Genomic DNA, 115,343 nt, shown 5'->3' with positions numbered 1-115,343 from the left:
ATCGACCTGACCTCGTAGTGTCACACTGCGGTCTGCGTTGACTTCGAACTGCACGCCCCGTAATTTTTCGTTACGTTCTTTGATGCGGTCAAATGAATGGCCCATCGAGGTTTGCACATTGCTGAGTGGAAGCGGTGGTGCTGTAAACGCAACACGCATTTGGGGACGGAAGGCGGGAACTTTGGGGCCCGTTTGCCCGGCATTGAACTGGTTCTGGGTAGATCCTCCAGTGTTGGCACGATTAAAATTGCGCCCCTGACCAGCATTATTAGCCGCGTTCTGTGCGTTACTCCGTCCAATGAATGAATTCTGGGCGGCGTCGGAACGGCCAATGAAGCCATTCTGAGGTGTCAGATTTTGCACCGTTCCCATGGTTGTCAGACCGAACTGCGAATTTCCTGTTCCGCGATTGCCGGAGTTGGCATTTCCAATTGTGGTTCCCGTATTTCCCGAAGTCTGTGATGAACTGCTGCTGGACAGAGTTTGTACTTGCGCTTCTGTTTGTTTGGTGATCCCAAGAGTGAAACACGCGCAAACTGTTACGCAAAAAACGGTTGTAAAAAGAGAGCGTGCCATGATTTTCCCCGAAACAGAAGCCAGAACGGAACGAACCCGTATCATTCCTAATTATAACATCGACATTTAAACGTGGAAGTAAATAATCTGTTTTCAAGTGGGGAATCACTTACTCACTGGGTGAATTTAAGCGAAACTGCCGGTACCTCGCGGATTGCTCAGGCGTATCGTTTTCCTGAAGCAGGCTGTTCATTCTCTCTACTGGTGCCTGAATTTGATCATTCAGGAGGCTGCTTAGCTGTTGTTCCAGTCGACGGATGCGTTCGTCCCGTTCATCCGATGAAGGCACGCTGACTTCCGCACTGACTTGCTGAATTTCGTTTCGCTGTTCCGCAGCTTGATTTGCCCGTGATTCCAGAAGTTCCGATGAGAGTTCCAGACGTTTTCCCTGTGCCCGCCGCGCCAACGTTTCTACGAGTACATTTTGTTTCGGGGCAGGTTTCTCTTGAGCCAGAGGCTGTTCTGCCGCTTCGGGAGTTTTGCCTTCCAGTTTGACGGAGATCATTCGCGAATAAATCTCAGGCGAATTCTTCTGAGTTAATTGCACACGCAAAGCACATTCTGCCTGATCTCTTCCTTTTCGCACGTAGGGGATAAACACCTGGTAAGCGGGGCCCAGCGTTGATTCCACTGCATGAACCTGCCAGGCACCTGCATCAAATTTGTATTGATGGATTGGTTTATTCTGTTCGTTCGCAGATCCCTGGTCATCGTAGAGATGAATCATGACCTCACCTTTTACATAAACGGGTGAGGAGTTGTTGTGTTGAAAAAACAAGAGCTGTCCTGCAAATCCGCGCGTCGGCATTCCGTCTACGCCTTTTCCGTCAGCAGCCTCCCAGAGCGCGACAATTTCCACAGCCGGTTTTTTGGGTGTAGCAAAATTTTTGGCGCCCTTCCAATCCCAGGTAGACAACGCCAGGCTCGTACATCCGGAACTAGAAGTCGAAAGTAATAAGAGCAATGCTAATAGTCGAACAGGCACGATCAGATGTTTCATTGTTTAATCTCGTCCCCAATAAGGAAATTTCGCTTGAAATCGCTTTTGTTTAACCGGTTTTTTCGGAGAACGAATGGATTGTTGTTTCTCGTAATTGATTTGCTGAATTACTCCTTCCGAATTCGGATTGGACATCACATCCGGATTCAGATTGGTTTGTGGCATCACGGTGGTCGGAATTGCTTCCAGCATACCATCGCCCTCAGGCACAAACTCTGGTTCTCCCGGAGGGACCGCAAAAATAGGTCCCTGCATCTCTTCTGCTTTCTCAACCGGCAGGTGAATGCGTTCTGCTTCGACCTGCTTAATGAATTCAGAATCAGCGTCGTTTCGAATGATGCGTGGTGTCAGGAAGACCAGCAATTCTTTCCGACGCGTGGAAGTGTAGTCATAGCGGAAAGGAATTCCCACGAGCGGAATGTCACCCAGCCAGGGGACTTTGCGTTCAATGGTCGTATCAGATTCGGTAATCATTCCCCCCAGGACAACGGTTTGCCCGTTGGGAACACTGACTGTCGTTTGAACCTGTGTAATATTCTTGATCGGAGATTCCACGACGTTCCCTGTGGTGGCATCAGTGAAGATGGGAACGCTTTGACCATTGAAATCACTTTTCTCAGCCTGCGTTTCCATCACGATATTGCCATCAGGACTGATGCGGGGGGTGACCGTCAGAATAATCCCGGCTTCCGACTGTTCGATCACAGGATTAGCAGAGCCGACAGCAGTCACAGACACACCATTGACAACGGGAACAATCTGACCAACCTGGATCTGAGCTGTCACATTATCCACGGTTCGAATCTGCGGACGACTCAAAATCTGCACGTTCCGTTTGGCTGCCAGAGCGCGAATTAGAATACTGACCGATTCGGAACTGGCAGAAAGTACCAGCCCCCCGAATCCAAGATCACTGTTCCCACGTTGAAGCGAGAAATTGCTCAACGCCTGACCTGCGGTATCGCCAACGTTATTTGTGTTGTTCGTTCCCAGCGGGTTGACACTGTTAAACAGGAATCCGGGAGTTGCTTCCTGAGACACAATCGTTTGATTGGTTTGCGTGACGTTGTTCTGTCCGGTGACAGTCTGTTGAACGGTTAATACGTTATCAATAATACTACGGTTAAAGAGCAGGGAATCCTGAATCCCCAGTTCGACTCCAAATTCATCATCATTATCCAATTCCACCTCGACGATCAGAGCCTGAATGATAACCTGAGGTGCTTCTTTGTCTAAATTTTTGACCAGATTGGAAATCTCTTCAAAAAATCGTGGGGTGGCACTGATGATGAGATTGTTATTGATTGGTTCAGGAACCACAATCACTTCCCGCTCGAGTAATTCGAAGCTACTGATCAGGTCCGGATCCTGAGCAATCAGCGCACGTTGTGTATCCAGGAACTCATTGATGGCTTCAGAGACATCTGCGACGGGTGTGTTTTTCAGTTGAATCACAGTCGTTTCCCGTTTGCGGCTGTCGGCACCATCCAGTTTGAGCAGAATGGCTTCGACGATCTGGAGCGCATCCGCGCCCCCTTGAGCGACAACGGAGTTCGTTCGACGATCGACGGTAAAACTTAATGGGATCAGATTACTGTTTGCATCATTCACGCCGGCAATTTGAATTCCCAAATCGGTCTCTTGATTCTCAGGTGCGAAAGTGGCTTGCAGCAGTGTGACCATGGATTGTGCATCAGCATTTTTCAAGGTAAAGACTTTAAGTTCTGCGACCGTTGAGACACGTTGATCAAATTGTTTGATTAATGCGCCGATGAGTTCCAGGCTGTCTTTAGGGGCAGTCACAACCAGAGTATTCGCACGAGGGTCAGCGATGACACGAATGTCAGCTAATAAACCTGATCTGAGTACACGGCTTTGACTTCCTTGCTGTGAAAGAAATTCCAGCACCACAGATCGTGCTTCCTGTAACTGCTGCGCTGCTTCTCCGCCGGCACCACCAATATTGGTTCCTAAACCCGATGTCTGTGCCGCTGCCGGATTTAATACACTTTGCAAAGTCGAATTCAATGTCTCTGCGAGTTCGGCGGCGATGGCGTTTGTCAATGGAAATATTTTGACGCGACTGACTGCTTTAGACTGGTCCTGATCAATTTTTTGGATCAGGGCTGCTACTTCCTGCATGTCACGCGGTTGTGCCTGGACGATGATTGAGTTTGTCCGAATGTTGGCAGAAACAATCACCCGTGTTCCCAGTCCGCCCCGTTCGTCATAAAATTCTGTCAATGTGGTTGCGACCTGACTGGCACTGGCACTTTTCAATTCAAATACGCCAAACTCGGTCTGCGGATTGACTGGTTGATCCAGTTCTTCCGCTAATTTGAGAATCGAAGGCATATCGGTATCAGGGGCCAGAATCAGCAAGGCATTCGGCTTGACCAGAGGAATAATTTTGATTTTCTGAATTTGTCCCTGAATGGCTCGTAGTTTGACAAGGTCTTCGTAAACTCCATTCAGTAAATCTGCGAGTGCCGTCGAGTTGACATGACGCAAATTCAATAAATGAATATCAGGACGGGTTCCTTCGCTCAGTTTTTCCAGCTCTTTGATGATTTTCATCAAAGCATTCACATCTTCGTCTTTTCCACGCAGGATCAGCACACCCAGGTCGGGCACACTTTCAATATTTACGTTGCCACTCAAGTCTTGTAATAACTCCGGCAGAGAGGGTTGCTTGACACCCTCAGCCGGTTTTTCTGCAGGTTGAGGTTGTTGTGTGTTTTGCACTGCATTTCCGGTCTGTGCATCATCGAAGGCGACTTGATCGACACGCTGTCTGAGGCGGTCAATCTGCTGATGACGCGAAGGCAGACGACGGTTGGAATAAGTATTGACTGACAAACCCTGTTGAGGGCTGCGGCGAGTGCTTTGTGCATTGGTCTGTTTGTGTAGCGTCTGTGCGACCTGACCAATCTGAGTAGAGCCTGTTACCAGTTGAATTGATTCTACTTTTCCACTGGCAGCCTGATCTAACTTCATCACGGTTGTTTTTAAAGCACGTGCTTTGGGAGCTGCCGCTTCGAAGATCAATTCATTATTTTGTTTGTCGAGTCCGACACGAAATTCAACTTGTGCCTGTACGATATTGAGTGATTCTTTTGTCTGATCATCAGTTAGACTGTTTTGATTTTGAGAATAGACAACGACTCCGGGTAAACCATTCGGGCCTTCTCCCTGCAATTCTGCACGCGATTCAAACGCATGATAAAACAGCCGCAGGATTTCGGTACTGTTTAAGGTTCGTGGTCGAACTGCAAACAGAGTCTGTTGTGGTTTTGAGGGTTGTTGCGGAAGTCGACGTGCACTTTTTTCAAAGGTTGCAGGAACGTCGACCGGATGTGCGGGAGCTTCAGAATGTTCTGCCTGTTCCACGTATTCGACTTGCCTGACTGTCTGTTTTTTCTTTTCTACTTCTTCGCGATGCTGTTTCCCGCTGGTCTGAACGGTGGCCCGTACATATCTCGGTTTGGCCTGTCGAAGATCGAGAACAATTAAGAACTGATCTTTTTGAAGTAATCGAAACCCCTTTGGTTCCAAGTCACGATTTAAAATCTGAAATGTTTCTTTTAAGGAGTGTGGTCTCTTATCAATGCGAGAATAAAAGCCTTTGGGAACCACATCCATGACCAGCGTTAACTGACTCTGCTCTGCTACCTGAGTCAGGACCTTTTCCCAGGTTGCCTGAACGTGATTTAATGAAATATCAGCGACTTCATTTGCTTGCTTCCGATTGCGTTTGATCTGCGCAGTAGGCTGGCTTTGATTCCCCGAGGTTGAACTGCTCTGATTCGATTGTGTATCGGATGACTTACGCAGACGGCTCCAAAAGCCGGGTTTGCTATCGGCGTAAGCAGAAATTGAAGGTCCGCACAACATGAGTGCTGCCAGCAGACACCGCAATTGCCTGGAAACAGTTCTGGTTAATCGTTTAAAAGACAGCAACGTTTCACCCCATAGATATCAGGAGTTAAATTCAGGAATTGAAGCCAAGGAGTGTGGACGTATCTCAAGCGAGATCATCTCCGACAGAATCCCTACAATCGTTAATATCGGCAAAGTTTGACATTTTTATTGAACAAAGGTTTTAGATTTATAAAGAAAAATCGAGTTTTTATGACAGGGTGGTGTGTTTCTAACCTCATGATAACAAAGGGGATGCGCATAATGGTTCTCGGCCGAGCACTTCAATGAAGGCGGTTACCGTAGTGGATTAGTTGGTAAAATGAGACAGACGGGGTGTCTAAGTGAAATGGGGTGGGTGTCGTTTTTGAATTGTGAGAAGAGAGACGCTAATTCAACACAGGAACTCCCGTCAGGTTTCGCAAAGATCTGAAGTTTTCCCCCAGCGAGAGCATCCACTGTTTACCGTCGATTTCCAGTATGACGTGATTTTCTGTAATTGATTTCACGACAGCACTGATTTCAGCCACGTTGATTTTATCGCCGGTATGCACTTCCTGTTTCTGGTTGGTGGCTCGGTTGCGAATCCAGGCGACTTTTTTGCCATCGAGATCGATGCTGCCTGTCAGGAAAGTGAAGAATGCATCATCCAATGCAACTTTGATATTGATCTGTTTTGATGAGGAAACCGGGGGGATACCTGAATCGGAAACCGTTACGGTAATCGGATACTCTTTTAACTCCATTGTTGCAGGCGGAGTCCATTTGAGTTCACCTGTTTCAGGATTGATGCTGACACCGACTGGAGCGCCAGGCCCTAATGTAAAATTGAGTTTTTGTGGTGGGAGATCGACGTCTGTCGCTTTTACAGTCAAAGACATTGGTTGTGTCTGATACGCGGTCGTCGAACTGACGACTTCAATTTGAGGAGGCGTGTTCTTTTCCAGAAACTCGATCTGAAATAAAGTTTCAACGCTCTGTTCTCCCTGCTTAGCATTCACGATAACCGGATATACCCCCGGCTTCTGCTCTTTATCCGGGGACCACTTTAACTTACCCGATTCAACAACCAGACTTGGCAATTCTGTGATGACAGACAAAATAGGGGCCTTGAGACCAGGGTTCACACCCTGCAGAGGTAGATTTAGATCCAGAGTATTTCCTCGAACGATAGTCTGATTGGAAATATCCTTCAGTTCCAAATTGTAGATTTTGTCAGGAATTGGTTTGGCAAACGGACTGGATGCGGCGATCAAACCATAATCGAAAACGGCCTGCAGATATTGAGGGGCCTGGGTAACCGTAGCACCTTTCTTATGAGTAGCCTGTTTGGTGTTGAGCACGCCGCGTTGAACCGTCCAGTCTCCAGCAGCATGACTGGTGACGTTGAGAAGCTCCTGATCAATTTTTACAAGGAAGCTCTGTCCGAGTGGAAAATATTTGGCACTGAGTACTTTGATCACCTGTGCGTCTTCCGTAATTGGTTGTTCTAGCTTTGTACTGCCTTCTAAATACTGGTTCAAAGGTGCCAGTTCGACAGGAGTCCCTGTTTCATATCGGGCAGGAACGGTTAGATCGGCGCCCCGAACGATGGTCCAGGTATTTCCAGAGACCTCACTGACAGTCAGAAATTCCTGACCAATGCGAATGCGAAACGGCGTCTCTTTGGGAAAATCGATCGTGTCCTGGACTTTCATTTTGGTTTCATCAAAATTCAGGTTGGAGGATAGTTTTGCACGTGGGAACAACTGCTCGCGCGGCTTCGCTTTGGTTAACGCCAACCCTTCAGCGGTCAGTTTGATTTCGAGTTGATCCGATTTACCAGTGCCCATGCTGTCTAACTCCAGCCCGATAATGTTCTGCTGCAAATCTGCTTGGTAGAAGTGTAATAGAAATCGACACAGTTGCTCGTAGGTTGCAGACCCTTCGAGAGAGACCTGGATTGCGATGTACGTTTTGCCTTCTCGAATACGTCGGCCTGGCGAAAGTTTCAGATTGGAAATTCCCGAAAGTTCTGCGAGATCATTCAACCATTCCAGGTACAGCCGCTGTGCATCGTGTTCATCGGGCGGCAAGCTATGCGCAACCCAGTTTCCCAATTGTTTGGCCGACCGGAGAAGCTCCAGCTCTTTTTGCTCTTTCTGGTCAATCTGTTGATTCAATGCTTTCAGCTGATTTTTGCGTGTTTCTACCGGTTCAATAAAGGTGCTGTCGATGACAGGCATCCCCAACCAGATCACAATCACGGCTCCAAAAAACGCTGCCAGTATTTTTTCTCGTTTTTGCATCGTTCAAACATTCAGCTCAATAAAATTAATTACGACTTAAACAGATTCATTTTCTAAGAGATCACCATTAATTGTTTTTTTCAGTAGCAGGTTTCTGAGGGGGTTCCGCTTTCGCGGGTAATCGTTCTGCATCGATCTCAAAGGGGACCGGATAGGCTGGGTCTGTGGTTGTATTATTACTTCGTTTGGGGTGAACCCGATAATTATTATTCGATAACTGTTGGTTGAGGTCTCTGACATCGAGATCATCTTTGGCATGCCCGGTTGCTCTGAGTCGGCTGATGGATTGACCGGCCGAACGCGTGACATCCAGTTCGCTCAAGTAGACCCGATCGGTCCCCGGGAGTACGGTATCTAACTCCTGCATGATTTTTAATGCTTTGGAATTTGAGTTTTCCCATTCATCGATCAACGCCACCGATTCCAGTGTCGGTTGGCCTCGTTTGAGAAATTCATCCAGGTCTTTCTGCACTTTCTTTCGTTCGGCGATTTGGTCATCCAGATCGGCGACACTGCTCTGAGTCAGATACATCGCTGTGAGTAGAATCAAAACGACGCCGGCCACTCCCAGCCCAATTTGAAGCTTACGTCGATCCGGTTTTTCTTCCGCTTTATGCGGGTGCAGAAAGTCGACGCCATCCAGTTTCTTCTGGCTTTGAGCGTACAGCATTCCCAGTGGTCCGGCTAAAACACCAGGAGATTCCAAAACAGGAACCTCATCGGAGCCAGTCTTAATCTGTAACAGCGGGTCAAGCACTTCCACACGACAGTGTAGACGCTCACCCAAAGATGCCGTAAAGTCCTGAAGAGATAAGGGGTCTCCGATCAGAAACACGAGTTCGATATTCTGACCACCAAGCTGAGCACTGCGAGATAATAGAAATCGATTGATTTCTGTTTGCATTGCCGACTGGATGGCTGCCTGATCTCCCGAACTGATTGATGTCGAATGCGAAAAGAGTAACTCGTATTTGCTGATTAAAGAGAGTTCCAGATGATGATCGATTTGGTTGACAATCAATGTGGGAACATCCAGATTCGCATTGTCAACGTCGATATGGGAAACCCATTCTGCAGCCGCCAGTGAACTGATTCCCGTGGAGACAATTTCCAGTCCCATCGACTGAAATGTTTTCACAGACTGTTGATGCAGGTCTTTGGAGATGCTGGCTACAAGTACGTCCCGCGTTGCTTTTCCTTCCTGTGCTGGCAATAACAGATAGTCGAGCATCAACTGTCCGAGAGGTACCGAAGACTTCGTCGCGGTTTGAAATCGAACGATCTCAGGAACTTCTTCCAGCGGAACATCCGGGATTTCGATCAAACGAATTGTAGCATCGTGGCGTGGAAATGAGATCAGGATTTGCTTGCTGGCGATTTTTAATCGGGAAAATTCATTTTTCAACCAGCTGCCTGCAGAAATCGGATCTCGAGCCGGATGTAACTCGTCTGGCCAGGCGATGTGAAACGCACGTTTAACGGAGACAGCAGAGCCACTCGTGTGGGCTTCGACGCCAGAGAGTCCTGTTTTTTCCCAGTTGATTGCCAGATAGTCAGCCATAAAACGAGTCTCAAAATATCAGTTTCAAATTAGTTTAAAATCAGAGAGTTTTATTCCTCTGCCGCCCCCTGCAATGTCGACACCGGATACCCGGAGCCCAGATTACTTAAATCGCGGATATAAGTAATTCGTGGAGGAATAAATGTGCCATCGATAATTGCTTCGACCCGGGTGATCGGGCCTCTCTGACCAAAATAGCCGAGGGACTGCGCGCGAAATACATCACCCCTACTGCAAATATGCGGGGCCAGTTTCCGTATTTGTTCTATTGTCGTAAGGCCTTCTATGACAAGCCATCCCGTTGTTTGCCGTGCCTGGCTGATTTGCGTAGAAGGGGCTCCGTTTGTACCAGTCATTTGGGAATTCACGATCGCATTGGCTAAATCGTCGTCCATTTCCGGGATACCTTGCAGTGTTTCCAACCGCGCCTCATCAATCTGGATCCGTCCTTCAATATACTGGTTTTTGCTTGTTGTCAGAAGATCGTGCAGTATCGGTAATTCTACAGTCATTGTTGCGGGGTCGGCCGACCAGGGGCTGATGAGTGTTGTTTTTTGTCCGTCGACTTCGACTTCGACTTCTGATCCAATCAAGTCAAAGATCGAATTGATCGAGTAGACGCCGCCTCCCGACAGATCAATTCCGGCCCGGGTGACTGTGACACCTTCTTCTGAAAACATCGCTTTCGCCAGACCATTTGCCAGTTCATTTAAAGCCTGCTCGTCAGACATACCTCCACCGACGATGGTTCCACTTCCCCCCGATGCCAGATCTTCGGCAGTAAGAATTGGGCCACTGACACGATATGCTACAATAAAGCGTGCTTCATCCGGTCCCAACTCTGCTTCCAGTTCATCATACAGTTCCGTGAGCATGGTGCCGTTGAGATTGATTTTCTCGGAGCCGTCCGGGCGGATATTGATCTCCCGACTATGCACAGTGAAGTAAGCGAACCAACCTGAGTCCAATACTCCATCCGCATTGTCTATCGGCAGAGTGGCGTCTCCGTCATTTTCGTTCGGGTCGAGAATTCCGTTTCGATTGGTATCTTCGCCGTATAACAATTCAGGAGTCACATCTCGGACCAGCAACAGCTCATCCAGCGATTCCAGTGGGCCGTTTTTGGCAAAGTATGGTGATTCGAGTGTTTCGTAATAGTCGCTCTCAGCGCCGAATGAGCGTGTTTCATCATCTTCATCGATCCAGTCGAGGATTGCAGCGGCGATGTCTTCGGTCATATTGGGAATATACATTAAGCGATCTATGGCGCTGTCGAATTCGATATCTTCTTCGAGATCTAATGAAACTTCGACTTCTTCGTTTGCCAGGATGTTCAAATTCAGTTTGCCCGATTCATTCATCAATCCGAAGCGGATTGTTTTTGACTGAGAGTCAGAAGCGACGGGCGCAACTATACTGAGAAAACCGCTAGTACGTGGGATCTCTCCCTGTACCATATTGATGTTCTGAAACTGATCAGGATTGTGATACGAATTCCAGCCATCGACCTCTGTTCGATCCCCCACATAAGCGGCTGCCAGTTCGATTCCCGATAACGCCAATTCGCGCGATTGGATCGATCGGCCATAAATATTGGTAGCTTCCATCTCAACGATCATCAGTTCCGAAAACGTATAGGCGCCCAGGCTGAGCATGACTACAACCACCAGCACCACCAACAACGTGCTGCCTGCGCGGACGTGCGACGCTGTTTCCTGATCAGGAAAAGGTCGTCTGCGTTCATGCTGTGGAGTGTGTTGTTTCATGATTCTCAAAAAATATCTTTACGGATTTAAAAATCGCTGCTTTCCTGCTCTGTCGTTTGCAAGATTGCGGGTAACGCTAATGGAAGCGCAATGACCATACTGAAGGTGTTTTCAAAACCATTGATTTTTTCGTTTACGGCATTTAACACGCCCTGCTCTTCCTCGTTGTTTCGAAAGCCGATGGTGACTTTCACCGCCTGCGGCACGGTGCCATATTCAATACTATCCCAGACTTCCAACCAGTCAGTCCCATCAAAGTATTGAAATTGCAGGCTGCCGATTTCCGGTGCCAGCAACTGTGACTGTTGCGCCAGCTGTTCATAATCGGCTGATTCATCGGCTTTACTCATTGCCAGCCGATCTCCTTCGAGACGGGCGAGACCCTGTGTTCCATTCCCGGTGCCTGAAGTCTCACGGAAACGATCCCCGACCGCACCCTGTAGTCCTTCTGAACCAGCGACGGCCAGAAAATAGGAGACGGATAACAGGTCACTCTGTGAACTTGTAGAACTGGAATTTTGCGAGATAAGCATTGGCTGTCGTGCGGGACGGCTGGTATGCAGCACTAATGATTGTGAGTCACCATACACGCCAATATTTCCGGAAGTATACGCGTCATCCGGATTGGTGACCTGGATTTCAACGGCTTCTTCTTCCTCTGCTGAGGAGCTGGAAGACTCTTCCTCTTCGGTGATTTGCTGTTGATAGGTCACACTGTGTAAATCATGCGTGATTTTCTGAAACACTGCCCGGGCAATTTGAGCGCGTTCGACCTGCTGATGACCAATGGTTGTGTATTTCCAGTAGAGATCCAGTGCAGAGTAAATGGCGGCCAGTAGCAGACTGGTCAGTCCGATTGCCAGAATGACTTCCAACATCGTGAATCCGGCGGGTTTCTGTGGGCTTGTTCGATCACTCATCATCAGCTGCTTCATAACGATTCCTCCAGTACAGAAGTATCGTCGCTGCTTTCCACCGTATTCGCAGCATCGAGCAGCATCGCCGGGTCCCGTACCTGACGCGTTAACTGATAGCTGGTAGTCACTGATTCTGACTCACCTGCATATTGGACGAGAACGGTCAGTTTCAAGAGATTGGCATAATCTCCCGGTTCGACATTCAGGCTCCATTTCCAGTTTTCGTCACTTTCTTCAAAACCGGCCTGGCTAACCGGTTCCATTGGTTGCACGCCAGCCAATACCTCAGCCAGTTTGGATTGGCATTTGATGATTGCCTGCGTGCGCAGCTGTGACTGCACAGCGGCCCGCGAACCAATGCCGATTAATTGACTGAGGGCCGTCAATGCGCCCAGAAAGATGGAGAGTGAGATCAGGACTTCGAGTAATGTCAGACCAGAACGGCTTCGTTGTGTTTGGGGAATAGAAGTTTGAATGACGGTCATTTCGATTTCTCCTGATCGTAAGAAATCGTTGTGTTGCCTGTCAGCCCTCGCAGTTGGATGCGAGCCACCTGCTGATCTATTTTCAGAACTTCATGCTGCAAATCGATTGCGGCTGATCCGTCTGGATAGAAGGTGATTGGGAACGAGGCTTCCATCCACTTCCAGTCTTTGGCATTGGGAAGCTTGGCCAGCCACTCAAATGGAATCGCGGGCTGGCTGACTGTTGTGGAAACGGTTTTACTGAATTCGAATTCGTCTGGCAGTTTTCCGTCAATCACGGCTTGTCCGTTGGAGGCTTGTGAGGATCCACTCGCTTCGGTGCCTAGCCCTAACAGACTTTGGTCAACGGGGACGACCAGATAATGCTGGCCTCCCAGTTCGAGATAGACCTGATAGTTCACGCCATGTTCAATCGCGCGAATCCGGGCAGCAGAGAACGCCGAATGCAGGTCCTGCATACTCTGTCTTAACCGGTTACTGGAACTGATTCGCAGTACAGCCGGCCAGACAACGGAAACGAGCACCAGCAGCAGAGATAGAACGAGCAACATCTCGAGCAGCGTAAATGCTGCCCGATGTTGTTGCGAGTTCGAATTCTTGTTCTGCCTGTCTGTCACGTGCGACGTCCCCTGAATTCATCTGTTGCAGTCCTTTTGCAATCTCAGATTATTCTGTTTGATCCCAGTTATTTACATCATCGCCCGAGCCATTTTCATCCTGTTGATTGGGTCCTGAAGACCAGATTGCCGGCTTGGTTGATTTCGATTTGTTGTTCGGATACTCGTATTGGAAGACCTGCCCCCATGCATCCAGTGGCATTGATTCAATAAAAGGCTCTGTGGCTTGATCGCCTGAACTTGTTGGAGGCTCCAGTAAAAGCTGAATTTGTTCCTGGCCACCCTGTGGATATTCTCCATTATTTTCAGCGGCATAAAGCTTGAATGCCTGCTCCAGATTATGAATGCTGGCGCGGGTGGCTTTGATGTTGGCTTTTTTCTGACTGCCTAACAGGTTGGGAACTACCATGGCTGCAATGACGAGGATAATTCCCAGTACGATCAACATTTCCAACAGGGTAAAACCGTGCCGTTTGTGTCGTGCTTGCTGTTTTTGTTTAACTCGATACATGTCTCCATCCTTTTCACTTTATACATTTTCCAGAAGGGAACGTTCTGGGTTCTACCTGCCTGAGATAAAACCAGTAACTCTATTCTTATTATAGTAAACCTGAGCTTTGAAAAACCGGTAATAATAAAGCCAGCATGACAAAAACCACAACTGCTGCCATGATCAACAGCATCAACGGTTCCAGCATACGCACAAACATATCCAGCTTACGGTTTGTCTGGCGTTCCATATTATCTGCAATATCAATTAACACTTGTTCGAGGTTATTGGCTTCTTCACCGACGGCGATCATTTCCACCACTTCTTCCGGAAACTGTCCGCAGCTTGAAAATGGTTGTGCGATCGATTTTCCCGACGAAATACTTTCAGCTGCCTCGCCGATTGCTTCACTCATCACTTTATTTCCGGAAGCATCTTTCGCAATCCTCAGTGACTGTAAAATCGGAACACCATTTGCCAGGAGTGTACCCAGAATACGACAGAACCGGGCTATTGCCAGGCTACGTACGATCGGCCCGAGGCCGTAGGCACGTAAGCGAAACTGGTCGAATTTCATTCGACCTTCGGTTGTTTCAACATATTTATAAACAGTGACGACAGCGATTCCGATCGCAAAAAAAATGATGAACCAGTAGGATTGCATAAAGGCACTAAAACCCAGCAGAGTCGTAGTGGCCCAGGGGAGTTCTCCCCGTTCGGACATTCTGGCAAAAATGGGCTCGAATTTGGGTACGAAATAAACCAGCAGGAAGCTGACAATGACGGTACCAAAGGTTGTCAGAAACGCGGGATAAATCATCGCGCCCACAACACGATTTTTAAGTTCTTCCTGATGGTCGGTAAAGTTGGCAATCCGCTTCAAGACGTCTTCCAGAAAGCTGCCTTCTTCTCCTGCGCGGACCATACTGACGGCAAGCTCGGAAAAGACTTTGGGGTGCTGTCCCATGGCGACGGCTAAGCGGGTTCCGTCGGCGACTTCGCCCCGCACTTCTTCCAGCACCAGTTTTAACGCGGGGTTCGTGGACTGCTTATGTAATAATTCCAGTGATCGCAACAGGGGCACACCCGACTTCAGCAGGTCTGCCAACTGAGTATAAAAGACAGACAAATAGCGGGCGCGGACACGACGGCCGGAATATTTTAATTGTGCTTTGGCCTGATCTGCCAGATCGACTTTTACCGGAAACAGGCTCCGCGCAGCCAGCGAATTCAGGGCATCCTGCTGATTCGGTGCAGACAAAATCCCCGTGACCTGGCGGCCTGTGGCTTCTCGTGCGATGTATTGAAAGTCCGGCATGTGATTAACTCTAAACTGCTCTCATTATTATTCTCATTCGTCTCACGTAGAAATATCTTTAGATATCTCCCTTCGTTACACGCAAAATTTCATCAATGGAAGTTTGTCCGGCGATGACTTTTTGCCAGCCGGCATCGCGCAATGTCTGCCACCCGTTTTTGCGGGCGTAATCGCGAATTTGGCCGGAGCTGGCATGTTCAGTACACAATTTTCGAATGACGGGATCATTCACGAGTAATTCCAGAATTCCGATTCGCCCGGAATATCCTGATTCGCGACAATGACGACACCCAAAGGGCTCCCATAATTCTTTGATATTCAAGTCTGGGAAATCAGGTGGTAATTTATCTGACTGCGGCTGGTAAGGTTGTTTACAGTGCTTGCAGAGAACGCGCACCAGTCTTTGGGCCAGAACTGCTTCGACGGTACTGGCGACGAGATATGGCTCTACTCCCATATCGACCAGGCGGGTAAAGGCACCGGGTGAATCATTGGTGTGTAATGTGCTGAAGACCAGGTGCCCTGTGAGAGCAGCCTGAATCGCGCTATTGGCGGTTTCGCCATCACGAATTTCCCCAATCAGAACGATGTCGGGGTCGTGACGTAAAATACTGCGCAGGCCGGCAGCGAATGTGAGGCCAATGCGGGAGTTCACCTGAATCTGGCTGATGCCCTCACTATGATATTCGACCGGGTCTTCGACTGTGATGATTTTTGTTTCGGGGTTTTTAATTTCGTTCAATGCACTATACAGAGTCGATGTTTTTCCGCTACCCGTTGGTCCGGTGACCAGCACGATGCCGTGCGGCAGTTCGATCATTTCACGAAATGTGGACAACATATCGGGATTTAAGCCCACATTATCCAGCCGAAATACCATGCGTTCCTTATCCAGCAGACGCATGACGATTCCTTCGCCATAAATCATGGGGATAATCGAGACACGCACATCGATTTCGCGGCCGGTAATTCGGAGCTTGATTCGACCGTCCTGAGGCAATCGCTTTTCCGCGATATTTAAATGCGCCATGATTTTCAGACGGGTAATAATAGCCGAATAGAAATGATTGATTTCCGGAGGAACGGACTGCACACGCAGTAGACCGTCGACACGGTATCGTACGACCAGACCCGTTTCGTGAGGTTCAATGTGCACGTCACTGGCCTGCTGCTGCAGGGCTTCGATCAACACTTCATTGACAAGCCGAATGACTGACGCCGCCTGCGCCATGTCTGCCAGTTCGCCATGCTCTTCAGAAAGCTCTTCGAGTAGTTCGACGCCGTCTTCTTCTGCTTTTTGTGCAACCAGTTCGTTGATAGTGTCACCACCGACGCCCAGATTATCCTTGATGAGTTCGACCACATCATCGTGCAGAGCCAGCACGGGTTCCAGAGTCTGCCCACTGAGCGAGCTCAACTCGTCCATGGCTTCAAAATCAAATGGATCGCCTGATGCCACCAGTACGCGTCCGTTATTCCGTTGCAGAGGAAGTAGCGAGTGCCGGAAGATCGGTGTGGCCGGAAACTGAGAAAGTAGTTCCGTATCAACCTGAAAGTCTTTCAGTTCAAAATACTTCATGCCCAGTTCATCGGCAAATGCCTTGAGCAGGTCTTCCTCTGTTGCCAGTCCCATGTCCAACACAACACGATCCAGACGATGACCGTTCGCCGACTGCTGCGCTAATTGCAGCTGGCGCTCGTCAAGGATACCGCGTCGCTGGAGAATTTCACTAATTTCCATGGGACTTACACTAGAGCAAAATGAGGAATGACAGAAAAAATTAACTTAGCGACCACGGCCGGAGCGTCTGCCTCCACGAGAGCCGCCACTGCTGCCTGGAAATTGAAAGCCGCGGGGGGAACGGCCGCCAAAGGGAGAACCACTGTCACGATTCGAATTACCGTTGGAAGAGGGGGCTCCCATGCGTTCGCGCATCCGCTGTTCAAAAAAGCGGCGAATTTCTTCACCGCGATCATTGGAATTCGAAGGAGACGTTGACTGAGTGGGAGAACCAGGGGTTTGATCGGTCGTCTTTTTCTGAGCAGTACTGCCTGTTGTGCTGACTGTAACATTGGGTAACAGCGAGGTCAGGGCATTTTGAATTAAAGCGGAATTGGCTTCGTTTAATGTCACAACACGGACAGACTTGCGCGACATTTGTGCGGAATAATCCAATTCGCTCACCAGTGATTGGATTTCCTGGAACAGGGAGTCATTGGCAGAGACCAGCAGCTGATTCGCGTTGGCATCCACACTGACAGCCAGTTTTGCTTCCGGCGGTTTGGCATTTGAGGAATTCTGTGAACCTCGCCCCCCCATCATCGCAGCAAAGGGATTGCCTCTTTGTGAATTTTGCTGCTGTTGAGGGGCTTGCATATAGTCTTTGTAAAGTTCTTTGATAATGTTCGCGACTTCATTGGCGGAAGCGTATTTGACCGGAATGATTCCTGGTGACCGATCCCGCAACGAGTCTGGCAGCTCAGAAGCATCAAGTACCTTTAACATCTGCTCTACAGAACGAACTTTATCAGGGGGGCCAGTGACATACAGGGCGTTTGAACGGGCCTCCGGAATGATACGTAATGTTTGTGGCCCCATGCCTAAAGTGGTTAAACCGGTAGCATCCATTAAGCTGCCACCAATCGAAGACAGGCCTCCTAACATTCCGGAATCAGAAGCCATGTCCGAAACCGAACTGCTGGGAAACAGACTTTCCAGCATTTTAGCGGTCGAAGTCGCGTCGGCAGAACGGAGATAAAACACGGTCCATTGGCTTTTCGGCGGAATGGCTTGAGTCAGCGCTTCGATCATCTGTTCCAATCGGTTTAATGCTTCCAGATCGGTTGAGGAAATAATCAGGTTGTCACCGTTCGTCGAAATGGCAACCGGATTCTTTTTCACTGCGGGTGGAGCAGGCTTCGTAGGCTTTTGCTGTGCTGGTGGTTGTTGTTTTTCGGTTTCACTCGAAGGTGTCTGGGGAGTCTCTTGGGGTTGATTTTGTGGTGCTTCTTCTTTTTGCTCGCTGGCGGTGAAGAAATAACGCTGGTTGTTTGAGTCAACCGGACGGCGGTTTTGTTGAATAGATCGATTTAGCCGGGTACTGGTACTTTGCGATGGGTTACGAAAGCCACGTTTTTGTGCGGGTGCTTCTTCTTCTCCTAGAACCCGTTCACGAATCAATGACTCGTCCGACGGTACTACGATTCGAATCGGGTTTTCATCTCCCGAAGAGGCAGACCAGAGCTTATCGATTAATTGCAGAATTTCTTTGGAGTCACGTCCGCCAAGAGGAATCGTACGAACGGGACCACGGTCACGTGTATCATTGGCTCTGCCCGAACCATCTTCTCCCAGCTGTGCCAGCAGGGCTTTGACTTGAATTACCTGATCCGGAGTGCCTCGAATCAGCAGACGGCGGCCAAGAAGATCAGCTTCAATTGTGGGGGCATCATTGCCGTCACGCAGGAAAAGAGAACGAAGCGTTGTGGTTGCAGAAATGGGATCGAGGGAACTGAGGTTGATTACCGAAACAGATTGGCTCCCCCCTTCTCCATCGAGTTGGCGGATCATCTCTGCGATCTTTTCGTGTTCTTTCGGGGTGGCCACAATATGGATTTTATGATTGCGGGCATCTTCATTTACGACGACACCAGGAATCATGGCATCCAGAGTTTTCGTGACTTCACGTGAGTCTGAAGAGTTGACGGTATAGACATGCAGGTAGGGTTTATTTCCTCCAGGAGACAAGAGGTCTCCGTCATTAACATCGATTGATTTGATAATTTCTTCTGCCAGTTTGATCTGAGCCGGTGTCGCGGTGACCAGTAGACGGTTTGTGCGAGGATCAGCTGTGACTTGAGTGGATGTTTCTTTGGTGGCCTGAGGCGGCGGTGAACTGTCTCGACTGCTGCGTCGAGATCGAGATTCGTAATACCGCGCCATGGTCGCGCTGGAACTGACATTTTGAGTTGCCGCGGGCAAGCCGAACTGACTTCGGACAATTTTTTCTGCTTCAGCAGAATCAATATACTTCAGATCAAACGAGCGAAAAATCAGGTCGGTTGGTCCAGCATTCGCGATGGCTCCTTCGAGCAGCTTCTGAACACGCGAGAGATTACTGCCGATATCAGTGACGATAATTGAGTTGGCCGTTCTCAACGCAACGGATTTTCCTTGTGGTCCCAGAATTGCCTGGACTTCTTTGGCTACCTGATCGATGTCGACCCCTTCCAGCTGGAAAGTAACGCTCATTAACTCATTTTTTCCCCGTTCAGCAATTTGATTCGGTTCGACTATGGGGACCAGATTGGGGGGGATGCCATTATCGATATTCAAGACCACCAGAAACTGGTTGCGACGGACGATGATATAGCCTTTTTGAATTAGGTAGCCATTGATAATGTCCAGCGCTTCGGTGGGAGTGTAAGAGCCTTTGTCGAAATAGTTGAATGTACCCGGTGGAACATCGTTCAAATCGAGTGTGTAACCAGCAGATTCGGCAAATAATTTCAGAACATCTCCCCAAGGGGCAAACCGGAAGTTGAACGACATTTTTTTGACCGCGTCTGTCTGTTTTCCGTCTTGAGGCTGGGCGGTGGCACTTTTCAGCGCAATCGCATTGTCACTGCCAAATGAGATACGTCGGTCTTCGGGTTTCAGTCCCTCCGGTTCCATGGGAATTTGAGGGCGTGGTCGTGGAGAAGGAGCCGCATTACTGCTCACAGCTGGCGGCCCGCCAGTTTGACTTTGGTTTCGCTCAGAGACGAATGCGGGGCCCAGCATCTGTTTCCATTGGCCCTGTTGTTCTTTGGTTAAAACGGCTTCAATTTTCTGATCAAATTCTTGCTGTACTTTGTCTCGTTCTTCCGAAGAAGCACGCCTTCCCAAATCACGTCGCGCTTCGGATCGTTGCTCTTCGAGTTCTTTGATCTTCGTCAACTGATCTTCGGTCAGCTTGAGTTGTTTGGCCGTTTCGTCATCAGACAGTTGTCGAAAGCCGGTTTCCTGTAACTGGATCTGTTTGATTCGGGCTGCCTGCTTTTCATTGAGCAGACCCATGAGCTTTGCTTCGCCTTCAGTTCTCTGTTTCTGAAATGTGGCTGTCATTTCTTCCCGGACTTTTGTGCGTTCTTCGTCTGTCTGGGCTTCACGCATCCGTGTCATAAACGGTTCCATCGTTTCCCGGCTGGGGCGCAGTCCCTGTGCGGCTTCCTGCAACTGTTTGATTTGGTCTTCTGTCAGCTGGAGTTCTTTCTGGACATCTTCGCGAATCACCATGAATCCAATGCCGCCGCCACCACGAGAACCACCGCCGAAGCTGGGGCGTCCGCCACCAAAACCACCGCCACCAAATCCGCCGCGGGGGCCTCCGAAGCCGCCTCTGCCACCAAAGCCACCCCGGTCTCTTCGCCCGCCTCTGTCACCTCGATCTGGCTGGTCGCTCGGTTCCTGCGCCAGCAAGGAATAGTGAACAGAATCTGTACAGGTGAAAGCTCCCGACAGAATGACGACAAAACAGGCGATGAATTTTGTGTTCCAGGTCATTGTAAACCACTATTCTGAGTAAGATAAAACAGGCAACCAGAGAGATATTCTTATGACCATTATGCTATGAATGGCAAAAATCAAAAACAAGTACAAAATGAGTAAACGCGTACTATCATCTGATACTTCAACAGCTTACGGTTCGTTTCAAAGATCGGTGGAAACTTGCAGAATTCAACGACCTTTTCCCGGGGGACTGGTGTTTTAATGTTAGTACTGGGGAAATCGTCTTGCATCTTAGTACTCCAGATGCGCAAAATCCCTGTATCTGTTTATTAAACACGGTAATTGCTGTGAAAGACCGCTCAAAATGACACGGAGTCAGAAAATGTTCCGTTTTATCTCTCTTCTGAGTCTATCTGTAGTGCTGGTAGGGTTCAGTGCTGATCTGGCATATGCGCAACCCGGTGGCGAAAGCCGCACACGTGGCTTCTTTTCGTTCATCGATAAAAACAAAAATGGTGTGATCGAATCTTCGGAATTTGACCAGATGCCCGGACGTTTCAAGGAATCATTAGAGGGCGTAGGTGTTGATACTTCCCGGAGTATGACACAACAAGACTTTGAGCGGGTTATGCCCAAGCTAATGGAACGGATGCGCAGTCAACGAAGTTCCTCGGGCGGCGATGATCGGCGGCGATCCAGTTTTTCCCGTGGCCCCAGTAGTTTTGGTGGCTCTCCCCCTGCTTCATTTTCCCGACCGGGTGGTGGACCAGGGCCAAGTGGTGGGGGATTTGATCCGGGTTCAATGCGAGGTCGTTATGGATCGTTCCAGCCCGATCGTGGCGGCCCTCCCGGTTCGTCGTCGAGCAGTAGTCGCAGTAAGTCCGGCAGTTCATCTAAAACCGAACCGACTAAGCCAGTTCGCGCCACGGTCGACTTGAATAAGGACTTTGTTCCCCAAGATTCCGATCAGGATGGGCAGATTGGTTTATATGAATGGCGAAAAAACAATCCGACGAAGCTGGGCGAATTCTTTACCATGGACTTGAATGGAGACGGTTTTTTAACCCCGCGTGAAATTGCACTTTCCAAAGCAGGCAAAACACAGCGGAGCGCTGCCTCATTCATGTTTGCTCTGAATACCGGCCAACAAAGTCCCTCTCCTGCTACTTCCGCTGGTGCGCAACCGGTCGCGAAACAGGATGCATCAAAATCCGCCCCAAGTCAAAAAGAGGCTGTACCCGCAGCATCAAAAAAAGAATCGATTCCGAGCACTGATCCGGTAGTGAATCAAGCCAATTACTTTTTCAAACTGCTTGACCGAAATAAAGACAGCTCCGTTTCTCCCGAAGAATGGAAAAAGAGCCGATCGATGCGTCGCATGTTTGAAAAGGAGAACATCGATCTCAGCGTATCGATGTCACAGGAACAATTTGTCGGTCACTACGTGGCGATTAAGAAGAACTGATTCCGACTTTGTTTTCCCAACGAGAACAAGTCGCAGTTCTGGCCTTAGTTTACCGGCATAGGGAGGCCCTTCTTTTTGGCACGGTCCCGTTCTCGCTTTGCCCGCCGTTCCTGGATGCTGTCAAATTGCTTCGAAATCGAGATTCCCAGCAGTTTGAGATAGCCTTCATCGACTTGAATCCGTGTTCGAATTCCTGTTTCCAAAGGCTGCGTGGTAATCAAAATGAGGTCATTCTCTTTTTGAAAGGCACCGTCGAAAATTTTCATAATTCCGCTTTGGTCAATTTCGGCTTCAGAGAACAGGCTGAGCCAGGGACGCATATGGAACTCTGCCTGAAATGGTGCCGTGCGCTGTTCTTTCCTCGCTTCAGGTGAGGCATTGTTAATTTGTTCGATTGCTTCATTCAAGGCACCCACTGCGATCTCGGTTCCCATGGCGAACCAGATGACCTGTGAATCGGCGCCCACATACAGTGAAGGGACGCCTCCCAGAAACCGGTTTTGTTTATCGTCGGCTGTTTTCATGTTGGGCTGTAACTGATGCAAGGCGATTCCCTGCACGGTTTCTGCATTGGTAAAAATCCGGACATCTTTGCCAGCACGTTGTTCCACGCGATTGACCAGGTCCAGTAACGCTGCCGGCAGATTCGCAGAAGGAGAGACTTTCATGCCGCCAATTAGCGCAAATTTCTTCGAGGGCGTTGCCACCAGTTGCGCGAATAGATCCAGGTGTCCTTTATCAACGACCGATTTGATCGGCGCAAAAAACTGCTGGACAGAATGGTTTTTCTGCAGGCGCTCATCTTCGGTTAATAACTTTTCAGTCAACTGTTTCTCAGCGTAGGTCAAATAATTGAGATAGGTTTTTCGATCGCGTCGGGCGACGTTCATTGACATCGAAACCGCTGCAGGCAAGTTTGCGCGAGACGTGATTACACTGAAATAGCTGGCTTTACCGGGAACATTTTTGATGTCACGGGCCAGATCACTATTCGGCCGGGCTTTGATCAAGATATCGATGTTCCCCTGCTTTTGTTCCTGGTCAACCCGGGCTCCGAGCACCAGTTCCTGGGCTTCGTTCAGCATGTATTCGATGCCTTCCAGATTCTGCTTACCCGACATGCGGCGCAGTTCATAGGCGGCATCTGTTTCGTTGTCTCGCTGTTGGAGCTGTGTTTCAATGGCGGTGCGGAAAAAACCGAGGAATGTGGTTCGCATCAGTTCGGGAATTGCACTGAAATCCAGTTTGACAGACAAGTCATAATCGTTTGTCAAAGTTTGAAAGGACTGTGCCGGATCACCGAAATCGCGGGAAATAATCAGATCCAGGGTTTCATCGGTTTCTCCACCGCGGAACAGCATATGCGCATAAGAATCCTGAAGTCGGATGATCGACTCTCCCCGTCTGCCTTCGATAGTATAAATATCGTCACGTTTCGTATCTTTTTTAATCTTTTCCTCATCGCCGGGAATCAAGGCTTCCAGTGTCTCGATGAATGAGCGGATTTTTGACACAGGCAGATAGGAAACGAATACAGGTTGAGGCAGCAGACCTGTTTTCAAAAAGACTTCTACCCCCAGGTTTTTGTTATGGTCAAGCCCTTCCAGATCATTCACATTGGCCAGAGAAGCGGAAGCGATTTCGGCAATTTCAGGACGCTCTGCCAATTCAAATACCAGGTCGATGTCTTGTAAGATGCGTTCGATGCTGGCGAAATTGATGATCACAATCGGCTTGGGAAGCAGAGATTCTACTGCTTGTTTGGGCTTGTCTTTTTGGGGGGCTTCTTCTTTATCTGCTTCCTGGGCAAAGAGAGAATTGCTGAACAGCAGACAGGCGACGACGAACAGGCTCAGAATACGCTGAGATCGTGATGTCTGTTTTAAGAAACGTCTGTTTGAACAGGAAGTGAGGGAAACTGCCATGACATACCTTTTGCGCAGATTGAAAATGATCTTGAAAGCACCTGTTATGTCTGATTCGACAGACAGAGTCAAATATTAAAAATCGTCTACTTTTTTTTCAAACAGTCGGCAGGCAAAATCCATTTCCGGAAACTGGATCCGACCTGTTCAGTATACTCATTCAGATCAGAAAAAGATTCAGGGAATTCGAAATTTTGCGGCGAGTCAGAAAATAGCCGTATCTCAGACCCTTACAAGGCTGAAGCATCAGGCAGGTTGAGCTGATCCAAAAGCTTCTTCGCTTCCTTGCCTTTTTTCTTGTAGTGATGCGGTAGAACGCGATCGTGATAGGTTTCTAACGGTCGAACCAGGGTTCGATCCAGAACCAGTTTTCGCAGACGCCAGTCTTCCTGTGAAATTCCCACTTCAGCGTGGATGTCTGCCATCGTGTCAAATGCCATTTCAATCGCAGAGATACTCAATTCAATATCATGCAGTGCCTGTTTCGATGTGACAGGGCGCGCTTGTGATCGGTTATCCCAGCGTGCTTTCAAAGCCTGCAGTAACCCGTTCAGATGATCCCACTGCTGGTCTTTGGATAAAAACAATTCTGGAGTGGTCGCCGCCAGTTCGATGGCGCGCACTACAGAATTGATGGCCCGGTCAGAACCGGAACCATAATTGACTGCATGCAGGCGATGTGCAAATTCCAGCTTCGGTGGTGCGCTTTTTGACTTCCTATAAAGTTCGGCAACTTCATCGTGCATAAAGTAGCTGATCATGGGGTCGTACGTGGATGTAAATCTGACGACGCGGTTGATCAATTCCACCGATGGATCTGCTGTTTCCATGGCATCCGACAATGCTTTGAAATACAGCATGCGGCGTTTGTCTTCGTCGTGGATATAATTGTCTTTGGCCAGTCCTTCAGCGGCGACCTGTTTGATCAGAGAACGAGGGTTTTCGGTGATCTGCTCCTTGGCTGGTTTACGGTACTTCCAATATTGATCAGGATATTGTGCCATCAGTTTGTTTTGTGCGGTGACTTCAGACAGTCTTCGAAGCACGATGGGGTCGTCTTTTTCATTGTGCATCCAGTTGATCAGTCGGCCGGTGCGATCTTTTTGGGAAATCATCTGTTGCACTTCCCGGCGTTTCGGTCCCCAACGCATCATTTCATAAGGCAGTGTAAAGGCAAACGTCCCTGTGGAAGTATTATTGACGCTGGTATTTACGTCTAACGTCATTTGATATAAAGCGTCGGCTGAGTAGGCGGCCAGATTCAACAGTACCGACCAGTCCCAGCCTACCTGTGCCAGAGTGCGTCGTACCTGTGGCGCCTGGATGCGATCGATCAGATTCTCGCGGATGAATCCCTGGTCTGAATTGGTTCCCAGGAATAAGGTCTCGCCATTTGCAATTTCAAGGGCCATCACCAGTTTGAATTCGGACAAAAATGTTTGTGCCACCACGCGTAAAGGCTGGGCACCAAAATCAATGTGCTGAAATCGTTGACAGAAAATGCCATCCTCATTCAGATGGCGGGAGACGTTGTGATAAAATTCAGCCGTGTATTCCGCCTGAGACTGTGTGACCACGGACTGAATGGGGTTGCTGATGATTAAGTCATATCGTTTTTCGGTTTCAGACCGGGCAGCCATCGCCAATGCGACGGGCAGTTGATTCAGTTGGACCCGCTCTGATTGAAAAGCGGAAATCGAATTGCGAGGAGCAATTTCTTCCTGATACAATTTCACCAGCCCACTATCAGGCTCCAGGCAGGTGACGTGTTGTACTGGAAAATCCAAGCTGGCATTGAGACCAACGCCGGATCCCAAACCAAGAAACAGGACATCTGCTGGTCGCTCATGCAGAATGACAGGGATCAGAAATGGCATCAGTTCGCCTGTTGTGTGAGGACACAGTCCCGGGTCCACGCTGGTTACTCCGAATGGCAATCCGCTTCGCCGGATCTGAATCTGGTTTTCGCGATACGACCAGAGTGTGAATGTTCCATATTCCCCATCGATTTCGGAAAGGCACCGCCCTTCATCCAGGTGAGGTAACATTTCCGGTTTCAATCCGTAGCGAAGTCCTGTGAATGTATTTGTGGAAAACAGCATTTTGGCAGAATGGCGGGCATCATAGTTGTGGTGAAAAAACAGTCCGAGTGTAAGAGCCAATAAGCCGCAGATACTGGCGAGACGTTGAAGTCGCGTGCGTGGAATCCCTTGTTGGGAAAACCAGACGACAGCTGCCAGACAGAGCAGTGACAAAGAGGTTAGTACCGTGATTGATTTGATGTCGGCGAGTGAAGATGCAATCAGCCAGAAGCTGAACAGCATGCCAGCCAGAAAACAGAATGGTTGCCAGACCGGCAGTACAACCGTTGGAGTTTCGTCAGAATTTGTATAACGATTTGCCAGTGATAGGTTAAGCCAGCCACCCCAACAGGCCCCCAAAAGGGAAAAGATGATTGCCGTAAAGCTGCCTCGTACCAGAGCCAGAATCAAGGCATATTCAATGTAGGCGTTTGCGTGCAGCGTCCAGGAAACGAATACCGGAAAGAGAGCCAGACAGCTCACGCCGACGAGGCCCGTTCCCAGTGTGAATCCAGCAGCCACTCGTGACTGTTGCGCTGCGTCCTGTTTTCGAAAGAAGGCAAATGCAATGGCAATTCCCGTGAAGAAGGCCGCCCAGATCGTCACTTTCAGATAGAGCGAATCGGGATATAACTGAAATAGAACTCGAGTCAAAGTGAAAAACAGGATCCCGATTGCCAGGCTCATTGGATAGCTTGAGGCCCGGAGCAGGAACGGTGTAACGGTTGATTGTTCCCATTGATCTGATGCATTCGATGCTGAAGTCGCTAAGTCTGTTTTGTCTGACTTAATTTTGAGCCAGCCAGGAAACGTTGGCAGATACGCATTCAAGTAATTCATCAACCAGGGTCCAAAGCTGACGATCAGGGCCAGGCTGACAGGTAAGGCCAGAGCCAGATTCCACCCGAACTGGGGAACGAGCCAGCAGGCGGCCGAGATCAGTGCGAAACCCACACCTGCCAGGTAACGGGCGATGTGTTGATTCAGCAGAGATTTTACAGGATTAAACTGAATGTTGGATTGTCTGGTAGTGAACCAGAACAGCCTGGTCGACCAGAAGACTGCGGGCATAATCAGCGCCATCGCAGACAGAATCATGAGGCCGGTTAAAAAGACAAAGTTCGACATCTGCTGCACGGAAATCAGATGCAGAATCGAATTGAGTTGCTTCAAGAGCAGAGGAAAACAAACCGACCAGAGTGATAACAACATAAAAGAGATTCGAATTCTGGTTCGATCAGTTTTTGACTCGGCTGTCGGTTTGGAAAGTGGAGCCGATGCAGGTAGGCCCAGCCAGATTCCGACAACAATTGCCAGACCAATTCCGGTCATCACTTCAGGGCTGTCACTCACAAATGCCTGATATCGCTGCACGCAGGAAAAGACAAACAGACCGCAGATCCAACCGGTCAAAAAAAGAATACCCAAATGCTGTTGCAGAATCTGGATCATAAATTGGATTAGCTTATGAGCGATTGAACGTAACATGGCTTCCTTGCCTGTTGATATTTATCAAACAGATTTGCATCTGAACTTAAAGTAGCTTACTCTAAGTCATTTCCTAAGAGTCTTTTAACAGCAATATTTGCCGATCGGTGTATGTGGTATGCAGAGCGTGTTTTATCGAATTTTCGTAAATATATGCAATACCAGTCGTTGTAACTCGGTCGAGATCAGCTTGTGAAAGAGACTTATGTATACGCCTCTAGTCAAAACTGAGGCGAAGAGTAAGAATAGGTAGTCTTAGAAGCTCTCTTTCTCCAACCCAAATAGAAGTCTTTCAGCGTGAACGATCTATTGAAGCAGCTGCAATCTCAGGCATTACATTGTCGGCAGGAATTTAACGACCGACAGAAATGGTCTCCATTATGTACTAAGCGATTCTGCTTTACGTTGCTGGCAGGGATCGCTTATTTCCTCTGTGGCAATCAGTTACTGCAGGCAGAGTCGAGTTACCCTGCGGAGTACAAGGCGGCTGCAAATTCGATCAAGGTCGATGAGCTCAAGAAGCATATCGAATTTCTGGCCAGTGATTCGCTTGAGGGACGCGAAGCGGGTTCCCAGGGGGGACAAGCTGCGGGGACTTATATTCGCGGCGTGCTTCAGAAGAATAGTATTCAGCCGGGGCTGGTTGATGAAGGGTATTTCCAGGAATTTGACGGCGGCTTCCGTAACATTATTGGAATCATTCCTGGCAACGATCCGGAATTGAAAAAAGAATTCGTCGTGATTGGAGCACACTACGACCATGTGGGGTATGGCAAACCATCGAACAGTCGTGGGGGGATCGGACAGATTCATAATGGAGCCGATGATAATGCGAGCGGAACCGCGGCACTTCTGGAAGCCATTGAGGCGCTCGCTCAACACAAAACGCTTCCCCGACGTTCATTGATGTTTGTGTTCTGGGATGCTGAGGAAATGGGACTGCTGGGTTCGAAATACTGGGTCAATCATCCAACCGTGCCCCTTGATCAGATTGCCATCTACCTCAATTTAGATATGGTGGGGCGTTTGAAAGAAAAACCACTGAGTCTATTTGGTTCACGTTCTTCATATGGTTTACGCTCTTGTGCCGTAAAATGTAATCACCGTGAGGCTGGGGTAAAGATTAAGTTTGACAGCGCAATCCGTCCAGATAGCGATCATTGGCCCTTATATCAGAAAGGGGTCCCGTTTCTGATGCTGCATACGGGCAAGCATGAAGAATATCACCGACCCGAAGACGATGCACATAAAATTGACTACGAGGGGACTCGCAAGTGCGCGCAACTTCTGACTCAGCTTGCTCTCGATTTTGCATTACAGGATGAAAAGCCAGAATATCGGAATGCCAACCGCGATGTTCTGGCAGGCATTGATCAGCAGGCACGCGCCGCTTCGCCTGAGCCTCCGCGGCTGGGAGTCGCATGGAATGCAGAAAAGTACAAACAGGGAAATTTACTGATCACCCAGGTCCTTGCTAATACGGCTGCCGATAAGGCGGGCCTGAAAGTCGGTGATGAAATTATCAAAGTGGATGGCAAATCGCCTGTAACATCCCCCGGATTTGCTGCATTGATTCGTAGCGCTCCAGTTAAAATTATTATGCAAATTAAAAGGATGATGGAGGAGAAACTACTGGAAATACCGGTCGAACTGGCGGGACAACCGGTGAAGCTGGGGATTGAATGGAAGACTGATAAAACAGAACCCACTGTTGTCGTGATTTCTGATATTGTGGGATCATCTCCCGCGGATCTGTCTGAACTCAAAATCAATGATCGGATTTATGAAATCGCCGACAAACCTTTCGCGAACAGCGATGAATTCCGCAAGCTGGCAACAACCTTACCGCTACCCTTCACTGTTCTGGTGGAACGTGAGGGGCTGTTGAAAAAAATCACAATTCAATCAACCAGGTGAATTTTCCAGTCAATCGTTTGTTGAGAGAGTCCTGCTTTTTTCAAGGCATCCTTCAGTTGTGATTCTGGAATTACACGGGCAGACCCTTTGCGGTAAACGCGGATACGAATTCCATCTTCGTCTCCTGACGTCTGTTTTGCGAACTGAATAATCTTGTCAATCTCTGCAGGTTGGTAGCTGTCTTCTGGCTGTGTCGCTGACTTGATCAGGTAGCTGCGATCCTCAATCAGGATGTCGAGCACCCGTAAGGGAACTTCCAGCTGTGATTTGTTTTTTTGGGGTTCCGGCTCAATCAGAACTGGTACGATATCGGATTCACTGGATGCCATAATCGACTGGCTCTCATCGGCTGATTCTGTGGTCTGCTCACTTTCTCCCGGACCGGAATCGGTGTTGATGCCGGGGGTCAGGCCAAAAAACTGGCCAAGAATGATCCCCAGAATTAAAACTCCGCCTCCAGCATACATCATTCGTTTGGGACGCTTGGTCATAATCGATTCCCGTAAGATGGTTGAGCCTGACTGTCCACATTGTAATCGATGGGCTCTTTTTTGAAACCGCACTTTTTCTGTCGAGAGGCGCAGTGACCCCAGCAGGCATAAAACGATGACCAATGCAGAGCCTGACTTGCCTGGTTTATTGGCCGGAGTGTAATTTGCCCATCAAATCCAGAATGATCGCGGTGATTTTATCGGAAGCATCGATCTGAACGCGATTGGTACCCATCCAGGTTTCGTAACCACCCAGCTTGTGCTGCGCAGGTGTCGGCAGATAACCATTATAGCCGTTAGCAATCTCAATGGTGAATGCATCTTCAAAGGGGGTTTTATCCTTTAGTTCGAGACCGATTTCACAGAAGGTTTCAAAAGGGATGGCAGCAATACTTAAATCGCCGATGCGTAATACCTGCAGCATCACAGTCATTTCATCTGGACCTTCGAGTAACCTTTGAACGCGGCCTGCATAATTGCGCTCGTAGCGATGGTGCTTGGGGGCATCTTCCGGTTGCGTCATGACTTTCTTAAAGTAAGCCTGCATGGTTGCATCCGGTTTGCGGATTTTTAAAGTCAATTTACTACTCGCAGCACCGAGGGGAACCCAGGTATGGTATTTGACATTTTTGTATGCTTCTGCCACTCGTTGTGCGACGAGGTTGGCGACCTGAGTCATTTTCTCATAAGGTTTCTTACGTTTGCCTGGGTTAGAGAAATTAATGTTGTTGATATCACCACTGGTGCCGTTAGAAAGCATGCCCACAAAGGGAGGATGATCTGACTCGGCACCGATCAGTGAGCCGATCTTTTCGGAAAAAATACCGAAGTAATCGGCAGAAATTTCCCCTTTCTTAACACCTCCCACATAGTGCAGTGAATAATTTGCCAGCAAGGCCAATGGGTGACCCTCCAGTGATTGCACACTGATGAAAGAGATTTCAGGGTCAATCGGACCGGCTGGCTTAACCAGTGTCTTATTCCCGCGGGGAGGATTCATCCGCACGGTATCAACGCCACCGAAGGGATTCTTGCAGAATTCCGGGTTTGTTGTGAACCAGCGACGATTGAATACTTCCGAAGGTTCATCAATACCTCCCCAACCGATCTTCGCAGGTACTCTGTTTTCCAGTGCACGGCGGACACAGTCTGCGATACGACGCGAGAGGAATTCATGATATGTGGGACTGCTGGCACGTGTGGCGGAATGGGTGTGTGTTGCCGCCATCAGGATATTTTCCGGAGGCAGGTCCGTTTCTTCCTTAATCAATTTTCGGGCGTCCTGATAAACGTCTTCGGTAATGCCCAGGCTGTCACAGATGACGAACGCGATTTTGGTTTCGCCGTTGTCAAGCACCAGACAGCGGGCATGCAATTCGTCATGTACGTTTTCAGAAGGAAACGGTTTGAAGCCTCCTACAATCGCTTCACCCAGTGGAGGTGTGATATTGCTGGTGGCCGCTCCCGCTTTGAAGACCTTATTACCTGGAGTATCTGCTGCTTCTGAAACAGAAGAAATGATCAGAGAGAAACAAATTGCACAAATCCATATCAAAGCCAGTTGCCGATTTCCTGTTGCCTGCATCTACTTTGCTCCCGACTGAAGTCACTGAAAAAGTCCACACGAATCAAGCAGCAATTATAAAAACGTGGTTCCGGGAACGCAACAATGCTCATTGATGAGTATGCTCATAAGAAGTTCGTAACCCTTTTCATTACAGATGATTGCAGAAAGTGAAAGAAGAGGGATACAGCCATCAGATGACCGAGTGAAGCATGGTCTAAGCCAAAAACTCTAGAATATTTTGGTGTCAAAGTAAATTATTGTTGCCAGTGACGACAAAATAATATACTTTGGTGCCAAAATAAACAGTGGGTGCAAGTATTCAACCAGTTGCGTCAGTTCTGGAATCAATGAAGTCGCTTCTCGTTCAAAATAATAAAGAGGAAACACCATGTACTCAAAGAATGCATCACGTCGCGCGTTCACTCTAATCGAGTTACTTGTTGTGATCGCCATTATCGCGATTCTCATCGCTTTGCTTTTGCCTGCAGTTCAACAGGCACGTGAAGCCGCGCGACGGTCGTCTTGTCGAAATAATTTGAAGCAAATCGGCTTGGCACTTCATAACTATCACGATGCACATCGGACTTTCCCAGCAGGTGGCTTTGGTGTTTTTTCCTATTCGTGGTGGGTGGCAATTTTACCACAAATGGAGCAGAGTACCGTTACAAACCGTATGGTTACCGCCGATTATTCTGGGTACTCTGGTGGACCTAACAAGACGGTTTTAGAAAACTGGGCACCGAGCATCCTTTGGTGTCCATCAAGCACACTTCCTCAATTTTGCATACGAGATGGTGTGTACGCTACCAGTTGTTATGTTGGAATCGCTGGCGCGAGTGCCTCCGCAACATCAGCAAATGATCCGACTGGGCGAAATCGATGTGTGAGTAATAGTGTCGGTTATGCGTGTGAAAACGGTGTCTTAATTGCCAACGCGTCGGTAAAGTTGAGAGATATCACTGATGGAACGTCAAACACAATTGTTGTGGGTGAACAGTCCAATTGGGGTATAAACTCAAGTGGTCAGAATGTAGACATTCGGGGAAGTGGCGAATGGGGTACCTGGATCGGCCCTGGCGCACAAGGGCGTCCCAATAAACCTGTTTCAGGCGAAACTTATCCTTTTAGTGCTAATCCTTGGGCTCGTAATATGACAACGATTCGTTACAAAATCGATTATATTACCGAATTACCAGGAAGTGGAGGAAATAGTCGCGATGGTGGAAACAACTCCATTCAGGCAATCCATTCCGGAGGAGCTTTTGTGCTTCGCGCAGATGGAGGAGTTCGTTTCCTGTCTTCCTCACTCGATCAGTCTACTTTAATTAATCTCGCTATTCGCGATGATGGAAACATTCTAGGCGATTTCTAATCGCAGATGGATTTAACTTCCTGTTTGTCTGACTTCGTCTGAAAACATTGAGACGCCTTATCGAATTATGGTTTGAACATTTAACTACGCATGCTCAAGTTGAGTACTTTGCGGATATTCAAAATAGAGATAGAAGCCATGCGTCAATTTAGAAATAGAGATTTCAGGTCAAAGTTTTGTGTATTCGTCATTCTGACAGGATTGAGTTTACAGTCTGGGTGCTCGAGTTCAAATGAGTTGCTAGGTACTGTCTCCGGCACAGTCACACTCGATTCAGTTCCAATATCCGAAGGGATGCTTAGTTTTATCTCTAATACTGGGTTTGCTGCGATTGCAGAGATTAAAGATGGTGCTTACTCAATTACAAGCAGCCAATACGGAGATGGGATTCCCGCAGGTGAATATCAAATATCTGTATTCTCCAATACAGCGAAGTCTGATCCCCTGGCAGATTCACAGGAAAAGACAGCTGGTATACTTAAGATCCCATTAAAGTATGTCGATCCAGCAACCAGCGAATTATCTGCGAAGGTGAATCAGGGCACTAACCAGTTTAATTTTGAACTGAGTTCTCCTTGATTCGATCTGAACCAGGACTTTCTAAAACAAGATTATTCATCAGCCAGGATCTGTTCATCGCGCTCAAGTACGTCTTCAAAAGGATGCCCATTCTGCCAACCGCTTTTCCCTGATTCACGAAGATATTCAAGGCGGCGGATGGAAATCTCACAGTAAATCGGATCGAGATCTGTAGTGAGACAGCGTCGCCCGAGTTGTTCGCAGGCGATCAGGGTCGAGCCGGAGTGTGAAAAGAAATCAAGCACAAAATCATCAGGTTGTGAACTTGCCTGGATAATGCGTTCGGTTGATTTAAGAGGTTTTTGCGCATAGCAGCCTGATACGTTTTCTTCCATACGATAAAAGACTTGTTGTATATCAACCCAGACATTTCCAGGACGGATGTTTTCAGAACGGCCTCGTTCCAGATTTTCCGTTTTTCGTCCATTAATCTTTTTGTAATAACCGCGCAAAATTTTCGGGATGTCTGTGTATTGAACTTCAAAGAACGGAGTCCCTTTGGTGTAGTACAAAAGTTCTTGCCTGACCGCCATCCAGTTCTTCTGTGTGCCATAACCGCGCTGATTTCTCATGGTGATAAAGGAACGCGATTCAAACAGTCCCAGTTGTTGCATGAGAATCATGAATTGTGGCAATGGCTGGAAATGCTGGTTTTGGTCTGCACCTAGCCAGACATAAAATGACGCACTCTCGCTCATACATTGTTCTGAGAGCTGAACCCATTTTGCACACCAGTCAATAAACGCATCCACATTTCGCAGATCAAAGGCAACCAGATTATAAGGTGGATCGTGAATTGCCAGTGCGGCCCGATCATCGCGAACCAGGTTCTGGATTTGACGGGGATCCGTGGCATCGGCGCAAGCCACACGATGACGCCCTTCGGGATCTTCCCAAACCTCTCCTGATGTAAGCCGACAATGCGGTAGTAAACGCTCTCGCAGTTGTGGGTCTTCATCAAGACGCGGCAAAGGATTATTTTTCATATGCTTGTCTTCCTTAACAGCCATTCCTCTACAGTAATCATTTCTTGAGGATGCTCGTAGCAGTATAAATAAATTGAGAATGATTGAAATCTCAGCTTTATCGAATCGTTTGCAGATAGTTGCAGGTAGGCAGAAAGTTGGATGGGTGATTGTTTGAAAACAGAGTCGATTCGTTTGTATGCTTCCGATACGTGCGAACATTAACTGGCAATTTGTTTTTAAATGAAGGAGACCGAAAAGGTGATCTATGCTTCGAGAAGAAGCTGGTCTCTTTCAATGTTAACCCCTCAGATAGTTTTGAGGTTCGTTATTAGTTTCATTCAGAATGAAAAAAGGAAATCAGAGAAGAAATGGTGGAGTTCTCCAGGTAAGTTTAGCAGCTGTAAACGCGTTTGATTGCAGTTTGTAAACGTGTTCTAATAAGGGAAACGGGGTATAAACCATTGCATCAAATTGATGAGAATCAAGATTGAATGAGATGGCCAGATCTGAGATTCAGTTCGATGAGTTTGACTATTTATTAGGAGTAGCGCTAGCAACCCGTTTGTTTCAATTAATTTAAAATATTACAGACCTAATTTAAAAGAGTCATTTAGAATTTACATCCATACAAAAACAGCTGGCTCATTTGTATACATTCAAAAGGTCTGATCTGCAACCTGTGTTTCTACTGGAGGAGACCTTTTCTTGTGTTTGTGAGTTCCCGCATCAACAAGAACGACTCCGGTTTTCTCGAACAGAACGCTAAGGGAAATGAATCACAATCTGATTCGGAGAACAAGCCTTGCGAGGGATTCGGATTCCCCACATACTGAGAGGCAGAAGTTTCTCCACACAATTCGAAAAGAGCGATGTGAACGATGCAGTTGGAACTATCTGAGAAAATAAAGATGGATGCTTCTCCCGAGGTCATTCATGACTGGCTCAGTAATCTGGAAAACTGGCCTAAAATCAATGACAAGATCAGGTCCATTGCCGTCGAGGGAGATAAATGTATCGGCCGGCTTGAGTTTAAGGGGAGAACAGTCGATTTTGCTGGGATGGTTCCTGAAGATAACGATCCGTCAAATGTGATCTGTAATATTGTTGTGGAAGCGGATGAGAAACTGAAGGAGCCGGAACATTTCTCGGTCATCTATGAAATCATTCCCAAGGGGAGACGTACGCAGGTCATTGAGCGAATCATTTTTGAAAAAGAAATCCCTTTCTGGGGATGGCTCTTGATCAAGCTCATTATGAAACTGGGGAAACCAACGGGGTTGACCAATCTGCAGCAGATTAAAGAACATCTTAATGCCGCGGGCGGATCAGATTGATTTATCGAGTAACGATTTGACCAGACGGCTACTTTTTCTGTTTCAGCACGAACTCGCCATAGTAGCCGATATTCGAACGGTATTTGCCGCTGAGTGTGGCACCCTTCATGAAGCCCGTCCATTGATATTTGTGGCCACGAATAGTGGCATCTCCGGCCAGGTTCAACTGCTGGCCTTTTGCCTGGGATCGGAAAGTTGCTTCATATTTGAACGGGTCCCCTTTGAACAAGCCTGTGAAGGTCGCCTTCCAGACTCCTTTGTCATTGGACGTCGCAACACACTTGAGAGGGCCCGTTGTGTTGTACTTGCGATTGTTCCACTTCCCTTCCCAGGTTCGTGTTTCTCCTGCTTCCAGGAAAGAGAGTGAATTCAGTACGATGAATGCGAACAGAATGATGCGTGCCATAGCGGTTTCCCCCTTTTGATCAACTGATTCAGCCTGAGCATGGACCAGATTTCCAGCCCGTTCTTCAAGTAATTCGTCAGAACCAAGGGGAATGCGACAAATTGAGGACCGTGTGAGGAACAACAGATTTTTCTGATGCCATTAGCCAGCATAAACTCTTGACCCATAGTTAGTTACGTAAAGTAGAATGTGTCTGAATTTTCTCAGGCACTTCGTTTGAATTTACGATTTATTTCACCAGACTGTTCACACTTCAGTACGGGGCCGCTTTTTTTACCTTGGGTCAGATTCTTTCGTAAAGTCCGTTTGCGGAGTTGATCATAGAGATTACGTGCGAATCTTCCATAGTGCAGATCCAGTACGCCCGTTGTACTGGCAAACGCCAGCAGAGAACCGATGGTGACTTTGGGATAAACACAGGCAAAGCGTTTTTCATACTGTGGTCGAAATCGGCTTTTGAAGTGACGCAGTCCGGTAAAATCAAAAATGCTGGTCAGGTGCTTTTCTGCAAATACCAGCCCCTGTCGAACCAGAAAACTGTCTCCTGGCAGTGGATGGCAGTCCCGTCCCAGATCCAGGCAAAGTCCGGCTTTTTGAACTCCTTCCTGTTTCAGCTGTTGCAGAACATGATGAATCAGGAATGCCATGGTTCCCTTTACAGAATCGAGCCGATGCCGATAAAGCTCGGTTGCCCAGCCGGTCCCATTCAGAATGGGATTACAGATGACGAAGCCCTCAATTCGGCCTTGGCGACGGGCTATGAACAGCCTGCGAAGACCCAGGTCGTGGTTATCAATCCGCCCTTCAAAAAACTGCATCGTTTTTTTTTGCGGCTTGCGAGTCAGTGATTCATTGGCAACTTGAATGACTTCCGAAATCGTTTCAAGCCACTGCACCGGGTGAAGCTGATCGGGGCGTACTTCACAAGCAGTAACTCCCTGTCGCAAACAGTAATTCGTCTGTCTACGAACCCACTCGAATTCTTTTCCTTGCCAGGTGCAGGATTCCAGATCAATCATCGGGTCTTCGCCCCATTTAGTGATCTGAAACTGAAAGTCTTGAAAAAACGAAAGATCTTCTTCGCCGATATTATGAAACGCGACTGAGAGCCGATTCTGTCTGGCGTACTCCAGAAATTCTGTGACTAATTGTGGCTTGTGGTGTTCGGGAGCGATCAACCCACCACCAATGATGACATGCTTTCTCCAGCGTTTATAAGAAATCAATCCGCGCCGCCCGCGCGACCAGAAACTCAGGCGACCTGGTTCCGTTGCCAGGTAGGAGTCAAAATATCTTCCATGTTGAAAAATAAATTCCCGCAGTTCTGATTCTGAGATGTCTCCGGTCGAATCAGGGCTGCATGGCAAAATCTGATTGCAGTCTTCAGTGGGAGCCTGATGATGTGAGGAGTCAACTCTCAGAGACGCATCTTGAAACGGAAATTCATACAACGTTTCGTCTTCTGAATGCTGTATCAGCTTGTGTTGGTTTTGCTGATTCTGGCCGAACAGGTGGCTGGGATCAGATGTAGACATGAATAGAATTCCGTTTCTCGTTGTGGATCAAAACAGCGTGTTTTCTGGAATGGTTTTGCTTTCAAGCTGCCCGTTTCTGCTCGCGATATCCATTTTCTTGAACCAATGTCTGGGGCGCGGCCAGATAGGAGCGTAGCGTATTGATAAATGCTGCAGACTGATTTCCATTCACCATGCGGTGATCGAGCCGAACAAACAGGGAAGCCTGTTTTCGAACCTGAACCTGATCATTAAGGACTACAGGACGCGGTTCAGTCGGTCCCATCGTGACGGCAATGTTGTAGGAGTTCATTGGCAGAGAGGCGGGTTTATGCGCAATCAAGGGAGGTGCTCCAGGGAACCCCAGGTAATTGACAAATGCCCCGGCATGGTTCAGTCCCTGTTGCCAGGGCCAGATGGTGGGGGCACGCAGCCAGTTTCCGGCGGTAAATCCCAGACTGCAGGTATGTAACATCCAGGAAAGTCGCAAGCGTTTTCCCAGATTGATGATGCGGTTCTTGAATGTGTTACCCGCTTTCATTCGCTTGCGCTCGTCTGCCGTTTTTAATGCTTTTTCACGGGCTGCCTCCCAGAAATATCTGGCAACGCCATCTAAAGAGAAATTTTCTGCATTTCGCATGAAAACACAGTCCACTTCACCAGTACTTGTTTGCAGCATCGGCATCACAATGTTGACACCTTCATACTGAAAGACTTTACGCCCGACAACACGCCGATTGACTTCAGGATGTTGTTTCAGGCTTTCTGTCACAGCACGTATTAACACGTGCGCAGTTGTGACCAGCGTGCTTCCCTGCTGGTTTCTCTGTTCTTCCAGAAAAGGAGCCATCTCTTCCATGTCGACAGTGGTTCCCCAGACCAGCATGGGATCGCAGCGCAGAGAGGCGCTTCCCAGATAAGTGGTGTTGATCCAACCAATTTCAGAAAGTGGCACAGGTTTATGGTGAGTTGACCAGTACATGGAATTGTTGCCTGAATGAGAGTCGAAAGTGAAATAGCGTATTTACGAGGACTGTCTGTGCAGTTAAGCAGCCTCCGATTGACCTTGGTCAGATAATCGGCTGGCAATCAAACGGGCAATGGTTTCCGGGCTTTTGAACAACTCAGGTTTGATGTCCTGGAAATCAAGACGCAGCTCAAATTCGGATTCCACAAAAACCAGCAGGTCCATCATGGTCAACGAATCGAGTAAACCGGAATCCAGCAAGTCTGTGCTTGCTGTGATATCTTGCTGGCCGGTGACGGAGCGTAGAAAATCAATCAATCGAATTTGAATTGATGAGTCCATTTATCATTCCTTTTATCTGGTCGCGTTATTGTTTCAACAGTTGCTGCTTTAACTCGACATCTTTCATGAGTTGAGTTAATCTCTGTCGATCCACTTTCATGGCGTGGTTCAATGGAAAATCAGTAATGACGTGAATATGGTCCGGTACCATCTGTCGCGGCAGTTTTTTTCTGCAGATCTTTGTCATTTCAGAAACGGATAATTCTGGTTTCTCGGCAGCCGGCTTGATATACAGGGCTAATCGGGTTCCTGTATTTTTCGATTCAAAAGGGACAGCGACAGCCTGGGCGATCGGAAAAGATCTTATCGCAAACTCTTCCAGATCAGCGGGGTGGACTCGATAGCCGGAAATTTTGACGAGCGCGTTACGACGGCCTTTGAGAAAAATCCACCCGGATTCATCCGTGGTTGCCAGGTCACCCGTGTAGAGCCAGCCATCTTGAATTCGCTCATGTGTTCCAGCCGGGTCTCCCCAGTAACCCAACATGATATTGGGACCCCGGGCACGTAGTTCACCGACCACTGTGGACGCTACAGGCTGTCCGCTTTCATCGACCACTTCCAGAGTCACTTCAGGAATGGCCTGTCCGATACAGCTAGCGGAAACATTCGCCAGTTGTTCGGGAGGGACATACGCTAAACGGGCAGTGGCTTCCGTTTGTCCATACATCACAAAGAAGCGCGCCGGGGATATCGACTGGCTGATTTCAACCGAACGTGAATGTTCCAGAGCGCCCCCGGCGACCGTCATATATTTTACAGACGGGGTTTCTGTCTGACCGAACGAGGTTCGTTCCAGCAGAATCCGGTATAGGTCGGGAACAGCCGACAGGCTCGTGCATTGATGTTGATTCAATGCGTCGATCATGCTTTCTGGGAAAGTTGGATTGCCGTCAAGGATCAGGTGCGCTCCCACCAGCAGATGGGACTGTAAGACGGAGTTCCCGTATGCATGATGAAAGGGAAGGATACATAACGGACGCTCTGATGTATCCAGCTCTAGATATTTCTGGATTGACTGTGCATTCGAAATCAGATTCGTATGACTCAGCATGACTCCTTTGGGAGTCCCACTGGAACCTGCCGTAAAAAAGATCGCCGCCAGATCTGCCGGAGCATCGTTCGAATGAATGGTGGCCGTTCGATGGATTTCCTGACGCTGATTCTTTTGTGTATTTTTTGCCTGCAATTCTTGCAGATCCGGACGTCGATTGAGGACTTGAGGAGTTGTGATGACCTGTGTCGCAGAAGTGGATCTGAGAATCTTCTCAAAAGTGCCACTCTCCAGGTTGGTCGCCAATGGGACTACGACGCCTTGTGCCATCAGGATTCCGTAAAAGGCGGCGATATATTCGACCGAGTTTGGTACCAGAAGCAAGACTCGATTGCCAGGTTGAAACTCAGGGCTATTTCGCAGTTGCCGAGCCATCTTCTGTACCGCAGAAATCAGACTGCTGTAATTCCAGGTTTCGTTTGCAGAAGAGACGGCTGGGTAAATAGCCCGTTTCTCTGCGATTTCAGAAATCAGGTCAACAAGACTGGCAGAGGAAGGTTCCTGACAGCGTGATGTCGTGTCTGAGTCAGGCAATCGGGCTGATTGCTGGCTTACATTGATGAAGATCAATTCTGAGATCATGTCAGTCGAACAGCACATAGTAAACAACCTGTTTCAGGGAACGCGGACGCAATTCGTTCCTGAGCTGGAGTCGTTCCGATCTTTCTTTAACTGGACCAATAAACAGACTGAGGGGAATACCCTCATTACTATCGGAAGTTCTGTCACATTGAGATTCATTAAACTGATCGGCTTATCAGTTTTTTACCTTGTTTTTCTGCTACATTTCCCACTTTGTCTATTTTGTTGTAATTGGAGAGAAGAGGATGGCATGAGAGAGGTTGGGGTAAAGGGATTTACTTTAAACCGGGAGCGAACTATTATCGCCGCCAAATGAAAATAGAGCTGGGAGAGCCCCGTTGTCTTTGAAGATATTCTTTGGGCAAAAATCGCTTTCAGTACTTAAGGATAGCTAGGGATTGGGGTTAAAGCAGATGGAACTCAAGACATCTTATTTAGAGAAGGTAGGTGAGCTCCCTTGCATCGTGGAACCCATGTGTTCAGGTAATGCAACGCTCGAACAGTTATTGGATCAAATTGCTGTAGAGCAGAACTGGGTGAATCAAACCCTTTTGGAAAAGGGAGGTGTCCTGTTCCGCGGTTTTCGAATTCAGGAAACCGAGGAATTCCAACGCGTTGCCCAGGCCCTGATTCCCGAGCTGAAACCGTATGTGGAAGGGCAATCTCCCCGTACGAAAGTGACGGGAAACGTGTATACTTCGACTGAATTCCCAGCACAATTTCGTATTACCCTGCACAACGAGTTGTCTTATACGAAAGCACCGCCTCCACGAATTGTCTTTCACTGTCATATTGCTCCCGAGACTGGCGGAGAAACACCCATCGTCGATTGTCGCAAGCTCTATCAGTCCATGCCGCCCGCAACACTTGCCCGGTTCGAAGAGCGGGGAGTTCGCTATGTAAAAAACATGCATGGACAGGAACGGGGGATCGGCAAATCCTGGATGGATTACTTCGAGACCAGTGACCAAGATCAGGTGGAATCCTATCTCAAGGAAAATGACATTGAGTTTGAATGGACAGACGATGGAAACTTGAGGACCTGGTCGATTCGCCCCGCCACGATTCCTCATCCTGTCACGGGGGAAATGCTCTGGTTTAACCAGGCAGACCTGTGGCACATTACCAACGTCAACGAACGCAATCGCGCGCAAATGCTGCAACGTTTCGGCGAAGAGAATTTGCCGACGCATGCGTACTTCGGGGATGGTTCACCGATCACCGATGAAGACTTGGAAGCAGTCCGAAATACACTGTGGGAAAACGCGGTGATTTTTCCCTGGCAGCAGGGAGATGTTCTGGCACTGGATAATTTCAGTGTGGCCCATGGGCGCATGCCTTACGAGGGGCCCCGTAAAATCCTGGTTGCGATGGGATGACTTTTTTCTCATGCGAGAAAATCGGCTGAAATCGATGACCAATAGGAACAGGGAACAACGGGAATGTCTGTAATCAATTCTGGTAGTGATACACGAGAAACACTGAAACAGCCGGAGATTTGGGTTCCCGCTGATTTGAATCAACCGCTGGAAGCGATGCCGTTGTCACTGCGGATTGGTGGTTGGGTAGCGAATCCCTACAAAAATTATTTGCTTCCAGTTACATGGCTTCAGCGCCTGCTCAAGTCCAGTCAAAGTGAATTACTTGCGGAGACCTTCCGTCGTCCGGGGGGCTGGCGCACGATGGAGATGATGTATCGTAACCGGGAACCGGTTGACTCATTAGACCGACAGGCATTACAAGACAATCCCATTGCCCGTGCCTCACGGAATCGGTTGCAGCTTGTCACGCAAAAACTCATGGAGTTAATGAGACAATATGCGGAAACAGAAAAAGTCACCGTGGTTGGCGTAGGAGCAGGTCCCGGCCGGCATGTGCAGACCGCGATTTCTCGACTGAATTTCAATGCCGATCAGATTGCTGCCTACCTGATTGATCTTGATGACGACGCATTCGAGTATGGGCATCACTTTTCACAACAACTGGGAATTGCCGATGGCATCCATTTCTTACAGGGAGACGCGCGGCAGATTCACAAAGTCTTACCCGAAGTGAAACCGCACATCGTTAAACTAATCGGACTGGTGGAATATCTCGACGATGCTCAGTTTTCAGAGTTGTTGGGAGCGTTGCATAAAGTCATGCTGCCTGGCGGAACTCTGATCACGCATGGCTTAGTCGATCCTTATAACGGCAGCCCGTTTCTCAAGCGAGTCTTTGGCTTGCAGCATGTGAAACGGAGCGCGAACGATATAAAGCGCCTATTGGAATCGGCAGGTTTTCGTACGCTCGATCAGATAACCGAGCCAATGCAGATTTATCCTGTGATTACCGTTGTAAAGGATGCGTAGCGATCACGGTTTGTTAGCCGCAGACCATCGGCGATCACTGTTAAATGTAGTATTCGATTACGTGTTCTTCTTCAACCGAGATCCGATAATCATGACCCGGAGTGACGATCGCAACATCGTCCAGCAATAGTTGGGCCACGCGCATCGCCTGTCCCCGCAATTCCGGAACTGCCGTTGTTTCCCAGAGTGTTCCTTTCATCAGGGGGCCAATGGCAAACAGGAACTCGGAGTGATTTCCTTCCCCATCAATGACGGCGAAGTCGGCACCGACATCAATTCCCATGTCCAGTTCATCCGGGCGAATCAGCCCGCGCTTCAGCAGGTTTTGGAATAAAGGCACACTGGTATCGGAAAATCCGCAATTCGGCCCGGTGCAATTGATAACCAGCCCACCTTGCAAGATTTGTTCGCCGCCAGTTTTGTTCTGCACACTTACACAGACTTTGTCATCTTGCGTACTGAGGCCGGTAATTCTTCCTCGCACAACCCTTAATCGGCCTTCCGTGATCGCTTCGGTAATTCGCTGGTGGATCGGTTGGGCAATCCGGTGTCGGATGACATTCCAGCGTGCTGCATAGCGTTTGAGAAATTCCTGTTTTTCTTCAAGCTGAAGTTTTTGCCAGATCCGTTGCGTATGTGGTCTCAGTCGGTCAACAACGATGCCGGGGTTCTCACCAATTCGTTGCAGTTGACGACAATGTTTTTCCAGCAACTGCACCAGATTTTCCAGCCCCAGATTTTCCGGTTCGTCTGGCAGAAAATCGGGATATTCAATCCCGCGAAAGTGAGCCTGTGGAATCATGCCGTTATGCGAAATTGCAATCATATTGCCTTCCCACTCCAGTTCACTGAGCGTCAGAAAGACATCGATCATCGAAAGGCCGGTTCCCAGAACAATCAGATCTTCCTGCGCATCCGGGATTTTTTCCAGCCAGTTTCCCCACGGATCGGGGGAATAAGCTTCGTGTGAGAATGCTTCATCGTCTAAAGAGGAGGGAGGCTGATTCCCCGTCGCCAGTAACACGCGGTCTGCTTCGAAGGTAGTTCCATCTTTGAGAGTTATTACTGCGCAGCCATCAAAGTTGAATTCAATGTCGACCGCTTCATTCTCGATGACCTGAATTTCCGCCGGGTGATGGCTGTCGATCGGCTGCATATAGGTGGAAAGAATACTGCGCAGATAGTCGCCGTAGATGCGACGCGGCACATACGTTTCACGCAGCTGAGGATCTGGCAGATCACTGTAGTCAACCCGGGTACGGAGCCAGTCCAGGAAATGATTGGCATGATCGGGGACGGCGGACATATTGCGCGCCGCGACGTTCAGCAGGTGCTCTTCGCGTTTCGTGCCATAGGCGACGCCGCGGCCCAGTGGGTATTTATCATTGATCAGTTGAATGCACAGCGGGCTGTCGCTTAATCGTGCCAGATTCACAGCAGCCATCGTTCCGCTGAAACCACCTCCAATAATCGCCACTTTTTTCATCAGTACCGGTCCTTTCACACTCAACTCAGGCAACCGGGAACAGCCGACAGCCACGGAGTGTATCACGCTGATTTACTGCTGATGTATTGACATCGATCAGGACTCAAAGAGTCCCTTCAATTGTACACGGAACCACTTACCGGTAACAGGCAGACAGCGATTTCAGGCGCCGGTCAGCAGCCATGTTTGACAATCGGCGTTTTTTTCCCGGTTTTATCGATGGCGACATAAGTGAAATCCGCCTCGGTCACTTTGAAGTACGGACAGTTTGAATCTTCGTGCCTCAGCACCGGTTCGACCCAGACTTCGAGTTGCAACCTCATCGACGTGGTTCCAATTTTTTCCACCGTTCCATAACAACTGACTACATCACCCACTTTGACCGGACGGATGAACTTCATCGTCTCGACGGCGATCGTAACCGTGCGAGTTCCCGAAATCTCTTTCGATAAAATACCGCCGGCGATGTCCATTTGCGACATGATCCAGCCGCCAAAAATATCGCCGTTGGCATTCGTGTCAGCAGGCATCGCCAGTGTGCGCAGAATCAGTTTGCCTTCCGGCAGATCACAGGCTTCTTCCATGGTGATTCAATCCTCTTTTTGGTCAGACGAAATAACACAGTTCGAGGCGACACTGTTCTGTTAGATTAAGCAAAGCGTGGCGGACGACCATTATTTTTCGCCACATGACCTCCCCAGACGAGCAGATTTTTACTGCAATCATCACGGTCAATAGCGACTTCAATCAACGCCGGACCATTTTGCGAAACTGCGTTTTTGATCGCCTCATCCAGTTCACCTTCAGTGCTCACCTGACAGCTCCAGCCGTTTCCGTCTTCCGCATTGAAAACTTTGACCAGATCGGCGTAGTTCCAGTTTTTGATTGTGTTGTACGGGCCATCATGAATTTCCACTTCAATCGTATAACCGCGATTGTTCATCAGGAAAATGATTGGTTTGAGGTCGTAACGAATGATCGTTGAAACTTCCTGCGCCGTCAGTTGGAACGAGCCATCCCCGATCAGCGCAATCGGGCGTCGATTGGGGGCGCCGACGCTGTAGCCGAGTGTCGCACCCACAGACCAGCCGATCGACCCGTATTGCATTTGTACTTCGAATCGGGAGCCGGTGGGCAAATTCAGCTGCATACCGTTGAACCAGGAATCTCCGGTTTCGGCAATCACGGTTGAGTCGGAGCCTAACATGTTTTGAATGCGCGAAAACAGTTGTCGCGTGGAAAGCGGCGTCTCGGGATCGCCGGGAGAGAGTGGAGTGACCTCTTCCTGAATGCGTTTAAACGCGATCATGGAACCGTCGTTTGATTTAATTTTTGTAGACAGTTCCTCCAGGAATTCAGCCAGTTTGACATTACTGAATGTCTGATTGGGAAAGATCACACTGTTGGGACGGGCTTGAATCACTTTGGTCGGGTCGATCAAAGCCGCATGACCGGTCGTTGTGTAATCGGTAAATGTCCCGCCGGCAAACAGGCAGAGGTCGGAGGAATCGACGATCTCGCCGCATCCGGGCGAACCCACGGGGCCCCAATACGTTCCCATGTAATGCGGATGCTGCTCGTCAAACATGCCTTTGGCGTTCGGCATGCTGGCGATCGCATAGCCGGATGCGTCAGCCAGTTTGTGAAAGCTGGTTTCTGCACCGAACGAACGCAATTTGACGCCGGAGACCAGCACCGGTTTGGTCGCAGCATTCAGCATCTCTGTTGCACGCTCAACGGCAGCTTTCAATGAAACCGGATCACTGGCGGTCGGCCCGCCGAAGGAACGTACATTCGGCGCGGAAGTAACCGCTGACGCGATATTGCAGGCAATTTCAATATAAACGGGTTTGCGGAACCGGAGCGCGGTCTGAATCGCATGGTCGATTTGCGTGGGCGCTTCGCGCGGGTCGTGTATCGTGACGGCTTCCGCTGTGACTTTGGAAAAGATCTCGCGCTGGTAGTCATAGTCCAGTTCACCCAGCGTATGATGGAGCATTTCAAACTCGGCTTCGGAGTTGGTATTCGGTCCACCGGAAACGGCGATCACCGGCAGGTCTTCAGCATACGCGCCAGCGACAGCATTCAGCAGACTCAATCCGCCGACACTGTAAGTCACGAAGACCGCACTCGCACCGCCGGTAGCCCGGCAATAACCGTCGGCAGCATAACCGGCGTTCAATTCATTACAGCAGGAAATCATTTTCAGATTTTTGTTTTCCAGGAGCTTGTCCAGCAGAACAAGATTGTAGTCTCCTGGTACGGCGAAATAGTGTTCTAGACCGATTTCCTCCAGCCGGGAAGCGAGATATGAGCCGACGGTGGTAGTGCAATGATCTGACATGAAAGTTCCTTCTATCAATGAATGCGTGCATGCGCCTGGTGTATCAAACGTTGGGCTGTATCAGTACTCGGGGGTCCACATGGTTTCTTCGATCCGCTGATCAATCTCTTCTTCAGTAATGGAATCGGCCACACCAGCTTCGATGGCTGCCGCAGCGACTGCCCGGGCAATCTTGCGGCCGACTTCTCGGATTGTCGTCAGAGACGGGAGCAACGAAGCAGCGGGATCTTTCAGTGCCGGTGATGTTTCTTTCAGGGCAAACGCCGCCGCCATAAACATCGAATCGGTCACCCGGCGTGCACGCGAGGCCAGAATACCCAGTCCCATTGCCGGGAAGATATAACTGTTATTACATTGCGCGATGTAATGGGTCACGCCATTATATTCGACCGGATCAAAGGGGCTTCCGGTCGCGATGACGGCTTTGCCATCAGTCCATTTCAACAAATCAGAGGGGATGGCCTCGGCACGCGAAGTAGGATTGGAAAGTGGAAAGATCACAGGTCGATTGGTATGTTTCGCCATTTCGCGAATGATTTCTTCGGTAAACGCGCCGGCTTGTCCTGTGGCACCAACGAGAACACCTGGCTTGCTGTTCCGCACCACATCCGCAAACGAAATGGTACCTGTGACATCACAGTCCCAGCCTTTCAAATTTTCAGGTGACTGCGCCAGTTTCTGATGCAGTGGATCCAGATCCGTCCTGCCGGAGTGAAGCAGACCGTCTCGATCAATCACATAAAAATGAGAACGGGCTTCCGCTTCCGAATGCCCGTTGTCGATCATGGCCTGTTTCAACTGCAGGCAAATCCCCACACCGGCCGAGCCTGCTCCCAACATCACGATGTTCTGATCTACCAGTTTGCCCCCCGCGGCTGTAATCGCTGCGAGAATCGTTCCCGTGGTCACAGCGGCGGTGCCTTGAATGTCATCATTGAACGTACACAAATCATCGCGGTACTTATCAATAATTCGTTCCGCATCCACAGACGCAAAATCTTCCCATTGCAGGAGCACGTGCGGGAACCGTTTTTTGACAGCGGTCACAAACTGCTCGATAAAGGCGTCATATTCCGCGCCCTTGATCCGGTTTTCCCGCCAGCCGATATAACGCGGGTCGTCCAGGCGTTCCTGATTATTCGTTCCCAGATCCAAGACAATGGGCAAAGTTTTCGCAGGATCAACGCCGCCACACAGCGTGTAGAGTGATAATTTACCGATCGGAATGCCCATACCTCCCACGCCCTGATCGCCCAGACCGAGAATGCGTTCGCCGTCGGTGACGACAATCACATCAACATCGTGTTCGATGTTTTCAAAGATCGCATCCATCGAGTCGCGTTCGGGATAGGAAATGAAAATTCCCCGTGGCCGGCGGTAGATATGACTGAACCGCTGGCATGCCAGACCGACGACGGGCGTATACACGATGGGCATCATTTCGGTGATGTGTTCCAGCAGCAGACGATAGAACAACGTTTCGTTTTCATCCTGGAGCTGTCTCAGAAAAATATGCTTGTCGATATCGGTGTGGAAATCACAGAATGCTTCGTAAGCCCGTTCTTCCTGTTCTTCCAGCGTATCCACGTGCGGGGGGAGCAGTCCCAGTAGGCCATGCTTGACGCGTTCCTCCTGAGTGAAGGCAGTCCCCTTATTCAGGAGCGGATCTTCAATCAGCAAGACACCGCGTTTTTCAATAGTAAATTCCTCTGTTGACCGTCCTGAATTCATGCTTAGGTTGTCCCGATGTGAATATGACGTGGATTGATGATGAGTCGACCCCTTGCAGTTTCCCGTGGGGTCTCTGAAATCAGCCATAGAATAGTAGAAAAGCCGTCAGTCTGTCGATGTTACTCTTGAGAAACTGACCGGATTTCGGAAAGCCCCTGATTTTCTGCCTGGAAACAGGTGAAGTTTCTGATGCACTGCTTGCAACTCCGAATCAGATATCGTAAATATCAGGTCCTCTGGATTGATCTGGTTTTCTATCGCGTCGTCAGTCGGATTACAGGTTGCTTCCTTCATGTTCCCGGAAAAAAGATCTTATGGTTCGCCACTTCAAAATCGCTCTGGTGCAGGTTTCTCTCAACGGACTGCCTGACCAGAACCTGTCAAAGTGTCTCGCGTGGGTTCGTATCGCCGCCGAGCAGGGGGGACAGGTGATCTGCCTGCCCGAGCTTTACAGCTCCTTTTATTTCTGCCAGAAAGAGACCACAAAATATTTCGAGTTCGCCGAGCCGCTGTATGACAAATCATTTACCGCGTTCAGCGAACTGGCAAAAGAGTTGGGCGTGGTCATCATTGTGCCCTTCTTTGAAAAGCGAACCGAAGGCCTGTATCACAACAGCGCCTATATTATCGACGCGGATGGCAGCGAAGCGGGCCTGTATCGCAAGATGCATATTCCCGATGATCCCTGTTTCTACGAAAAGTTTTATTTCACGCCCGGCGATCTGGGCTTCAAAGCCGTACAAACACAGTTTGGAAAAATTGGCACGTTGATTTGCTGGGATCAGTGGTTTCCCGAAGGCGCCCGAATTACGGCACTCAGCGGCGCGAACGTGCTCGTTTATCCGACGGCCATCGGCTGGCATCCGCATGAAAAATCTGAGCACGGCCCGATGCAGCATGATTCCTGGATGACGATCCAGCGCAGCCACGCGATTGCGAATGGCACGTTCGTCGCGGCCGTCAACCGGGTCGGTTTTGAACAGCCGGAACCGGAGCAGCCGGGGCTGGAATTCTGGGGTTCCTCATTCATCTGTGGTCCACAGGGGGAAATCCTCGCGCAGGCCTCCACAGACGAAGAAGAAATTTTGGTCGCAGAGGTGAACCTGGATCTGATGGCGGAAGTCCGCCAGAACTGGCCGTTCCTCCGTGACCGCCGAATTGACGCATACGGCAACATTCTCAAACTCTATCACGATGAATCGTCTCCATGAGCGAGATCACGCGTAGACTGCCCGCCGAGTGGGAGCCGCATCAGGCCACCCTGCTCTGCTTTCCGCATAACGGCAATGACTGGCCCGGCAAGTACGAAGTCGTCAAATGGGCCTTCGTCGAAATCATTCGCAAGGTCGCGGAGTTCGAACGTGTGCTGCTGGTTGTGAAGTCGGAAGAACAGCAGCAGAAAGTTGACGCGATGCTTCGGCAGGCGCACGCCGACACGAAACAGGTCAGGTACATCGTTCAAAACACGAATCGCAGCTGGATGCGCGATTCAGGTCCGATCGTGGTACAACGGAGCGACGGCAAACGCGAGGCGCTACAGTTCCGCTTTAACGGCTGGGCCAAGTATGCCAATCATCGGCTGGACTGGCAGATTCCGTCCGCGGTCGCGAAGACGTTAAAGGCACCTTTAACGGAAGTGGTTTATCAGGGACGCCCTGTTGTTCTGGAAGGGGGAGCGATCGAAGTCAACGGACGCGGAACTCTGATCACCACCGAAGAATGTCTGCTCGATCAAAAAGTTCAAGTCCGTAATCCCGGTTTCACCAAAGAAGATTACGCGGCGATTTTCCAGGAATACCTGGGAGTGACGAATGTGATCTGGCTGGGGGACGGAATCGAAGGGGACGACACGCACGGCCACGTGGATGACATCTGCCGTTTTGTGAATCCGACGACAGTGGTCGCCTGTGTGGAGCCGAACAAAAAAGACGTCAATCAGCGTCGCCTGGAACACAATCTTGACCGTCTGAAACAGGCGCGGTTAGAAGACGGCAGCAAACTCAATGTCGTACCCATGCCCATGCCGGGCCGGCTCGACTTTGAAGAGTTACGGCTCCCTGCCAGCTATGTCAATTTTCTGGTCACCAATGGCTGCGTGCTGGTGCCGACGTTTAATGATCCGAACGACGCACAGGCACTCGGCATCCTCGGCGAACTCTATCCCGACCGCCGCGTCATCGGCATTCATGCCGTCGATCTGGTCTGGGGACTGGGAACGCTGCACTGCCTGAGTCATGAGATCACGGCGGCTGTTGCGAAAAAATAACGAATTCGCCTTCGATCTTCAGGAATCGATTGAGTCTGGGCTGGATTACGGGTACGATAAATAAGGATTGTTTATTTATCCGCGAGTCTCCGTTTCCTACCTTTACTTACACACCCTCCCGAATTCCTGCTGTTGAGGTCATGACCATGAATCGACTGCTGTCGCTGCTCGTTCTGTTTTCTGTTCTTGTTGTTTCTCTGATTGCGGAAGCGGCGGATGACTTGAATGTGCTGCCCCCGTTGGAGGGAGAGGCAGCCGAGTCCGGGCTGGTCTATCATGCCCTGCAGCAGCGCGCTCATGAAGCGTTTGCGAAACGGAAGTCGGTTTACGAAGAACTGAAGACACCCGAAGACTGTGTCGCTTATCAGAAACGGATGCGGGAATTCTTCCGGACTCAGATCGGCGGATTCCCTGAACGAACGCCGTTGAATCCGCGCGTGATTGGCAAACTGAAAGGGGACGGCTTTCATGTCGAAAATGTGATCTACGAAAGCTGGCCCGGGCATCATGTGACCGCCAATTTGTATCTGCCAAATACGAAACCCCCTTATCCGGGAGTGCTGGTTCCCTGTGGACACAGTCACGATGGGAAAGCGGCTGCAGCGTATCAACGAGCCTGTATTCTGCTGGCGAAAAACGGGATGGCGGCACTCTGTTATGATCCCATTGGACAGGGGGAACGTTATCAGGTGCTCTCAGAACAGCCGAATGAATTTTTCCGAGGCGGCAGTCGCTATCGTCCACCTCATCCACGGGTGCAGTATTATTGTACGGCAGAACATACGCTGATGTCGGTCAGTTCGATTCCGCTGGGCGGCAACTCGGCCCGCTATCGAATCTGGGATGGCATGCGGAGTATTGATTATCTGATCAGTCGTCCGGAGATTGACGCGAAACGGATTGGCTGCACCGGAAACTCAGGCGGCGGTACGTTGACCAGCTACATCATGGCACTCGATGATCGAGTGCAGGCTGCGGCTCCGGTCTGTTATTCCACCATGTTTCGTTATCTGGTTGATTTCAACGGGCCTCAAGATGGCGAGCAGGTGATTTTCGGTCAACTCGCTTACGGCATGGATATCGCCGACTACACGTTGATGCGGGCTCCCAAGCCGACGCTGATCTGTGCCGGCACGCATGACCGCACGTTCAAAATCGATGGCACCTGGGAACTATTCCGCGAAGCCAAACGCTTTTATACACGCATGGGTTATGCCGAGCGGGTCGATATCATTGAAGCCGACGCACCACACGGTTTCACGATTCAATTGCGTGAAGGTTCGGCTCGCTGGATGAATCGCTGGCTGATGCATAAAGAAAATCCGATTTTCGAAGGAGATCTGCCGGTCTTCACCGATGAAGAACTGCAGTGTTCGCAGTCGGGGCAGATTCTGCTCGACGCCGGCGAGCGTTCGCTGTTTGAGATCAATGACGGTCTGAATCAACAGCTGGCAAAAGACCGGGCTGAGTTGTGGAACAGCGGCGAGCTGAAAACGCTGCGTGAGCGCGTGCGTGAAGTGAGCGGTGTCAAAAAACTCGGTGAATTGCTACGACCAGAGTTTAAAGAAGTGGGTAGCATTCAACGACCCGATTATCAGATCACGAAGCTGATCATTAAGCCCGGACATGGCGTGCCTCTACCGGCTTTGTTGTTTCAGCCAAAAGAACGGACGGGGGAACTCGTCCTGTACCTGCACGGTGGTGGTAAAGATGTTGACGCGGGCGCAGGAGCCGCCATCGAGCAACGGGTGAAACAGGGAGACGTAGTCCTGGCCGTCGATGTACGCTGCATTGGTGAAACGTCGCGCAAGAACAATCGGAAGATCGGCTGGTCGCACGGTTTGCTCGGTCCCAACTATCATGAATGGGCGCTGGCGTATCTGCTGGGCGATTCGATGGTCAAGCTGCGGGCCGAAGATATTCTGGTTGCGACGCGGTTTCTTTCAGAAACGCAATCAAAGAACAAACCGGAGCCAGTTGTCTTGACGGCCATTGGTGAAACGGCAATCCCTGCACTGCATGCGGCGGCACTCGAGCCAGCTATGTTTTCGAAGGTCAATCTGAGCCAGATGATTCCCTCCTGGGACGCAGTGGTGAAAACGCCGGAAACGCAGAACCAACTGATCAATACGGTGCACGGGGCGTTAAAAGTGTATGACTTGCCAGAACTGATCAAATTAGCCGGCGCTGCGAAAGTCAAAATCACTCAGCCTGCAGGCGTGACGGATGATCTGGCGGTGAAAGCCCCATAGGCCAACTCCCGGTTTCTAAACAACTTTAAACAGCGGTTCATTCTTTGAACCACGCTGGACAAAGCCCGCTGCGCCCTTAATAATGAGACTTCCATTCTCATTTATTTCATATTCTTACCGCCACTCAGATCGGCGGTTTGTGCTCGATAGGAGATGCGTTGATGCAATCACTGACCCGCCGGATGGCTCTCAAACTGTTTGCCCTGGGTACGACTTTCTTCGGTTTGAAAAAATCGCACACTCTGGAAGCCGCAGAACAGAAGAATGACTCTTCTGTCATGGGGCGTTGGAATAAGACGAATGACCGAGTCTGGCTGGGTGAAGAATTCTGGGCTAATCCGATGGAAGACTGGCGGATTGTCGATGGCGCTGCCGAGTGCCAGACGACCGCAGGCAGTCGCAATATTCAACTGCTGACACATCAACTCACCAATGTGCGTGCTCCCTTTACGATGTCGGTGCATGTCAAACAGGTTGAAGTCAAACAGCAGGATGGCGGCGTTGGTTTTCGTGTGGGCGTTAAAAGTGATCTCAACGAATACCGCAGCAATTGTTTTGCGAAAAGCGGTATCAAAGCCGGGATCGTAAACGGAAAACTGGTGCTGGGCAATAAAGAACAGAAGCTCAAACAGCCAGTGGACATGAAAGATTGTGTGCTGACAGTCACCGGTAAGCCAGAGGGTGAGAAGTATTCTCTGACGTTGCTCGTGACTCAATCAGAGTCCGATAAACCGCTGGGAACATTGTCACAGACATTTCCTCCACAGGCAGTGCTGGGAAATGTGGCACTGGTCAGCAATTTCGATGCCCGTTTCAAACGTAAAATCGGCGCCCGGTACCGCTTCAGTGACTGGTCTGTTGACGGTAAAGCATTCACGGTCTCGCCCGAACATAAGTTTGGTCCGATTTTGTGGTCGCAGTATACCCTCAGCGATTCCCGCGGCGATGAAGGTTTCGTGATGAAAATCAGCGCGCTGACCGGGCCGTTAGGCGAGAAAGACAATAAAGACGTTGAACTGCTGAGTAAGCAGGGAGATACCTGGAAATCACTGGGCACTGCGGCCCTCGATACGGATGCCTGGACGGCGACGTTTCGGATTCCGAACTGGAACGAAAAAAAAGCGACCCCGTTCAAGCTGGTCTATAAAGAAAAGCATACCGACGGGACCGAAACGACGAATGAGAGAACAGGCATCATTCGCTCGAATCCCTCAGGGCGTCCTCTGAAGCTGGGCGCGCTGACCTGCCAGAAAGATTACGGTTTCCCTTACGAACCGGTGGCGAACAATCTGCTCAAAGTAGATCCTGACCTGTTGTATTTCTCGGGCGATCAATTGTACGAAGATCATGGCGGCTTCGGTTTGATTCGAGATCCCGCTGAACCTGCGATATTGAACTACCTCCGTAAATTTTACATGCACGGCTGGGCGTTTGGAGAAGCGATGCGAGATCGTCCCACGGTTTGCATTCCCGATGATCACGATGTGTTCCAGGGGAATATCTGGGGAGAGGGTGGCATGAAGATGAAAGAAGGGACCACCTCTTCAAACGGCGGATACCGGGAACCGGCGCGGATGGTGAATGTCGTGCATAAGACGTGTGCCGCCCATCATCCCGATTATTATGACCCGACTCCCTGCAAGCAGGGCATCAGTGTCTACTACGGCGATATGGTCTATGGCGACGTCAGCTTTGCCATTCTGGGAGATCGGCAGTTCAAAAGCGGTCCCGAACACGTTGATACCGGCAGCGGCCGTGCTGACCATGTGACAGATCCCAACTTCGATACATCCAAACTGGACAAGCCGGGGTTGGAATTACTGGGCGAGCGGCAGGAAAAATTCCTGGAACACTGGTGTGATGACTGGCGGGGACACGCGCTCAAGGTCTTATTCAGCCAGACGGTCTTTTCCGGGGTCGCCACACATCATGGTGGTTATAATGGATATCTCAAGGCGGATCTCGACTCCGGCGGTTGGCCGCAGACGGCCCGCAATCGGACGGTGCGGATTTTGCGCAAGGGGATGCCTTTGCACGTGAACGGGGATCAGCATCTGACCTCACTCTCACAATATGGAGCCGACGAACAGCGTGACGGCAGCTGGTCCTTCTGTACGCCGGCGATTTCAGCCGGTTACCCCCGCTGGTGGCGACCCGATGAAGTGGGCATGCCTCATGAGAATCGGCCGCAACATCGATTGCCGAATACCGGAGAATATCTGGATGGCTTTGGCAACAAGGTCTATGTCTATGCGGTGGGAAATCCGGAGCCGGGCACGGAAAAGAACCGTTATGATCTGGCCCATCAGAAGGGGAGTGGCTTTGGTCTGGTGCTGATCGATCCGGAACAGAAAACCTATACGATTCACTCTTACCGTTTTCTGATTGATGCCACTGATGGAAAACCTGTGAACGAGTTTCCGGGTTGGCCAGTGACTCTGCACCAGAAAGAGAATGGTGGTGCGAACCAGCTACAGTAAACGATGCTGCAGGTAGACGTGTCTGATTCCCACTAACCCGCCGGTGACAGGAGATGGAGCGATGCTGAAGAACGTTTGTGTCTGTATGTTATTATTGTTGACGACGACTTCCATTTCCTTAGCACAAACGCGCGAAGAAAAAGTGCGCCAGGATCGCGAGAAAGTCGAAGCGGGCGGTTATTGGATCTACAACGATCTGCAGCAAGGCTTCGCGCAGGCAGAGAAAACAAAACAGCCCATGCTGGTCGTGTTGCGCTGCATTCCCTGCGAAGAGTGCGTGAAGTTGGACGAAGAACTGATGGAGAAGGATCCGCAGTTGAAGCCGCTGATGGACCAGTTTGTGCGTGTGCGGCTGATCTCAACCAACGGTCTGGACCTGTCGCTGTTTCAGTATGATTACGATCAATCGTTCGCCGTGTTCCTGCTGAATGCAGACCGCACGATTTACGGGCGGTTTGGTACGCGCTCGCACCATACGCTCTGGTCGGAAGATGTTTCGATCGAAGGGCTGGCGCAGGCGATGCAAGGGGCTTTGAAACTGCACGCGAACTATGACACCATCAAAGCATCACTGAAAGACAAACAGGGTAAGCAGCCCGAGGAGCCTTCTCCCGAGAAATTTCCTCTGTTGGCAGGGAAGTATCGTTCACGAATCAACGAGAAAAAAGACATCGTCAAAAGTTGTATTCACTGTCATCAAGTGGGTGATGCACAGCGGGACTTTTATTTACGCCAACAAAAACCGCTGCCGGAACGGATTCTGTTTCAGTACCCGCATCCCAAAATTCTAGGACTGATTCTGGACCCCACGCAGAAAGCAACCGTGAAAGAAGTGCAGGAAAACTCAATCGCTGCCCAGGCTGGTTTTCAACCCGGCGATGAAATCCTGTCTTTGTCGGGTCAGCCTCTGCTCTCGATTGCCGATGTGCAGTGGGTGCTGCATCACGCGGGGGAGCAGGATCAACTGAAAGCAAACGTCAAGCGGGATGGAAAACAGCTGGAGCTGACCATCGCGCTGCCAAAAGGTTGGAAGCGGAGCGATGATTTGTCCTGGCGAGTGAGTAGTTGGCCTTTACGGCGGATGGTGCTCGGCGGTGCTGTCCTGGAACCGACGACCGCCGAACAACGTCAGCAGGCAGGTTTAGCCGCAGATGCACCGATGGCGCTGCATATTCGTGGGCTGGGTAAATATGGTTTGCATGCGACCGCCCGACGTTCTGGTTTTAAAGTCGGCGATATCATTATTGGGTTCAATGGAAAAACTGATCTGGCCCGTGAGACGGATTTGCTGGCTTACGGGGTGAACGCTCTCACGCCTGGACAAACCGCCGAGGTGACGGTGGTCCGAGGCAAGAAGCAAGTGCAGTTAAAACTTCCGCGGCAGAACTGACTCTGTTGTTGTTAGCGCCAGGTCAGCGTTTTAGCTTGCTGGTTCCAGCTATGTTTGGGATCTGTGGTGTGCGTCGTGAGTGTAACACCGTTCGGGCTCAGTTTCGCGACGGTCCAGCCGGTCGTGGAAAGTTTGGGGTTTGCGACATAAGACGTTGCCGGAGTGTTGAGAATGTGAATGCCTTTGTGTTGGGCATTGCCCCGATCATGGATATGTCCGTGAATGTAGGCTTTGACCTGCTTTCGCGGTGCCAGGATCTCCCACAGTTCGACCGAATCGGTTAAGCCACCGGGGAAATGATTCGGATCGCCACCAAGACGTGGATTGTGATGCGTGACAATGATCGCGGGCTTATCAGCGTGTGCATCGAGGGCATTGGTCAGCCAGGCGCGCTGTTCTTTGCCCAGCGTTCCCTGTGTGACCATCGTTTTGTGCAGCGAATCGAGCAGGAAGAAATTCGCGTGTTTGGTCTGGACCACGGAGATATGTTTCGATTTGACCGGCGGCGTGGCTGGTTTTTCTTCCTCCATCACACCGTAAAAGACGTCGCGTTCGTCATGATTCCCCAGCGTCAGATGCGTGTCGATTTTCGCTTCACGTAATGGGCGGATCAGTTTCGCGAAGTGACGGTAGTCGCCGGGCTGTCCATCTTTTAATGCCAGATCGCCGTTAATCAATACGCAGGCTGGCTTCTGTTCGAGGTTCACCAGTTCGCTGACTGCCTGCCGTAAATGACTGGGGACCGGAGAGTTCGTCGGATGCTTTTCACCAATGTGCGTGTCGTTTAACAGATAGACCAGATCTTCCGACTGGGTTTCACTGGCAAAGGCGCTGGTGCTATAAGTGATGAATCCTGCGCCTAAAGTGAACAGGAACTGACGTCGGTTCTGGGCGGGCAGATGTACGGGCATGGCTGGGTCTCCACGTTGGAATTGATTCAGGCAGGAATGTGCGGAAGTTCGATAATTTTATCCTACTCGACGCACGGACTCGGCGAAACTGAAACTTCGATTAATTTTGTGTAAGCGGTGGTTGCGAATCGAGAAAATGCAGCGATTCACGGCCCATGCGTTCGCAAATGCCGAGTGCTTCAGAAAACGGGATGTCCAGTGTTTCGACTCGATCGGGAGCCATGAAAATCACGCAGCCGGACCAGGGATCGGGGGAGCCGGGCAGGTAGATTGAGATCAGGGGACCTTCGGTTCGCTCTGCTTGAAAGGCAATGCGGGTGACATCATCAAAGCGGACGAGGACGGGAATCATTTCCGGTTTATTATGATCACCGCCGATGCTGCCTTTGAGTTGCTCCCGATAAATGGCATAACGGGGAAACAGTAGAATCAGATTCTTTTCGACGAAATGCGAGAGTTTTTTACCAATTGACCAGCGGGCAATCAGGCCGGCGGCGAAACACATCAGGAGGACGATGCCGATCGAGAGGGCAATTAACATCGCGATGCCGGCGGGAGTTTTCACGGGAATATAGTCGGAGAGCACTTCCGCCACGGTCAGGACGATAGGCACGATCTGGCCAACCAGGGCACCGATGACGATCAACGGGAGCAGAAAGATCAGGCCCCCGATGGCGGTGGTTTTCAGGAACCCGAAACTTTTTTTGACGTGCTGTGACATAAGGGGAGGATCTTTGCTGTTAGCGTTGAGTGTCGCGTCGATTGACTTGCTACAAAAGACTAAGGCGATAAATGGTCGGCAATTTGATCTCGGCGTTTCTGAAGTTCTGCCAGTTTTGCCGCTTTGTTTTGCAGCTGGTTCTGCTTCTCATAAGGATCGGTTTTGAGATCGAAGAGGAATTCGTCTCCCTCTTCGTTCTGGATGTATTTCCAGTCTCCTTGCCGCAGCGCGGTCCAGCGGCCCCGTTTTAATTCTTCATGTGGACCCAGTTGCCAGAACAGTTCTCGCTTTCCGACAGGGGTTTGCTGGGTGAGCAGACCTGAGATATCCTGACCATCCAAGGTCAACCCTCCGGTTTTTACATTAGCAAACTGGCAGATTGTGGGAAACAGATCCAGCGCCCAGGTGACTTCGTTTGTCTCTGTCGCTGCTTTAATCTTTCCAGGCCAGCGCATGATACAGGGAACGCGAATTCCGCCTTCGAACAGTGTGGCTTTTGCACCGCGATAGGGGTGATTACTGCCACCATAGACGTAGGTGCCGCCGTGGTCTGTCATGAAAATCACCAGCGTATTTTCATCCAGTCCGTTATTTTTGAGGGTTGCCATCACGCGTCCGATGCCATCATCCAGCGCGACGGTCATGGCAGCGAATTCGCGGCGGACTTTGTCTTTGATGCTGCCGACTCGTTTCAAATCGGCTCCTTGTGGCTGCATGATATTCACCGGGCTTTGATCGCCGGGAGACCAGCCTTTCCCAAAATGCGGGGCGTTATAAGACAGAAACAGAAAGAACGGTTTATCCGCGGTCCGTTGTGCTTTCAAAAAATGTTCCGCTTCTTCGGTGATTAAATCGGTCGCATACCCATTTTCGGAAACATGCTGCTGGTTGTGATACCAGTCAGGAAGATTGCCATACGTCATCGTGAAGTAATCAATACAGCCGCCCGTGTGTCCCCGGAACAGATCAAAGCCGTGGGAGGTTGGCAGGAACGATTTCGCACCGTGACCCAGATGCCATTTCCCGATCAATGCGGTCTGATATCCATTCTTTTGGAGAACGTCAGCAATAGTGGTTTCGCCGGGTTGAATGCCGCGATTCCGATCGACGTCGCTCATAAACATCAACGCGCCGAGCAACTGGTCTTTAGAGCGACTCGGATTACGGCCCGTCAGAATTCCAAAGCGGGAAGGGGTACAGATTGCGGAAGCCGAATAATATTGACGAAACCGCAGGCCCTCTTTTGCCAGTTGATCGATGTGCGGTGTGGGAATTTCACTTCCATAACAGCCGACATCGTTGATGCCCTGATCGTCGGTAAAAATGATCAGGAAGTTCGGTCGTTCTGCTGCCTCAGAAAAAGTGAGCGGGGCGAACAGAAACAGAACGAAGAGTAGAAACCAGCCTCGGGAATGGTGCAATATCATGTTTTAGCCAACGTGAGTTGAGTCATTCATTTGAAACACGGATCAACGAAATCCATGTACTTACAACTCACCATTGTGTACGAAATGCCTTGATCAGGCAATGATGTCGTGCACGACTTTCCCGCCCTCGGTTCCGGTCAGGCGGAATTCCCGTTCCCCCTGATTGTAGGTCAGTTTGTCATGCTGCAGGCCGAGTTGATGTAAAATCGTGGCATGCAGATCGCGGAAATGGACTTTGCCTTCAATGGCACGGGCACCGGTAGGATCGGTTTTTCCATAAGCCAGACCGCGTTTGAGGCCGCCTCCTGCCATCCAGAACGTGAAGCCGCGGGCGTTATGGCCGGTGCTGTCTTTTTTACTTTCCGGGACAAGACCGGGACGGCCGAATTCGCCTCCCCAGACAACCAGTGTTTCATCGAGCAGGCCCCGTTGTTCCAGGTCTTCCAGCAGGGCGGCGATGGGAGCATCTGTCGATTCACAGTTCGCCGTCAGGTCGGCACGGTGATTCTTATGCTGGTCCCAGCTGCCATGATTGACTTCGATGAACCGCACGCCGGCTTCTGCAAAACGGCGGGCTAACAGGCACTGGCGTCCGAAGTCGGAATTCTTACAGGTGCCGACCACTTTACCCTGACCGACGCGATAGCGTTCGAGGGTCGACTTTGTTTCCTGGCTGATGTCGAGCAGTTCAGGCGCCGCCATCTGCATGCGGAAACCGAGTTCCATCGATTGAATGACGGCTTCCAGGCGGGCGTCATCGGGACGACGGGTAGCGTGCTCGCGATTCATGGCTTGTACGAAATCGAGTTGTCGTCGTTTGACTACCGTGGGTACGTGATCACTTTTGATGTTATTGATGGTCGCCTTTGACATATTCGTGGTGTTGAGGCCAATCGGTGTCCCCTCATAAACGGGGGGTAGTAAGGCGCTGGAATAAACGGATGGTTTTGAAGGGTAGAGGCTGATGAAGCCGGGGACATTCTGGTTTTCGGTACCTAATCCATATACGACCCAGGAACCCAGACTGGGACGGGGACGCAGTCGATCGCCGGTATGCAGTTGCAGAAAGGATTGGGCGTGATTGGTGATATCCGCGTACATGCCATTCAAAACGCAGAGTTTGTCCGCGTGTTTGGCCGTTTCCGGGAGCAGTTCAGAGATCCAGAGACCACTTTCGCCGTGCTGTGCGAATTTGAAAGCAGAACCGGCGTGTTTCTTCTTGCCAGTTTGAGGTTTGTAATCGAAAGTATCGAGCTGGGCGGGACCACCGCTCATGCAGAGGAAGATCACGCGTTTCGCGCGGGCCGGCAGTTGAGGAGGTCGGGCATTCAGATTCGCGATGGCAGCGGAACCCCCGGCGAAGGATGTCTTGCCGCATAAGGCAGACATCGCCAGATAGCCAAAGCCACAAGAGGCTGATTTCAACATTTCCCGTCGCGACATTCCGAGCATGAGCGTATTCCTTGGGGAGTTTCTATATTTCAATTCTGGTCGTTAATCAACGTAGCGAAATTCGTTGGTGTTTAATAGTGCCTGGCAGAGTGTAGCCCAGACGGTTTGACGACGCAGTTTTTCCTGGGATATTTCTGTTTTCAGTGCTGTGTCGACGTCTTGAATCAATGCCAGAGCCCGCGCCAGTTCAGACGATTCCGGAACACGATTTAAAGCGCGCCGATATACGAGATGAATGCGTTGAGAATCATTCAGTTTGGGATTCAACAAAATGTCTTTGGCAAATAATTGTGACTGTTCAATCAGGAAATGACTGTTTATGAGAAACAGACTCTGTGTGGGCAGTGTGGTTTCGTTCCGTTTGCCAACCGGTTTGGTCGAATCGGGCAGGTCGAACGAGGACAGCTCCGGTGGTTCAGAATGACGCATCATGCACAGGTAAATGCTGCGGTGATTATCGGGCAGATGCAGGTTGCCTGCTTTGTTGACCAGCTCGTCCACATGTGCGATCGAAGAACCCAGGCCGGGTTCTCTGTTGAGTTGACCGCTGGCGGCGAGGATGCTGTCTCTTAACGATTCCGCATCCAGGCGGCGACGGTTATGCCGACAGAGGAGTTTGTTTTCCGGATCTGCATCCAGGATCAAATCGTCACAAAAACTGCTGAGCTGATACGTGCGGCTGAGGACAATACTGCGAATCAGTTGTTTGATCGACCAGCCTTCCGTACGAAAACGCGTCGCCAGATGATCGAGCAGTTGGGGATGCGTCGGTCGTTCGCCATAGATGCCAAAATCATCCGGGGTGCGAACCAGTGCCTGGCCAAACAGGTGCAGCCAGATCCGATTGACCATCACGCGTGATGTCTGCGGGTGATCTGCCGAGGTCAGCCACTCTGCCAGTTGCAGGCGTCCACTTTGTTTGGCATCGATTTTCGGGGGCTGTTCTATCTTACAGGCCGAGAGGAAACCGCGAGGCACACTCGGCCCGAGTTTCTTGGATTCCCCTTTGATATTGATTTTGCAGTCAACCGGTTTTTTCTTTTCACGGACTCCCATCGCCAATGCTGTACCGGGAGGATAGACGTTTTTGGGTTTCTTTTTTCGGGACAGGGTATGTTTATCGACTTTCGGTTGCGCACCGCTGTCTGGCGGCGGTACGTAGTGGTGCTTCGATTTTAAAACATGCAGGGGAGTTTCCGGCGCTGTCAAAGGTTGATTGGCGGCATAACCCCACATCGTTTCGGTGCTGAGGAAAATGCCGGCCATCGCATAATAGTCGGCTGTCGGAATCGGATCGTGTTTGTGATCGTGACAGCGGGCACAAGCGACACTCAGTCCCATCACACCGGTCCCAATCACATTAATCTGATCGTTGACGACGTCCATGTGGAAGTTCACGTTCATCGCTTTGGCAGGTTTCGAGCCGATGGCCAGGAATCCGGTTGCGATGAGCAGGCGATCCCGTTCTTCGGGAGTCTTTGCGGTTAATAGATCGCCGGCAATCTGTTCGGTGAGAAACTGGTCGTAGGGAACGTCGTTGTTGAATGCCTGGATGACATAATCACGATAGCGCCAGGCATGGGGAAAGGTCGGATTGCGTCCCAGACCATCATTGCCGTTCGATTCACCGTAGCGCGCGACATCCAGCCAGTGACGCCCCCAGCGTTCGCCGAAATGAGGAGACGCCAGTAATTCATCGACCAGATGAGCGACCGCCTGTTGTTGACGACGTTGATAGTCGGCCAGGAATGTTTCCACCTGCTCTGCTGTGGGAGGCAAGCCAGTCAAGTCATAGTACAAACGTCGCACCAGCGTGATGGGTGCTGCATCGTGCGTGGGAGTGAGCTCGGCCGCTTCAATTCGTGAGAGAACAAACTGGTCAAGAGGATCATAAACCCAGCTTTGATTTTGGACGGCGGGAGGCGCGGGATTTCTGACCGGTTGAAACGACCAGAGTTCCGGTTTTGCTGCCGTGGAATCTTCCGTCGGTTTTTTAGCGATCAACGGATGATCGATGCGCGGATCGGGCACACCCATCTTGACCCACGTGATAAAGTCATTGATGACGGCTTCCGACAATGGTTCATCGGGCGGCATTTCCAGGTCATCATATCGCAGGGCTTGAATCAACAGGCTCTCATTAGGGCGCCCTTCGACAAAAGCGGGGCCTGATTCACCCCCGACGCGCATGCCGTCGCGGGTATCCATCCGTAGTTTGCCGCCCAGTTCCTCTGATTTGGAGGAATGGCAGGAATAACATTTTTTGACGAGCACGGGGCGGATTTTATTTTCAAAAAAGGCCCGCTGCTTCGGGTCCATCTTTGCCTGGGCTGATTTGCCAGATGGTTTCTTTGCACTCCAGGCCGGTGCTTCTGCGTAGAACGAGATCGCGAGAAAACAACAAGCTGCAGAGATCCGGGTGATTCGTTTACGCATGGCCGACAAATTCTATTTGGCAGGAGTAGTCGTACGCGTTATGGGAAGATTTAGTGAACAAGCATAGATCATACTTGGTTGATACGTTTAAGTCAACGATCTTAACAATCTTTCGGCACCAGGAAGCGACGGACACCAGTTTTTTACTGTTCATAGCCTGTATAGTATTAATCGCTATAGTCTGCCTGATTGATGTGACTGATGGTTTTGCTACGATGATTGCTAGATGAAATCCAAATTGATCTTCAACAGAGAGTGTACAGCGTGTTATCCGAATATGACGTAATTATCGTTGGTGGGGGCGGAAGTGGACTGGCAGCAGCGGCGCGCGCACTGGAGTTTGGATCGCAGGTGCTGGTGCTGGAAAAGCAGCCTCAACTGGGAGGCACCACGGGGATGGCCATCGGTTCTTTCACAGCGAATGGAACCAGTCTTCAACAGGCGGCGGGGATCAGTGACAATGCCGATGATCACGAAATCGACGCCGGCCAGTTTGCAGCATCGGAGATTGAATCGCACAGCAACAACGAGCTCCGCCGATTTTTTCTGGGACAGACCGCTGAGACGCTGGAATGGCTGCGCGGCATGGGGCTGTATTTTCATGGACCCAATCCGGAACCACCCAACCGGGTGCCGCGAATGCATAATATTGTGCCTAATGCGAAAGCGTATATCGCCGCGTTTCAAGCTCAGATTTTAAAACACAAGGGGACGATTGTCTGTGATGCACCGGTAGTAGAACTGGTGCTGGAAGAACAACGAGTGACAGGTGTGGTCGCGCAGATTGAAGGCGAACGGAAAACGATTAAAGCAAAGCGGGGTGTTGTACTGGCGGCGGGAGATTACGCGAACGCGCCGGAAATCATCGGGCGGTTCAAAGGCAACCAGTTCAAGTCGATCGAAGGCGTGAATCCCAAAGCGGGCGGCGACGGACATCTGCTCGCAGAAAACGTCGGCGCGCAACTGATAAATATGGACATCACCTATGGTCCCGAACTCCGGTTTGTACCACCGCCCGGCGATCCGTTCGAACAGCTTCTGCCGACTAGCGGGTTCCTGGCACAACTGATGGGTCGACTCGTTCCTTTGTTGCCTCAGTTTCTCATCAACTGGCGGATTAAACGCTTGCTCTTAACCTGGCAGCATCCGGAAAATTCTCTGTTCGACGAGGGAGCAATATTAATTAACGCGGACGGCCACCGATTCTGTAACGAAAAAGATTCTCACGGGCGGGAAATCGCGATCTCGGAACAGCCGGGCAAAGCCGCTTATATTTTATTGGACGAACGGATCGCCGCACATTTTAGTGCGTGGCCTCATTTTATTTCGACGGCGCCGAAGATCGCGTATGCTTATGTGGATGATTACCTCAAACTCCGGCCCGATGTCAGCATGGCTGGTACGCTGGAAGAAATCGCGGAGCAGCGTCATCTGAATGTGGCTGACTTGCATGAATCAGTCAATCAATTCAACGAGTATGTTTCCGGTCAGCAGACAGACCCGTTCGGCCGTGTAAAAGATACGCACCCATTGCAGGGTACTCGTTGGGTGTTACTGGGACCGGCGAAAGCGTATTTTACGACGACTGAAGGGGGCGTGGCCATCAATCAGAGTCTGCAGGCCCTCGATGAAAACGGAACGCCGATTCCCGGCCTGTTTGCGATCGGCTGTAACGGCATGGGAGGTCAGGTTCTCTGGGGGCACGGCCTGCACATCGCCTGGGCCATCACCAGCGGCCGACTGGTGGGGGAACTGTTGGGTAAGAATATGAGGACAGTGATAAGTTGAGGAGTCCGCTGACCACGAATGTTTTAGATCGAATGGAACCAGAGCGCGGAAACAAACCACTGGCACCACCGCAGATGAGCATGAGAACGCGAGTGTAAATAAAAATGCTCGTAACCTTTTTCCCAGCCATTCAAAAACCTTTTGCTTTCTCTCAAAATCACTTAGAATCGGGGCATTGGAACACGTATGATGTCCGTTTTGCCAAGCAAGACACTGCAGGGAGAATGAATGAAATGCGACTGCCGGAAGAACAAATCAAACAAGCGATCCTGCATCCCGATCTTGATGCCAGAACCCTGGCGCTCCAATATTTCACCAAATCATTTACTGAAGATACTACGATCATGCCGCTCGTCATCAAAGCGGTTGAACAATATGGTCGTGAGCCATCAATCCCCCTGATCAAGGAAAGTTTCCATTTACCACAGACCCAAACCACGATTGAGTGGTGCATCGATGAACTACGACATCATGAAAATTCAGATGATTCTCGATATGCCTATGCCCTGTCCGATCTACTGACTCACGCGGACCCTCAGCTGACGCGGACCAGGGAGTCGGAGATCCTGGCTCTACCATGCTTTGATAGAATTTTGGCATATGCCTTTTCTGAACGTATCCAGCTACTTGATGAGGATGCCGATTCCCTCTGGAAAAAACTGTTTGATTTTTGTGAAAGTGAATCAGACCCAGATCTATATGATATGGATTTACCACATGCATGCCGGCTTTCTGAAGCCCTGGGACGTTTGGGTTCCGAGGTTGCTGATCGGGTTTTGGAACTACTGAATGAAGAGATTGACTATTCCGAAAGTTCGCCGAGGCTTTTGATGCAGGGATTCCTGCTATACCTGGCTGGTGATTTACGACTGATAGAGTCAGTGCCATTGTTGATTGAGTCTCTCAAAATCATCGATGACTGGCATAACGAAGAAGCCCAAAGAGCACTTGTCAAAATTGGTGGCGACGTGGTTGTCGAAGTTGTCGTGAATGAATTTCCTACGGAAGATTGGCATTTCCAGATTTCCGGATCCAGTGTACTGGAGAATATACACAGTGATCTTGCCATTCAAAAGAGCATCGAACTTTTCATAGAGGAACCTGACGATACGATTCTCCCCTTTCTGGGCCAGGCGACCCTCTCGCATTTTTCAACGGATGCTATTGAACCGGTATGTGAATTCATTCGCACCACCGCAATTGATCCCGACGTGCTTAGTTTGCGCGAAACGCTGATTGCGGTCAGTACCGTACTGGGCGTCGAATTTCCCGAATACGAAGTATGGAAGCAGGCCAATGAAGAAGCTGAGTCAACCCGCAGGGCTCTTTACTCGGAACAGCTTGGAAATCATACCTTCGGTTTCTCAGGTGATTTGCTGGTCGATCTTGAAGAAGACGCTGCTGATACGGAGATCGAACCAGTGACTCAACCAACCTACTTCCCAAATACAATCGTCAGGGAAGAAGCACGAATTGGACGCAACGATCCTTGTCCCTGTGGAAGTGGTAAGAAATACAAAAAGTGCTGTTTGAACAAATCGTGAGAATGAAAAAGGTGCCATATCAATCAGGTTCCCGACAGGGGACACAAAAGGAGTCGGAACGTTTAGATATAGGTTCCTGATATCCTCGGGTACGGGCAGCATTGAACCAGACTGACAGGGGAAGTTACTTGATTTCAGGTTTCTTCTTTCGAAAATAAAAGTACAAAATAATAATACCCAGAAGTAAAAGATTCACAGTAATCAGAATGTAGAAAGCACGAGCGTTTTGTGTTCGTCTGGAAACGGCGGATAAATGCGATGAAACCATATCATTTATATTAATCTTACTGATCTTACCATCTTTCCAAACGTATTCATTCTGATCTGGAGAATCAAGTACGAGTGAAACCGGGGTCCCCTCCGGTACATTTAGACTTGGAATTTCCAGTTCCCGTTGATCAATTCCTGCATTTAATGAATGGACCACTACTTTTACAGACTCAACTGTCTGGGGAATGCCATTCTCCAGACGTTCAAAGTGAACCGACGCCGGAAACCAGATGTCCGTTTTTTTGTTCTTGTAGCTTGCTTTGATTTTCTGGTAGCTCACGTCCACCTTCTGAATGACATCGATATCGTCGTCATAGAATTCAGATAGAGTGATTTTGACAATCGAAAAATTGTAAACCGGGTTTAACCACATTCTCACATTCGAATGGCGTTCTGCTAATTGATATTCACACAGCAAACACTCAGTCCCATTGAGATCAACCCAACTGGCCTTCAAGTCTTCGCGATCTAAGCATTTTAAAAAAAAGTCTCTCTCGAATACTGAATAGGCATTGGTGTGTAGAGGAAACATGCCGAGTTTCTGTGGATTCGGTAATCCAACAAAAATATCACGATCCATTTTGCGTTTATCAACCTGCAAAACCATTACGGAGTCTTTATTCAGCAGCTCTTCATCTGAATAAGTATAAGCTCGGTCCTTACCAGTAATAAAAGTTCTCTGAAAAACTCCCTTACGACTGTCAGATGGATAAGGACTGATATGCGTAACGCGAGCAGAATTTTCGTCAAATTTAATTCGATATCCATAGAGATCAATTCCTCTGGGAGATGTCGTTTCAATATCCAGACTAAGATCCCCTGATGTTACCATATCACGCTCTGCAATTGCTGACTGAATCGCATTGCGTATGGTCATCTTACTGACAGGGGGCGATTTTTCTGTCGAATCTGTGGGATTCTTTTGTGCCGTAGCCTCTTCAGTAAATCCTTCATCCAAGATTGAGACGACCATGATCAACATGAATAAGAGGGTAGGAATGCGACGAAAATTGAAATTGGTGATCATGTTTATGCGTCCCGTAAATAGTGAGCAGAGTATTCTGCTGCATGCAAAATACTCTGCTATTCCAGCTACTCAAGAATGTATAAATTAAGTATGCCCTCATACACTACAAATTCCCTGACAGCGACTGACGCATCATCATTTTCCAGCCTGCTGTTGTCAGGCAGGGGAATACAGACAAAGCATTAACCACCTCCGGGGCATTTAGGAGATTTCTGTATCGTTCTATTTGAAGCAAACGGGTTACCTCCACCTAAATGACAGACACCTGCAGTATAAGAGCAGTGGTACGCATATGAGCACAATGCTTCATTACTTGATATCGTTGCTTCAGTATTACATGAGCCACACCCCTCGGACCCAAATTTTCCATTCTGTGGATTGAAAGATTGCTCATGGTCCCCCCCCCAATTAATCCGCTGTGATTATAGAGAATCCGAATACCAATCCCCTTACTTTGAATAAGACCCGATTGTATTTTTGAATGACGATAATGAATTGAGCTGTCCTACAACCGTAAACCCTCTGTGACTTATGTTGAGATCTAAAAGTTCTTCAAAACCCATAGTCGATACACAAGTGCCTTTGGCCTATAGTACACAATGTACATTTAGGATGAAATAGGTGTGGTAATAAATGCAATTTTATCTGATGCATATACACATGGATTGACTTGCAATGCTCACGTTTGAGCACTATTTCTGCCAAATTCTTGACTTCGCCTGTTGGGAATCTTTCAGACGCCTGTTTCAAAGATGCATCTTCCCGCCTTCGTGACAAGCAGAAAAGATTCATTAGCCGCAGGGCGTTTGCTCCGGTTCACAGACTTTTTTTAAAGGCGGATTCGAATAAAGAAACGCTACCTGGTATCTCGGGTGCGATAGAGAAACGCATCAGACGTCAGCAGGGAGACAAGCAACGCGTTCATGCTGCCGTCGTTGTCTTTGTAGGCGCGATAGGCTGCCTGCAGCACGGGGGCATCGTTCAAGGTTTCGTTGCGGCCCATCCAGAACCGAAACGCGTGACGGACAAACACCTGCTCAGCCCGCTCGCTGGCGGCGATTATTTCGATGAGTTCAATCGCGTTGGCGACTTCACCGTCCAGTTCAGGATCGCCGGAATCGATGATCGCGCCCGTTGTATCAACCGGTTTTTCCAGTTCGGTCTTGCGATACAGGCCCGCATGATTAAACATTTCGAACGGCAGGCCCAGCGGATCCATTTTCTTGTGACAGGTCCAGCAGTATTCTTCGCGGGTGACCCGCATCCGTTCGCGGAGTGTTTTCGTCGGTTCATCGGGCAGCATCGCATCCACGGTAATCGGCACATCGGGAATGCCGCCGCCCAGTAATCGTTCGCGAATCCAACGGCCGCGACGAATTGCATGATTGTCCATGGCATCGGAATGTGAGACGAGCCAACTCGGCTGAGTCAGAATTCCCAGACGTTGATCGGCGGGGACAGTGGCCAGAATCCGCTCCGGTTTCATGGACCCTCTACCGAAGCTGCGGCGACTGACGCGGGCATAGATCTCCGGTCCTGTGAGTTTCGTCGGTGTGACTTTATGGTTGATCTGCGCGGCTTTTCTCTTGTCGGCCTTACTAGGTTTCTTTCCGGTTTTCGCAGCTTCTTTTGCGGCGCGTTCCTGGGCGGCCTTGCGGGAAGCGATTTCTTCCTTGCGGGTTCGTCGCTCACCAAAATAAATCTCATCTGCTTTGGTCGCGACCACCTGGTTGGTCGTTAACAGACGCTTGAATACATCGCGATCTTCTTTCAGAATCAACTCAATCAGCCGATCCGTACTCGCCGTCGAATCGAACATCGCCCGATAATGGGCCTGCCCTCGATTGCTCACCCCTGTATTTGCCAGAGCCCGGGCATCCTTACAAATGTAACCGCCCAGGTCATAATCAAAATAATCGCGAAAGAAACGCAGGATGCGCGGCTTCCTGATACCATCGTCCGCCAGCATCCGTTCGACTTCCCGTTTCACATCCGCACGGGTCCGCATCCGCCCTTCGACAATCGCGGTTCGCAGTTCTTCGTCCGGCTTGATGTAACGCAGTGCATGATTCACCGCCAGTCCCAGTTCCCAGTCCTGGAGCATTACGCGCCCGTATCGATCTGGTTGACCAGCCTCTGCCAGTTCCGGCCTGAAGAGCGCGTCGCGTTCAAGAAACAAAGCCGACAACCCCAAAATCACGCCCTCTTTTTTGCCCAGTTTTTCAATCGACTGTTTCACGATCGTCAGATATTCATCCGATTCTTTTGCACTCGGCGGACGGAAGGTCAGCATTTCGAACAGATAACTAATGGCCGCCTGCAGGCTGGCATCGCTAACCCCTTCCTGTTCCATCAGATCATACACGGGGGTCAGTGGCCTCTTGACCTTCGTACTGTAAACGAGACTCGTAGGCAGACCGCGAATATCGCCTTTCATCTTGTCCGCGATCGAACGGGGATCATCGGTGATCTGATACGGCTTGGCGATGCTCAACGGGCCATAAGCCATATAGCGCAGAATGTCCGCCGACATACTCAGGACCTGTGTCGCTTCCGCACTGTTGACGGTGTAAAAATCGGGATAGTTTTCCAGTCCGTGTGTCCGGGCCGAGGAGAGAATGGCGGGGACACTCTTAACGGCGGTCGCATAAGCCACGGTTCCCCCCTGCCATTTGATAATGCGATCCGTTCCAAAGTAGAGCTTGAGTTCGCCGCCATGATTCGTGGGGACAACATCGCCGTGCGTCCGCAGGCCCGGCTTATTCGGATCAAACTCCGGCTCTTTATTGATCAATTCATTCAGACGCGTGATGTGCTCCTGCGGCGTTAACCGCCAGAGACGCGCCGGTGAAGCGGTCGGGATGAGTTTGATGTTCTCAGGCAGAGGACCGAAGAGTAACTCGTGATCGACATAGTTGGCTTTGTTCGGATCGAGGTGATCATGAAAGCCGCCCTTGTCCTGCATCACGTGGGTTAGCTCGCCGACAACCCAGTCCGAGAACTGCAGCCGTTCGACCACTTTCGGCTGAGTCATGTCCCGCGGCGGCATCTCTTTCAGAGTGACCTGTGCCCAGACACTGCGCCAAGTCGCCGCGTTGACTTCATCCACGGGGCCGAGGTCGTGCAGTGAAAGATTCCCTTCCGGTTCGGTCTTACCATGACAGTCAACACAGTGCGTCTTCAGAAAGGTTTTAGCAAAACTCTGGAAGTTTTTGGAAACCTTTTGCCCGGGTATGTAAGTCTCGCCTTTTGCTATGGCGACAAAACTCAACAGCAGTGTGAGAACGGAAACAAATCGAAACCCGGTCATACCAGAATTTCCTGCAGCGGGCCTGTACCGGAATCAAACTTCCGGGCCAGCTTCTCATTCATATTGAAGTGCTCACAGGGAACTCCCGAGGCTTCCAGCAGCGTTGCATACAGCGAGTTGATCGGGCGTTTGCCATCCAGTTGGGTGAAGCAGCCCGTCTTAAAGGCGCCGTCGAAATTCCCCAGTAGCATCACCGGCCAGTTGGCACCACTGGTGTGCTGCTTGTCAGCATTGTTGCTGGTATAAACGATGAGCGTATGATCCATCATCGTGCCACTCCCTTCCGGGATCGAATCCAAAGCTTCGATGATCCGCACCAGCATCCGGCTGTTGTATTGACGAATTTTAATCCAGATCGGATTGCCCGGTTGTTCCATGTGGCCCAGGTTGTGGCCCTGTTGTTCAATACCCAGCCCTTTCCAGGCACCGAAGATCTCGCCCCGGCCCGAACCAATCGTCAGCGTGTTCGTGATGCCTGATGTGAGTGACGAAATCCCCAGATCCAGCAGCACATCATGCCAGTCGGTTTCATGCTCGGGACTGGTATAACGGCCGTCGACTTTGGGCGCGAATTTTCTTAAATGACCGGCAACCGAATCAAGGCGATCTCGCAGGCCGTTGACCTCTTTGAAGCCGTCGACGAACTGACCGTATCGCTGCTGGTCCGCGGCAGGCAGTGCGTTACCCTTTGCGGCGGCCAGTTGTTCAATCTGATTGAAGACATTGGAACGGGCTTCGTGTTGACGTCGAATGTCTCCAGTGGAGATGCCGCCATACAGCATCTGATACAAGTGATTCGGATTGGAGTGCATGAAGATCGGCTGACCGGCGCCACTGGCAGACAGCGTCGCGATGGTCGGCTTGGTCCGCATATTCTCAATGGAGTCCATGCCGATGCAGAGATGCGGCAGCAGAGTTTGAGGCAGGATCTTGCTCAGCTCGTAATCGATGGTCGCTGCACTGGGGGGAACTCCGTCGCTCCCGCGATAGCCGCCCAGCGCGCCAAAGAACGCACTGTGCGACGGGCTGGTGTGAATGCCGTGCAGACCGTTGATGATATGCATACGATCTTTGTATGGTTCCAGCGGACTGATCGGCTCGGGCAGTTTGACCTTCGCCAGCGAACCACTGCGTTTCATGCCTTCGGGAATACAGGTCGCTGGATCGAAACCCTGGTTCTGCATGAAGAACACAATCCGCTTCGGGGTCTCTTTCAACTTCGGCATCGCCAGCAGCTGTTCGGGAAGCAGTGAGAATCCGAGTGCAGAACCCGCACCAGCGGCCATCGTTTGCAGCATTTTTCTACGGTTCAGCATGATCGATCTTTCAGAAAACAGTCCGGTGGTTTCTCTGTGATCTCAGCGTTTCTCGGGAGCCGTTTAATCTCTCCTCTGGAGCAGCGAAACGCGACATCACGGGTAAGACGGCCGTGGTAGGATACCTGGAACAGGTATCGGGTGTTTGAGTGAGGTAAGGTGACTTCATTTACGAACGCTTGAGGCAGTACGCCTATTTTACCCTGATTCAGCGTGACCGCAACCGAAATATCGAGAAACCTGCCTCTGGTTCCACGAAACAAACGTCCCCCTTCCCGCTGCTCAGGGCTAACACCATCCGTGCCCGTTTGGACGACTGAAAATCGAGTACCGCCCACTGAATAAAGACAGCTTGACGCCTGCGAGCCGTTTCCCATCATCCCGGTTATGCGTCGCGCGCGAGAACAGTACTGGTTCAGGTGCATACCAGGAACGAAACAAACGGCAGCATGTGATAAACCGCTTGATTCAGGACGATTTTCAAAATCCAACCGCGGAAAAGTTATGCGGGTCGACACACGCCGACGCATAAAACCACACATACAACACACCTCGACACTGACACAACACATGTCTGCTCACTCCCACCACACAAGTTTTTCCAGATCCCCCTTGACCACCCCACGCCGTTCAAGACAATCCGTTTCACAATCATGATGCTCTCTCCTGTAGGGGCGGTACCCATGTGTCCGCCCGCCTCACGACATTCAATTAATCACAACCGATCAAATGGAACCAGCGCGACCAAAAAAGGTGAGCGGGTCAGCACCAGCCGCCGGTAAAAAACGACCACGCAGCAAACCAGTTTTACCACAAAGCAACACAACCAGAGAGATAAACATCCTGCACCAGAAATGCCCCACCAAAAGTTAAGGATCGCTAGAAAGATCCAAAATTAACCTCAGGGTGTTAACCCCGGTTGTACGTACATTGGTAAGGACCGTCCGAAAGAATCCTGCCCTTTTGCGACCTCAGTTAATGAAATCAGGTTAATAAAATGACGCCAGAAGAATTTTCAGCCAGACTGGGAGAACTCGGCGTGTCGCTCACTGCAGCCGACTTACCGAAGGTTGAAGCTTTGCATATTTCGGAGGAAGTGATTTCCGATATCCATGTGCAATCAGTCGCTGCCCTCTTTATTTTCTCGCGATCAGTAGTTAGTGGGCGTCTGTTTTGCTCTGCCCTGTAAGCCCCATCCGGCTCAGCATCGGCCCAATGGTCAGTCCGCCGACGAGGATTGAGAAGGCGACGACGACGTAGGTCATGGTCAGGATGAGTTCGCCGATGTTGTCGTACTGTGATTGCCGGGCGTGAATTTCTTCCTTGAGCGAGAGCGCGAGTGCAACACTGATCCCGCCGCGCAGGCCGCCCCAGGTCATGACCTTAATCGCGTGTGGCGTGAATTCCCGGCCGGTCGCCTTCTTCAGGGCGGTGATCACCGTGCCCACGGACAGGAACCGCGCCAGTAGCACCGCGGGGATTGCCAGCGCCCCGGCCAGCAGATATTTCTCCTGGAACGACAGCACCAGGACCTCCAGCCCGATCAGCACAAACAGCACCGCATTCAGAAGCTCGTCCACCAACTCCCAGAACGTGTCCAGGTGCTGGCGCGTTTTGTCGGACATCGCCAGCGTTCGGCCATGGTTCCCCAGGATCAGCCCCGCGACCACCATCGCCAACGGCCCCGACAGATGCAGCTTCATCGCCAGTGCATACCCGCCCGTCACCATCGCCAGCGAAATCAAAATCTCCGTCGCGTAGTGATCAATGGATCGTAACATAAAGAACGCGAGCAGCCCCAGCACAAAGCCCAGCGCAATCCCGCCGCCAGCTTCGAGGGCGAAGAGCTTCGCGACGTCGCTTGCGTTCGTCTCCGTCACCTCGCTGCCTGCTTGAACATCGTGCGGATGTTCTTGTTCGCTCTGCTGAACGACACGATGGGACGCATCCGGCTTAGTTAAGTCTTCAGGCGACTCGCCATGCCCACCCAGCCCCGCGATGCCCAGGAGCGCAATAAACACCACCACGCCGACGCCATCGTTAAACAGTGACTCACCCGCGATCTTGGTTTCCAGCGACTTGGGTGCGCCGAGGCTCTTGAAGATCCCCAGGACTGCGATCGGGTCGGTGGGGGCGACGATCGAGCCGAAGAGCAGGCAGTAGATGAAGCGGACCTCGATGCCGAGCCAGCCGGTGATGACGTAGGTGAGCCCGCCGACGATGAATGTTGTCGCGAGGACGCCGATGGTCGCGAGCAGGGCGATGGCCGCGGTTTGTTCCTTGAGGTCGTTGAGGTTGACATGCAACGCCCCGGCAAAGAGCAGATAGCCGAGCATGCCCTGCATCAGCGTCTGATCGAAATCGATCGAGCCGATGAGCGTCTCGGCCGCGGTGAGCACGGTCGCCCCGGGTACGAACCGATCAATCAGCAGCAGGATGATTGCATGCAGCATTGCCAGCAGCATCAGGCCTACCGTCGTCGGCAGCTTGAGCAGTTTGTGGTTGATGAATGCGAAGGCCGCTGCGAGGGCCACGAGGATGCCGGCGATATCGAAGAAGTTCATGGCCGTTATTATAGGGTACTTCGCCCGGAAGAAAAGCAGGCGGGCCTGAATGACCTGTCATTTTTTGCACTCCATCGTCATTTTCAAGAGGGACCATGCACCAGCATCAAGGGGCCGCCGACGCTTTTACTGACACCATTTTCTGTTCAATCAGATATTTTTTTCATTCAATGCGTGATATCTGATTCGCTTCCACGCCTTACAGTTGTACGAGAAAACGAGACTTCCCTGTTTTACCAGACTGAAACCCGAGGTTCCCGCATGTCAGCAGCAAACGAAATCCAGGATGGAATTGACGACGAAATCACAACAGCCATGAAATGGGTTTTGGCCATCGCCTCTGCAGGGATTGGCATGATTCTGGGTGCCGTCGTGGGGTTCTATGGTCTATATTTTCTTTGCCCCCTCATGGGAGGCGATTTCGTACAGGCTGGCTGGGGGTTTCTGTTTTTCTCCGTTCCCGCCGGTGTGCTGGCGGGGGGAATCCTGGGCGGCTCTCTGCCCCTTTTATTTCATGCAAAATGGAAGTAACCATTGCCGAAAACATTCTGATTAGTTCTGCCAGGTCGCGTTTCTTAGTTCGAACGGTCCTTACCAAAGACGCCCAACCGGGGCTAATGCCCTGCGGCTAACTGGTCTTTTCTGCGGTCAATGTTCCTGAAAACTAGAGTACGTGACAACATCGGACACGGTTCATTTTGACCTGGGTCATGTTATCGTCCCCAGAGTCACTTTCAGAACGATTCAATAAACGCTACCCGGAATCAGACCTGCGGCTCCTGTTTCTCTCGTGCGGAATTGCTATTTCTTTCTCGTTCGCAGCCCTTACACTATTTAGTAGTCAGTTCATTACCGCTTTGTGTTATGGATGTCAGGAAAAGAATATGAATTTTACTTATCGCTATGTCGTGCTGTTTGTTGTTCTGTCCTGGGGGCATACCTGTCTGGCCGAAAACTATCCTCAGTTTCGGGGTGCGAATTCCAATGCCGTGTCTGCGACGCCGCTGCCTGTTAAGTGGTCGGATGCGGAAGGAGAACAAACCAATATTCGCTGGAAGAAACCGCTTGAGGGGGAAGGCTGGTCTCAGCCGATTATCTGGGATGGTCGCGTTTATATGACGGCCGCGGTGACTTCCAATCCAGCAAAGAAAAAGATAGCTCGGCCGGAATCCAACCGAGGCGGCTACGGCCGCGATCGTAACGATCTGGTCAACGTGCTGTATCAATATCAGGTCGTCTGTCTGGATGCCGCCACGGGGGAGCAAATCTGGAAGAAGACGGTGAAAGAAGGCAAGCCGCCGATGCCGCGGCACAGCACCAACACCTATGCCACGGAAACACCGGTCACAGACGGGAAACAAATTTACGCGTACTTCGGCATGAACGGCGTTTATTGTCTCGACCTGAAAGGCAACGTGTTGTGGAAGAGAGATCTGGGGGTTTATGAAATGCGTGCCGGCTGGGGCACGTCAAGCTCGCCTGTACTCTTCGAAGATCGGCTGTTCATTCAGGTTGATAATCAGGAGCAATCGTTCCTCGTCGCCCTGGACACGAAAACCGGAGAGGAAATCTGGAAGGTCAACCGCGATGAAAAGTCGCAATACAGCAGCCCCATGATCTGGAAAAATTCGTTGCGAAATGAACTGATCGTGGGGGGAACCGTTTATCGTTCGTATGATCCTGCGACCGGAAAATTACTCTGGTCACTGGATATGAATAAAGGGCGTTCGTCGGCGACCCCCGTGGCCGTTGGCGATCGGCTTTTCATCGGGAACGAACTACGCAACCGGGGCGGCGATGATGACGGCGGTGGGCGGCTGTACTCGATCAAGCCGGGCGGAAAGGGCGATATTACTCTGCCGGGAGATGGCATGCAGGGAGAGTTCGTGGAGTGGCGGATGGACGGCTCCGGCATTCAAATGGCGTCGCCGACCTGGTTAGACGGTAACCTGTATTTCTTCGAACGTCGCCGGGGCATCATTCGTTGTGTCGATCTCGAAACGGGGCGTCTGGAATACCAGAGCCGCATCCCGGGGGCCCGCGCATTCTGGGCCTCCCCCTGGACCGACGGGAAACACCTCTTTGCGTTGGATTCCAACGGCAACACTCATGTCATCGCTGCAGGTGACCAACTGAAGGTGGTGGCCTTCAATAAACTCGACCAGCAAGCCTGGGGCACCCCCGCCATTGCCGACGGCAGCATCTATATTCGCACCGTTGACAACCTGTATTGTATCTCAGCGGGTCAGTGAGCGGGTTGATTGGTTAGAGCTGAGTTGATTCGCCTTCAGAACTTCCTGATATCTTGTTTTCTGATTATTTTGAATTGTTTCATATAAGATTTGTGCCATTTTTACATGGCCTTTTTTGCTGAAATGAACCAGATCATCAAAATATTCGATCTTACTAATATTAGGTTTTAAAAACACCACCCTATGCTTACTACAAATTCTTTTGATATCGTTCGTAAACATTTCCATGTCACTCATATCTAGTTGAAGTCTTTTGACATCTTCTTCAGCATATGGTGTTTCATATATTATTACATTGTTCGATGCTAATTTTGCTAGTGAGATTAATTGTTCGACTTTACCTAGATAAATTGAAAAGTTCTTTAATGGCATATTATAATAGTCAGGTGATATTTCTTGTTGAAAAAAACCTCTTGTATAATCTGCTTTGGGATTAAAGTATTCGATAAAGATTTCAAACGCTTTTCTGTTTTGAACTATTCCCAACTTGTAATCAGTTTCATTTATGAGGTCTAATCTCTGTGAAGTTGGACTTTTGGGATGGGCTTGATTTACGTTGAAAATAACGCTGTCAAATCTCATCTTTTTGCTGACGATATAATTCAAAGTATTGATATTGTCAGTAATGCTTTTATCTGCGAAGGCAAGATTAAATACTTTTTTGCCAAGCTTCTGAGATAAAAGTCGAGAGAAGATTCTTTTCGGTACATGTCTATACCCATAAGGTTGTGAATCTCCCAACAAAAGAACCGCGTTGTTTTCATATGTCCTGTCTATAAAGTCTTCCTGTAGCGATACTCTATATTCAATAGGAACCTGTCTTAAGTCATAAATTCTATCTAAGTTATATTCATAGATAGGCCTCAACACTGTCATGTAAATTAGACTCAAACTGACAGAACTTAGAAATACAAAGCAAAGAGTATATTTTTTGTTATTCATTTCGTACATATGACACCTTAAAAATTAAAGTATAAGAATTCGGTATAGGTGCCTGCACTTATGATATAAATTGAAAAGACAAACAATAAAACATTGAGTGACAATGTCAGAATGTTAGATGAGAATCCTTTCATCATTTGTGAAGAATTTTTGAATGCGAGAATGATTAGAAATGATGCGAGAATACTCAAAAAAGCAAACTCAGCATCCCTGAAGTGCTTGATGAAATACATCATTGAAGTTTCAGTAGCAGCAAGATACATACCTTCTAATGCAAGCAGTTTTTTTTCATAAAACTCTATTAGACTGACATTTCTGATATCAACCATCCCACTCAAAACCTTAATCGCATCGTCCCATTTTTTAGCCCTGAAAAACACCCAGGCAACATTTACAAAGTTAAATGTCATTAACCAGGCTAGCCAGGTCCAAATCTTAAAACCTAACTTATTCCAGGCTCGATGAACAACTAATGCAACGCCATGGAGAAAACCCCAAAATATAAAAGTCCAACCTGCACCATGCCAAACACCACCAATGATAAAAGTGGCTAAAAGATTCGAGTAAGTTGCATATTCCCCTCTTCTATTCCCACCAAGAGGTATATAAACATAATCTTTGAGAAATCTTGAAAGCGTGATATGCCATCTTCTCCAAAAGTCTTGTATATCAGTTGCTTTATAGGGGCTATTAAAATTGATCGGCAGCTTTATGTTGAACAATAATGCCAGTCCAATGGCCATATCTGTATAACCACTAAAATCAAAATACAATTGAAACGTGTATGATAATGAGGTAGCCCATGCCTCAAAGAAATTCAAAGTTGTTGCAGCATCAAATGCAGCATTAGCCCAGACAGCAAAAGTATCAGCAATTACAACTTTCTTAAACAACCCGATGGAGAAGATAAAAAGCCCCATTGCTATATTTTTATGACTCTTCACTTTATTTCTCACTTGCGCGAATTGTGGCATCATCTCCTTATGATGAACAATCGGACCTGCTATGAGTTGTGGAAAAAAAGTTACGAAAAGCGCATAGTTTAAAAAGTCATACTCTTTTGTTTCCTGTCGATAACTATCTACTAAATAAGATATTTGCTGAAACGTAAAAAATGATATCGCTAAGGGAAGCGCTAAATCTAACGTGGGAATACTTCCATCACTTATTAGATTGATATTTTCAATTAAGAAATCGGAGTATTTAAAATAGCCAAGTAGTGTGACCTTGCCCCCAACCTTGATCCAGTTGGAATGTTAGAAATTCAAGGTAATCATGCCCGGCGCGCCGGGCATGATTTTTTCGCAAACTCCACCGGGGTCTGATTTCCCAGTGAGCTATGTGGGCGGTTTTCGTTGTAGTCCAGCCGCCACTGGTCGATTTGTTCCTGAGCATCTGCCAGGCTTAAAAACCAATGCTGGTTTAAACATTCCTGGCGAACCCGTCCGTTGAACGATTCAATATACGCATTATCCGTCGGTTTTCCAAGCCGACTAAAATCCAGAGTTACCTTGTTGAAGTAAGCCCACCAGTCCAGGCTCTTCGAAATGAACTCAGGACCGTTATCCACGCGAATCGATTGAGGACAGCCCCGAACCTCTTTGACTCGCTCCAGAGCTGCTACGACATCATCCCCCGTCATCCGGGTACCGACCCGAATGGCCAGACTCTCACGACTAAAGTTATCGACTAACGTTAACAGCCGGAATCGCTTCCCGTCAAACAGTTGGTCGGACATGAAGTCCATACTCCAACTCTCATTAGTGCAGCTGGCTTTCGGTCGCGTTACTCGGACCTGACAACTTCGATTCCGCCGTGGACGTTTTCGACGCATTTGTAGGCCTTCTTCGATATAAAGTCGGTAAACCAGCTTATGATTTACTTTCCATCCTTCACGCAACAAGAAAATATGTAACCGCCGATAACCGAAATCCACACGGGTACTGGCAAGATCACGTAACCGGATTCGTAATTCGGCCCGCTCGTCTCGAACACTTTGGTAACGGTGGCTAGCTCGCGGAAAGTTCAAGGCTTTACAAACACGACGTTCACTTTCGGCATAACTGACTTGCAACCGTTTCACCACTACTCGACGACGATCGGACCTCATACCTTTCCCTGGACAACATCCTGCAACATCTTTTTATCCAGGCTGAGATCGGCTACAAGCTGTTTCAGCTTTTTGTTTTCTTCTTCGAGTTGCTTCAGGCGGCGTACTTCAGCGACTCCCATTGTTCCCTCTCGTTTGCCACCACGCAACAGATGCTGGCTGCCAGTTGGTTGTTGGGAGCCGTCACGAAGCTCACGGATGAGTTGGTTACACTCGGACAACAGGTCCCCAGCAGCGAACGTGTGGGGCATCGCACTGGTCGAACAGAACCCAGAGCCAATAAACGCCGCACCAAAGCGCTGGCTCTACTAAAGCAACCCAGAGATCATTACCATCAACAACGGAGAATGATCGTATGAACGCAAACCGTTACGCGACAACAGGCAGTGCCATTCGGTCCTGACCCGAATGGCACTGCCGCTGTTTTTTGAGTTTGTGTTTGCGCAACGACTCCCGGGTGACGCAGTCACGGTTTTAATTTTCTGATTTTTTGCCAGTTCGCTGGAAATTGTGTTTGGCAAAACCTTTCCTGGCATTATGCTGCGTTCTGGCAAGACCTTCCTTGGGTTGGTGTGGGTAAAACATTTGACCAAGGAAGGTTCTATGCCATTTATATCAGCTTCCCATTCGAATGCAGCATCATTTTCTCTTTTCAAACGTTCGATGATGCAAAATGCTTCGCTTCCGCTATCTGATGTGATTGATGACCAGCGCTGGCAACAAACCTTTGATGAACACGAAATCAATTTTGGTTCCGGCGAGGATGACGTTTACACACCCGCAATCACGCTCTGGGCCTTAATTTCTCAGGTCTTCTTTTCCGGCGAGCAACGCAGCTGTAAAGCGGCCGTGATCCGTGTTGCCAGCCTGTGTGCCGCGCTGGGCCGACGGGTTTGCAGTACGAATACCAGTGCTTATTGTCGGGCGCGACTCAAAATCCCGTTTATCGTCATTCGAGACATTGTCCAACAAATTGCCGCTGATGCGGAAGCGGCCTGTGATCAGAATCGTGTCCAGACCAGAGAGCAGTCGGCGGCACGCCTCAGTCCTTCCAGCATCGCTGATGTGAAATCACGGAGCACCGGCGGTCGCATTCTGCTGGTTGACGGCTTCACCATCACGGCCGCCGATACTCCTGAGAATCAGCGTGCCTATCCACAGAACCCGACTCAGAAACCGGGGCTCGGGTTCCCCGTTCTACGCTGCGTTTCTCTGATCTCGATGACAACCGGACTGCTGGTGGATCTAGTGAGCGGGCCTTACAGCGGAAAAGGCAGTGGCGAAACGGCCCTGTTCTGGCAAATGCGCGATGCACTCCGACCGGGAGATACCCTGGTGGCAGACTCGTATTACTGCACGTACTGGCTGGTGAGTGCGTGCCGTGCGCGGGGCGTGCAGATTCTGATGAAGAATCATCACCTGCGTGACGATCATCCCCAGAACGCGCGGCGGCTGAGCAAACGGGAGCGACTGGTGACCTGGTCACGACCATTGCAACGTCCTGCCTGGATGACCCGTCAGGAATTCTGGCAACAACCGCTGACGCTCACTCTGCGTCTGGTCGATGTGCAGATCAGTCAGCCGGGGTATCGCGCCAAAACGTTTACGATTGCCACCAGCATCACAGATCGGAAAGCATACCCGGCGCGCTGGATCGCCGCCGTGTATCAGAGCCGCTGGCTGATCGAACTGGATATTCGCAGCATCAAGTGTTCGCTGGGGATGGATATTCTGCGTGCGAAGTCTCCGGACATGGTGCTCACCGAACTCTGGTCGTGCCTGCTGGCGTATAATCTGATTCGGTTAAAAATGCTGCAAAGCAGTCTCTCAACAGACCGTGATCCGCGTTCCCTCTCGTTTGCCACCACGCAACAGATGCTGGCTGCCAGTTGGTTGTTGGGAGCCGTCACGAAGCTCACGGATGAGTTGGTTGCACTCGGACAACAGGTCCCCAGCAGCGAACGTGTGGGGCATCGCACTGGTCGAACAGAACCCAGAGCCAATAAACGCCGCACCAAAGTGCTGGCTTTGCTGAAGCAACCAAGATACCATTACCATCAACAACGGAAGGCAATCGTATGAACGCAAACTGTTACGCTACAATAGGCAGTGCCATTCGGTCCTGACCCAATCCTGTTCGGCCCGGCAGTTGCTCACGGCGTTTGATTTTTGGATCAGGGCCTTGAGTGATTGTAAAATCTGCGGAGTGGCAATGCGAGCACTCGCTCTCAGATAAATCGGCGCAGCGTGAAGTAAGGCAGACGAGACGTACCGACGGCCCGTGTTTCAGTCGTTCTGTTTTTGCAACCGGGAGATGTGCGCCAGCAGTTCTTCCTCGTCACACATGCCGGTGAAATACCAGCAGATCATTTCATAGGTGCGTAACGACGGTTTGCGACCCGTCCACAGACTGATCAGCATGCAGGCGATGATCGCGCAGTAAGTCTGAATCTCGATGCCGTTTTGCGATCTGCTCAACAGGTGACGACAGCCCAGCATATGCTTGAAGAAACGGAAGAAGATTTCAATTGTCCAACGATAACGATACATCAGCGCAATGATTTCAGCGGGAACGTCCAGCAGATTGGTCGCGATCCGCAACACGCCATCGCAGTTAGGCCCCGTGCTCTTGCCGCCATAGCGAGTTCGCTTCTGATGTGGTTCCATCTCGATCTGAATCAACCGGAGCTGATGATTGGGTTTTGATTTCGCTTGAGTTGATCCCAGTTGAATGATCTCATCACTCATGACGTGAGCGGCCCTGTCTGCGTCTGTCAGTTCCTGCTCTGATAGAACGTCGTAGACACTGTTGTCACGAATCCGGCAGACGTAGCTGCTGCCAGATTCGACAATCTGATTAAAGAGTTCGAATTTCGCGTAACCGCGATCCATCACATATGTGCGGTCCGATTCAACGGCGCGGTCCAGCACGGCTCGTTCGTCGAATTCTCCTCCGCCGGTGGGAGTGACGTCGATTCGTGTCGGCACGTGGCAGTCCACTTCAAAGTGCGTATGCAGCGTCCAGTTCATCAGGTTGGAATGACCGGATTGTGTTTCGAGAAATGAAGCCTGGGCGATGCGGGGCAACGCGGTAATTACGGTTCCATCAACCAGGGTCATCGTATGCTTGATGTCCTGCAGTCGGCTGTCTTTCGCAATTGGCGCCAGCTTGTCACCCAGGGTGGCGATGATCGGCTTCAGTCGTTCCGAATCGAAGACAGCCACGGATTCAGAGAGCGAGCCAAGAGAAGCGCGGGGGCACTTCAGTTTTTTCTGGACCTTTTTGAGTTCACTGGCCTGCTGCAGACCGCGTAGAGACGTCACAATGGGATTAAAAAGATAGAGCAGGATCATCGTGCAATACTGATCCATGTGCAGACTGCGATTGCCAGCGCGGTCACGTTCACAGCCGACGTCATGCAGTTCCTGCAGCAGGCTTCCCAACTGTCGGAAATACTTCAGGCCGGTGATTTCCTGTTCTTTAATCTTGGCGCGCTTCGTTCGTGGCATGACAGAAGTCTCAAACAGTCAACGCGCCTTCCTGTGTGCAGATTGACCAATTTACAAACCACGAACGGCACGAATTACACGAAAACTCCCTGTTCGCAGTGATTTTTAAAAGGTAGCATAAACTGTGCCGAACAGGATTGGTCCTGACCCCTTTTATTATCCCTTTTATTATCGCTGGTGAAGTAAATCATGGCGTGCCTTAAGACACCGGATTGTTCGAGCCTGGAATAACTTTGGTGAGATCGCGACCCAGGATGGAAGGGCACCAGTGCGTTTCGATGTGTTCGATAATCATTTCCGTGCCCCGGGTATGACTGACAAAGGGACGGTCACGGGGATCGTAGAGTGCATCGGTCAAGTCGCGGCACAGGACCACGTTCTTGCTCAGATAGCTCATCTGGCGAATTCCAAACGGGCGACCCAGAACGCACATGTTGGTATGCACGCCCATCAGCACGATGTTCTTGCGCTGTTCCTGTTCCAGAAAATTATAGATCTCCTGACCGTTAGCGCTAACCACATCGTAGCCGACCATCTTAATCGCCGGGTGTTCGTGGCGGTCGGTGTTCTTTTTGTAATCGGCAATCGGATCATCACAGCCCCGCAGACTCGATTCCGTGGAACGTTTTACTGTGTCATCCACAGGCAGCGGCGGTTCTTTTTCCGGGTTCAGGTAACACCAGCCTTGAATCGGAACGGGGGGCTTCGATGGTTTGGCCTCTTTAATCCGTTTGCGAAACGGCGTCTCTTCGTATAATTGAATCCCGCCACTAGGAGCGTGAATGATGGCGACGCCCTGATCGCGGGCCAGTGAGACAACCTGATTCATCCGCGGCGCCATCCGGTCCACCCGCTGCGCAGCCAGCTTACAGGGATGGTCGGCCCACATGTCGCAGATGATAATGGCGGTTTCTGAAGCGTCCCATTCCGCCGTATCATTGATTGCTTTCAAAGGTGCTTTGGCGGTCCGTTTTCTCAGGTGGATCAAGAGCTTACCCGGAACCGCGGGAATCTGACGTGTTGACTGAGAACGTTCGTCAGCCAGTAGTGTGGAAAATGCGGGGAACAGGGAGCCGGCTGCGCAGCCTTGAAAAACAGTGTTCAGAAAATGACGTCGGTGGTGGAGAGATGCAGTGGGCATAATGACTCCTGCTGTTTTAAAGGAAGACGGAAAGAGGCTCTTGTATTGTGCAGCCGAGGAGGCATCAATTCAATCGGAATCAGGCAAGAAAACGCCAGACTGTTCGTTTCTCTGTGCGAAGAGGACTTTTATTTGCCCGCTGTTACTCTCATAATGGAGTGCAGGTACAGTCACTTTTTTCAGATTTCTACTCAGGATCGGATTTTATGCGAGCCTCGTTTTCACTGTTGAGTTTCATGCTGGTTGTCTGCGTCAGTTATCTGTCAACAGGTTTTGCGGCAGACGCGCGGCAAAGTGAATCTGTAGCGCAACGACTGGTTTTGAAAGAAGGAGATCGGATTGTCCTGATCGGGAATACGTTCGCCGATCAAATGCGATTGTATAACTATCTGGAAACGCTGTTGACGTCGCAGGCGGATGTCAAAGGACTCACGTTTCGCAATCTGGCCTGGTCGGGCGATACTCTGAATCTGCAGCCGCGACCGCTCAATTTTGGTTCGCTCGATGATCATTTGAAACAGCAGAAAGCCGATGTGATTCTCGCCTGTTTCGGCATGAATGAATCGTTCGACGGGCAAGAGGGTTTAAAGGCGTATACGGAACACTGGGAACAGTTTCTCAAGCATCTGGCTTCACAAAAATATAATGACGCTTCCGCACCGCGGGTGGTCATGATTTCTCCGATCGCGCATGAAAACATGGGCCCGCCCTTTCCCGACCCCGCGAAACATAATCAGAGTTTGTCGGCGTATACGCGGGCAATGCAAGTGATTGCAGAAAAACACCAAGTTCCGTTCGTGGACCTCTTCACAGAGACGAAAAAACGGATGGCTCAAAATCCTTCGCAGAAATTAACCCGCAATGGCATTCATCTGAATGAGTACGGCTACTGGGCGGTCAGTCAATTTATCGCCAGTGAACTGTTGGGAAAGAAAATTCAGAGTTCCCAATTGCTGGTCGATATGCAAGCCAAAACAGTCGCTGCCACGAATGCCACAATCTCTCAGCAGACATTCGAGCCAGAGCGAATTCAGTTTACCTTCAAAGCGAGTACCCTGCCGATTCCTGCGGCTCCGGAATCGGCGATTGTGGACACTGACTTACAGGCGGCACAACCTCGTCTGACTGTCAAGCATTTACCGGACGGCAAATATCGTCTGCTAGTCAACGGGACAACGATTACCGAAGCCAGCGCAGCCGATTGGAGCTGCGGTCTGTTTTTGCAGAACCTACCTGCGCAGGCGCAGGTGAATGAACTCCGGTCGCACATCGACCGAAAGAACGAACTGTTTTTCTATGTCTATCGTGCCCATAACGCAGAATATATTTTCGGCCGTCGTACCAAGCCCTTTGGTGCGGTCTCATTTCCTCCCGAGATGTTGACCTTTGCCGCGTTGATCGAGGGACGCGAGTCCAAGATCGGAAGTCAGGACCGGCCTCAGGAAGAAACACGCTGGCAACTGGTGCGTATTGAATAAGGATTTCTCTCCTGACGCGATTGATCTCTAATACTTCGTCAAATATTGGTTCACAAAACCTTTTATCATAAGAGTTGATTATGTTTAAGTCTCTGACGTTTCTGAAATGCCCTCTGGTGCTCTCCGTTTGCTGTGGACTGTTTCTGTCAGCGCGCCAAAGTCTTGCCGCCGAACAGGCTGAGAAACCGCACGTGGTATTCGTGGTGGGGACGACACATTATTCACCTCAGAAGACGATTCCCGCTTTCGCAAAACGCTTAGAGCAGTATGGCTTTAAAACCACGGTGATTCTCCCCGAAGGAAATCCGGAGCGGAATCAGAACGGGGTGGGACTGCCCGGCCTGGAAGTGCTTGCGCAGGCAGATCTGGCGGTGTTTTATATGCGGTTTCTGCAACTGCCGCCCAAGCAGTTTGCACACATTCAAAACTATATTGAATCCGGGAAACCGGTGATCGGCTTGCGCACCAGTACGCATGCCTTCGATTATGAAAAAGGTCATCCCCTCTCGGAATGGAATCGGGGGTTTGGTAAGCGGGTGTTGGGTTCGGAATATTTCCTGCACCTTTCCAGTGAGACGGTCGTGGAGCATGTGCCCTCGCATCGGAATCACGAAATTCTGAACGGCGTGGCTGCAAAATTTATCGATCCGGGTACGTTATACAAAACAAAGATTCCCGCCGATGCAACGCCGTTATTGACCGGTACCGGGAAGTCAAAGCGGACGGGGATCGTCAAGAATCAGTTTGGAACGCATGAACTCTCAGCCGAAATGAGTTGGCCTGTCGCTTGGACCTGGAAGAACGAATGGGGCAGCCGGGTGTTTACGACCACGTTGGGGCATGAAGACTCGTTTAAGCTGGATGCGGTCAACCGCTTGCTGGTTAATGGCGTTCATTGGTGTCTGGAAAAACCGGTGGGAACAACACCCGAGCGGATGGCAGTCGCGAATTCCGCGCCCAATTTGAAACGACCGTTCGAACTCACGCAGGATCATTCGCCCGAAGTCGAGCGAAAAACGTTTACGATGTTGCCCGGTTATGAAGTGAACTTGTTCGCTGCGGAACCGATGCTGGTTAATCCAATCCACATGACCTGGGATCCGCAGGGGCGACTGTGGGTGATTTGTTCGACCTCGTATCCCCAGGTCTCGCCGGGTGAAAAACCAAACGATCAGATTGTGATTCTGGAAGACACGGACCATGATGGCCGGGCCGATAAATCGACCGTGTTTGCGGAGGGCCTGTATGTGCCCACAGGTTTGGAACTCGGTGATGGCGGCGTGTATGTGGCGAATGCACCGGATTTACTCTTTCTGAAAGATACCGACGGCGATGGGAAAGCCGACCACCGCGAAGTGGTGCTCACCGGTTTTGCGACGGAAGACAACCACCATTCCATCAGTGCCTGGCGCTGGGGGCCGGGCGGCTGGATCTACTTCCAGGAAGGGACGTTCATGCATTCGCAGGTGGAAACACCCTACGGAACGGTGCGACTGGAGAATGGGGGCGTGTTCCAGTTTCATCCCCGCAGCCGCAAGTTGAATGTCTTTGCCGACTATCGTGCGTCGAACCCCTGGGGGCATATGTTTGATGATTGGGGGCAGTCTTTTGTGATCGATAACCCGCGACTCTATTTCACTGCTCCCTTAACCGCCAACAGTCGAGCCAAGCTGGGCTATGAAGCCAGCGGTCAGGGAACGAAGCAGTGTGGCGGCGAATTTGTTGCCAGTCGCCATTTTCCGGCAGAAGTGCAAGGCGAAATCTGGACCAACCAGTACAAATCACACGTTGTCGCCCGGTATGAAGTATCTGATGACGGTGCCGGCTATACGATTAAGGGACTCGATCCGCTGATTCAATCCAGCAGTTCTTACTTTCGCCCCGTGGATTTGAAGATGGGGCCTGATGGCGCCGCGTATATTCTGGACTGGTACAATCCGCTGATCGGCCACATGCAACACAGTTTCCGTGACGAACGCCGTGATACGACGCATGGTCGTGTCTGGAGAGTGACGTATAAAGATCGTCCGCTGGTGGAGCGTCCGAAATTAGTGGGCGTGCCCTTGGCCGAGGTGGTTTCGCATTTGAAAGATCCCGAAAGTTTTACCCGGCAGCAGGTCAAACGCGTGCTCTATGACGCTGACCAGGATGATGCGAAACAGGCCCTTGACAGTTGGGTGGCCAAACTGGACTCGCTGGAAGCGAATTTTGATCATCATCAACTGGAAGCACTCTGGTGTTATCAGACCATCGGCGTGGTGAACGAGCCATTGCTGCGTGATGTGCTCAAATCAAAAGAGTCTCGTGCGCGGGCAGCCGCCTTGCGGGTATTACGCTATTGGTATCCGCAGATTGAAAATCCGCTGGACTTACTGGAGACGGCCATTCATGATCCGCATCCGCGTGTACGTCTCGAAGCCGTTCTGACTGCCGGTTATATTCCCGATCCGCGTTCGGTGACGATCGCCGTCAAAGCCATTGATGCGCCGATGGACCGATATCTGGAACATGCACTGAAATTGACGATTGATGGTTTACAGGAACATTGGGTCAAACCGCGGCAGCAGGGCAAAGTCAAATTCGAGAAAACAGATCACAAAAACTACGCGCTGGCGAACCTGCTTTCGAATGAGTCGATTGATGTGATCATCGATCTGTTGAACGCGGGCAGCATTGATGCGGAATTGCTGAAAGGCCCGGCCCAGGTCGTTGCGGAAAGAGCGAACGCCAATCAGCTGGAGCCGCTGGTGTTGAGTCTGGTGGAAGTCACGCGCGAGTATAAAACGCAGGGAGGCAAAGGGATTTCACCGGAAGCGTTGAGCACACTGCTGAATGCCCTGGATCGTGCCGCCCGTGAACGTGGTGTGATTCCCAAAGGCAACATTGGCTCAATGCTCAGCCGGTCTGCGGTGGTGCCGGGGCTGCCGGTACAAAAGTCGGTCGCGCGCTTGATCGGTTCCTGGAAACTGACGCGCGAAGGTCGCCGGCTGCAACGTCAAATTAACGCACCCGATACAGACCCGGAAGTCAAACAGTTGGCGGCGGAATCACTGGGCATGCTTGGTGATGCAGCTTCGCTTAAATTTCTGAACGCACTGGCGAAATCGAAAAAGCCAATCGATCAACGCTTACTGGGCGTATATGGTCTGGCCGCACATGACATGAAACAGGCGGCAGCGTTGACGCCCGAAATATTGAATCAAGATCCGAAAGATACCGACCCCGCCTGGTTCTTGCTCGCATTTACGAAACGCAAGGGAGGCTCGGAAATTCTGGCCGACCAGTTGAAAGCGGCGTCGATTCATCCGCGCGTGGCCGAGCAGATCCGGCAGTACCTGATTGAAACAGGAGAAACGAATCAGGCGTTGATTACCGCCTTTGGTGGCACGGTGATGCAGGATTCACTGGAAGCACAATTGCTCAACGAGAATGTGTTGGAACTGGCGACAGCAGTCCGCGAACAGGGAGACGCCGCACGCGGCGAGCAGATTTTTCGTAGAGCGGAACTGGCCTGTATGAAGTGCCATAGTATTTCGAATGCGGGGCCGGTTCTTGGTCCCGATCTGGCTGCCATCGGTTCCAGTTCACCCCCTGATTATATTGTCGATTCCTTTCTGAGGCCGTCCAAGGTGATCAAGGAATTTTATGAGAGTCTGATGGTGGTTACGGATGAGGGCCGCGTGTTCAATGGGATTCTGGTCGTCCAGGACGATCAGAAAGTGGTTCTCAAAGACGCGGCTCAGCAGGGGAAACTGGTGACGATTCCAGCGGAGCAGATTGATTTTACGAAGAAGTTGCCTTCGCTGATGCCTCAGGGGCTTGCCAGTAAATTGCAGAATCGGCAGGAATTTCTGGATCTGGTGAAGTTCGTGACGGAACTCGGTCGCCCCGGTCCTTATGCAACGAGTGTTGCACAGGTGGTCCGGCGCTGGCGGTTAAGTGGGGCCGAGGCACCGTTGACGTCAGAAGATCTGGCGAACTTCAAATCACTGGAACAGTCCACGGCGGCGGCATACAGCATGGTGAATGGGACGTTGCCGGCCAGTGATTTGAATCTGCAAAAACCGTTGACCCGCGCTATCGCGTTTGTGGATGTGAATCAGCCGGGCTATGTGCAGATGGAGCTCAACTCGATCAAAGGTTTGAAGGTCTGGCAGAACGAGACGCCGATTTCGTTGAAAAAATCGACGCTGTTGTTGCTGCCCAGCGGTCGCACTCAGTTGACATTTGAAATCGACCGGAAAGATCGCGGCGAGCTTGATTTGCGAGTCGAATTCCAGAAAGCAGACAAGCAACCAGAGGGCCGCTTCAAAGTAGTCGGCGGCCCCTGAGGGGTGCGAATGCGTGTTTAATTTCCGGTGGTTCGTTTGAGCCAGTCGCCGCATAGTTTTGGCCAGCCGGAAATCGGGTTCTCGGACGGACGCAGGCCATAGCCGTGCCCTCCTTTCGCGTAGAGATGCAGCTCGCCGTCAACTTCAGCGTCTTTGAGGTCGCGCGTGTAATTGAACGCGCTGTCGACCAGTCGACGGTCATCGAGGGTCTGCACGATGAAGGCGGGCGGGGTTTGCGCGGTGACTTTGATTTCCGGAGCCGACTTTCGCTTGTCTTCTTTTTCGTAGATATAGGCGGGATAAATCAGCACGGTGAAGTCGGGGCGGCAGCTTAATTTGTCGGCGGCGTCGATGGCTTCATAATTTCGTTTCTGATAATTGGTGGAGAGGTTTGCCGCCAGATGACCGCCGGCGGAGAAACCGAGGACCCCAATCTGTTCAGGGTTGATGCCCCAGTCTTTGGCTTTACTGCGCACAATTCCCATGGCGCGCTGGGCGTCTTTCAATGCTGCTTCACGCTGATTTCCGGGTACCGTGTACTTAACGACGACGGCGTGAATGCCAATTGAGTTCAACCATTCGGCAATTTCGGTGCCTTCCAGATCATAGGCCAGTACGTTATAGCCGCCACCTGGAAATATCACGACCGCCGGTGCATTCGGTTTGGCATTTTTGGATTTATAGAATTCAATGGCGGGCCGTTTGACTTTGGTAATACGAATTATGTTTTTGTAGGAGACTTCATCATCACTTTGATCCAACAAAGGGCGATCAGGCCAGACAGCGATCCGCTCATCGGGTTCGGGGGTTTCGATCGGCGCTGCCGCCAGTGTTAACAGTAAAAATGCAGACAGACAGAGGTATTTCATAGTTGAGTCTCCTGTATGAATTTTAAGCGGATTCCGCGAAATCGTGAAATGTGAAACCCTATGATAGCAATCGTTGAGGGGCAGTTGTAGCTGATCGAAATGAAAATTCGCCGCAAATTTCTCAAAGCGTCTCATTATATAGAATGCCGGATTTCTGCTTGCATTTTTGAAAATATCAGCCACACTACAAAGCTGTTATTCTCTTCCAGAAAATTCAAGGCGAGGGCGCACCTCAAGCAAGATATGAAGCAAATTACCGGGCTTAAACAGAAGACTGTTTTATACTTGCTGATTGCCGTACTGATCGGTGGAATTGTGGGAATTGGAACGTTCACTTTCGGTTACGCCAAGGGGGCCTCTTATCTGAAGGCGGATTCTCAATCGTGTGCGAATTGTCATGTCATGCAAGGTCACTTCGATGCCTGGGTCAAGTCATCGCATGGAAAGTTTGCGTCATGTAATGATTGTCATGCGCCCCACGACAGTGCTGTCTCGGCATATTATTGTAAAGCGAGGAATGGCTTTTTTCACTCGCTCGCTTTTACCACTGGAGATTTTGAAGAAAACCTGCGGATCACAGATTACAATCGGAGTGTCACCGAGCAGGCCTGTCGAAAATGTCATACAGATCTTGTCCATCAAATCGATATTCTTGCGATTGGTGAGCTCAATAAAAATGCTTCCGAGCGCGTGGAATCGAACGCCTGTATCCGCTGTCATTCAACAGTCGGACACGATACGTGATTCGCCGCGGTTTTTATCTCCTTTTCATTGATCGTTCTTTACTTTTTCGGAATCTAAAATGAAAAAACAAACTGGTCAGATTTCAGTGTCTACATTGCTGTTGGTGGCAGTTCTCTCTGCAGGGATCTGTTTTGGTGTTGTGGCACTGCTGACGAACATCTTTGAACGCAAGCAGGAAGCGCGCACAACAATCATGCGCGTGGTTGAAATCGATGACAATACGACTGATCCGGCGGTCTGGGGCAAAAATTTCCCTCTGCAGTACGACGATTACCTCAAGACGGCCGACATGGTGCAAACCACCTATGGGGGCAGCGAAGCGATCCCCAATGGTCATAAAGAGGGAGATCCCCGCGATATCGTTTCCCGCAGTAAACTCGAAATGATCCCCCAGTTAAAGCAAATGTGGGCCGGTTATGGGTTTTCAAAAGATTATCGCGAGAAACGTGGGCATGCCTATATGCTGACCGATCAACTTTATACCGAGCGGCAGAAAGTAGGTCAGCCTGGTACCTGCATTCACTGCCACGCTTCCACATATGGCGCGATGAAAGAACTGGGTGACGGTGATATTCTGGCCGGGTTCGAAAAACTGAATACGATGCCTTACATGGAAGCCAAAGAGCACGTCACACATCCGGTGGCCTGTATTGACTGTCATGAACCCGACACGATGGCGCTGCGGATTACCCGTCCGGCATTTATGGAGGGCATTGCAGACTATAAAGCGACACAGGGAATCGAGGATTACGATGTCAACCGCGATGCGACGCGACAGGAGATGAGGTCGTATGTCTGTGGGCAATGTCATGTTGAATATTATTTTAAAGGCGACAAGAAGCGACTGACATATCCCTGGACGGAAGGCCTGACAGTCGATGCCGCTTATGAACACTTCGAAAAAGAAAATTTCAAAGACTGGACGCATGCCGAGACCGGGGCGCCCATGTTGAAGGCACAGCATCCGGAGTTTGAACTCTGGTCACAGGGCATTCATTCCCGGGCAGGAGTTTCCTGTGCGGACTGTCATATGGCTTACAAACGTGTCGGCGCCATGAAGATCAGCGACCATCACATTCGCAGTCCCCTGCTCAACGTCAATACTGCTTGTGGTACCTGTCACAAATCGGATGATCAGGAATTGATCGCACGAACGGAAATAATTCAGTCTCGTCATCAGAAACTAGTCAAAGTTGCCCTGAATAGTGTCATTGATCTGATTAATGATATTAACGCTGCCAAAGCGAACGGGGTCTCTGAAGAGAAAATCAAGGAAGCGCAACAGTGGCAGCGGAAAGCCACGTTTTATGTGGATTATGTGGAAGCGGAAAATTCGTCTGGTTTTCATGCAGGACAAGAGGCGGCTCGTATTCTGGGGGAATCCATCGATTACTCCCGAAAAGGCCAGAATGCGTTGCGCTGATTTGTGACGTGTTCATCGGGATAGTGATTAAATTCAAATCAATAAGAAATTGTTGATCACTGGGTTGGGGCCGGTTACGATCAAGGTGCTGAGTCTCTCCGCAATCAGACTCGATTCTGATAGCACCTTTACACTCCTGTAATCAAAAAGGTTCCCCAGCATGATTCGATTCCCGCTTTGTTTGCTGTTTGTTTTCAGTTTCACTTTTCACTCCAACGCAGCCGAACCTGCCAAAGCGGAGCCTTTGGAATGGAAAGTCGGAGTTGCGTCAGCAAAGATCACACCTGCGAAGCCTTTGCGAATGGCTGGCTACGCCGGCCGCAAGGAACCGGCAGAAGGAACCGAGCAGGATCTGTACGGCAAAGCACTGGCGATCGAAGACAAAGCAGGCAACCGGGTTGTCTTTCTGACGCTCGATCTGATTGGCGTGATTGACCGCTTACGAGCTGATGTCACACAACAGGTGCAGGAGAAATACAATCTGCCGCCGCAGGCACTGCTGATGAATGCCTCGCATACACACTGTGGTCCCGCGTATGGCCGCGATGATGCGAAAGAATATTATGATACACTGGTGCCGGCTCTGGTGAAAACCATTGGCGAAGCCATTGAAGGCATGCAACCTGCGAAGCTGAGCTGGTCGGCGGCCCGCTGTTCGGTCGCCATGAATCGCCGTACGCCCACCGCGACGGGATATCGTAATCATCCCAATCCCAACGGTCTGGTCGACCATCAGGTGCCTGTCCTGCGTGTGGACGATCCGAAAGGGGAATTGAAGGCGGTCATGTTTGGTTATGCCTGTCACAATACGACGATGGGCTTTCGCAAATGGCTGGGCGATTATGCCGGGTTTGCGCAAGAGTACTTTGAAAAGGATCATCCCGGCGTGACTGCACTGTTCATGATGGGCTGTGGGGGCGATCAGAATCCGTATCCGCGCAGCGAACTGCATTATGCACATAAACACGGTCGTTCGCTGGCGACGGCGATTGAAGCCGCCCTCGAAGTCAATCAGCGCACGCTGTTGCATCAGCATGTGTTGCATGGGCCACTCAAGACCGCTTACGGAACCGTTGAACTGGAGTATCTGCCAGAAAAGAAACGGGAACCCTGGAATTATCCCGTGCAGGTGATTCAGTTCGGGAAGGGATTAACCATTGTCGCGCTGGGAACCGAAGTCGTCGTCGATTATTCGCTTCGTATTAAGGAAGAACTGTTCGAGCAGGAAGGACCTGCGATCTGGGTCGCCGGTTATTCGAACGTTTATTCCGGTTATATCCCCAGTAAACGGGTTCTGCTGGAAGGAGGCTATGAAGCGAGCCGTCCTTATCAGCCTGATGTCGAAGAGCGAATCATCGGAAAAGTTCTGGAATTGAACCAGGGGCTGCAGAGTGCGGGCGCCCCATAAGGGGCTTCGAATTCACGGAATTCGTTCTCTCTCAGATTGAGTTTTCCCTCTTGTTCTCATAGGATAAGAGTATATAAACAATCCTTAATATGATTCTGGACGCCTTCCTCAGTCACGTTCCGGAGAAACAACCATGTTTCCGGCCTGCCGATTTCCTTTTCAGATGCTTGTGTGCTCGTGCATTGCACTGCTCATGTCTTGCCTGGCAGGTGAAGCGAGTGCGGAAAAGCCGTCTCCCGGTTTGGAATTCTTTGAGAATAAAATTCGTCCGGTGCTGATCGAGCATTGTTACGAATGCCATTCTGCTGCGACGACTGAGATCAAAGGAGGCTTAAGAGTCGACAGCCGCGACGCGCTGCGCTCGGGGGGAGAAAACGGTGCCGCCGTGGTACCTCACAAAGTCGATCAGAGTTTGTTGCTCGACGCGCTGCGGCATGAGTCGTTCGAGATGCCACCCGGTAAGAAACTGTCTGAAGAAGTCATCGCTGACTTCGTGAAGTGGGTCGAATTGGGGGCTCCCGATTCCCGAGATAAACCGCCCAGCGTTTCAGAAGCCGCGTCGCTTTCCTGGAAAGCGATTTTTGAAAAGCGGCGGAAATGGTGGAGCCTGCAACCTCTGAAAACAGTCTCGCTCCCTGACCCGGACAGAAATGACTGGTCACAACGGCCGATCGACCGTTTTCTGCTTGCGTCAATGCAGGCCGCGCAACTGAATCCCGCCCCGGATGCAGAGCCGCGAACGTTGGTGCGGCGTCTGGCGTTTGTGCTGACGGGATTGCCGCCCGAGCCTGAGACCGTTGCGCAATTCGTCGCAGATTCAAAACGCGATCCCGCGGCCGCTTATGAACGACTAGTCGATCAACTACTGGCTTCGCCTCACTTTGGTGAGCGATTTGCCCGGCATTGGATGGACGTCGTTCGTTATACCGACACCTATGGATACGAATGGGATAACCCGGCGAAGGGAGCATGGGAATATCGTGATTATCTGATTCGGGCCTTCAATCAGGACATCGGCTATGACCAGTTGGTCTGCGAACAGATTGCCGGCGATTTACTGGAACAGCCTCGCATTGATCAGAACAGCGGTTTTCAGGAAAGTCTGATCGGTCCCATGTTTTATCACATGGGAGAGCATCGTCACGGCGACAGTGTGAATTTCAATGGCATCCATCAGGAAATGATCAACAATAAGATCGACGCTTTTTCGAAAACCTTTCTGGCGAATACCGTTGCCTGTGCCCGCTGTCATGATCATAAGCTCGATGCGATCTCACAGCGCGATTATTATGCGCTGGCTGCAGTTTTCATGACGCCCCGCTGGACATCACGCGTGATTGACGTGCCCGGGAAGCATGCTGCCTCCATTGAGAAACTCAAACAGTTGCGCAGTGAAATTCATCGGGAGTTAAAGCAACAGTGGAACGAAGAGGCGTCGAAATTCTCTGAAGAAATTTCCGCAGCGGTAAAGAGTGAATCAGACAGCCCTCGCGCTGTGCTTTGGCGCAACGCATTTGGATTGAATTCAGGTAAAGAGAAAAAGGAAGCTCAGGCGAAACCGGGTGACGTGATTTATCCCGCGCAACAATTACTCTCAGCGAAGCCAACAGAAGTGAACGCGGTCTGGCAGAAGCTGTCGACCGAATGGAAAACGGCGCACGAGACGCATCGCCGACAGAATCAGGAACGGTTCAAGGTACTCACCGATTTTGAACAACCCGGCTTTCCTGATGGCTGGCAGACCGAAGGAGATGGAATCCTCCATGGCTATGTTTCCCATGGGACTCCCTTAATTGCACTGGAAGGGGCGGGAGTTGTTCAGCGTGTGCTGCCTCGCGGTTATCACACACAGGCGCTTTCTTCAAAGTTGCCGGGCGCGATCCGGCCTCCGTCGGAACGGGATATCCCGGGGAAAATTGTGAGTCTGGATTTAGCGGGCGGTGAATGGAGCGGCTTTCTGCGCGTGCCCGACAATGCATTTCAAACTGAGAATGTCGTCTTTTTCGATCGAAATGAATCAACGTGGCAAACGTTTGCTGATCGCCCTTTGGTGAATGGAATTCAACGGATCACGTTTGAAATTGCGACCAGCGATCTGAATCCAAATTTTCCACCTCGTACGGGCAAGACGCGGGCTGGTGGCAAACTGCTGCCGGCGGAAGACTTTGGCTTTGATAAACGCAGCTGGTTCAGCGTAACAAGTATTGTGGCGCATGATGTCGCGGGGACTCCCGCTGATGAGTGGGGCCGTTTTGAAACGTTGTATGAAAAGCCGGCTCCCCAAAGTTCTGTAGAAGTCTGCCAGCGTCTTGGCGGCTGGTTGTCGGCGGCAGTGCAGCGATGGGCGGAAGACCGTGCGAGTGCGGAGGACGTGAAGCTCGTCAATTGGTTATTAGAGAAACAACTGCTCAACAATTCCGCCAACACCGATTCGCGACTGTCTCGATTGCTGGCAGACTATCGACGGGTGGAACAGCGGCTGCCGTTTGCGCATACCGCAAACAGTATGGATGAGCGAGGCTTTGCTCCTGTCAGCTATCCTCTCAATGTCCGGGGCAACGTGGATGAACTGGGGCCGCGGGTCTCGCGTGACTTTCTGGAAGTCTTCGCCGGTCAAAATCAGGTCAGTCAGAGTCCGGGTAGCGGGCGAATGGAACTGGCCGAGTTTCTGATCAGCCCTCAGCATCCGCAGACAGCACGCGTGTATGTGAATCGGGTCTGGCAGTGGGTGTTTGGTGCAGGACTGGTGAGAACGCCGAACGATTTTGGGCATCTGGGAGAACAGCCAACGCACCCGGAGCTGTTGGATTATCTGGCGCGGGAATTTATGGCTGACGGCTGGTCGACCAAACGACTGATTCGGCGGCTGGTTCACACGCGTGCGTTTCGGCAGTCGGGTCAAGTCAGTGCGGCAGCAGTCACCGTCGATCCCGATAATCGTTTGTGGCACCACTATCCTACGCGACGGCTCGAAGCAGAAGCGATTCGAGATACACTGTTAACGGTGTCGGGGCGACTGGACAGGCGACTGTATGGACGTCCGATTGAGGCACCACGTTCCAAAGAAGATGCTGCCAAACGGTTGTTTAACGGTCCCCTGGATGGTGATGGGCGGCGGTCGATTTATCTGCGGATGTCAATCATGGACCCGCCCCGATTTCTGGTGGGCTTTAATCTGCCCGATCTGAAGCTGCCAACAGGCAAACGGGATGTGACGAACGTTCCCAATCAGGCATTGATTCTGATGAACGATCCCTTTGTGAAAGCGCAGGCCAAAGAATGGTCGGCTTTATTAGTAAAACAACAGGATGAGTCCCTTGAGCAGCGCATCAGAACCATGTTTCTGAACGCATTTGGACGCGCACCCGATGCATCGGAACTCAAACGCTGGACGGCTTTGGTGCAGGACCTGGGAGGAACGGGCGACACGCAAGGTCTGCTGGCCGATCCGAATGTCTGGAGTCATGTAGCACACGCGCTGTTCAATACCAAAGAATTTATTTATTACCGGTAATCGACATGAAGAGTTTACGCAAACATTCGACCTGTTGTTCGGGACATCTGCCTGTCGTTAACCGTCGTGGTTTTCTGAAACACACCAGTGCCGGCTTCGGCTGGCTGGCGCTGGCCGGGTTGTTGGGCGAGCAGACACAGGCCCAGGCGGCGACAAAGGAAAATCGACCACATCATGCTGCGAAGGTCAAAAATGTCATCTTCTGTTTTATGGATGGCGGCCCGAGCCATGTCGATACATTCGATCCGAAGCCGGCTCTGAAGAAACACGAGGGCAAGCCGATCGGTGAAGGCGCCGTTTCCAAACGCTCACAATCGAGCGCCGGTCGTGTCTGGCTGGGGAGTCCCTGGAAATTTCAACAGCGGGGCGAAAGCGGTCTGTGGGTCAGCGATCTGTTTCCAAAGCTGGCGTCGGTGGCCGATGAATTGTGCGTGGTGCGTTCGATGGTGGGCGAGCTGCCTTTGCATGGCCAGCAGAATTTGTTACTGCATACAGGCCGCATCATCGGTCAGGCACCCAGCATGGGCGCCTGGGTTTCCTACGGCCTGGGGACTGAAAATCAGAATCTGCCTGCGTATGTGGTGTTGAATAATGACTGGGTTCCCAACGGCGGTCTGGAAAATTTCGGCAGTTCGTTTCTACCGGCCACCCATCAGGCGACGATGGTCCGCGCAAAAGGGATTCCCGTCGATAATATCAAACCCAGTGATTCACTGGCGCTGCAACAACGGAAACTGGCTTTGCTGGCAGAGCAGGATCGTGCGTTTGCCGTTCAGGCTTCAACAGCGTCACCCATCGAAAGTGCCATAGCGAACTATGAAACCGCGTTTCGAATGCAGACACTGGTTCCGAAAATTTCCGATATCAGCGGCGAGCCCTTGCATATCCAACGGGCTTACGGCGTTGATTCGAAAGACGAACATCAGCATTATTACGCGACGCAGGCGTTACGGGCACGGCGGCTGGTGGAAGCCGGAGTGCGGTTTGTCGAGATTACCTGCCCCAGTTTTGACAGTAATAATTCCCCCTGGGACCAGCACGGCCTGTTGAAGAAAAATCATGAAAAGAATGCCCGTATCACGGAACAATCAGTGGCAGCGTTGATTACGGATTTGAAACTCCGCGGACTGCTCGATGAAACACTGGTGGTCTGGGCGGGGGAGATGGGTCGCACACCGCACACGCCGAAAGTCACGCCGACCTGCGGCCGCGATCACCATGTTAACGGTTACAGCCTGTTCATGGCGGGCGGCGGTTTCAAAGGGGGGACAACCTTCGGTGAGACCGATGAATTCGGCAATTCGGTCATCATCGATCCACTGTCGATTCACGATATTCACGCGACGATTCTGCATCAGCTGGGCGTGGATCATGAAGCACTCACCTTCCGGCACGGCGGTAGAGATCATCGATTGACCGACGTGCACGGCCATGTGATCAAAGACATCTTGAGCTGAATTATTCAGTGAATCGATGCTTGCAGCAATATCAGTAGTCTATCGTCTCAATCAGCAATACATCATGTCCCAACTGTTTAAAAATATCATGTAGCTTTTTAACAAAGTCCCATGCCGCTTCCCCTCCTTGTGGAAAATCAGTCAGATGAATCACTTCGTGAGACTCTAATATTGTGCGCATATGATCTGTTGAAAAAGAACCAATAAAATAGCGGTCGCTTAAGTCACTCTTTCCCGTATCAGGATTAAGTTCGTAAATTGGTGATAGCTCGAATTCATCAAGGTTATCATCACTATCTACGAGAGGAATTTCACCAAGAGCAATCCAAATGCGGTGTGGTACAGGTTTTGAAGGTGACCGTAATGCAACTTCAGAAAGTTTTGCTTCACAGATGATATGGATTTTCATTTATGATTTCTGAATTAATGTGAGTGTAACGCTAGAGGGATGTGCAATTAGAATATACTAAAATCATCAAATTCAAAGATAGAAATGGGTGATTTGAGTTTATAGAACTCTTTGAGCAAATTCCGTTGTGAGAATGTTGGATCGTGAAGTTCGCGTGAAATGTCAGCGAAGCACGTCCTTTTTAAATCATCTTTCGTTGCCTGTGGTCCACGGGTACTTTAAAATCTATCTAGCTGCCGCGTGTGCATCCGCCGACATACGATTTTCGCAGCACAAACCCACTTTCATTCCACATTGAGCTTTCCCGCCGATTTCATTCAACACAGGTGAATCATCATGTTTGATTACAAACAACTCCAGGCAGCCATCAAATCCGAAAACGGCGTGAGTCGGCGGTTATTTCTCTCCTATGGGGCGGCGTTATCGTCGCTGCCTTTTCTGACACCGGCAGCATGGGCCGACCGGTCTCCGGTTTTTAAGAAAGACCCGTTTACACTGGGTGTGGCGTCCGGCGATCCCGATTCCAACAGCGTGATTTTATGGACGCGACTGGCCCCCGAACCTCTGGAACCGAATGGCGGGATGAGGCCGCAGGCGGTGGAAGTGCGCTGGGAAGTCGCAGACGACGAAGGCTTTCAAAAACCGGTGGCTTCCGGGACGACACAGGCCACTCCCCAGTTAGGGCATACCGTGCACGTAGAAGTGCCCGGTTTGCAGCCGGACCGCTGGTACTGGTATCGTTTTCAGGCCGGCGATGCCGTCAGTCCCGTGGGCCGTACGCGAACAATGCCCGTGGAATCATCAATGCCGGAGCAGCTGAAGTTTGCGTTTGCGTCCTGTCAGAACTTTGAGCAGGGTTTATTTACCGCATACGAGCAGATGGCCCGCGACGACGTCGACCTGGTTTTCCACTTAGGCGATTACATTTACGAATATGCCTCCGGTCGGAATGGAAAAGTTCGCACGCATCTGGGACCTGAAATTGAATCGCTGGGCGATTATCGCGTGCGTTATTCCCAGTACCGTTCCGATCCTTTGCTGCATCAGATGCATGCGAAATGCCCCTGGTTTCTGACGTGGGATGATCACGAATTTGATAACAATTGCGCGGGAGATATTTCGGAAGAGTCGCAGGTCGACCCGGTTGAATATCTGTTGCGTCGTGCGAACGCCTATCAGGTTTATTACGAAATGATGCCGCTCCGGCCACGTTCGTTGCCACAGGGGCCGCATATGCAGATCTATCGACAGGCGTCTTTCGGTCGATTAGCTGATTTCTTCGTGTTGGATACCCGGCAGTATCGTACGGATCAGCCGAACGGGGATAAGAAGTCACCCCTGAATGATGCCGCGCTGGCCAGAAAGAATTCCTTATTAGGGAGTCGCCAGCGTAACTGGCTGCAGTCTGGTCTGATTTCATCTGACAGCACCTGGAATATTCTGGCGCAACAGGTGATGATGGGCATGGTCGGCTTCACTCAGAAAGAGGGGCCACTCGCCTATTCGATGGACCAGTGGCCTGGATGTGCGTATGAACGGATGGGGCTGATGAAGTTTCTCGAGGAGCGGCGGGTTCCGAATCCTGTCGTGCTGACGGGTGACATTCATTCGAACTGGGTGAATAATTTGCGTGTGGATGATCGGAATACGGAGACACCCGTGATCGCGACGGAATTTGTGGGAACATCCATTTCCAGTGGCGGTAATGGCGTGCAGAAGCGAAAAGGCCATGCTGAGTTACTGTCGAATAACCCGTGTGTGCAGTTCCAGAATTCCGAGCGTGGTTATGTCCGCTGTACTGTGAGTCCTCAGAAATGGAGCAGCGAGTATATGGTGGTTGACGATGTGACGAAGCCGGGTGGTCATGTTTCACCGCGGGCGGCGTTTGTTGTGGAAGCGGGGACCCCCGGTGCCCATCCAGCGTAATTGTCTCGAGCCTATGAGTCGGCAGGTTGTTCTGTTGTCTGTTGGATGTGGATCATCCATTTCTCAATGGTTTGTGCAAGGAGTCTGCGGTCAACGGGTTTACTGAGGTAGTCATCACAGCCCGCATCCAGACACTTCTGGCGATCTTCTGCCATCGCATGCGCGGTTAAGGCGATGATGGGCAAGGTGGCACCTTCGGCCCGCAGAACTTTTGTCAGCGAGTAGCCATCCATTTCCGGCATTTGCATATCGGTAATCAACAGGTGATAAGGCTGGTCTACCATTTCTGCTTCGAGGTAGTTCCGATAGGCTTCAGAGCCGTTGTCGGCGACATCAACTAATGCGCCCAGTTTTTTCAACAGGAAGGAAATGAGTCGCTGGTTGTCGGGCCCATCTTCGGCAAGCAGGATGCGTGTATTTTCAGGAACCTGATACCCTACTGCGGTTGTTACTTTCTTGACCGCTTCTGAATCAGCAAGCGAGGGGCTGATCAGATAACGCGTTTGAGGCAGAGCGTGTTCCGGCATTTCGAATCGGAAACAGGTTCCTTTTCCTCTCTCCGTCCAGGCCAGTGAGACTTCACCACCCATTAAACGCGCCAGTTTTCGGGAGATGACCAGTCCCAGACCGGTGCCTCCATGTTGGCGCGTGACTGAGGCGTCTGCCTGTGAAAATGCTTTAAACATTTTCTCGACCTGTTTTGGTGACATTCCCGGTCCCGTGTCTTCGATGTCAAATTGAATGAGCTTCTGATCTCCCTCTTCGATCTGCCTGACAACGATGTTGATGCTTCCCTGCTCCGTAAATTTTACTGCATTCCCAACAAGATTCATCAAGATCTGTCGGAGTCGAGTCGGATCACTTTCAATCAGATCCGGAATGGGAGTTGTAATTTGAGAACCCAGTAGAATGCCTTTTTCAATGGCGCGAGGTCGTAACAGACTTTCAATATGTTCCAGGGTGTTGAAAACTTGAGTCGGAGCCTTTTCAAGACTCATTTTTCCGGCTTCAATTTTGGACAGGTCAAGAATATCGTTGATGACGGTTAATAAATGCGTTCCAGCATCACGAATTGTATTGACAGCCTGGTCTCTTTTTTCGGGGGATGATGTAAAATCGGGATCATTTTTGAGCAGATCGGCATAGCCTAGAATGGCGGTCAGCGGGGTGCGAATCTCATGGCTCATATTCGCCAGGAACTGGCTTTTGCTCTGTGAAGCGGCGAGCGCTGCTTCCTGGGCCTGCTTGAGTTCGGTGATGTCGTTGCGAATAGCCAGGTAGCCGGTAGCGATTCCTTCACCATCTTTCATCGCGGCAATGGTGGTGTCGACCCAGTACAGGTCTCCATTCTTTTTACGGTTGCAGATTTCTCCCTGCCACATTCCAGTATCCGCGATCGTCTTGAACACATCTTTCCAGAACTCTTTGGACTGCACGCCGGAATTGACAATTCGATGCGTTTTACCGATTGCTTCATGCCGTTCAAAACCGGTGAGCTGACAGAACATGTCATTAACATGTCTGATACACCCGTTAAGTTCTGTTTCTGCTACGATGGCATGTTGATCGAGAACTTTCAGGCATAATTCTAAGCGTGTCGTCGTCTCATTCAGCGATTTTTCCAACTTTTTTCGCTCGGAAATATCGACGAGAACATTCACGACCCCTGTCATCTTGCCATCATGGTCATGCATGGGGCAAATATGTGCTAACGCTGTTTTGGTGGTGCCGTCTTCACACTCTATGATGAGTTCTTTTCCATGCAGCACTTCCTGCTTCTTGAGTGCAATTGCAGTCCAACTCTCAGCGTACGGTATTAAATTTCCCTCGGCATCCAGGAGTTTAAAGGAGCCGCAGTGGCGGTCAATAGGATCATTCAGATAAGGCGTTCGTCCCCAAAATTCAATAGCCGCCTGATTGTAATAGGTGATGAGCCCGTCATTATCACAGGTGTATGTTGCGACGGGTAACGCGTCCATCAAATGGCGAATTTTTTCGCGACTCTCCAGAAGCTGTTTCTCATTCTGTTTTTTCTGGGTGATATCGAGGGCAACGCACAGAAATCCCTTGATATCGTCTTGCTGGTTTCTGATCGCGGTGACTGTCAATTCTACCGTTCGATGAATACCGTCTTTGCAGACATAAGTCCATTCACGTCGATCGTAACTACCCAGCATGGCGGGAGTGACAAACACTGCAAAGTTCTTGACCGTTCTACCCAGACTTTCTGTCAGTTCGCGCCCTCGTTGTTCAACTTCCTCAGCCAGGTGGAAACATTCGGGTGTCTGAATACCAATCATTTCTTCCGCGGAATAGCCCAGCAGGCGTTCTGCACCAGGACTAAACAAGGTGATGGTCCCTTGCGGGTCGGTGGCGATGATCGAAACTTCAGTGGCAGCAGAAATGACGCCTTGCAGTTGTGCACGCGAACTGAATTTGTCATCCTGCATCATCAGGAATTCGCTCTCGCGTTGTTTCTCTGTCGAAATATCCTGAAATGCGCCGACCAGTCGGACCGGGATGTTGTTTTCGTATTCAAGTTCTCCCTGAGCCCGCACCCAGATATGACGCCCTTTAGCCGTAATAAACGGAAGTTCGAGGTCCCAGGGTTCTCCCGTTTCAATGGCGTGTTCCACTGCCTTTTGAATGACGGGGCGCACTTCAGGAGCATAAAAGGCGATGCCGGTTTCCACCGTAGGCCGGTAGTCAGTATCAACTTCATGAATCTTGTATGTTTCGGACGTCCAGAACAGTTCATTTGTTTTCAGATCCAGGTGCCAGCCACCAATTTTGGCGACTTTCCCTACTTTCGTCAAAAGTGTTTCCTTATGGTCCAGTTGAAGTTTCGCCAGTTTGTGTTCATGAATATCTTCGACTGTACCGGCGAGATATTCCGCTCCATCGGCTTGATCTGAAATCATTTTTGCCTGGACTCGAATCCAGCGATAAACTCCACCGTGAATCCTGGCTGATAGCTCCAGGTGAATCGGAGCCCCATCCTCAACTTGTTGCTGGACAGCTGTTTCGAGCAGACCGCGATGATCGGGGTCGATGTGTTCGAGAAAAGTTTGATATGTCGCGTCGGGAAACTCTGAGATTTCCTGATAGCCAAACACCCGCCAGAAGGATTCGGAACACCAGAATTCCCCGGTACCTGGTGTCCAGGACCAGGTTTCGTGAAATGATGCAGAAATCGCCGCTGAAAGTTTCTGCTGCCTGTCTTTCATTACACGCGTCAATTTGAGCAGTCTTTGTTTTTCCCGCCTTAGTTTGGATTGGTACTTATGAACTTGTGACAGCATGAACCAGATCGCACAAAACAAAACTGAAATGAGCGCAAACAGAAAGAGGGACTCCCTGGTCAGTTGAATTCTGTGTTGACTGCTTTCCAGCAGGTTTTTTTCCGTGGTCAAAGATGCGTTAAATTGATCGAGGAGCGGTACCAGCCGTTGTTCGCTGGTTAAGACGGTGGGGAGTGATGAGGACGCAGTCTGTTGGCCTGTTAAAACTTCGGTAACGATCTGTGTGATTGTGGAGATCAGAGGCGAAATCTGGTTAAGCAACTTGCGTGGCGACGTTTCGTTCTGCTCCTGTGAGTTTTCATAGAGTGAGACTGTTTCTGTTAATAGCTTGTGTTGCCGATTTAAGGTTGCGAGATCTGTTTCAAGTGTCGCGTGGGCGTCGTTTTGATTCGATCCATTTTCGATGAGTAGCAGATTCTTCGCAATTCGCTGACTTAACATTCGCTGGCGTCCAACGATATCCACGATTTCTCCCAGGGAGGCCGCTTCCCGAACTTTTCGATTGTGGGCCTGCTCATTCAGCAGAAAGACCACAAGAAAAATTGCCAGGCTGATCATTCCCGCCTGCACCAACGGGATTCGCAGCAACAACTTGAACCTGGAATAAATGTGTGAGGAGCGGGAACGATGATCCTCGTCATGTTCCAAGGAGGGGGATTTCATAACGCCTGCCAAATTCTATGATAACACAACATTGCCTGATCGGATCTGATGGAGACACAGAACCGAATTGATCTAAAAAAAGTGTACTCCTTAAAGTTCGGTTGTCGGCGAGAGAGAAAATGAGCAATTCAAAAAACAGGAAATCATTGTGAATTATCCACAATGATTCAATTGTGGGGAAACTTCCTTAAATGATCGTTTACACACGTGAATGTGCAGGGATTTCACTGCAATTTTGCAGAATTGGCAAAATGATTCTCAGGGAATTCCCTCCCTGTTGCTCTCAAAGAAATAAAGTGATGCTCGAATGCACTAACTGCATTTTTGTTGAATGTGATCGTTAGACTGTGTCTCGTTTTACTGTATCGTCTCCAAGGGCATTTGGACCGAGTATCTTAGATCGAGACACGCTATAGGAAAATGTGATGCGCTCGAGAAGAGTGAGAGGCAGGGTTTCATTATTCGTTTCTTCAGAGTCGCATACCCGCACTGCTCTATCAGAACATCATCACGAACGTGGAGTTCAGCTTTAAGGGGCGCGTGGTTCAACAATCAGGTTCGTTGATTCTGCATCATCGAGTGCAGTGTCTTCAGAACGGCTGTTCTCTAGCAATTCCTGCAACCGGAGATCGATGGTATCGAGCGCTCCTTGTGAATCGTACCACCAGTCGGGAGACCAGACCCTGAGGATTTCCCAGCCTAGATTGCGGAGAACCTGCTCTCGGATTTTATCGCGATCGCGGGCGGTGGCTGCGCGGTGATAGGCGGCCCCGTCACATTCGATTCCCGCCAGAAATGATCCTGGTTTATCCGGATGCACGATACCCAGATCAACCCGAAACGCCGAGACGCCTACTTGAGGCACAATTTGCCAGCCTTTTGTCGTCAAAGCGGATGCGACTGCCTCTTCAAAGAGAGATTCAAATTCGTGCCCTGCGTCACCCGTGTTTGCGCCGAGAATTGATTTCCCTTTCTGTGCATACTCCAAAAATGCTTTCAGGTCGCGCACGCCCTGATACGTTGTGCGTTCTGCTTTGAGTTGATCAGGCAGGAAGGAGACATACACGATCAGTTCCTGTCGGGCTCGGGTTACGGCGACATTCAGACGCCGCTCCCCGCCCTGGCGATTGAGGGCACCAAAATTGAGAGACACATGACCGGCTTCTCGGTGGGCTTCATCAGGACCATTTGTGATTGAGAACAGCATTACGTCACGTTCATCCCCTTGAACGTTCTCCAGATTTTTCACAATCGTCGGTTCAATTCGTGCATCATCAAAATACCATTCCAGTTCGGGCGCTTCCCGCAGAGACTGGTCGAATAAATCCTGGATCAGCGTTTGTTGTTGGCTGTTGAACGTAATCACCCCCAGCGTAGGGCGCTCGTCTTCAGCAAGTGAGAGCCAGGACTTCATTCTTTCAACTGCATCGGCGACCAGTGTTTCTGCTTCGATGCGATTGGTGCGGCTCTTGCCCCGGTCATAAATCGCTTCCGGCAAGTGTTTGAGCGAAACAGCACGATCATCGGTGACGGCGGAAGGAAAGGTGATCAGGTTGTTTTCGTAGTAATTCCAGTTTGAGAATGCGATCAGCGATTCATGCTGGCTGCGATAATGCCAGTTTAACTGCAGGAGCGGTAGCCCCGAGGCGGTCGCTTCGTCGAGAATACTTTCCAGGTCGCGGTCATAGTCTTCCAGTTCCTCATTCTCTTCGTCATCGTCGGCGCGGCCAAAGAAATTGGTTGGCGGCAACTGTTTGGGATCACCCACGATAATGGTCTGCCGCCCGCGTGCGATTGCGCCGATGGCGTCCCAGGTTGTGATCTGGGACGCTTCATCAAAGATAATGACATCGAACAAAGCCTGTTCGGGAGGGAGATATTGCGCGATCGATAAAGGGGACATCAATAAACAGGGCGCCAGCCTGGCGAAGGTCTCAGGCATGCCCGAGATGACTTCACGAATGGCTTTGCTGGGCCGTTTCAGATTCATTTGATGCCGCAATAGACCCAATTCCGATTTGCGTGGCACCTGATCCGGTTTCGGTAAATCATGGGTGACCTGATTACGAACCTGAGTTGCTGATTCGGTGCGCGCCAGCTGATCCAGTCGGCGGAAATCTTCGATGGTGTCTTCATGTTTGAAGCGTTGGAACTGCCGCAGTGTGTCGCTTCGATCAATGGCTTGGGGTAGCCACCAGCGGACAAAGGAGACTTCAAAAGTCTGACGCAGCCCTTCGGGCGTAATTTGCTGTGTCTCCAGTGCTTCTACAAACTGATCCAGGTCGTTGTTCTGAGCCTGTTGCTTCATCGCCGACCAGGCAACCCAGCGTTTCAGTTCAGTTCGATTTGCCTTGATCGATTCCAGAGTCGCCAGCGTGGAATTGATGAGACGGGGTTCCTCTTTATGGAACAGGTTGCCCCCGGCAATTTCACGGAACGCGGTACATGACTGGATGAATGCCTGATTGGCATCTAACAGTGCCTGGGCAGCCTCCAGTAGCGGGTGGTCTGTCGAATCGTCGATGATCACCGGCGCGAGCCTGGAGGAGATCAGCTTCAGTGAGTCCGTTGCTTGACCAAAGTCTACGATTGTTTGCCGGATTTCTTGTGCCCGCTGCAGAAACGACGTCAGTTCGCCCACCTCGGTCTGCAAGCCGTTCCAGTGCGGAGTTCGATTGGCCAGCGCGTTGTTTGTGATATTGGTGAGATATTTTTGCATCAACCGAATCTGGGAGAGATCCTTTTCCGGATCTGAGACACCGGACGCCGCATAAGTTTGTAATAACTTCTGTACTTTGCGTTTTGCAAAAAAGGAAATGGGCCAGAACGAGGATTTTGCCTGCCGCCATTGAAAATCGAGATCGTCGACCGGGATTGAGATCAGCGATTCCGGTTCATAGGTCGCACTGATTGCTGATTGCGCAATTTGATACGCGGTGATGTCTTTCTTCAGTTTTCTCGCCTGATCGGCCAGGCTGGAAAAGTCTTTGTCAAATATGATCCGCAGCTTTTCCCTGGCCGCTTCCTGTAGAGTGCCAGCGAGCATGCGCAGCCGCTGATACAGTTCCAGCGAATAGTCGTCGGATTCTTCCAGCCCGATAGCGCTGACAAAATTCCGGAGCGGTGATTCCAGGGCTGCTACGGCGGGGATCACAGTATCGATGGTGCGTAACAGATTTGCTTCCCATGAGGCAGACCAGTTGGTGGTTCGAATGGAATTGAGTGCCGGGTTGGGTGTGATTGTACGAAACGTCAGTGCAATTTCATCGATGATGTTTTCAAGGGCTTCCCATTTTTGTTCGTCAATCTGGACCGAATCATCCCAGTCCAGCAGTGGGGCTTCCAGACTGCGATACTTGACGGAAACGCCCATCCCGCGATAGACCGTCCAGCCGCTGGCATCGAGCTCATGCAGCGCAGCCACGTAGTGATTCAGTTCATCGCGCTTAATTTTCAAGCGATCATTGACCTTGATCCATTCGCTCGGGTCGGTTTTTCCAGACGCCTTCCAGGCTTTCTGCAGTTGCGAATAAAACTGCTTCCGCTCTGCACTATGCGAGTGCAGTTCAAGGCAGACATCGCCGAGCCCGTTCTGGCAGAGACGCCGATAGACCACATCGAGGGCCGCTGTTTTCTCGGCAACAAATAAAACCGTTTTTCCATTCGCCAGACATTGCGCGATCATGTTGGAGATGGTCTGGCTTTTGCCTGTGCCGGGCGGGCCGATCAGGACAAAATCGTGTCCTTCCGCAGCCGCCATGATGGCTGCCAACTGGGATGAATCGGCTGCGAGGGGATGAATCAGTTGTGTGGGAATATACTTCCGGTCGATATCTTGCGGAGCAGGAATCGCCGTGGTGGTATCGGATTCGAACGGTTTGTCGGGATCCCGGATTAAATGTCGGACGACTCGATTTTCTTCCAGATGCGCCGTACGATCGACCAGGTCTTTCCACATCAGGTATTTTGAGAACGAGAATGTGGACAACGCGATTTCATCGATCACTTCAAAGCCGGGAATGTCGCGGACCGCTCTGCGCATCTGATCCAGTACCAGGGGAACGTCGATGCCGCTCTCATCTTGGGGAAGATCTGCTTCGAAATGCGAGATATCGCGGTCAAAATCTTTCTTCAGAAGTTGAATCAGCGTGGCGTTAAATCGCACATCATCTTCGTGATGACGCAGATGAAACTGTGACAATACACTCTTGCGGGTGAGCTTGACAGGGATCAGCAACAGCGGCGCGCGATACGAGCGCGCGTCTTCCGGCGTACGTTTCCATTTGAGAAATCCCACAGCCAGAAACAGCGTATTAGTTCCCCCTTCCGCGAGGTCGTTTCTGGCAATGCGATACAGGTTGGTCAAGCGGGCATCGAGTTCCATTCGTGGCAGCGGTGAGGAAATTTCGTTTCGTTCTAAAGCCGAGACGGCAAATTCGGTATGGATGTCCTGACCGGTTTTCTGAAAATGTAGCTTGGCATCGCGCTCGCCCAACGGATTCTGCTCGGGGAGCGAAATCACGCGAATCGAAGACTGATTGGCTAATCGGTCTTCCAATAAAGGAACATCCGGACAAAAGAAAGGCACGGTCTGTTTGGTCGAACGAAAGTTCAACAGTCGATTTCTTAGTGAGAGGTCGAGTAATTTACGTTGCCAGCGTTCGATTCGTCCTTCAGGTGTTTTCGGTGTTTCTTCGGAGAAATCGAGGGCCAGTTCCCCCGGTGCAGGCATAGCCGGCAGCGGAATCGCAACGTTTCCCGTATGCGGAGGAACCTCTTTTATCTGAGAATCTTCATGCGAAGCAAGCGGCCTGATCTGCCCCATGCGGGCACGATTGACGTCAATCGCGGCGACAAACTCATCAGAAACCGATTCCAGCGTTCTCAGTTTTGCCGCGGCGATGGCCGCTTCAAAGGGGGAGGGCGGACGATGGGTCACCAGTGTTGTTTCAAATGTAATCAGCTCTCTGGCCGCGAGGCCTTTGCGGATTTCTGCAGAATCGGTCTCAATCAGATGATGAAAGGTGCGTTCGATAACCCAGAAGCCGACAAAACTGTGTCCTTCTACCAGGATCAGCACCGGGTTCAAACCGATTGCTTCCAGGGCCGCGGCAAACAGCAGACTGGAATCGAGGCAGGTCGCCAGTCCGTCATTTAAAATCTGGGCAGGCCTGCGCGTTTTTTGCCCGACCGTTTCAAAACTTTTCGGTGGATTCGTATAGGTCAAACCTTCTGCAGCAATCGCCGACCAGATGGCGGCTCCCTGCATGAAAGCCCGGGCGGGATCTTGTTGTTGGTATCCATCGAGTGCAGCAGAGTGTCCGTGTTGCGCGAGGATTTCGCCAGCCGCTTTGAGAATTCGGGCAATGGCGGGATCATTCGGCATGACGAACGCTGCCAGTAAATCTGCCATCGCATAGAATCCGCCCCATTCATCACGGGCTAAGACACGTACATCATCAAGTCGTTCTTCAAGAACGCGCTCCCCTTGCTGCAGGGAAAAGCGAACCTGCCCGCGTTCCGCTTCGTTCAGGCCGTTGAGGTATGCGGGGTCGAGATCGATCAGGGTGTCGTTGACCTTGATGCTGGTGCCTGGTGCGATTCGTTCAAAGTGCCATTGTTTCGGGCGGGCGAAGGGGGGCTCGGTCTGCATTTCGAGCACAAGGTCGCTCATCATTTCTGACGAATGATTGTGAATTTCCAGTGCTTTGAGAAACGGGACCGAGTTCTGCCAGGAGGCATAGTTCAGGCAGAGATCGAGGTCCGCGCGGATTCCGATCTGCTGTGGGGGATTCACAGAGGGGGAGTCATCATCCTGATTTTGTGCCGAAATTTCCATCTTGGTTATGGGCTTCATAGACTGTGAGAGAGGAGTGGGTTGTTGATTAGTATATCAATTCGCGAAAATGACCGCACCTGGAAGCCGGTGAAAAATCAGGTTTCCCGCTTTTACATTGTTCCGCGGCCTCTGGTCTTGCCAGAAGTGGAAAAAACTGAAATCATAGCCGTGAATTTCGATACTGAGTTGGAAACCATCGATCAGGAAACGGCGAGAGTCGATCGGTTGTGCTGCTGATCGCCAGGATGTTCGAACCGTTTCAAGACGACGAACCACGTCAAATGCATGGAAGTAGGAAACAATGTTGAAATCGCCCCGCCACATTCATTCGCCGCGTCTCCGTTTTCTGTATCGGATTGCCCTCTTTCTGGGTGGGGCCGTGCTGGTTGACGGCATCGCTCTGGTCGCGGGAGCCGTCGGCTTTCATTATCTGGAAGGGCTTGGCTGGATGGATGCCTGCCTGAACGCCTCACTGGTCGTCACAGGAAACGGCCCCGTCGATCGCCCCGTCACATTCGGCGGCAAACTGTTTGTGACGCTCTACGCGATCTTAGGAGTGATCCTGTTCGCCGCCGTCATTGGCGCGTTTTTAACGCCTGTGTTCCAACGAGCCCTCTATGGTTTGCATCGACCCCGCACAAACAGTCAAAAGAGAGATTCGGATCAGGCGGCGAGTAGCGAATAATCAGCCGCTGGGCGTTCGCACCGGTTAATCGTGCGACGGTGCGAATTGAATTATAGGTTCCTGACACCTTTAAAATTCTCCGTAATTAGTTAATGTAAATATTCACTATGGATAAAATTACATATTGTAACGCCCATTTGAGGGGGTATTATGTACATTTCTCTTATATGATGATCAGGTTCCATATGTGATTTGTAGCCATTGGGACATCACACTTAGAGGAAATCTGGTAAATATGCGGTTATTTGTTCTTTTTCAGAACAGATCTGTGCAGGTCAATAAAGGGTTAGAGGCAAGAGAGGAAGTACATTTATGACAGAACAATCCTTCGTTCAGACTGCTGAGCTGTTTTTTAGCTATTCACATCAAGACGAGTCCCTACGCGATGAATTGGAGAAGCATCTCAGCCTTTTGAAACGAAGCGGTACGATTAGCTCATGGCATGATCGTCGAATTTCCGCAGGTTCCGAATGGGCCGGTCAAATCGACGAATCACTTGAGTCAGCTGATGTAATTCTGCTACTCGTGAGTGCTGATTTTGTTGCATCGGACTACTGCTACGACATCGAGATGAATCGAGCACTAGAGCGTCATAGCGAAGGGACGGCACGTGTGATTCCAGTCGTGCTTCGGCCCGTCGACTGGCATTCCGCACCATTTGCGAAGCTTCAAGCACTACCCCGTGACGCGAAACCAATTACTGAATGGCCGAATCGAGATTCCGCATTTCAGGATGTTGCTCGCGGAATACGTGAAATTTTTGAATCTCAAAAGCGAGTAAGCCGTATCGACGAAAAAGTCCCGACTATCGGTCCTTGGCATATGCGGATTGAGGGAACTGTAGAGGAGTTCGATAAGAATCGACTTGATGAAATTGTTGCGAAACTTCGCCAAATCTCTGGAGACGTGAACTTGACGATCTCAAACATACAAGATGGAAGCGTGATTATTGTATTTGAAGGTCGTGAGGATGCCTTTGGCAAACTGGTTAAGTCCTACGATACGAAATCACTATCTAAGCTCCTTAACTGCAAAGTCCAGTCTGTCGAATTGGGCGAGCCACTAACGTCGCCGCCACACTATGTACGAGACAATTCACAACGTATCCAAGGCATAGTATACGAAATTGGCGACGGAATTGCGCACATTGATTGCAAAATCGGATCCGTGCACTTCTATCCAGAAGATCTAGATGGTATAGACTTCAAAGACTTGGTTGTTGGCCAACGAGTTGAATTCAATGTAATCGATGACCCCGGAGACCCTGCGCCAGACTATCCTTCGTCTCATCCGCGTGCACGGCGCGCTAGCCACCTAACAAAACGGTGAACCGGAGCCACGAATCCGGGCGTTGACAGAATAAAGGGTCAGGGCTCTTAGATTATAAAGTCCTGCCCCCTTTTTACTGTCCTTTTTACTGTCGGTCGGGGGTTTGGTTCTTTGATCTGGTTTCTACCGGCGGTTAGTGCCGATCCGCTCACTTTTCTTGTGGACCGGTCTGGATCCTGTGATGTGGTGATTTGGGCTTGGGCGTTGCGAGGCGGGCGAGCACGTCGACTCGCCCCTGTATCTGGAGAGAGTATCATGGTTCGGGATAAAAGGGGTCAGGACTCTATGAAAAAGAGTCCTGACCCGAATGGCACTGCCTGTTGTAGCGTAACAGTTTGCGTTCATACGATTGCCTTCCGTTGTTGATGGTAATGGCATCTGGGTTGCTTCAGTAGAGCCAGCACTTTGGTGCGGCGTTTATTGGCTCTGGGTTCTGTTCGGCCGGTGCGATGGCCTACCTGTTCGC

Annotated in this window: 74 protein-coding genes and 1 pseudogene (2 of these 75 only partly in view); 28 read left to right on the top strand and 47 right to left on the bottom strand. The window is 50.4% G+C overall.

All coding sequences use genetic code 11. The features are described 5' to 3' along the window. The 13 genes from Enr17x_RS24935 to Enr17x_RS24875 form a co-directional block, all read right to left on the bottom strand. A protein-coding gene (locus tag Enr17x_RS24935) for a BON domain-containing protein (protein ID WP_198000787.1) crosses the window boundary here: on the bottom strand, positions 1 to 576 show its 5' portion. The gene continues 99 nt to the left of window position 1, outside the view; the window shows 576 of its 675 coding nt (coding positions 1-576); it begins with the start codon at positions 574 to 576; its stop codon lies beyond the left edge, outside the window. A gap of 109 nt (positions 577 to 685) precedes the next feature. Further along, complete coding sequence (locus tag Enr17x_RS24930) at positions 686 to 1,576, bottom strand: hypothetical protein (RefSeq protein WP_145312455.1); 891 nt, start codon at positions 1,574 to 1,576, stop codon at positions 686 to 688. 3 nt (positions 1,577 to 1,579) lie between these two features. Continuing rightward, positions 1,580 to 5,470, bottom strand: a complete 3,891-nt coding sequence (locus tag Enr17x_RS24925) for a secretin N-terminal domain-containing protein (protein ID WP_145312453.1) — start codon at positions 5,468 to 5,470, stop codon at positions 1,580 to 1,582. A 413-nt stretch (positions 5,471 to 5,883) separates the two neighbouring features. Continuing rightward, complete coding sequence (locus Enr17x_RS24920) at positions 5,884 to 7,782, bottom strand: cadherin repeat domain-containing protein (RefSeq protein WP_145312451.1); 1,899 nt, start codon at positions 7,780 to 7,782, stop codon at positions 5,884 to 5,886. Positions 7,783 to 7,849: 67 nt separating this feature from the next. Further along, on the bottom strand, positions 7,850 to 9,343 hold the full coding sequence (locus Enr17x_RS24915) for a type IV pilus biogenesis protein PilM (protein WP_145312449.1): 1,494 nt from the start codon (positions 9,341 to 9,343) through the stop codon (positions 7,850 to 7,852). A 50-nt stretch (positions 9,344 to 9,393) separates the two neighbouring features. Next, positions 9,394 to 11,109: a type II secretion system minor pseudopilin gene (locus Enr17x_RS24910; protein WP_145312447.1), complete on the bottom strand. Its 1,716-nt coding sequence runs from the start codon at positions 11,107 to 11,109 to the stop codon at positions 9,394 to 9,396. A 26-nt stretch (positions 11,110 to 11,135) separates the two neighbouring features. Further along, a complete protein-coding gene (locus Enr17x_RS24905) occupies positions 11,136 to 12,044 on the bottom strand; it encodes a prepilin-type N-terminal cleavage/methylation domain-containing protein (RefSeq protein WP_145312445.1) in 909 nt (302 codons plus the stop codon). Beyond that, the gene (locus Enr17x_RS24900; protein WP_145312443.1) at positions 12,041 to 12,511 is read right to left on the bottom strand and encodes a type IV pilus modification PilV family protein; all 471 of its coding nucleotides are present in this window, start codon (positions 12,509 to 12,511) and stop codon (positions 12,041 to 12,043) included. Before Enr17x_RS24900 ends, Enr17x_RS24905 begins: the two co-directional genes overlap by 4 nt. Then, positions 12,508 to 13,128 carry a prepilin-type N-terminal cleavage/methylation domain-containing protein gene (locus tag Enr17x_RS24895; RefSeq protein WP_198000786.1) on the bottom strand — a complete coding sequence of 207 codons (621 nt, stop codon included), beginning with the start codon at positions 13,126 to 13,128 and terminating at the stop codon, positions 12,508 to 12,510. Before Enr17x_RS24895 ends, Enr17x_RS24900 begins: the two co-directional genes overlap by 4 nt. Before the next feature lie 49 nt (positions 13,129 to 13,177). Continuing rightward, on the bottom strand, positions 13,178 to 13,639 hold the full coding sequence (gene gspG / locus Enr17x_RS24890) for a type II secretion system major pseudopilin GspG (protein ID WP_145312439.1): 462 nt from the start codon (positions 13,637 to 13,639) through the stop codon (positions 13,178 to 13,180). A gap of 88 nt (positions 13,640 to 13,727) precedes the next feature. Beyond that, positions 13,728 to 14,936, bottom strand: coding sequence for a type II secretion system F family protein (locus Enr17x_RS24885; RefSeq protein WP_145312437.1), 1,209 nt, complete (start codon positions 14,934 to 14,936; stop codon positions 13,728 to 13,730). Positions 14,937 to 14,994: 58 nt separating this feature from the next. Then, positions 14,995 to 16,677 carry a GspE/PulE family protein gene (locus tag Enr17x_RS24880; protein WP_145312435.1) on the bottom strand — a complete coding sequence of 561 codons (1,683 nt, stop codon included), beginning with the start codon at positions 16,675 to 16,677 and terminating at the stop codon, positions 14,995 to 14,997. A gap of 45 nt (positions 16,678 to 16,722) precedes the next feature. After that, the gene (locus Enr17x_RS24875; protein WP_145312433.1) at positions 16,723 to 20,481 is read right to left on the bottom strand and encodes a secretin N-terminal domain-containing protein; all 3,759 of its coding nucleotides are present in this window, start codon (positions 20,479 to 20,481) and stop codon (positions 16,723 to 16,725) included. Between the two features lie 328 nt (positions 20,482 to 20,809). On the opposite strand from Enr17x_RS24875, the gene Enr17x_RS24870 reads away from it, so the two are divergent. Continuing rightward, on the top strand, positions 20,810 to 21,892 hold the full coding sequence (locus Enr17x_RS24870; protein WP_198000785.1) for a hypothetical protein: 1,083 nt from the start codon (positions 20,810 to 20,812) through the stop codon (positions 21,890 to 21,892). A 44-nt stretch (positions 21,893 to 21,936) separates the two neighbouring features. Here the strand turns inward: Enr17x_RS24870 and Enr17x_RS24865 are convergent, their stop codons facing one another. Together Enr17x_RS24865 and Enr17x_RS24860 are read right to left on the bottom strand one after the other, a co-directional pair. Next, positions 21,937 to 23,817: a hypothetical protein gene (locus tag Enr17x_RS24865; RefSeq protein WP_145312429.1), complete on the bottom strand. Its 1,881-nt coding sequence runs from the start codon at positions 23,815 to 23,817 to the stop codon at positions 21,937 to 21,939. Positions 23,818 to 24,047: 230 nt separating this feature from the next. Next, a complete protein-coding gene (locus tag Enr17x_RS24860) occupies positions 24,048 to 27,386 on the bottom strand; it encodes a spermine/spermidine synthase domain-containing protein (protein ID WP_145312426.1) in 3,339 nt (1,112 codons plus the stop codon). Between the two features lie 297 nt (positions 27,387 to 27,683). On the opposite strand from Enr17x_RS24860, the gene Enr17x_RS24855 reads away from it, so the two are divergent. Further along, positions 27,684 to 29,303, top strand: coding sequence for a M20/M25/M40 family metallo-hydrolase (locus tag Enr17x_RS24855; RefSeq protein ID WP_145312423.1), 1,620 nt, complete (start codon positions 27,684 to 27,686; stop codon positions 29,301 to 29,303). Here the strand turns inward: Enr17x_RS24855 and Enr17x_RS24850 are convergent. Then, positions 29,288 to 29,794: a hypothetical protein gene (locus Enr17x_RS24850; RefSeq protein WP_145312421.1), complete on the bottom strand. Its 507-nt coding sequence runs from the start codon at positions 29,792 to 29,794 to the stop codon at positions 29,288 to 29,290. The genes Enr17x_RS24855 and Enr17x_RS24850 overlap by 16 nt on opposite strands. Before the next feature lie 145 nt (positions 29,795 to 29,939). Then, positions 29,940 to 31,379 (bottom strand): hypothetical protein, encoded by a 1,440-nt coding sequence (locus Enr17x_RS24845; protein WP_198000784.1) that lies wholly within the window; start codon positions 31,377 to 31,379, stop codon positions 29,940 to 29,942. A 370-nt stretch (positions 31,380 to 31,749) separates the two neighbouring features. On the opposite strand from Enr17x_RS24845, the gene Enr17x_RS24840 reads away from it, so the two are divergent. Further along, positions 31,750 to 32,733: a DUF1559 domain-containing protein gene (locus Enr17x_RS24840; RefSeq protein ID WP_145312419.1), complete on the top strand. Its 984-nt coding sequence runs from the start codon at positions 31,750 to 31,752 to the stop codon at positions 32,731 to 32,733. A gap of 138 nt (positions 32,734 to 32,871) precedes the next feature. Next, positions 32,872 to 33,312 (top strand): hypothetical protein, encoded by a 441-nt coding sequence (locus Enr17x_RS24835; protein WP_145312417.1) that lies wholly within the window; start codon positions 32,872 to 32,874, stop codon positions 33,310 to 33,312. 32 nt (positions 33,313 to 33,344) lie between these two features. On the opposite strand, the gene Enr17x_RS24830 is transcribed toward Enr17x_RS24835, so the two are convergent. Further along, positions 33,345 to 34,298 carry a DNA-methyltransferase gene (locus Enr17x_RS24830; RefSeq protein WP_145312415.1) on the bottom strand — a complete coding sequence of 318 codons (954 nt, stop codon included), beginning with the start codon at positions 34,296 to 34,298 and terminating at the stop codon, positions 33,345 to 33,347. Between the two features lie 890 nt (positions 34,299 to 35,188). On the opposite strand from Enr17x_RS24830, the gene Enr17x_RS24825 reads away from it, so the two are divergent. Beyond that, complete coding sequence (locus tag Enr17x_RS24825; RefSeq protein ID WP_145312413.1) at positions 35,189 to 35,614, top strand: SRPBCC family protein; 426 nt, start codon at positions 35,189 to 35,191, stop codon at positions 35,612 to 35,614. 28 nt (positions 35,615 to 35,642) lie between these two features. Here the strand turns inward: Enr17x_RS24825 and Enr17x_RS24820 are convergent, their stop codons facing one another. The 5 genes from Enr17x_RS24820 to Enr17x_RS24800 all read right to left on the bottom strand — a co-directional run bounded on the left by Enr17x_RS24820 (position 35,643) and on the right by Enr17x_RS24800 (position 40,497). Then, positions 35,643 to 36,020: a hypothetical protein gene (locus Enr17x_RS24820; RefSeq protein WP_145312411.1), complete on the bottom strand. Its 378-nt coding sequence runs from the start codon at positions 36,018 to 36,020 to the stop codon at positions 35,643 to 35,645. Between the two features lie 203 nt (positions 36,021 to 36,223). Then, the gene (locus tag Enr17x_RS24815; RefSeq protein ID WP_145312409.1) at positions 36,224 to 37,555 is read right to left on the bottom strand and encodes a bifunctional lysylphosphatidylglycerol flippase/synthetase MprF; all 1,332 of its coding nucleotides are present in this window, start codon (positions 37,553 to 37,555) and stop codon (positions 36,224 to 36,226) included. Positions 37,556 to 37,616: 61 nt separating this feature from the next. Next, positions 37,617 to 38,516 (bottom strand): 2-oxo acid dehydrogenase subunit E2, encoded by a 900-nt coding sequence (locus Enr17x_RS24810; protein ID WP_145312407.1) that lies wholly within the window; start codon positions 38,514 to 38,516, stop codon positions 37,617 to 37,619. A 63-nt stretch (positions 38,517 to 38,579) separates the two neighbouring features. Further along, entirely contained in the window at positions 38,580 to 38,843 is a 264-nt protein-coding gene (locus Enr17x_RS24805; protein ID WP_145312406.1) for a phosphopantetheine-binding protein, read from the bottom strand. A gap of 25 nt (positions 38,844 to 38,868) precedes the next feature. Next, the gene (locus Enr17x_RS24800) at positions 38,869 to 40,497 is read right to left on the bottom strand and encodes a class I adenylate-forming enzyme family protein (protein ID WP_145312404.1); all 1,629 of its coding nucleotides are present in this window, start codon (positions 40,495 to 40,497) and stop codon (positions 38,869 to 38,871) included. 455 nt (positions 40,498 to 40,952) lie between these two features. Here Enr17x_RS24800 and Enr17x_RS24795 point away from each other — a divergent pair, with 455 nt between their 5' ends. After that, on the top strand, positions 40,953 to 41,858 hold the full coding sequence (locus tag Enr17x_RS24795; RefSeq protein WP_198000783.1) for a TauD/TfdA family dioxygenase: 906 nt from the start codon (positions 40,953 to 40,955) through the stop codon (positions 41,856 to 41,858). A 63-nt stretch (positions 41,859 to 41,921) separates the two neighbouring features. Then, on the top strand, positions 41,922 to 42,830 hold the full coding sequence (locus Enr17x_RS24790; protein WP_145312400.1) for a class I SAM-dependent methyltransferase family protein: 909 nt from the start codon (positions 41,922 to 41,924) through the stop codon (positions 42,828 to 42,830). Positions 42,831 to 42,870: 40 nt separating this feature from the next. On the opposite strand, the gene Enr17x_RS24785 is transcribed toward Enr17x_RS24790, so the two are convergent. The 4 genes from Enr17x_RS24785 to Enr17x_RS24770 all read right to left on the bottom strand — a co-directional run bounded on the left by Enr17x_RS24785 (position 42,871) and on the right by Enr17x_RS24770 (position 48,391). Then, positions 42,871 to 44,382: an FAD/NAD(P)-binding protein gene (locus Enr17x_RS24785; protein WP_198000782.1), complete on the bottom strand. Its 1,512-nt coding sequence runs from the start codon at positions 44,380 to 44,382 to the stop codon at positions 42,871 to 42,873. A gap of 107 nt (positions 44,383 to 44,489) precedes the next feature. Next, on the bottom strand, positions 44,490 to 44,900 hold the full coding sequence (yciA, locus tag Enr17x_RS24780; RefSeq protein ID WP_145312398.1) for an acyl-CoA thioester hydrolase YciA: 411 nt from the start codon (positions 44,898 to 44,900) through the stop codon (positions 44,490 to 44,492). A gap of 65 nt (positions 44,901 to 44,965) precedes the next feature. Then, on the bottom strand, positions 44,966 to 46,660 hold the full coding sequence (locus Enr17x_RS24775; protein WP_145312396.1) for an alpha-keto acid decarboxylase family protein: 1,695 nt from the start codon (positions 46,658 to 46,660) through the stop codon (positions 44,966 to 44,968). Positions 46,661 to 46,720: 60 nt separating this feature from the next. Continuing rightward, positions 46,721 to 48,391, bottom strand: a complete 1,671-nt coding sequence (locus tag Enr17x_RS24770; protein WP_145312394.1) for an NAD-dependent malic enzyme — start codon at positions 48,389 to 48,391, stop codon at positions 46,721 to 46,723. Between the two features lie 314 nt (positions 48,392 to 48,705). Between Enr17x_RS24770 and Enr17x_RS24765 the strand changes: the two genes are divergently transcribed. The 5 genes from Enr17x_RS24765 (at position 48,706) to Enr17x_RS24745 (ending at position 56,779) form a co-directional block, all read left to right on the top strand. Then, positions 48,706 to 49,602, top strand: a complete 897-nt coding sequence (locus Enr17x_RS24765) for a carbon-nitrogen hydrolase (RefSeq protein ID WP_145312392.1) — start codon at positions 48,706 to 48,708, stop codon at positions 49,600 to 49,602. Next, positions 49,599 to 50,657, top strand: coding sequence for an agmatine deiminase family protein (locus Enr17x_RS24760; RefSeq protein ID WP_145312390.1), 1,059 nt, complete (start codon positions 49,599 to 49,601; stop codon positions 50,655 to 50,657). Before Enr17x_RS24765 ends, Enr17x_RS24760 begins: the two co-directional genes overlap by 4 nt. 146 nt (positions 50,658 to 50,803) lie before the next feature. Then, positions 50,804 to 52,909: an alpha/beta hydrolase family protein gene (locus tag Enr17x_RS24755; protein ID WP_198000781.1), complete on the top strand. Its 2,106-nt coding sequence runs from the start codon at positions 50,804 to 50,806 to the stop codon at positions 52,907 to 52,909. Positions 52,910 to 53,070: 161 nt separating this feature from the next. Then, positions 53,071 to 55,389, top strand: a complete 2,319-nt coding sequence (locus Enr17x_RS24750; protein ID WP_145312386.1) for an alkaline phosphatase D family protein — start codon at positions 53,071 to 53,073, stop codon at positions 55,387 to 55,389. A 61-nt stretch (positions 55,390 to 55,450) separates the two neighbouring features. Next, positions 55,451 to 56,779, top strand: coding sequence for a Trx7/PDZ domain-containing (seleno)protein (locus Enr17x_RS24745; protein WP_145312384.1), 1,329 nt, complete (start codon positions 55,451 to 55,453; stop codon positions 56,777 to 56,779). Positions 56,780 to 56,790: 11 nt separating this feature from the next. Here the strand turns inward: Enr17x_RS24745 and Enr17x_RS24740 are convergent, their stop codons facing one another. From Enr17x_RS24740 to Enr17x_RS24720, 5 genes are all read right to left on the bottom strand, one after another. Further along, positions 56,791 to 57,690 carry a metallophosphoesterase family protein gene (locus Enr17x_RS24740; protein ID WP_145312382.1) on the bottom strand — a complete coding sequence of 300 codons (900 nt, stop codon included), beginning with the start codon at positions 57,688 to 57,690 and terminating at the stop codon, positions 56,791 to 56,793. A gap of 100 nt (positions 57,691 to 57,790) precedes the next feature. Then, a complete protein-coding gene (locus Enr17x_RS24735; protein WP_145312380.1) occupies positions 57,791 to 58,411 on the bottom strand; it encodes a DUF502 domain-containing protein in 621 nt (206 codons plus the stop codon). A gap of 59 nt (positions 58,412 to 58,470) precedes the next feature. After that, positions 58,471 to 59,838, bottom strand: a complete 1,368-nt coding sequence (locus Enr17x_RS24730; RefSeq protein WP_145312378.1) for a sulfatase-like hydrolase/transferase — start codon at positions 59,836 to 59,838, stop codon at positions 58,471 to 58,473. Positions 59,839 to 59,931: 93 nt separating this feature from the next. Further along, positions 59,932 to 61,290: a DUF1501 domain-containing protein gene (locus Enr17x_RS24725; protein WP_145312376.1), complete on the bottom strand. Its 1,359-nt coding sequence runs from the start codon at positions 61,288 to 61,290 to the stop codon at positions 59,932 to 59,934. Positions 61,291 to 61,332: 42 nt separating this feature from the next. Next, entirely contained in the window at positions 61,333 to 63,726 is a 2,394-nt protein-coding gene (locus Enr17x_RS24720; RefSeq protein ID WP_145312374.1) for a PSD1 and planctomycete cytochrome C domain-containing protein, read from the bottom strand. A gap of 264 nt (positions 63,727 to 63,990) precedes the next feature. Here Enr17x_RS24720 and Enr17x_RS24715 point away from each other — a divergent pair, with 264 nt between their 5' ends. Both Enr17x_RS24715 and Enr17x_RS29755 read left to right on the top strand, forming a co-directional pair. Beyond that, a complete protein-coding gene (locus tag Enr17x_RS24715; protein WP_198000780.1) occupies positions 63,991 to 65,514 on the top strand; it encodes an FAD-dependent oxidoreductase in 1,524 nt (507 codons plus the stop codon). Positions 65,515 to 65,747: 233 nt separating this feature from the next. After that, entirely contained in the window at positions 65,748 to 67,058 is a 1,311-nt protein-coding gene (locus Enr17x_RS29755; protein WP_198000779.1) for an SEC-C metal-binding domain-containing protein, read from the top strand. A 124-nt stretch (positions 67,059 to 67,182) separates the two neighbouring features. Here the strand turns inward: Enr17x_RS29755 and Enr17x_RS24705 are convergent, their stop codons facing one another. From Enr17x_RS24705 to Enr17x_RS24690, 4 genes are all read right to left on the bottom strand, one after another. Next, complete coding sequence (locus Enr17x_RS24705) at positions 67,183 to 68,286, bottom strand: hypothetical protein (protein ID WP_145312370.1); 1,104 nt, start codon at positions 68,284 to 68,286, stop codon at positions 67,183 to 67,185. A gap of 925 nt (positions 68,287 to 69,211) precedes the next feature. Continuing rightward, complete coding sequence (locus tag Enr17x_RS24700) at positions 69,212 to 71,665, bottom strand: DUF1588 domain-containing protein (protein WP_198000778.1); 2,454 nt, start codon at positions 71,663 to 71,665, stop codon at positions 69,212 to 69,214. Continuing rightward, positions 71,662 to 72,981: a DUF1552 domain-containing protein gene (locus tag Enr17x_RS24695; protein WP_145312369.1), complete on the bottom strand. Its 1,320-nt coding sequence runs from the start codon at positions 72,979 to 72,981 to the stop codon at positions 71,662 to 71,664. Before Enr17x_RS24695 ends, Enr17x_RS24700 begins: the two co-directional genes overlap by 4 nt. A 1,157-nt stretch (positions 72,982 to 74,138) precedes the next feature. Next, positions 74,139 to 75,545, bottom strand: coding sequence for a cation:proton antiporter (locus tag Enr17x_RS24690; protein WP_145312367.1), 1,407 nt, complete (start codon positions 75,543 to 75,545; stop codon positions 74,139 to 74,141). A gap of 261 nt (positions 75,546 to 75,806) precedes the next feature. Here Enr17x_RS24690 and Enr17x_RS24685 point away from each other — a divergent pair, with 261 nt between their 5' ends. Both Enr17x_RS24685 and Enr17x_RS24680 read left to right on the top strand, forming a co-directional pair. Continuing rightward, positions 75,807 to 76,076 (top strand): hypothetical protein, encoded by a 270-nt coding sequence (locus tag Enr17x_RS24685; RefSeq protein WP_145312366.1) that lies wholly within the window; start codon positions 75,807 to 75,809, stop codon positions 76,074 to 76,076. Positions 76,077 to 76,429: 353 nt separating this feature from the next. Further along, complete coding sequence (locus Enr17x_RS24680; protein ID WP_145312363.1) at positions 76,430 to 77,797, top strand: PQQ-binding-like beta-propeller repeat protein; 1,368 nt, start codon at positions 76,430 to 76,432, stop codon at positions 77,795 to 77,797. Here Enr17x_RS24680 and Enr17x_RS24675 read toward each other — a convergent pair. The 4 genes and pseudogenes from Enr17x_RS24675 to Enr17x_RS29750 form a co-directional block, all read right to left on the bottom strand. Beyond that, positions 77,783 to 78,739 carry an SGNH/GDSL hydrolase family protein gene (locus tag Enr17x_RS24675; RefSeq protein ID WP_145312361.1) on the bottom strand — a complete coding sequence of 319 codons (957 nt, stop codon included), beginning with the start codon at positions 78,737 to 78,739 and terminating at the stop codon, positions 77,783 to 77,785. The genes Enr17x_RS24680 and Enr17x_RS24675 overlap by 15 nt on opposite strands. 17 nt (positions 78,740 to 78,756) lie before the next feature. Then, positions 78,757 to 79,965 (bottom strand): annotated as a pseudogene (locus Enr17x_RS24670) (MBOAT family O-acyltransferase); the annotation flags it as partial. Positions 79,966 to 80,012: 47 nt separating this feature from the next. Further along, positions 80,013 to 80,849: an IS3 family transposase gene (locus Enr17x_RS24665; RefSeq protein WP_145312357.1), complete on the bottom strand. Its 837-nt coding sequence runs from the start codon at positions 80,847 to 80,849 to the stop codon at positions 80,013 to 80,015. Next, positions 80,846 to 81,100: a hypothetical protein gene (locus Enr17x_RS29750; RefSeq protein ID WP_198000777.1), complete on the bottom strand. Its 255-nt coding sequence runs from the start codon at positions 81,098 to 81,100 to the stop codon at positions 80,846 to 80,848. The genes Enr17x_RS24665 and Enr17x_RS29750 overlap by 4 nt, the downstream gene beginning before the upstream one ends. A 352-nt stretch (positions 81,101 to 81,452) precedes the next feature. On the opposite strand from Enr17x_RS29750, the gene Enr17x_RS24655 reads away from it, so the two are divergent. Then, a complete protein-coding gene (locus Enr17x_RS24655) occupies positions 81,453 to 82,931 on the top strand; it encodes an IS4 family transposase (RefSeq protein WP_145312355.1) in 1,479 nt (492 codons plus the stop codon). 204 nt (positions 82,932 to 83,135) lie between these two features. Here Enr17x_RS24655 and Enr17x_RS24650 read toward each other — a convergent pair whose 3' ends face one another. Then, positions 83,136 to 84,359 carry an IS4 family transposase gene (locus Enr17x_RS24650; RefSeq protein ID WP_145312353.1) on the bottom strand — a complete coding sequence of 408 codons (1,224 nt, stop codon included), beginning with the start codon at positions 84,357 to 84,359 and terminating at the stop codon, positions 83,136 to 83,138. Positions 84,360 to 84,558: 199 nt separating this feature from the next. Beyond that, positions 84,559 to 85,500, bottom strand: a complete 942-nt coding sequence (locus tag Enr17x_RS24645; protein WP_145312351.1) for an isochorismatase family protein — start codon at positions 85,498 to 85,500, stop codon at positions 84,559 to 84,561. A 206-nt stretch (positions 85,501 to 85,706) separates the two neighbouring features. On the opposite strand from Enr17x_RS24645, the gene Enr17x_RS24640 reads away from it, so the two are divergent. Beyond that, positions 85,707 to 86,978: an SGNH/GDSL hydrolase family protein gene (locus Enr17x_RS24640; RefSeq protein ID WP_145312349.1), complete on the top strand. Its 1,272-nt coding sequence runs from the start codon at positions 85,707 to 85,709 to the stop codon at positions 86,976 to 86,978. Between the two features lie 80 nt (positions 86,979 to 87,058). Next, positions 87,059 to 91,309, top strand: coding sequence for a PVC-type heme-binding CxxCH protein (locus Enr17x_RS24635; protein ID WP_145312347.1), 4,251 nt, complete (start codon positions 87,059 to 87,061; stop codon positions 91,307 to 91,309). A gap of 17 nt (positions 91,310 to 91,326) precedes the next feature. Here Enr17x_RS24635 and Enr17x_RS24630 read toward each other — a convergent pair whose 3' ends face one another. Continuing rightward, a complete protein-coding gene (locus Enr17x_RS24630; RefSeq protein ID WP_145312345.1) occupies positions 91,327 to 92,178 on the bottom strand; it encodes an alpha/beta hydrolase in 852 nt (283 codons plus the stop codon). A 243-nt stretch (positions 92,179 to 92,421) separates the two neighbouring features. On the opposite strand from Enr17x_RS24630, the gene nrfH reads away from it, so the two are divergent. The 5 genes from nrfH (at position 92,422) to Enr17x_RS24605 (ending at position 100,724) form a co-directional block, all read left to right on the top strand. Next, positions 92,422 to 92,922 (top strand): cytochrome c nitrite reductase small subunit, encoded by a 501-nt coding sequence (gene nrfH, locus Enr17x_RS24625; RefSeq protein ID WP_145312343.1) that lies wholly within the window; start codon positions 92,422 to 92,424, stop codon positions 92,920 to 92,922. A 58-nt stretch (positions 92,923 to 92,980) separates the two neighbouring features. Further along, on the top strand, positions 92,981 to 94,345 hold the full coding sequence (locus Enr17x_RS24620) for an ammonia-forming cytochrome c nitrite reductase subunit c552 (protein WP_145312341.1): 1,365 nt from the start codon (positions 92,981 to 92,983) through the stop codon (positions 94,343 to 94,345). Positions 94,346 to 94,505: 160 nt separating this feature from the next. Continuing rightward, positions 94,506 to 95,753 (top strand): neutral/alkaline non-lysosomal ceramidase N-terminal domain-containing protein, encoded by a 1,248-nt coding sequence (locus Enr17x_RS24615; protein ID WP_145312339.1) that lies wholly within the window; start codon positions 94,506 to 94,508, stop codon positions 95,751 to 95,753. Between the two features lie 193 nt (positions 95,754 to 95,946). Further along, positions 95,947 to 99,267 (top strand): PSD1 and planctomycete cytochrome C domain-containing protein, encoded by a 3,321-nt coding sequence (locus Enr17x_RS24610; RefSeq protein ID WP_198000776.1) that lies wholly within the window; start codon positions 95,947 to 95,949, stop codon positions 99,265 to 99,267. Between the two features lie 5 nt (positions 99,268 to 99,272). Next, complete coding sequence (locus tag Enr17x_RS24605) at positions 99,273 to 100,724, top strand: DUF1501 domain-containing protein (protein ID WP_145312335.1); 1,452 nt, start codon at positions 99,273 to 99,275, stop codon at positions 100,722 to 100,724. A gap of 31 nt (positions 100,725 to 100,755) precedes the next feature. Here Enr17x_RS24605 and Enr17x_RS24600 read toward each other — a convergent pair whose 3' ends face one another. Continuing rightward, positions 100,756 to 101,133 carry a hypothetical protein gene (locus Enr17x_RS24600; RefSeq protein ID WP_145312333.1) on the bottom strand — a complete coding sequence of 126 codons (378 nt, stop codon included), beginning with the start codon at positions 101,131 to 101,133 and terminating at the stop codon, positions 100,756 to 100,758. Positions 101,134 to 101,469: 336 nt separating this feature from the next. Here Enr17x_RS24600 and Enr17x_RS24595 point away from each other — a divergent pair, with 336 nt between their 5' ends. Beyond that, positions 101,470 to 103,059 carry an alkaline phosphatase D family protein gene (locus tag Enr17x_RS24595; protein WP_145312331.1) on the top strand — a complete coding sequence of 530 codons (1,590 nt, stop codon included), beginning with the start codon at positions 101,470 to 101,472 and terminating at the stop codon, positions 103,057 to 103,059. A gap of 11 nt (positions 103,060 to 103,070) precedes the next feature. Here the strand turns inward: Enr17x_RS24595 and Enr17x_RS24590 are convergent, their stop codons facing one another. Together Enr17x_RS24590 and Enr17x_RS24585 are read right to left on the bottom strand one after the other, a co-directional pair. Beyond that, entirely contained in the window at positions 103,071 to 107,024 is a 3,954-nt protein-coding gene (locus Enr17x_RS24590; protein ID WP_145312329.1) for a PAS domain S-box protein, read from the bottom strand. Positions 107,025 to 107,553: 529 nt separating this feature from the next. After that, positions 107,554 to 112,863 carry a DUF4011 domain-containing protein gene (locus tag Enr17x_RS24585; protein WP_145312327.1) on the bottom strand — a complete coding sequence of 1,770 codons (5,310 nt, stop codon included), beginning with the start codon at positions 112,861 to 112,863 and terminating at the stop codon, positions 107,554 to 107,556. Positions 112,864 to 112,905: 42 nt separating this feature from the next. Here Enr17x_RS24585 and Enr17x_RS24580 point away from each other — a divergent pair, with 42 nt between their 5' ends. The 3 genes from Enr17x_RS24580 (at position 112,906) to Enr17x_RS24570 (ending at position 114,877) form a co-directional block, all read left to right on the top strand. Beyond that, entirely contained in the window at positions 112,906 to 113,100 is a 195-nt protein-coding gene (locus Enr17x_RS24580; RefSeq protein ID WP_145312325.1) for a hypothetical protein, read from the top strand. A gap of 64 nt (positions 113,101 to 113,164) precedes the next feature. After that, positions 113,165 to 113,548: a potassium channel family protein gene (locus tag Enr17x_RS24575; RefSeq protein ID WP_145312323.1), complete on the top strand. Its 384-nt coding sequence runs from the start codon at positions 113,165 to 113,167 to the stop codon at positions 113,546 to 113,548. A 312-nt stretch (positions 113,549 to 113,860) separates the two neighbouring features. Then, on the top strand, positions 113,861 to 114,877 hold the full coding sequence (locus Enr17x_RS24570; protein ID WP_145312321.1) for a toll/interleukin-1 receptor domain-containing protein: 1,017 nt from the start codon (positions 113,861 to 113,863) through the stop codon (positions 114,875 to 114,877). A gap of 341 nt (positions 114,878 to 115,218) precedes the next feature. Here Enr17x_RS24570 and Enr17x_RS24565 read toward each other — a convergent pair whose 3' ends face one another. Then, positions 115,219 to 115,343: the 3' portion of an IS4 family transposase gene (locus Enr17x_RS24565; protein ID WP_145312319.1), read on the bottom strand. Its footprint extends 1,354 nt past the window's final position; only the last 125 of its 1,479 coding nucleotides appear in the window; its start codon lies beyond the right edge, outside the window; it ends in the stop codon at positions 115,219 to 115,221.

This window comes from Gimesia fumaroli, assembly GCF_007754425.1.
GTDB lineage: Bacteria > Planctomycetota > Planctomycetia > Planctomycetales > Planctomycetaceae > Gimesia > Gimesia fumaroli.
This window is presented reverse-complemented; position numbering and strand designations above follow the sequence as displayed.

Bases quoted from the DNA above. Each gene is read 5' to 3' on its own strand.
- Enr17x_RS24930 (WP_145312455.1), bottom strand. From the start codon at position 1,576: ATGAAACATCTGATCGTGCCTGTTCGACTATTAGCATTGCTCTTATTA.
- Enr17x_RS24925 (WP_145312453.1), bottom strand. From the start codon at position 5,470: ATGTTGTGCGGACCTTCAATTTCTGCTTACGCCGATAGCAAACCCGGC.
- Enr17x_RS24920 (WP_145312451.1), bottom strand. From the start codon at position 7,782: ATGCAAAAACGAGAAAAAATACTGGCAGCGTTTTTTGGAGCCGTGATT.
- Enr17x_RS24915 (WP_145312449.1), bottom strand. From the start codon at position 9,343: ATGGCTGACTATCTGGCAATCAACTGGGAAAAAACAGGACTCTCTGGC.
- Enr17x_RS24910 (WP_145312447.1), bottom strand. From the start codon at position 11,109: ATGAAACAACACACTCCACAGCATGAACGCAGACGACCTTTTCCTGAT.
- Enr17x_RS24905 (WP_145312445.1), bottom strand. From the start codon at position 12,044: ATGAAGCAGCTGATGATGAGTGATCGAACAAGCCCACAGAAACCCGCC.
- Enr17x_RS24900 (WP_145312443.1), bottom strand. From the start codon at position 12,511: ATGACCGTCATTCAAACTTCTATTCCCCAAACACAACGAAGCCGTTCT.
- gspG (WP_145312439.1), bottom strand. From the start codon at position 13,639: ATGTATCGAGTTAAACAAAAACAGCAAGCACGACACAAACGGCACGGT.
- Enr17x_RS24885 (WP_145312437.1), bottom strand. From the start codon at position 14,936: ATGCCGGACTTTCAATACATCGCACGAGAAGCCACAGGCCGCCAGGTC.
- Enr17x_RS24880 (WP_145312435.1), bottom strand. From the start codon at position 16,677: ATGGAAATTAGTGAAATTCTCCAGCGACGCGGTATCCTTGACGAGCGC.
- Enr17x_RS24875 (WP_145312433.1), bottom strand. From the start codon at position 20,481: ATGACCTGGAACACAAAATTCATCGCCTGTTTTGTCGTCATTCTGTCG.
- Enr17x_RS24870 (WP_198000785.1), top strand. From the start codon at position 20,810: ATGTTCCGTTTTATCTCTCTTCTGAGTCTATCTGTAGTGCTGGTAGGG.
- Enr17x_RS24865 (WP_145312429.1), bottom strand. From the start codon at position 23,817: ATGGCAGTTTCCCTCACTTCCTGTTCAAACAGACGTTTCTTAAAACAG.
- Enr17x_RS24860 (WP_145312426.1), bottom strand. From the start codon at position 27,386: ATGTTACGTTCAATCGCTCATAAGCTAATCCAATTTATGATCCAGATT.
- Enr17x_RS24850 (WP_145312421.1), bottom strand. From the start codon at position 29,794: ATGACCAAGCGTCCCAAACGAATGATGTATGCTGGAGGCGGAGTTTTA.
- Enr17x_RS24845 (WP_198000784.1), bottom strand. From the start codon at position 31,379: ATGCAGGCAACAGGAAATCGGCAACTGGCTTTGATATGGATTTGTGCA.
- Enr17x_RS24840 (WP_145312419.1), top strand. From the start codon at position 31,750: ATGTACTCAAAGAATGCATCACGTCGCGCGTTCACTCTAATCGAGTTA.
- Enr17x_RS24835 (WP_145312417.1), top strand. From the start codon at position 32,872: ATGCGTCAATTTAGAAATAGAGATTTCAGGTCAAAGTTTTGTGTATTC.
- Enr17x_RS24830 (WP_145312415.1), bottom strand. From the start codon at position 34,298: ATGAAAAATAATCCTTTGCCGCGTCTTGATGAAGACCCACAACTGCGA.
- Enr17x_RS24825 (WP_145312413.1), top strand. From the start codon at position 35,189: ATGGATGCTTCTCCCGAGGTCATTCATGACTGGCTCAGTAATCTGGAA.
- Enr17x_RS24820 (WP_145312411.1), bottom strand. From the start codon at position 36,020: ATGGCACGCATCATTCTGTTCGCATTCATCGTACTGAATTCACTCTCT.
- Enr17x_RS24815 (WP_145312409.1), bottom strand. From the start codon at position 37,555: ATGTCTACATCTGATCCCAGCCACCTGTTCGGCCAGAATCAGCAAAAC.
- Enr17x_RS24810 (WP_145312407.1), bottom strand. From the start codon at position 38,516: ATGTACTGGTCAACTCACCATAAACCTGTGCCACTTTCTGAAATTGGT.
- Enr17x_RS24805 (WP_145312406.1), bottom strand. From the start codon at position 38,843: ATGGACTCATCAATTCAAATTCGATTGATTGATTTTCTACGCTCCGTC.
- Enr17x_RS24800 (WP_145312404.1), bottom strand. From the start codon at position 40,497: ATGTGCTGTTCGACTGACATGATCTCAGAATTGATCTTCATCAATGTA.
- Enr17x_RS24795 (WP_198000783.1), top strand. From the start codon at position 40,953: ATGTGTTCAGGTAATGCAACGCTCGAACAGTTATTGGATCAAATTGCT.
- Enr17x_RS24790 (WP_145312400.1), top strand. From the start codon at position 41,922: ATGTCTGTAATCAATTCTGGTAGTGATACACGAGAAACACTGAAACAG.
- yciA (WP_145312398.1), bottom strand. From the start codon at position 44,900: ATGGAAGAAGCCTGTGATCTGCCGGAAGGCAAACTGATTCTGCGCACA.
- Enr17x_RS24775 (WP_145312396.1), bottom strand. From the start codon at position 46,660: ATGTCAGATCATTGCACTACCACCGTCGGCTCATATCTCGCTTCCCGG.
- Enr17x_RS24770 (WP_145312394.1), bottom strand. From the start codon at position 48,391: ATGAATTCAGGACGGTCAACAGAGGAATTTACTATTGAAAAACGCGGT.
- Enr17x_RS24765 (WP_145312392.1), top strand. From the start codon at position 48,706: ATGGTTCGCCACTTCAAAATCGCTCTGGTGCAGGTTTCTCTCAACGGA.
- Enr17x_RS24760 (WP_145312390.1), top strand. From the start codon at position 49,599: ATGAGCGAGATCACGCGTAGACTGCCCGCCGAGTGGGAGCCGCATCAG.
- Enr17x_RS24755 (WP_198000781.1), top strand. From the start codon at position 50,804: ATGAATCGACTGCTGTCGCTGCTCGTTCTGTTTTCTGTTCTTGTTGTT.
- Enr17x_RS24750 (WP_145312386.1), top strand. From the start codon at position 53,071: ATGCAATCACTGACCCGCCGGATGGCTCTCAAACTGTTTGCCCTGGGT.
- Enr17x_RS24745 (WP_145312384.1), top strand. From the start codon at position 55,451: ATGCTGAAGAACGTTTGTGTCTGTATGTTATTATTGTTGACGACGACT.
- Enr17x_RS24740 (WP_145312382.1), bottom strand. From the start codon at position 57,690: ATGCCCGTACATCTGCCCGCCCAGAACCGACGTCAGTTCCTGTTCACT.
- Enr17x_RS24735 (WP_145312380.1), bottom strand. From the start codon at position 58,411: ATGTCACAGCACGTCAAAAAAAGTTTCGGGTTCCTGAAAACCACCGCC.
- Enr17x_RS24730 (WP_145312378.1), bottom strand. From the start codon at position 59,838: ATGATATTGCACCATTCCCGAGGCTGGTTTCTACTCTTCGTTCTGTTT.
- Enr17x_RS24725 (WP_145312376.1), bottom strand. From the start codon at position 61,290: ATGCTCGGAATGTCGCGACGGGAAATGTTGAAATCAGCCTCTTGTGGC.
- Enr17x_RS24720 (WP_145312374.1), bottom strand. From the start codon at position 63,726: ATGCGTAAACGAATCACCCGGATCTCTGCAGCTTGTTGTTTTCTCGCG.
- Enr17x_RS29755 (WP_198000779.1), top strand. From the start codon at position 65,748: ATGCGACTGCCGGAAGAACAAATCAAACAAGCGATCCTGCATCCCGAT.
- Enr17x_RS24700 (WP_198000778.1), bottom strand. From the start codon at position 71,665: ATGACCGGGTTTCGATTTGTTTCCGTTCTCACACTGCTGTTGAGTTTT.
- Enr17x_RS24695 (WP_145312369.1), bottom strand. From the start codon at position 72,981: ATGCTGAACCGTAGAAAAATGCTGCAAACGATGGCCGCTGGTGCGGGT.
- Enr17x_RS24690 (WP_145312367.1), bottom strand. From the start codon at position 75,545: ATGAACTTCTTCGATATCGCCGGCATCCTCGTGGCCCTCGCAGCGGCC.
- Enr17x_RS24685 (WP_145312366.1), top strand. From the start codon at position 75,807: ATGTCAGCAGCAAACGAAATCCAGGATGGAATTGACGACGAAATCACA.
- Enr17x_RS24680 (WP_145312363.1), top strand. From the start codon at position 76,430: ATGAATTTTACTTATCGCTATGTCGTGCTGTTTGTTGTTCTGTCCTGG.
- Enr17x_RS24675 (WP_145312361.1), bottom strand. From the start codon at position 78,739: ATGAATAACAAAAAATATACTCTTTGCTTTGTATTTCTAAGTTCTGTC.
- Enr17x_RS24665 (WP_145312357.1), bottom strand. From the start codon at position 80,849: ATGAGGTCCGATCGTCGTCGAGTAGTGGTGAAACGGTTGCAAGTCAGT.
- Enr17x_RS29750 (WP_198000777.1), bottom strand. From the start codon at position 81,100: ATGCCCCACACGTTCGCTGCTGGGGACCTGTTGTCCGAGTGTAACCAA.
- Enr17x_RS24655 (WP_145312355.1), top strand. From the start codon at position 81,453: ATGCCATTTATATCAGCTTCCCATTCGAATGCAGCATCATTTTCTCTT.
- Enr17x_RS24650 (WP_145312353.1), bottom strand. From the start codon at position 84,359: ATGCCACGAACGAAGCGCGCCAAGATTAAAGAACAGGAAATCACCGGC.
- Enr17x_RS24645 (WP_145312351.1), bottom strand. From the start codon at position 85,500: ATGCCCACTGCATCTCTCCACCACCGACGTCATTTTCTGAACACTGTT.
- Enr17x_RS24640 (WP_145312349.1), top strand. From the start codon at position 85,707: ATGCGAGCCTCGTTTTCACTGTTGAGTTTCATGCTGGTTGTCTGCGTC.
- Enr17x_RS24635 (WP_145312347.1), top strand. From the start codon at position 87,059: ATGTTTAAGTCTCTGACGTTTCTGAAATGCCCTCTGGTGCTCTCCGTT.
- Enr17x_RS24630 (WP_145312345.1), bottom strand. From the start codon at position 92,178: ATGAAATACCTCTGTCTGTCTGCATTTTTACTGTTAACACTGGCGGCA.
- nrfH (WP_145312343.1), top strand. From the start codon at position 92,422: ATGAAGCAAATTACCGGGCTTAAACAGAAGACTGTTTTATACTTGCTG.
- Enr17x_RS24620 (WP_145312341.1), top strand. From the start codon at position 92,981: ATGAAAAAACAAACTGGTCAGATTTCAGTGTCTACATTGCTGTTGGTG.
- Enr17x_RS24615 (WP_145312339.1), top strand. From the start codon at position 94,506: ATGATTCGATTCCCGCTTTGTTTGCTGTTTGTTTTCAGTTTCACTTTT.
- Enr17x_RS24610 (WP_198000776.1), top strand. From the start codon at position 95,947: ATGTCTTGCCTGGCAGGTGAAGCGAGTGCGGAAAAGCCGTCTCCCGGT.
- Enr17x_RS24605 (WP_145312335.1), top strand. From the start codon at position 99,273: ATGAAGAGTTTACGCAAACATTCGACCTGTTGTTCGGGACATCTGCCT.
- Enr17x_RS24600 (WP_145312333.1), bottom strand. From the start codon at position 101,133: ATGAAAATCCATATCATCTGTGAAGCAAAACTTTCTGAAGTTGCATTA.
- Enr17x_RS24595 (WP_145312331.1), top strand. From the start codon at position 101,470: ATGTTTGATTACAAACAACTCCAGGCAGCCATCAAATCCGAAAACGGC.
- Enr17x_RS24590 (WP_145312329.1), bottom strand. From the start codon at position 107,024: ATGAAATCCCCCTCCTTGGAACATGACGAGGATCATCGTTCCCGCTCC.
- Enr17x_RS24585 (WP_145312327.1), bottom strand. From the start codon at position 112,863: ATGGAAATTTCGGCACAAAATCAGGATGATGACTCCCCCTCTGTGAAT.
- Enr17x_RS24575 (WP_145312323.1), top strand. From the start codon at position 113,165: ATGTTGAAATCGCCCCGCCACATTCATTCGCCGCGTCTCCGTTTTCTG.
- Enr17x_RS24570 (WP_145312321.1), top strand. From the start codon at position 113,861: ATGACAGAACAATCCTTCGTTCAGACTGCTGAGCTGTTTTTTAGCTAT.